This is a genomic window from Actinoplanes xinjiangensis (assembly GCF_003148685.1).
GTDB classification, from domain to species: domain Bacteria; phylum Actinomycetota; class Actinomycetes; order Mycobacteriales; family Micromonosporaceae; genus Actinoplanes; species Actinoplanes xinjiangensis.
Genome location: NZ_QGGR01000018.1, coordinates 1 through 115,343, shown reverse-complemented (window position 1 = coordinate 115,343; position 115,343 = coordinate 1). Strand labels below are relative to the sequence as shown.

At 70.2% G+C, this 115,343-nt stretch carries 96 protein-coding genes and 1 tRNA gene (1 of these 97 running past the window's edge); 40 read left to right on the top strand and 57 right to left on the bottom strand.

Translation table 11 applies throughout. The features are described from left to right. Positions 1–2,135, top strand: partial view of an SCO7613 C-terminal domain-containing membrane protein gene (locus BC793_RS32670; RefSeq protein WP_109599597.1) — the 3' end only. Its footprint begins 3,007 nt before the window's first position; 2,135 of the gene's 5,142 nt are visible here — the last part of the coding sequence; its start codon lies off the left edge, out of view; it ends in the stop codon at positions 2,133–2,135. Positions 2,136–2,176: 41 nt separating this feature from the next. Here the strand turns inward: BC793_RS32670 and purE are convergent, their stop codons facing one another. The 6 genes from purE to mca all read right to left on the bottom strand — a co-directional run bounded on the left by purE (position 2,177) and on the right by mca (position 10,096). Beyond that, positions 2,177–2,677 carry a 5-(carboxyamino)imidazole ribonucleotide mutase gene (purE, locus tag BC793_RS32665; RefSeq protein WP_109599595.1) on the bottom strand — a complete coding sequence of 167 codons (501 nt, stop codon included), beginning with the start codon at positions 2,675–2,677 and terminating at the stop codon, positions 2,177–2,179. Beyond that, a complete protein-coding gene (locus tag BC793_RS32660; protein WP_109599593.1) occupies positions 2,678–3,820 on the bottom strand; it encodes a 5-(carboxyamino)imidazole ribonucleotide synthase in 1,143 nt (380 codons plus the stop codon). It lies immediately after the preceding gene. Positions 3,821–4,096: 276 nt separating this feature from the next. Beyond that, the gene (locus BC793_RS32655; RefSeq protein ID WP_109599592.1) at positions 4,097–6,088 is read right to left on the bottom strand and encodes a thioredoxin domain-containing protein; all 1,992 of its coding nucleotides are present in this window, start codon (positions 6,086–6,088) and stop codon (positions 4,097–4,099) included. A 9-nt stretch (positions 6,089–6,097) separates the two neighbouring features. Beyond that, on the bottom strand, positions 6,098–8,614 hold the full coding sequence (locus BC793_RS32650) for a bifunctional diguanylate cyclase/phosphodiesterase (protein ID WP_109599590.1): 2,517 nt from the start codon (positions 8,612–8,614) through the stop codon (positions 6,098–6,100). Positions 8,615–8,846: 232 nt separating this feature from the next. Continuing rightward, positions 8,847–9,197, bottom strand: a complete 351-nt coding sequence (locus BC793_RS32645) for a hypothetical protein (RefSeq protein ID WP_109599588.1) — start codon at positions 9,195–9,197, stop codon at positions 8,847–8,849. A 17-nt stretch (positions 9,198–9,214) separates the two neighbouring features. Next, entirely contained in the window at positions 9,215–10,096 is an 882-nt protein-coding gene (mca, locus tag BC793_RS32640; RefSeq protein ID WP_109599586.1) for a mycothiol conjugate amidase Mca, read from the bottom strand. A gap of 116 nt (positions 10,097–10,212) precedes the next feature. On the opposite strand from mca, the gene BC793_RS32635 reads away from it, so the two are divergent. Further along, positions 10,213–10,632 (top strand): DUF4307 domain-containing protein, encoded by a 420-nt coding sequence (locus BC793_RS32635; RefSeq protein WP_109599585.1) that lies wholly within the window; start codon positions 10,213–10,215, stop codon positions 10,630–10,632. 213 nt (positions 10,633–10,845) lie between these two features. Beyond that, positions 10,846–11,340 carry a transcription elongation factor GreA gene (gene greA, locus BC793_RS32630; RefSeq protein ID WP_109599583.1) on the top strand — a complete coding sequence of 165 codons (495 nt, stop codon included), beginning with the start codon at positions 10,846–10,848 and terminating at the stop codon, positions 11,338–11,340. A 53-nt stretch (positions 11,341–11,393) separates the two neighbouring features. Here greA and ilvA read toward each other — a convergent pair whose 3' ends face one another. From ilvA to BC793_RS32615, 3 genes are read right to left on the bottom strand one after another with little or no spacing between them, the layout of a single operon-like run. After that, complete coding sequence (ilvA, locus tag BC793_RS32625; protein ID WP_109599581.1) at positions 11,394–12,641, bottom strand: threonine ammonia-lyase; 1,248 nt, start codon at positions 12,639–12,641, stop codon at positions 11,394–11,396. 24 nt (positions 12,642–12,665) lie between these two features. Further along, the gene (locus BC793_RS32620) at positions 12,666–14,024 is read right to left on the bottom strand and encodes an amidase (RefSeq protein ID WP_109599579.1); all 1,359 of its coding nucleotides are present in this window, start codon (positions 14,022–14,024) and stop codon (positions 12,666–12,668) included. Between the two features lie 26 nt (positions 14,025–14,050). Further along, positions 14,051–15,202, bottom strand: coding sequence for a cystathionine gamma-synthase (locus tag BC793_RS32615; protein ID WP_109599683.1), 1,152 nt, complete (start codon positions 15,200–15,202; stop codon positions 14,051–14,053). Between the two features lie 24 nt (positions 15,203–15,226). On the opposite strand from BC793_RS32615, the gene BC793_RS32610 reads away from it, so the two are divergent. Both BC793_RS32610 and msrA read left to right on the top strand, forming a co-directional pair. Further along, positions 15,227–15,673, top strand: a complete 447-nt coding sequence (locus BC793_RS32610) for an HIT family protein (RefSeq protein WP_109599577.1) — start codon at positions 15,227–15,229, stop codon at positions 15,671–15,673. A gap of 2 nt (positions 15,674–15,675) precedes the next feature. Beyond that, positions 15,676–16,344 carry a peptide-methionine (S)-S-oxide reductase MsrA gene (gene msrA / locus BC793_RS32605; RefSeq protein WP_109599681.1) on the top strand — a complete coding sequence of 223 codons (669 nt, stop codon included), beginning with the start codon at positions 15,676–15,678 and terminating at the stop codon, positions 16,342–16,344. 104 nt (positions 16,345–16,448) lie between these two features. On the opposite strand, the gene BC793_RS49080 is transcribed toward msrA, so the two are convergent. Continuing rightward, complete coding sequence (locus BC793_RS49080; protein WP_146246529.1) at positions 16,449–16,685, bottom strand: hypothetical protein; 237 nt, start codon at positions 16,683–16,685, stop codon at positions 16,449–16,451. Between the two features lie 823 nt (positions 16,686–17,508). Between BC793_RS49080 and BC793_RS32600 the strand changes: the two genes are divergently transcribed. After that, positions 17,509–17,856 (top strand): hypothetical protein, encoded by a 348-nt coding sequence (locus BC793_RS32600; RefSeq protein ID WP_109599575.1) that lies wholly within the window; start codon positions 17,509–17,511, stop codon positions 17,854–17,856. A 138-nt stretch (positions 17,857–17,994) separates the two neighbouring features. Further along, the gene (locus BC793_RS32595) at positions 17,995–18,324 is read left to right on the top strand and encodes a hypothetical protein (RefSeq protein WP_109599573.1); all 330 of its coding nucleotides are present in this window, start codon (positions 17,995–17,997) and stop codon (positions 18,322–18,324) included. Positions 18,325–18,388: 64 nt separating this feature from the next. Here the strand turns inward: BC793_RS32595 and BC793_RS32590 are convergent, their stop codons facing one another. After that, on the bottom strand, positions 18,389–18,568 hold the full coding sequence (locus BC793_RS32590; protein WP_109599571.1) for a hypothetical protein: 180 nt from the start codon (positions 18,566–18,568) through the stop codon (positions 18,389–18,391). Between the two features lie 90 nt (positions 18,569–18,658). Here BC793_RS32590 and BC793_RS32585 point away from each other — a divergent pair, with 90 nt between their 5' ends. The 4 genes from BC793_RS32585 (at position 18,659) to BC793_RS32570 (ending at position 22,902) form a co-directional block, all read left to right on the top strand. Then, on the top strand, positions 18,659–20,191 hold the full coding sequence (locus BC793_RS32585; protein WP_170167304.1) for a CYTH and CHAD domain-containing protein: 1,533 nt from the start codon (positions 18,659–18,661) through the stop codon (positions 20,189–20,191). 45 nt (positions 20,192–20,236) lie between these two features. After that, positions 20,237–21,190: a polyphosphate kinase 2 gene (gene ppk2, locus BC793_RS32580; protein WP_109599679.1), complete on the top strand. Its 954-nt coding sequence runs from the start codon at positions 20,237–20,239 to the stop codon at positions 21,188–21,190. 284 nt (positions 21,191–21,474) lie between these two features. After that, a complete protein-coding gene (locus BC793_RS32575; RefSeq protein ID WP_109599555.1) occupies positions 21,475–22,380 on the top strand; it encodes a ribonuclease Z in 906 nt (301 codons plus the stop codon). Positions 22,381–22,398: 18 nt separating this feature from the next. Then, positions 22,399–22,902 carry a GNAT family N-acetyltransferase gene (locus BC793_RS32570; protein ID WP_109599554.1) on the top strand — a complete coding sequence of 168 codons (504 nt, stop codon included), beginning with the start codon at positions 22,399–22,401 and terminating at the stop codon, positions 22,900–22,902. A gap of 287 nt (positions 22,903–23,189) precedes the next feature. Here BC793_RS32570 and BC793_RS32565 read toward each other — a convergent pair whose 3' ends face one another. Continuing rightward, a complete protein-coding gene (locus tag BC793_RS32565) occupies positions 23,190–23,519 on the bottom strand; it encodes a hypothetical protein (RefSeq protein ID WP_239170535.1) in 330 nt (109 codons plus the stop codon). A gap of 202 nt (positions 23,520–23,721) precedes the next feature. Between BC793_RS32565 and BC793_RS32560 the strand changes: the two genes are divergently transcribed. After that, positions 23,722–24,744, top strand: a complete 1,023-nt coding sequence (locus BC793_RS32560; protein WP_109599553.1) for a DUF695 domain-containing protein — start codon at positions 23,722–23,724, stop codon at positions 24,742–24,744. Positions 24,745–24,771: 27 nt separating this feature from the next. Here BC793_RS32560 and BC793_RS32555 read toward each other — a convergent pair whose 3' ends face one another. Both BC793_RS32555 and BC793_RS32550 read right to left on the bottom strand, forming a co-directional pair. Then, the gene (locus tag BC793_RS32555; protein ID WP_109599552.1) at positions 24,772–26,130 is read right to left on the bottom strand and encodes a cystathionine beta-synthase; all 1,359 of its coding nucleotides are present in this window, start codon (positions 26,128–26,130) and stop codon (positions 24,772–24,774) included. Between the two features lie 3 nt (positions 26,131–26,133). Then, positions 26,134–26,478 carry a YkvA family protein gene (locus tag BC793_RS32550; RefSeq protein WP_109599551.1) on the bottom strand — a complete coding sequence of 115 codons (345 nt, stop codon included), beginning with the start codon at positions 26,476–26,478 and terminating at the stop codon, positions 26,134–26,136. A 144-nt stretch (positions 26,479–26,622) separates the two neighbouring features. On the opposite strand from BC793_RS32550, the gene BC793_RS32545 reads away from it, so the two are divergent. From BC793_RS32545 to BC793_RS32535, 3 genes are all read left to right on the top strand, one after another. Beyond that, on the top strand, positions 26,623–27,645 hold the full coding sequence (locus BC793_RS32545) for an SGNH/GDSL hydrolase family protein (RefSeq protein ID WP_109599550.1): 1,023 nt from the start codon (positions 26,623–26,625) through the stop codon (positions 27,643–27,645). Between the two features lie 16 nt (positions 27,646–27,661). After that, the gene (locus tag BC793_RS32540; protein WP_109599549.1) at positions 27,662–28,450 is read left to right on the top strand and encodes an SGNH/GDSL hydrolase family protein; all 789 of its coding nucleotides are present in this window, start codon (positions 27,662–27,664) and stop codon (positions 28,448–28,450) included. Between the two features lie 131 nt (positions 28,451–28,581). Further along, the gene (locus BC793_RS32535; protein WP_109599548.1) at positions 28,582–29,826 is read left to right on the top strand and encodes an acetyl-CoA C-acetyltransferase; all 1,245 of its coding nucleotides are present in this window, start codon (positions 28,582–28,584) and stop codon (positions 29,824–29,826) included. Positions 29,827–30,514: 688 nt separating this feature from the next. Here BC793_RS32535 and BC793_RS32530 read toward each other — a convergent pair. The 18 genes from BC793_RS32530 to eno form a co-directional block, all read right to left on the bottom strand. Continuing rightward, positions 30,515–31,099 carry a hypothetical protein gene (locus tag BC793_RS32530; RefSeq protein ID WP_109599546.1) on the bottom strand — a complete coding sequence of 195 codons (585 nt, stop codon included), beginning with the start codon at positions 31,097–31,099 and terminating at the stop codon, positions 30,515–30,517. A gap of 202 nt (positions 31,100–31,301) precedes the next feature. Then, entirely contained in the window at positions 31,302–32,132 is an 831-nt protein-coding gene (locus BC793_RS32525; protein WP_109599544.1) for a Bax inhibitor-1/YccA family protein, read from the bottom strand. Positions 32,133–32,309: 177 nt separating this feature from the next. Continuing rightward, positions 32,310–32,394 (bottom strand) — tRNA-Leu (locus BC793_RS32520). A 56-nt stretch (positions 32,395–32,450) separates the two neighbouring features. Beyond that, positions 32,451–33,809, bottom strand: coding sequence for an NAD(P)/FAD-dependent oxidoreductase (locus BC793_RS32515; RefSeq protein ID WP_109599542.1), 1,359 nt, complete (start codon positions 33,807–33,809; stop codon positions 32,451–32,453). Positions 33,810–33,896: 87 nt separating this feature from the next. Next, positions 33,897–34,463: a hypothetical protein gene (locus BC793_RS32510; RefSeq protein WP_109599540.1), complete on the bottom strand. Its 567-nt coding sequence runs from the start codon at positions 34,461–34,463 to the stop codon at positions 33,897–33,899. A 1-nt stretch (position 34,464) separates the two neighbouring features. Then, positions 34,465–35,820 (bottom strand): DUF58 domain-containing protein, encoded by a 1,356-nt coding sequence (locus BC793_RS32505; RefSeq protein ID WP_109599539.1) that lies wholly within the window; start codon positions 35,818–35,820, stop codon positions 34,465–34,467. Continuing rightward, the gene (locus BC793_RS32500; RefSeq protein ID WP_109599537.1) at positions 35,813–36,802 is read right to left on the bottom strand and encodes an AAA family ATPase; all 990 of its coding nucleotides are present in this window, start codon (positions 36,800–36,802) and stop codon (positions 35,813–35,815) included. The genes BC793_RS32505 and BC793_RS32500 overlap by 8 nt, the downstream gene beginning before the upstream one ends. Before the next feature lie 13 nt (positions 36,803–36,815). Beyond that, the gene (locus BC793_RS32495; RefSeq protein ID WP_109599535.1) at positions 36,816–37,394 is read right to left on the bottom strand and encodes a hypothetical protein; all 579 of its coding nucleotides are present in this window, start codon (positions 37,392–37,394) and stop codon (positions 36,816–36,818) included. Then, positions 37,391–38,089, bottom strand: a complete 699-nt coding sequence (locus BC793_RS32490; RefSeq protein WP_109599533.1) for a DUF4129 domain-containing protein — start codon at positions 38,087–38,089, stop codon at positions 37,391–37,393. The genes BC793_RS32495 and BC793_RS32490 overlap by 4 nt, the downstream gene beginning before the upstream one ends. A 44-nt stretch (positions 38,090–38,133) precedes the next feature. Then, complete coding sequence (locus BC793_RS32485) at positions 38,134–38,850, bottom strand: uracil-DNA glycosylase (RefSeq protein WP_109599531.1); 717 nt, start codon at positions 38,848–38,850, stop codon at positions 38,134–38,136. A gap of 139 nt (positions 38,851–38,989) precedes the next feature. Continuing rightward, positions 38,990–39,616, bottom strand: coding sequence for an LppU/SCO3897 family protein (locus BC793_RS32480; RefSeq protein ID WP_109599529.1), 627 nt, complete (start codon positions 39,614–39,616; stop codon positions 38,990–38,992). Positions 39,617–39,747: 131 nt separating this feature from the next. Beyond that, positions 39,748–40,731, bottom strand: coding sequence for an HAAS signaling domain-containing protein (locus tag BC793_RS32475; protein WP_109599527.1), 984 nt, complete (start codon positions 40,729–40,731; stop codon positions 39,748–39,750). Further along, the gene (locus BC793_RS32470; protein WP_093618626.1) at positions 40,728–41,057 is read right to left on the bottom strand and encodes a PadR family transcriptional regulator; all 330 of its coding nucleotides are present in this window, start codon (positions 41,055–41,057) and stop codon (positions 40,728–40,730) included. The genes BC793_RS32475 and BC793_RS32470 overlap by 4 nt, the downstream gene beginning before the upstream one ends. Positions 41,058–41,127: 70 nt before the next feature. Further along, complete coding sequence (locus BC793_RS32465; protein ID WP_109599525.1) at positions 41,128–42,042, bottom strand: Ppx/GppA phosphatase family protein; 915 nt, start codon at positions 42,040–42,042, stop codon at positions 41,128–41,130. Further along, the gene (locus tag BC793_RS32460; RefSeq protein WP_373871294.1) at positions 42,039–42,533 is read right to left on the bottom strand and encodes an amino-acid N-acetyltransferase; all 495 of its coding nucleotides are present in this window, start codon (positions 42,531–42,533) and stop codon (positions 42,039–42,041) included. Before BC793_RS32460 ends, BC793_RS32465 begins: the two co-directional genes overlap by 4 nt. Continuing rightward, on the bottom strand, positions 42,530–43,033 hold the full coding sequence (locus BC793_RS32455) for a DUF501 domain-containing protein (RefSeq protein ID WP_109599522.1): 504 nt from the start codon (positions 43,031–43,033) through the stop codon (positions 42,530–42,532). Before BC793_RS32455 ends, BC793_RS32460 begins: the two co-directional genes overlap by 4 nt. A 9-nt stretch (positions 43,034–43,042) precedes the next feature. After that, positions 43,043–43,609 carry an FtsB family cell division protein gene (locus BC793_RS32450; protein ID WP_109599520.1) on the bottom strand — a complete coding sequence of 189 codons (567 nt, stop codon included), beginning with the start codon at positions 43,607–43,609 and terminating at the stop codon, positions 43,043–43,045. 97 nt (positions 43,610–43,706) lie between these two features. Beyond that, positions 43,707–44,990, bottom strand: coding sequence for a phosphopyruvate hydratase (gene eno / locus BC793_RS32445; protein WP_109599518.1), 1,284 nt, complete (start codon positions 44,988–44,990; stop codon positions 43,707–43,709). Positions 44,991–45,161: 171 nt separating this feature from the next. On the opposite strand from eno, the gene BC793_RS32440 reads away from it, so the two are divergent. Further along, the gene (locus BC793_RS32440) at positions 45,162–45,842 is read left to right on the top strand and encodes a hypothetical protein (protein WP_109599516.1); all 681 of its coding nucleotides are present in this window, start codon (positions 45,162–45,164) and stop codon (positions 45,840–45,842) included. A 154-nt stretch (positions 45,843–45,996) separates the two neighbouring features. Next, positions 45,997–46,824, top strand: a complete 828-nt coding sequence (locus BC793_RS32435) for a hypothetical protein (protein WP_146246528.1) — start codon at positions 45,997–45,999, stop codon at positions 46,822–46,824. Positions 46,825–46,913: 89 nt separating this feature from the next. On the opposite strand, the gene BC793_RS32430 is transcribed toward BC793_RS32435, so the two are convergent. Genes BC793_RS32430 through mfd form a run of 4 tightly spaced genes read right to left on the bottom strand, consistent with a single transcriptional unit; the run spans position 46,914 to position 53,988 of the window. Beyond that, the gene (locus tag BC793_RS32430) at positions 46,914–48,530 is read right to left on the bottom strand and encodes a DUF885 domain-containing protein (protein ID WP_109599512.1); all 1,617 of its coding nucleotides are present in this window, start codon (positions 48,528–48,530) and stop codon (positions 46,914–46,916) included. A 60-nt stretch (positions 48,531–48,590) separates the two neighbouring features. Continuing rightward, a complete protein-coding gene (locus BC793_RS32425) occupies positions 48,591–49,535 on the bottom strand; it encodes a nucleoside triphosphate pyrophosphohydrolase (protein ID WP_109599510.1) in 945 nt (314 codons plus the stop codon). After that, on the bottom strand, positions 49,532–50,344 hold the full coding sequence (locus BC793_RS32420; RefSeq protein ID WP_146246527.1) for a hypothetical protein: 813 nt from the start codon (positions 50,342–50,344) through the stop codon (positions 49,532–49,534). The genes BC793_RS32425 and BC793_RS32420 overlap by 4 nt, the downstream gene beginning before the upstream one ends. A gap of 29 nt (positions 50,345–50,373) precedes the next feature. After that, positions 50,374–53,988 (bottom strand): transcription-repair coupling factor, encoded by a 3,615-nt coding sequence (mfd, locus tag BC793_RS32415; protein WP_109599506.1) that lies wholly within the window; start codon positions 53,986–53,988, stop codon positions 50,374–50,376. Between the two features lie 264 nt (positions 53,989–54,252). Between mfd and BC793_RS32410 the strand changes: the two genes are divergently transcribed. The 4 genes from BC793_RS32410 to ppc all read left to right on the top strand — a co-directional run bounded on the left by BC793_RS32410 (position 54,253) and on the right by ppc (position 61,825). Further along, the gene (locus BC793_RS32410) at positions 54,253–55,959 is read left to right on the top strand and encodes a glycosyltransferase family 2 protein (protein ID WP_109599504.1); all 1,707 of its coding nucleotides are present in this window, start codon (positions 54,253–54,255) and stop codon (positions 55,957–55,959) included. Continuing rightward, positions 55,956–57,905, top strand: a complete 1,950-nt coding sequence (gene glxA / locus BC793_RS32405; RefSeq protein ID WP_109599502.1) for a radical copper oxidase GlxA — start codon at positions 55,956–55,958, stop codon at positions 57,903–57,905. The genes BC793_RS32410 and glxA overlap by 4 nt, the downstream gene beginning before the upstream one ends. 5 nt (positions 57,906–57,910) lie before the next feature. Next, positions 57,911–58,930, top strand: a complete 1,020-nt coding sequence (locus BC793_RS32400; protein WP_109599500.1) for a glycoside hydrolase family 6 protein — start codon at positions 57,911–57,913, stop codon at positions 58,928–58,930. A gap of 99 nt (positions 58,931–59,029) precedes the next feature. Continuing rightward, a complete protein-coding gene (gene ppc / locus BC793_RS32395) occupies positions 59,030–61,825 on the top strand; it encodes a phosphoenolpyruvate carboxylase (RefSeq protein WP_109599498.1) in 2,796 nt (931 codons plus the stop codon). Between the two features lie 114 nt (positions 61,826–61,939). Here the strand turns inward: ppc and BC793_RS32390 are convergent, their stop codons facing one another. The 3 genes from BC793_RS32390 to BC793_RS32380 all read right to left on the bottom strand — a co-directional run bounded on the left by BC793_RS32390 (position 61,940) and on the right by BC793_RS32380 (position 68,737). Continuing rightward, complete coding sequence (locus BC793_RS32390) at positions 61,940–62,194, bottom strand: hypothetical protein (protein WP_146246526.1); 255 nt, start codon at positions 62,192–62,194, stop codon at positions 61,940–61,942. Between the two features lie 115 nt (positions 62,195–62,309). Next, the gene (locus BC793_RS32385; protein WP_146246525.1) at positions 62,310–66,332 is read right to left on the bottom strand and encodes a polymorphic toxin-type HINT domain-containing protein; all 4,023 of its coding nucleotides are present in this window, start codon (positions 66,330–66,332) and stop codon (positions 62,310–62,312) included. Between the two features lie 596 nt (positions 66,333–66,928). Beyond that, positions 66,929–68,737, bottom strand: coding sequence for an FG-GAP-like repeat-containing protein (locus tag BC793_RS32380; protein WP_109599492.1), 1,809 nt, complete (start codon positions 68,735–68,737; stop codon positions 66,929–66,931). A gap of 307 nt (positions 68,738–69,044) precedes the next feature. On the opposite strand from BC793_RS32380, the gene BC793_RS32375 reads away from it, so the two are divergent. Then, positions 69,045–69,620: a hypothetical protein gene (locus BC793_RS32375; RefSeq protein ID WP_146246524.1), complete on the top strand. Its 576-nt coding sequence runs from the start codon at positions 69,045–69,047 to the stop codon at positions 69,618–69,620. Between the two features lie 144 nt (positions 69,621–69,764). On the opposite strand, the gene BC793_RS32370 is transcribed toward BC793_RS32375, so the two are convergent. The 7 genes from BC793_RS32370 to BC793_RS32340 all read right to left on the bottom strand — a co-directional run bounded on the left by BC793_RS32370 (position 69,765) and on the right by BC793_RS32340 (position 81,667). Next, positions 69,765–73,808: a polymorphic toxin-type HINT domain-containing protein gene (locus BC793_RS32370; protein WP_158319425.1), complete on the bottom strand. Its 4,044-nt coding sequence runs from the start codon at positions 73,806–73,808 to the stop codon at positions 69,765–69,767. A gap of 880 nt (positions 73,809–74,688) precedes the next feature. Continuing rightward, complete coding sequence (locus tag BC793_RS32365; RefSeq protein ID WP_109599486.1) at positions 74,689–75,141, bottom strand: hypothetical protein; 453 nt, start codon at positions 75,139–75,141, stop codon at positions 74,689–74,691. Positions 75,142–75,243: 102 nt separating this feature from the next. Then, on the bottom strand, positions 75,244–77,547 hold the full coding sequence (locus BC793_RS32360) for a S1 family peptidase (protein ID WP_109599485.1): 2,304 nt from the start codon (positions 77,545–77,547) through the stop codon (positions 75,244–75,246). A 422-nt stretch (positions 77,548–77,969) separates the two neighbouring features. Then, a complete protein-coding gene (locus BC793_RS32355) occupies positions 77,970–78,422 on the bottom strand; it encodes a hypothetical protein (protein WP_146246523.1) in 453 nt (150 codons plus the stop codon). Between the two features lie 103 nt (positions 78,423–78,525). Continuing rightward, positions 78,526–80,298, bottom strand: coding sequence for a trypsin-like serine protease (locus BC793_RS32350; RefSeq protein ID WP_158319424.1), 1,773 nt, complete (start codon positions 80,296–80,298; stop codon positions 78,526–78,528). A gap of 228 nt (positions 80,299–80,526) precedes the next feature. Further along, entirely contained in the window at positions 80,527–80,925 is a 399-nt protein-coding gene (locus BC793_RS32345) for a trypsin-like serine protease (RefSeq protein ID WP_109599479.1), read from the bottom strand. Positions 80,926–81,226: 301 nt separating this feature from the next. Next, positions 81,227–81,667: a hypothetical protein gene (locus BC793_RS32340; RefSeq protein WP_146246522.1), complete on the bottom strand. Its 441-nt coding sequence runs from the start codon at positions 81,665–81,667 to the stop codon at positions 81,227–81,229. Between the two features lie 971 nt (positions 81,668–82,638). On the opposite strand from BC793_RS32340, the gene BC793_RS32335 reads away from it, so the two are divergent. Both BC793_RS32335 and BC793_RS32330 read left to right on the top strand, forming a co-directional pair. Further along, a complete protein-coding gene (locus BC793_RS32335; RefSeq protein ID WP_158319423.1) occupies positions 82,639–84,186 on the top strand; it encodes an FG-GAP-like repeat-containing protein in 1,548 nt (515 codons plus the stop codon). A gap of 254 nt (positions 84,187–84,440) precedes the next feature. Continuing rightward, positions 84,441–85,508, top strand: a complete 1,068-nt coding sequence (locus BC793_RS32330) for an SGNH/GDSL hydrolase family protein (protein WP_158319422.1) — start codon at positions 84,441–84,443, stop codon at positions 85,506–85,508. 35 nt (positions 85,509–85,543) lie between these two features. Here BC793_RS32330 and BC793_RS32325 read toward each other — a convergent pair whose 3' ends face one another. The 6 genes from BC793_RS32325 to BC793_RS32300 all read right to left on the bottom strand — a co-directional run bounded on the left by BC793_RS32325 (position 85,544) and on the right by BC793_RS32300 (position 90,917). After that, a complete protein-coding gene (locus tag BC793_RS32325; RefSeq protein WP_146246521.1) occupies positions 85,544–85,984 on the bottom strand; it encodes a hypothetical protein in 441 nt (146 codons plus the stop codon). Between the two features lie 139 nt (positions 85,985–86,123). After that, positions 86,124–86,834 carry an ABC transporter permease gene (locus BC793_RS32320; RefSeq protein WP_109599469.1) on the bottom strand — a complete coding sequence of 237 codons (711 nt, stop codon included), beginning with the start codon at positions 86,832–86,834 and terminating at the stop codon, positions 86,124–86,126. After that, positions 86,834–87,784 (bottom strand): ABC transporter ATP-binding protein, encoded by a 951-nt coding sequence (locus BC793_RS32315; protein WP_109599467.1) that lies wholly within the window; start codon positions 87,782–87,784, stop codon positions 86,834–86,836. Before BC793_RS32315 ends, BC793_RS32320 begins: the two co-directional genes overlap by 1 nt. Beyond that, positions 87,781–88,638 carry an ABC transporter permease gene (locus BC793_RS32310; RefSeq protein ID WP_109599465.1) on the bottom strand — a complete coding sequence of 286 codons (858 nt, stop codon included), beginning with the start codon at positions 88,636–88,638 and terminating at the stop codon, positions 87,781–87,783. The genes BC793_RS32315 and BC793_RS32310 overlap by 4 nt, the downstream gene beginning before the upstream one ends. Next, positions 88,631–89,545, bottom strand: a complete 915-nt coding sequence (locus BC793_RS32305; protein WP_109599677.1) for an ABC transporter ATP-binding protein — start codon at positions 89,543–89,545, stop codon at positions 88,631–88,633. The genes BC793_RS32310 and BC793_RS32305 overlap by 8 nt, the downstream gene beginning before the upstream one ends. A 100-nt stretch (positions 89,546–89,645) precedes the next feature. Continuing rightward, positions 89,646–90,917 (bottom strand): glycosyl hydrolase, encoded by a 1,272-nt coding sequence (locus BC793_RS32300; RefSeq protein WP_239170316.1) that lies wholly within the window; start codon positions 90,915–90,917, stop codon positions 89,646–89,648. A 182-nt stretch (positions 90,918–91,099) separates the two neighbouring features. Between BC793_RS32300 and cysC the strand changes: the two genes are divergently transcribed. The 8 genes from cysC to BC793_RS32260 all read left to right on the top strand — a co-directional run bounded on the left by cysC (position 91,100) and on the right by BC793_RS32260 (position 101,152). Then, entirely contained in the window at positions 91,100–92,620 is a 1,521-nt protein-coding gene (gene cysC / locus BC793_RS32295; RefSeq protein WP_109599463.1) for an adenylyl-sulfate kinase, read from the top strand. 90 nt (positions 92,621–92,710) lie between these two features. Beyond that, a complete protein-coding gene (locus BC793_RS32290; protein ID WP_109599461.1) occupies positions 92,711–94,471 on the top strand; it encodes a Wzz/FepE/Etk N-terminal domain-containing protein in 1,761 nt (586 codons plus the stop codon). Further along, positions 94,468–95,832, top strand: coding sequence for a hypothetical protein (locus tag BC793_RS32285; RefSeq protein ID WP_109599459.1), 1,365 nt, complete (start codon positions 94,468–94,470; stop codon positions 95,830–95,832). The genes BC793_RS32290 and BC793_RS32285 overlap by 4 nt, the downstream gene beginning before the upstream one ends. Continuing rightward, on the top strand, positions 95,829–97,058 hold the full coding sequence (locus tag BC793_RS32280; protein ID WP_109599457.1) for a hypothetical protein: 1,230 nt from the start codon (positions 95,829–95,831) through the stop codon (positions 97,056–97,058). The genes BC793_RS32285 and BC793_RS32280 overlap by 4 nt, the downstream gene beginning before the upstream one ends. 3 nt (positions 97,059–97,061) lie before the next feature. Then, on the top strand, positions 97,062–97,940 hold the full coding sequence (locus BC793_RS32275; protein WP_109599455.1) for a sulfotransferase domain-containing protein: 879 nt from the start codon (positions 97,062–97,064) through the stop codon (positions 97,938–97,940). After that, on the top strand, positions 97,937–99,439 hold the full coding sequence (locus BC793_RS32270) for a lipopolysaccharide biosynthesis protein (protein WP_239170315.1): 1,503 nt from the start codon (positions 97,937–97,939) through the stop codon (positions 99,437–99,439). Before BC793_RS32275 ends, BC793_RS32270 begins: the two co-directional genes overlap by 4 nt. Continuing rightward, complete coding sequence (locus BC793_RS32265) at positions 99,436–100,170, top strand: methyltransferase domain-containing protein (RefSeq protein WP_109599453.1); 735 nt, start codon at positions 99,436–99,438, stop codon at positions 100,168–100,170. The genes BC793_RS32270 and BC793_RS32265 overlap by 4 nt, the downstream gene beginning before the upstream one ends. Next, entirely contained in the window at positions 100,163–101,152 is a 990-nt protein-coding gene (locus BC793_RS32260) for a glycosyl hydrolase (RefSeq protein ID WP_109599451.1), read from the top strand. Before BC793_RS32265 ends, BC793_RS32260 begins: the two co-directional genes overlap by 8 nt. Here BC793_RS32260 and BC793_RS32255 read toward each other — a convergent pair. Continuing rightward, a complete protein-coding gene (locus BC793_RS32255) occupies positions 101,142–101,516 on the bottom strand; it encodes a VOC family protein (RefSeq protein WP_109599449.1) in 375 nt (124 codons plus the stop codon). The genes BC793_RS32260 and BC793_RS32255 overlap by 11 nt on opposite strands. A gap of 112 nt (positions 101,517–101,628) precedes the next feature. On the opposite strand from BC793_RS32255, the gene BC793_RS51725 reads away from it, so the two are divergent. Then, positions 101,629–102,375 carry a DUF4262 domain-containing protein gene (locus BC793_RS51725; protein ID WP_239170314.1) on the top strand — a complete coding sequence of 249 codons (747 nt, stop codon included), beginning with the start codon at positions 101,629–101,631 and terminating at the stop codon, positions 102,373–102,375. Positions 102,376–102,383: 8 nt separating this feature from the next. Beyond that, a complete protein-coding gene (locus tag BC793_RS49075) occupies positions 102,384–102,605 on the top strand; it encodes a hypothetical protein (protein ID WP_146246520.1) in 222 nt (73 codons plus the stop codon). A 667-nt stretch (positions 102,606–103,272) separates the two neighbouring features. Here the strand turns inward: BC793_RS49075 and BC793_RS51720 are convergent. Beyond that, positions 103,273–104,721, bottom strand: coding sequence for a WecB/TagA/CpsF family glycosyltransferase (locus BC793_RS51720; protein ID WP_239170313.1), 1,449 nt, complete (start codon positions 104,719–104,721; stop codon positions 103,273–103,275). Between the two features lie 62 nt (positions 104,722–104,783). Between BC793_RS51720 and BC793_RS32225 the strand changes: the two genes are divergently transcribed. The 4 genes from BC793_RS32225 (at position 104,784) to galT (ending at position 108,607) form a co-directional block, all read left to right on the top strand. Next, entirely contained in the window at positions 104,784–105,716 is a 933-nt protein-coding gene (locus tag BC793_RS32225; protein ID WP_109599445.1) for a sulfotransferase, read from the top strand. Further along, positions 105,716–106,630 (top strand): glycosyltransferase family 2 protein, encoded by a 915-nt coding sequence (locus BC793_RS32220; RefSeq protein ID WP_109599443.1) that lies wholly within the window; start codon positions 105,716–105,718, stop codon positions 106,628–106,630. Before BC793_RS32225 ends, BC793_RS32220 begins: the two co-directional genes overlap by 1 nt. A 118-nt stretch (positions 106,631–106,748) precedes the next feature. Further along, positions 106,749–107,525, top strand: a complete 777-nt coding sequence (locus BC793_RS32215) for a DeoR/GlpR family DNA-binding transcription regulator (RefSeq protein ID WP_109599441.1) — start codon at positions 106,749–106,751, stop codon at positions 107,523–107,525. Continuing rightward, positions 107,522–108,607 (top strand): galactose-1-phosphate uridylyltransferase, encoded by a 1,086-nt coding sequence (gene galT / locus BC793_RS32210; RefSeq protein WP_109599439.1) that lies wholly within the window; start codon positions 107,522–107,524, stop codon positions 108,605–108,607. Before BC793_RS32215 ends, galT begins: the two co-directional genes overlap by 4 nt. Before the next feature lie 65 nt (positions 108,608–108,672). Here the strand turns inward: galT and adhE are convergent, their stop codons facing one another. Further along, positions 108,673–111,270, bottom strand: coding sequence for a bifunctional acetaldehyde-CoA/alcohol dehydrogenase (gene adhE / locus BC793_RS32205; RefSeq protein ID WP_275416250.1), 2,598 nt, complete (start codon positions 111,268–111,270; stop codon positions 108,673–108,675). A gap of 151 nt (positions 111,271–111,421) precedes the next feature. Next, positions 111,422–112,639: an NADP-dependent isocitrate dehydrogenase gene (locus tag BC793_RS32200; protein WP_109599435.1), complete on the bottom strand. Its 1,218-nt coding sequence runs from the start codon at positions 112,637–112,639 to the stop codon at positions 111,422–111,424. Between the two features lie 232 nt (positions 112,640–112,871). On the opposite strand from BC793_RS32200, the gene BC793_RS32195 reads away from it, so the two are divergent. Both BC793_RS32195 and BC793_RS32190 read left to right on the top strand, forming a co-directional pair. Beyond that, on the top strand, positions 112,872–113,309 hold the full coding sequence (locus tag BC793_RS32195) for a hypothetical protein (RefSeq protein ID WP_146246519.1): 438 nt from the start codon (positions 112,872–112,874) through the stop codon (positions 113,307–113,309). Positions 113,310–113,347: 38 nt separating this feature from the next. Continuing rightward, positions 113,348–113,947: a hypothetical protein gene (locus tag BC793_RS32190; protein ID WP_109599431.1), complete on the top strand. Its 600-nt coding sequence runs from the start codon at positions 113,348–113,350 to the stop codon at positions 113,945–113,947. 134 nt (positions 113,948–114,081) lie between these two features. On the opposite strand, the gene mdh is transcribed toward BC793_RS32190, so the two are convergent. Beyond that, a complete protein-coding gene (gene mdh / locus BC793_RS32185) occupies positions 114,082–115,032 on the bottom strand; it encodes a malate dehydrogenase (protein ID WP_109599430.1) in 951 nt (316 codons plus the stop codon). Positions 115,033–115,343 lie beyond the last annotated feature (311 nt).

Here is a 115,343-nt window from a genome sequence, read left to right as displayed (position 1 = left end):
GCATGCCCTGGTGGTCGCCGCTGCTCGTGGGTACGGCGGTCGCGGTCACCTACGCGCTGGCCGCCGTCGCCGCGGCCGACCCGCATTCCGCCCGGGCCCGTGCCGGTGTGGCCGCCGTGGTGATGCTGCACGCGGCCTCCGCCGGTCTGGCCCGGCCCTGGTCGACGGCCCTGGCACTGCTGGTGATCGTGCTGCTCGGCGTGCTGGTGGCGGCCGCCGCCCGGATTCCGGTGAAGGCGCCGCCGAGCTCGTTCGAGGACACCGCCGAGTTGGACGAGGTGCCGGACCAGGCGCCGGAGCGGGTGATGCCGCAGCACCGGGCGCAGATCGGCGGCGCGGCCACCGGCTCGGTGCTGCTGGCGCTGCCCGGCCTGCTGGCCGCGCTCGCCGCCGAGCAGGGGCACGGCATCGAGGTGGTGCTGACCGCCGCGCTGGCCGGTTCCACGCTGGGCCTGGCGATCCTCGCCGCGGTCGGCCGGTTCCTGCCGCACTACCTGCCGTGGGCCACCATCGGCGTGGTGCTGGGCGCCACGGTGACCGCGGTGGCCTGCATCCCGACCGACTACCCGACCGCCCTCTACGCGGCCGCGGCCGCCCTGGTCGGGGTGCTCGCCGAGATGCTGCGCGGAGCGGTCCCGCCGCCGCCGTCGCCGGTGCCGCGGATCGCGCCGTTCGACGACAGCCCGGCGGCCACCCGCTATCTGCGGCTCCGGCGGTCCGGCTGGGGTGAGCGCTGGCTCGCCGACCCGGCCGCGGGCGCCGTCATGCTGGCCCTGCTGCCCACCGTGCTGGCGCTGTTCTCGCTGGCCCCGGCCCTACGGGCGGCGCTGGTCGACCCGCTGGGCCAGCTGCGGGCGGTGTGGGACGGCCCGATCCCGGCTCTGACCGACCCGGCCGCCGGCACCGTGGACGGCACCAGCGCCCTGGCCGCGGTCCTGCTCACCGGCGCCGCCGCGCTCGCCGCGGTCGGTTTCGGCGGCAAGGTGTCCGAGGCGGTCCCGGTGATCCTGCCGGGTCTGGCGCTCACCCTGCTGATCACGCCGATCGCCATGAACGCCGGATTCCCGGCCGCCACCGGCGCGGCCCTGGTGGTCTTCACCATCTCGATGCTGGGGCTGGCGCTCACCCCGCCACCGGTCGCGCACCGGGCGCCGCTGCTGCGTACCACCCGGGGGATCGTCTTCGCGGTCGGCCTGCTGGCCGGCGGCGCGGGTCTGGCCGGCAGCCTGGCCATGGAATCGCTGACGGTGTTCACGCTGGGCAGCGCGGTGGGTGTCGGGCTGGTCGCGGCGCTAGCCGGCCGTAACCAGTCGGCCCGTCTGCTGGGCTGGCTGTTCGCCGCGCTGATGGGCCAGATGTTCGTGATGGCGGTGGCGATCTCGGCCGGGCTGGAGCGGCACTGGGCGGCGTTCGGCGTGCTCGCGGTCGGTGCCGGGCTGCTGTCGCTGGAGGCGGCACTACCCCGGCTGGGCCTGCCGCAGTACCGGGCCGAGGCGATCACCGTCGAGTGGAGTGGCTACGCCTCGGCGGCCGTCGCCGGCGTCCTGGCCCTGTACTCCCCGGTCCACCTGGCGGCGCTGCTCGCGGCGTGGGGCGCGGTGCTGGGCCTGACGGCGTCGCGGCCGGACCGTACGGCGAGTCAGCGGCGCACCCTGTTCTGGGTGGCCGTCGGGTTCGAGATCGCCGGCTGGTGGCTGTTCATCTCGCTGAACGAGGTGGGGCTGCCGGAGGCGTACACGTTGCCGTTCGCGGCCCTGGCACTGGCGGTCGGCGTGGTCGAGGCGCATCACCGGCCGGATCTGAGCAGCTGGGCGGCGTACGGTCCGGCGCTGCTAGCCGCGTTCGTGCCGACGATGGGCATCGTGATCGCCGGCAACGGCGGCGACCTCCGGGCGGTGTTCCTGCTGCTCGGTGCGGTGGTGACGCTGATCATCGGTTCGCGCAGCCGCCAGCAGGCGCCGGTCGTGGTCGGCACGGTCGCCACGGTGGTCGCCGCACTGGCGTTCGCGTTCACCGTCGGCGGCCCGTGGCTGATGCTCATCCCGGTCGGCGTGGTCCTGCTGTTCCTGGGCGCGTCGAGCGAGAACCGCCGCCGCACCCAGGAGTTCCGTGAGGTCCTCGCCAAGATGCGGTGACGTGGTGAACCGGATCTCGCAGCGCTGCGCGACCTGACCGCTCAGTTACCCATCAGGCGGTCGCGCAGCGCCGTGTCCTTCTCGGCGACCAGCTTCTCCAGCCCGGCCTGGAACTCGACCATCCGCTGCCGGATCTCCGGGTGCGACGCCCCGAGGATCCGGACCGCGAGCAGGCCGGCGTTACGCGCCCCACCGATGGACACGGTCGCGACCGGCACACCGGCCGGCATCTGCACGATCGACAGCAGCGAGTCCATCCCGTCCAGGTGCTTCAGCGGCACCGGGACGCCGATCACCGGCAGCGGGGTCAGCGCGGCCACCATGCCCGGCAGATGCGCGGCCCCGCCCGCCCCGGCGATGATCGCCCGGATGCCCCGGTCTGCCGCCGACTCGGCGTAATCCACCATCTTCCGCACGGTCCGGTGCGCGGAGACCACACCGACCTCGAACGGGATGTCGAACTCGGCCAGGGCGACCGCGGCCGCCTCCATGGTCGGCCAGTCCGAATCGCTGCCCATGATGATGCCGACGACGGGATTCATCTACACACCTTCCTGAAGCCACTTCGCGGCGCGAACAGCCCGCGCCCGCACCTGGAGCAGATCGTCGCCGAGCACGGTCACATGACCGATCTTGCGGCCCGGACGGACCTGCTTCCCGTAGAGGTGCACCCGGGCGCCGGGATCGGTGGCGAACAGGTGGTGCAACCGCTCGTCGATGGAGATGCCGCCGGGCTCGCCCCCCAGCACGTTCGCCATCACCACGAACGGGGCGGTCAGCGCGGTCGAACCCATCGGATAGTCCAGGACCGCCCGCAGGTGCTGCTCGAACTGCGACGTCCGGGCGCCCTCGATGGTCCAGTGGCCGGAGTTGTGCGGGCGCATGGCCAGCTCGTTCACCACGATGCCGGCGTCGGTCTCGAACAGCTCGACGGCGAGCAGGCCGACCACCCCGAGCGACGTCGCCAGGTCGATCGCGAGCTGCTGCGCCTCCAGGGCGCGCTCCTCGGACAGGTCCGGCGCGGGCGCGACCACCTCGACGCAGATGCCGTCACGCTGCACGGTCTCCACCACCGGATAGGCCGCGACCTGCCCGAACGGCGACCGGGCCACCAGCGCGGCCAGCTCCCGCCGCAGCGGCACCCGCTCCTCGACGATCAACGGGATGCCGGTCGACACCAGATCGTCGGCGGCCTCCCGGCTCCCGACCATCCAGACGCCGCGACCGTCATACCCCCCACGGGTCGCCTTGGCCACCACCGGCCAGGACCCGGCGGCGAACGCCTCGATCTCCTCGCTCGTCGTGACCCGCCGCCAGCGCGGCACCGGCGCGCCGAGCGCGGCGAGACGCTCCCGCATCATGCCCTTGTCCTGGGCGAAGACCAGCGCCTTGGACCCGGGGAAGATCTTCACCCCCTCGGCTTCGAGCGCCTCGATGTGCTCGGTCGGCACATGCTCGTGGTCGAAGGTGACGGCGTCGCACCCTTTCGCGAACTCACGCAGAGCAGCGAGATCGGTGTGCGTGCCGATCGGCACATCGGCCGCGACCAGCGCGGCGCTGTCATCGGGCTTCTCACTGAGCACGCGCAGTGACTGGCCGAGAGAAATGGCGGCCTGGTGGGTCATACGGGCCAGTTGCCCGCCTCCCACCATGCCGACTACAGGCAGACCGGTTCGGGTATCCATCGCGAGGCCAGCCTAGCGACGCCGCAGATCAACCCCCAAATCAACCCCGTTTCGTGGTACGGCCACACCTCCCACAACCGCACCACCCCCGCTCCCGCCCTCCGGGCGCTACCGCCACCCACCCGTCAGCCGGCCCCCACCACTGCCTCACCCCCTCCGACACAGCGCTGACAACCAGCCGCACCACCACGAGCTGGCCCCCACCACTGCCTCAACCCCTCCGAGACAGCGGTGACAACCAGCCAGACCACCACGAGCTGGTCGGGTCTTCGGGTCTCAGGTGGGCGAGCCGGGACGGAGTCGGGCGCGCAGGTCGGCAGGCGTCGTGACCGGGCGGTCGCAGACGAACCCGCGGCACACGTAGGCGGTGGCCGCGCCGTCGATCAGCGGGCGGTCGGCCAACAGCGGCACACCCGGCTGGTCGGGGGTGCCGACGACGATCACCGAGCCGCCCGGCGCATCCCGGAGAGCGGCCTCCACCAACGGATCCGCCGGATCGGTGGTGGCCACCGCGATCTCGAAGGGCCCGGCCAGGGCCGCCTCGGCGACGGTCGCGGCATAACCGGCGAACCGCGGATGCCCCTCGATCAGCGGCCCGAGGGTGGCCAGAGCCGCGTCGGCCGCCTCCCGGTAGGACGTCTCACCGGTCAGCGCCGCGTAGGCGACCAGGGCGGCGCAGATCGCCGACGCGCCGGACGGGGTGGCGTTGTCGGTCGGGTCGGCCGGGCGGGTGAGCAGCTTCTCCGCGTCGTCGGCGGTGTCGTAGAAGCCACCCTGCCCGGTGCCGAACCGGGCCAGCGCCACATCGAGCAGCTGCCGGGCCAGGTCCAGCCAGCGCGCCTCGCCGGTCAGCTGGTGGACGGCCAGGAACGCCTCGGCGACACAGCCGTAGTCCTCCAGCACGCCGGCCGGCTCGCCGACCACACCGTCCCGGGAGACCCGGCGCAGACGGCCGTCGACCAGGTGCCGGTCGGCGAGCACCTCGGCGAGGCGGATCGCCGCCGCCCGGGACTCCGGCGCCGGGTGCTCGGCCAGCGCGGTGATCGCCAGCCCGTTCCAGGAGGCGACCACCTTGTCGTCGCGGGCCGGCTGCGGCCGTCCGGCACGGGCGGCGAGCAGCCGCCTCCGGACGTCACGCCAGCGCTCCACCAGCGACGGGTCGGCCTCGTCGATGTCGCGGGCCAGCACCAGGACGCTCTTGCCGTGCTCGAACGTGCCCCGCGTCGTGACCCGGAACAGGTCGGCGGCCCACGTGCCGTCCTCCACGCCGAGGGCTCCGGTCAGCTCCGCGGGCGTCCACGCGTAGGTCAGGCCCTCCACGCCGTCGGTGTCGGCATCCAGCGCCGACGCCAGACCGCCCTGCGGGGTGCCGAGGTCGCACAGCAGGAACGCGGCCGTCTCGTCGGCGATCCGGCGGGCGAAGGCGTCCCCGGTGATCCGCCACAACTGCGTGTACGCCCGGAGCAGCAGCGCATTGTCGTACAGCATCTTCTCGAAGTGCGGCACCGTCCACGTGGCGTCCACCGAATACCGCGCGAACCCACCGGCCAGCTGGTCGTAGATGCCGCCCCGGCCCATCTGTTCACAGGCGTGCCGGACGATCTCGAGCGCCTCGGGGGACCCGGTCCGCTCGTGGTGGCGCAGCAGGAACAGCAGGTTCATGTGCGGGGGGAACTTGGGGGCGTCGCCGAACCCGCCGTACCTCTGGTCCTGCTCCTTGGCGAGGCCGGCGGCCGAGGCCGCGAGCAGCTCGGCGGAGATCGGCGCCGTCGGGCCGCCGACGAGCTGGGCCCCGCCGACCGCCTCGACGACCGCGGCACCCTGCTGGATGACCGCGTCGCGCTGATCGCGCCAGGCCTCCCCGACCGAGGAGATCAGCCGGGCGAACTGGTCCTTCGGGAAGTAGGTGCCGCAGAAGAACGGCCGGCCGTCGGGCGTGGCGAAGACCGTCATCGGCCAGCCCCCCTGCCCGGTCATCGCCTGTGTCGCGGTCATGTAGACGGCGTCGACGTCGGGCCGTTCCTCCCGGTCCACCTTGATCGCCACGAAGCCGGCGTTGAGCCGCGCCGCGATCGCCTCGTCCTCGAAGGACTCGTGCGCCATCACATGACACCAGTGGCAGGCCGCGTAGCCGACCGAGATCAGCACCGGCACGTCGCGCCGCCGCGCCTCGGCGAACGCCTCCTCCGACCACTGCCACCAGTCGACCGGGTTGTCCCGGTGCTGCTGAAGATAGGGCGAGGTGGCATCAGCGAGACGGTTGGCCATACCCCCAGACTATGCGGTGTCGTCGGCTCTGAGCTGCGTGACATTCGCCGGAGCGGAACGGGCCAGCTGGGTCAGCGCCGACACGATCCGGTCCGCCGGCATCGGCTTGCAGAAGTGGTAGCCCTGCGCGGACGGGCAGCCCAGCGCGATCAGGGCGGCACGCTGCTCGATCGTCTCGATGCCCTCGGCGACCACCCGGACGCCGAGCCGGGCGCCCAGTTCGACGGCGGCCCGGACGACCGCGCCGGCCGCGGCCGAGTCGATCATCTGGTCCACGAACGACCGGTCGATCTTGATCTCGTCGACCGGCATCCGGGTGACCGAGGCCAGCGACGAGAAGCCGGTGCCGAAATCGTCCAGGGACACCTGCACGCCGGAGGACCGCAACCGGGCCAGCACCTCGTCGACGATCTCCTGCTCGCTCACCGCCACCGATTCGGTGATCTCCAGGACCAGACGGGACGCCGGGGTACGGTGCCGGCGCAGCGCCTCGGTGACCTGGGCCGGGAAGGTCGGGTCGGTGAGGCTGCGGGCCGACACGTTCACCGAGACCGGCACCTCGATGCCGGCCGCGGTCCAGTCCGCCGCCGAGGCCAGGGCGAGGTCCAGGACCCGCCGGGTGAACGGGATGAGCAGCTCGCTGCGCTCCACCGCGGGCAGGAACTCGCCCGGCGACAGGTAGCCGCGCCGCGGGTGCCGCCAGCGGACCAGCGCCTCCACCCCGGTCGGCGCGGCGGTCACCAGGTCCACGGCCGGCTGCAGGTGCAGCATGATCTGGTCGTCGGCGGCGAACGCGTCCTGAAGGTCGGCGAGCAGGGCCAGCTGGTCGGTGCTGCTGACGTCCTGGCCGCTGTCGTACGTCCCGACGGTGACGCCCAGCTCCTTGGCCCGGTCCACGGCGATCGACGCCCGGCGCAGCAGCTCGGCCACCTCGGCCTCACCGGCGGCGGCCACCGCCACGCCGACGGTCACCTCGACGGAGAGCCGGACACCGGCGGCCTCGACCGGCAGCCGCAGCTGTTCGACCAGTTCCCGGGCGCGGCGCAGAGCGGCCGGCAGCGGGGTGTGCCGGGTCTGCTGCCACGCCGGGTCGGTCAGCGTGGTCACCGGCAGGAGCAGGGCGAACTCGTCGTCACCGATCCGCGCGACGAGTTCCCCGGGCCGGGCCAGCGCGGTGAGCCGGCCACCGGTCAGCCGCAGCACCTCATCGCCGCCGCCGTGCCCGAGCGTGCTGTTGACCTGGCGGAAGCCGACGATGTCGAGCAGGAGCAGGGTCACCTGCCGGTTCCGGTCCAGCGAACGGAGCAGCGGGTCGCCCTCACCGGCCAGCGCGACCCGGTTGAGCAGACCGGTCAGCGGGTCGTGCAGAAGCTCGTGGGCGGCTCGCGCGTCCAGTTCGGCGATGCGCTGGTGGGCCGCCGCGTCGTGCAGCGCACCGGCCAGGGCCTCGCCGAAGGCCGCGATCGCCGCCTCGTCGCGGGGCCCGGGCAGGCCGGCACCGCCGAGCCAGACGGTGAGTTCGCCGAGCGGTCGGCCGGCGACGACCATGGTGCGGGTGACCGCCGCACCGGACCGGGTGCCGGCGACGCCCTCCAGGCCGGGGCCGTCCTGCGCGTACCGGCGGCGGCCGTGCCCGGTGTGCACCTCCAGCTCGGCGCGGCTGGCGCCGAAGACGTCCAGGGCGCCGCGCAGCCCGGCGCGGGCCACCTCGGCCTCGCTGGCGCCGGGCATCCGGGCGGTGGCGGCCGCGAAGGCCTGCCACATCCGGCGTTCCTCGGCGGCGCGCAGGTGGAAGCGGTAGGTGCGGTGCAGCAGCCAGAGGACCGGGCCGAAGGCGAGGAGCCAGAGCGGTTCCCGGATCAGCGCGTAGACCGCGAGGACGCCGACGACGACGTTGCCGACCGACATCGGCAGCTTGGCGTAGAGGACCCGGGCCGCGATCTGGCCGGGCTGCGCGTCCCGGTGCAGCATCAGGGTTAGCACCACCAGGCCGAACGTGATGAGCAGGTACGTGCCGGCGCCGGCGGCGAGGGCCAGCGGGAGCCGGGCGCTGTGCACCGGGACGTCGCCGGCCAGCAGCGAGGTGACCAGCACGGCACCGGCGACGCCCAGGGTCATCGAGGCGACCAGGTGGACTATCTCGGCGACGTTGCGCAGGCCGGTCAACCAGGCGAGCAGCAGCCAGGCGGCGCCGGTGCCGGCCAGGGTGGCGGCGGGCAGCCAGCCGGCGGGGGCGATCACGAAGCCGACCACCACGGCCGCCTCGGCCCAGCTCACCGAGACCGCGTCCGGGCCGAGCCGGAACCGGAGGCCGGCGAGCTGTGCGATGGCGGAGAGGACGCCGGCCACACAGACTCCGGTGACCGCGGACAGCGGGCGGCCGTCGGCGGCCGGCACGGGCTGCAGGGCGCCGAGGAGGACCGCGGCGGCCGCGGCGATCACGACGACGGTGGTGAGGATCCGCACCGGGCGGGGGCGGCCGAGGGCGCCGGCGGCACTGTTCCAGGACTCGCGGACGGCTCTCACGGCGACATCCGCGGGCGCACGGCACGATGCACGTGCAGATCGATTACGGAGAGTCGGCGCCGGACAAGTGGCATGTCGGCGCCCCCTTCCGCGCAGGGTCCCAGGGGCCGTGCGGCCCCCGGCGGAAGGCTAAATCAATCCTGATGAACGCAACAGGGCTTGACGCGGTCGACACGGACACACTCGCCGCGCGGGGGTGGAAACCACGCGCGGCGACGGGCCGGCCGGATGATCAGGAACGCTCGGCGCCGTCGCGCGAGCCGGGTCCGCCCGGCTCGTCGCGCACGGCTGCCACCTCGGGTTCCTTCGCCTGGTCAGAGGCCACCGATCGATCGGTCTCGACGCCACCGGCGACGGCGGCACCGGAGCGCTCACTCATCTCGCCGGTGCGGGCGACCTCTGACACACGATCCCGCTCAGATGCAAGAGGAAAACTGTCGGGAAGCCGACGGATTCGCTTGTTCATGTTGCGGATCAACAGAACGGTCGCCACACACATGAGGACGATGAGGAACAACCCCATCGGACCGGCCAGGCCGCCCGATCGGGTGTCGCCGAAGTTGTTGACCGCGAAGAACTCCACGCCCCCAGCGTACTGCTTCAGTGACTGCCGACCTTCTCCCGGATGCCTGCGAACAGGTCGGACTCGGGAAGCGGGCTGTCGACGAGCGAGCGGGCCAGCTCGAAGTCCTCGGTCGGCCACACCTTCTGCTGCATCTCGAGCGGGATGTGGAACCAGAACCCGTCCGGATCCACCTGGGTGGCGTGGGCGCGCAGTGCGTCGTCGCGGACCTCGAAATACTCTCCGCACTCGACCCGGGTGGTGATCTTGTCGCCCCGGTCGTCCCGGTCCGACCACTTCTCCAGCCACTCCGCATACGGCGAGTCGAGCCCCGCCGCCAGCATGCCCTCGTGCAGGGCGAGCATCCGCGCCCGGGTCCATCCGGAGTTGTAATACAGCTTCAGCGGCTGCCACGGCTCGCCCAGCTCCGGGTAGGCCTCGGGATCTCCGGCCCGCTCGAAGGCCACCACCGACACCTTGTGGCACATGATGTGGTCGGGGTGCGGGTAGCCGCCGTTCTCGTCATACGTCGTCATGACGTGCGGCCGGAACTCGCGGATCAGCTTGATCAGCGGCTTGGCCGCCTCCTCCGGGTCCTGGAGGCCGAAACAGCCCTCCGGCAGCGGGGGCAGCGGGTCGCCCTCGGGCAGCCCGGAGTCGACGAATCCGAGCCACGCCTGGTCGACGCCGAGGATCTCGCGCGCCCGGTCCATCTCGGCGCGGCGGATGTTGGTGATGTCGGCGAGCACCTCGGGCTTATCCATCTTGGGGTTGAGGACACTGCCCCGCTCCCCGCCGGTACAGGTCGCCACCAGCACCTGGACGCCCTCGGCGACGTATTTCGCCATGGTGGCAGCGCCCTTGCTCGACTCGTCGTCGGGGTGCGCGTGCACGGTCATGAGACGCAATTGCTCGGCCACGGTTGTTGAGGTCCTCTCGACCAGGCCTGCGCTCGGCGGGCCGGGATCGGCTGCGAAGATGGAACCCTGCCATTCTGGCCGATCCCCCCGACAACAAACGCACGAGAGGTCGTCAGGTGAGCGAGACGCACGCCACAGCACCGGTCTTCCCGCCCGGCCGGTACGGCCGTCGCCGTGAGGGCGGACGGCGTCGCCTGCTCCCGATCGTGGCCACCGTGATCTTCGGTGTGGGGATCACCGGCCTCACCTATGCGTACTACGAGAAGTACGGTCAGACCGACTACACGGCCGACATCATCGGCTGGAACATCCCGTCGGACACCGAGATGGTGGTCGAGTTCCGCGTCCGGGTGCCGTCCGGCGGTGCCGCGATGTGCATGGTCCGGGCCCGCGACTACGACGGTTTCGAGGTCGGCCGTCAGGCCGTGACGGTGCGGGCGCCCGAGGGTGGCGGCGCGGTCGAGGTCAGGCAGCCGGTGACGACCGGGAGCAAGGCCTCGGTGGGCGATGTGATGGGCTGTCGCGCCGCGGGCTGACGTCGCCACGTCGAGATCCGACACCATTTCACCTTCCGGGCGCCCCGCCTACCGCTGGTAAGCTTGGTAATTCGCTGCGTTCAGCATGACGCCTTCCGGGCGGCATGTTTCGACCCCGTGTAGTGATTCCCAGCTCGTGTAGTGATTCCCAAGCCCGTGTAGTGGTTCCAGCCCGTGTAGTGACACTGCCCAGTTTCAGCAAGGAGATCGACCGTGCCCAGTTCCGAGGCGCCGAAGACCTGGCTCTCCCAGGACGCTTACGACCGGCTGCAGGCCGAGCTCGACGAGTTGATCGCCAACCGGCCGGCGATAGCGGCGGAGATCAATGCCCGGCGTGAGGAAGGCGACCTCCGCGAGAACGGTGGATACCACGCGGCGCGTGAGGAGCAGAGCCGCCAGGAGGGCCGCATCCTGTACTTGAAGGAGTTCCTGCGCAACTCGGAGGTCGGCGAGATCAAGGCCGCCGACTCGGTGGGCCCCGGCTCGGTCGTGACGATCTACTTCGACGACGACCAGAACGACACCGAGACCTTCCTGCTCGGCTCGCGGGAGATCGCCTCCACCACCAAGCTGAAGGTCTACAGCCCCGAGTCGGCGCTGGGCAAGGCCATCCTCGGTTCCCGCCCCGGCCAGACGGTCACCTACGCGGCCCCGAGCGGCGCGGACATCAAGGTCACCGTGGTCGAGTTCGGCCCCTTCGAGGGCTGATCCCCCGATCCTCGTCAGGAGCCCGCGGCGACCATGCCGCGGGCTCGTTCATGTCACGGGGTCGTGTCGGCCAGCAGTGCCACCCGGTAACCGGCGTCCCGCAGCGCCTTGATCAGCGCCGACGAGTGGGCCGGCCCGCGGGTCTCCACCGACAGCGCCACCTCCACCTCGCCGAAGCTGAGCCGCGGGCTCTGCCGCGAATGGTTCACGTCGACGACGTTCGCCCGCTGCCCGGCGATCTCCCGCAGCAGCCGGGCCAGCTCTCCCGGCCGGTCCGAGCAGCGCACCGCCAGCCGCAGGAACCGGCCCGCCGACGCCAGCCCGTGCTCGATCACCCGCAGCAGCAGCATCGGGTCGATGTTGCCGCCGGACAGGATCGCCACCACCGGGCCACCGGACGGCACGTGGGCACCGGTCAGCAGGGCCGCCGCCGCAGCCGCCCCGGCCGGCTCCACCACCGTCTTGTGCCGCTCCAGCAGCACCAGCAGCGCCGCCGACAGGTCCTCGTCGTTGACCGTGACGACCTCGTCGACCAGCTTCGCGACGTGCGCGAACGTCAGATCCCCGGGACGCAGGACGGCGATGCCGTCGGCGATCGTCGCGCACGACTCCAGCTTGCGCGGGGCACCGGCGGCGAGCGAGGGAGGGTACGCCGCCGCGCCGCTCGCCTGCACCCCGATGATCCGGATGTCCGGCCGCAACGCCTTCGCCGCGACCGCCAGCCCGGAGATCAGGCCACCACCGCCGACCGCGGTCACGATCGTCGCCGCCTCCGGGCACTGCGCCAGGATCTCCAGCGCGACGGTGCCCTGCCCGGCGATCACGTCCGGATGGTCGAACGGGTGGATCAACACCGCCCCGGTCGTACGGGCGAAGTCGTGTGCCGCCTCCAGCGCGTCGTCCACGCTGGTCCCGGCGTACTCGACGGCCGCGCCGTACCCCTTGGTGGCGGAGACCTTGGGCAGCGGCGCGCCCTCCGGCATGAAGACGGTGGCCCGGGCACCGAGCAGACCGGCCGCGAGCGCCACCCCCTGCGCGTGGTTACCGGCGCTCGCCGCGACCACGCCGCGAGCCCGCTCCGCAGCCGAGAGGCGGGAGATCCGGGTGTACGCCCCGCGCACCTTGTACGACCCGGCGCGCTGCTGGTTCTCGCACTTGAGCCAGACCGGCATCCCGGTGATCTCGCTGAGTGGCCGCGACGGGATCAGCGGCGTCTCCTTGACCACCCCCGCCAGCAGATCGCGGGCGGCCTCGACGTCGGCGAGGGTGAGCAGGTCGAGAGAGCTACCGGCAGCGGTCATGGACACCAATCGTGCCATCGACGATCACACCAGTGCGTGCCGCTGCCAGGGATTCGCCACCTCGAATTGGCCGGCCACCGAGAGCAGCAGCAACTCCGATCCGGGCGGGCCGACGAGCTGGATCGCGAGCGGCAGGCCGTCCGGGCGGAAACCGACCGGCACGACGAGCGCGGGGAGTCCGGCGTAGTTCCACGGCGCCGCGTACGGCGCGTAGGCCGCGTTGGCCCACATGTTCTTGCGCCAGGCCGACGCCGAATAGAGCACGGCGGGCGGCGGCGTGGTCGCCAGGGCCGGGGTGAGCAGCAGGTCGACCGACTTGTCGGCGAAGAACTGGGTGGACCGCTCCCGCCACGCGTCGCGCTGCTTCTGCCGCACCAGCCCGGCCTTCATCGCGGCCCGGCCCAGGGCGATGTGCCGGCGGGTCCGCGGCTGGAGGCGCTCGATCGGCAGGCCCTCCGAGTTCACATACGCCCCGGCGAACCAGGTCGCCAGCACGCCCAGAGCCACGCCGGTCGGGTAGACCGGGTCGGCGGTGACCGTGTCGTGCCCGACGTCGACGAGCAGCTTGGCGGCCTTCGCGACGGCCGAGACGTTCGCCTCGTCCGGTTTCACCCCGGCCGCCGGGGAACGCAGCGAGACGCCGATCCGCAGCCTCGCCGGCTCGACCAGCTTGGCCGGGGACTGACCGGCGAGCACCGAGAAGCCCAGCACGGCGTCCGCCACCGTGGTGGTGAGCACCCCGTTCTCGACCAGGCCGAACCAGTCCTTGTCGCCGAAGTCGACCGGGACGACGCCGCGGCCCGGCTTGAGCCCGACCAGGCCGCAGCAGGCGGCCGGGATCCGGATCGAGCCGAGCCCGTCGTTGCCCTGCGCGATCGGCACCAGGCCGGCGGCCACCGCGGCGGCCGAGCCACCGGACGAGCCACCCGGGGTCCGGTCCAGGTCCCACGGGTTGCGGGTCGGGCCGTCCTCGTCGTCGGTGACGGCCCACAGGCCCATCTCCGGCATCTTGGTCACCCCGACCACGACGGCGCCGGCGCCGCGCAACCTCCGGACCACTTCGTGGTCCACTTCAGCGACCTCGGGGGTACGCGCGGCGGCCGAGCCGTGCCACGTGGGCAGCCCCGCCACCGCGGTGTTCTCCTTGACCGCCACCGGCACCCCGGCGAGCGGCAGGTTGGCCAGGTCCTCCTGGTCGTCGACCTTCTCCGCCTCGGTGATCGCCTCGCCGCCCCGGACCACCCGGAAAGCACCGAGGGCCGGGTCGGAGATGGCGATCTGTTCCAGGTGGTCGGCCACGACCTGGGTGGCGCTCGCGTCACCGCGGCGCACCGCACGGGAGATCTGTTTGGCGGTGGCGCCCACCCAGGTCGTCGAGTCCATCGCGCAGCTTCTCCAGCGTCGGTCTGTTATCCGAGAGCCTGCTCGAGATCGGCGAGCAGATCGTCAACGGTTTCGATGCCGACAGACAGTCGCACGAGATCGGCGGGAACTTCAAGCGCTGAGCCCGCAGCCGACAGATGTGTCATCTGACCCGGGTGCTCGATGAGCGATTCGACACCACCGAGCGACTCCGCGAGCACGAAGAGCTTCGCCCGGTTGCAGACGGCGATCGCCGCCTCCGGGCCGCCCGCCGCGCGGAACGACACCATGCCACCGAACCGGCTCATCTGCTTGGCCGCGACCTCGTGACCGGGGTGGGTCTCCAGCCCCGGGTAGAGCACGCTCGCCACGGCGGGGTGCTCCCTCAGGTAACCGACGATCCGCTCGGCGTTGTCACAGTGCCGGTCCATCCGTACACCCAGGGTCTTGATGCCCCGCAGCGTCAGCCAGGCGTCGAAGGGACCGTTGACGCCGCCCATCGCGTTCTGGTGGAAGGCCAGCTCGTCGCCGAGCCCGGCGTCCGCGGTGACCAGCGCGCCGCCGACCACGTCGGAGTGCCCGCCCAGGTACTTGGTGGTCGAGTGGATCACCACGTCGGCGCCGAGGGTGATCGGCTGCTGGAGGTACGGCGAGGCGAACGTGTTGTCCACCGCCAGCATCGCGTCGTACTCGTGGGCGAGGCCGGCCAGTTGCGCGACATCGTTCACGTTGAGCAGCGGGTTGGTGGGCGTCTCGGACCAGATCAGCCGGGTGTGCCCGGGGCGGAACGCGGCCCGCACCGCGTCGATGTCGTCCAGCGGAACGGCCGTCCAGTCCAGGCCCCAGCGCTCGGCGACCTTGCTGAACAGGCGGAACGTGCCGCCGTACGCGTCGTTCGGGATCACCACGTGGTCGCCGGGGCGGCACACCGTACGCAGAAGGGTGTCCTCGGCCGCCAGGCCGCTGGCGAAGGCCAGCCCGCGCCGCCCGCCCTCGATCGCGGCCAGGCACTCCTGGAGGGCGTCCCGGGTCGGGTTACCGGACCGGCTGTACTCGTAACCCAGGCGGGGGGCGCCGACGGCATCCTGGGCGTAGGTACTCGTCTGATAGATGGGTGGCACCACCGCACCGGTCCGCGGGTCCGGCTCCTGGCCGGCGTGGATGGCGAGGGTGTCGAACCCGTAGCTGTTAGCCGTCATGTTGCGCAAGGCTAGTCTCACCTGATGGCGGACTGCGTGTTCTGCGGCATCGTGGCGGGATCGATCCCGGCTTTCACGGTCGCGTCCTCCCCGGCCGGTATCGCCTTTCTCGACGTCCGCCCCGTTTTCCAGGGCCACGTTCTGGTCATCCCCCGGCCGCACATCGTGACGCTCCCCCAGCTCGACGCCGACCTTCTGCCGGATTACTTCCGTTTCGTGCAGCTGATCTCCGCCGCCGTCCCGGCCGCCCTGGACGCGCAGGGCACCTTCGTCGCGATGAACAACGTCGTCTCCCAGTCGGTACCGCACCTGCACACCCACGTCGTGCCCCGCACCAAGGGCGACGGCTTGCGAGGGTTCTTCTGGCCCCGCCGCAGGTACGACAGCGACGACGAGGCCACCTCCGTCGCGGAGACCATCGGTAAGGAATACCTCCGTCTCAGCGTTACCGACAGCGGACGAAGGGAGTGACCGTGTTCCTGCGGCACAAGAAGTTCGACCTGCCCACCGCCGACACCGCCCTGCCCGGCCGCCTGATCTCGATGCCGGTCGCCGACCGTCACGAGGTCCTCGGCACCCCGCTGGAGGGCCCCTGGCCGGCCGGCCACGAGGTCGCCGTCTTCGGGATGGGCTGCTTCTGGGGCGTCGAGCGGATCTTCTGGCAGCTGCCGGGAGTCCACTCCACCTCGGCCGGGTACGCCGGCGGGTTCACCGCCAACCCGTCCTACGAGGAGGTGTGCTCGGGCAGCACCGGCCACAACGAGGTCGTGCAGGTGGTCTACGACCCGGCGAAGGTCAGCTACGAGCAGCTGCTGAAGGCCTTCTGGGAGAACCACGACCCGACCCAGGGCATGCGCCAGGGCAACGACGTGGGCACCCAGTACCGGTCGGCGATCTACACCACCACCGAGGCCCAGGCCGAGACCGCGCGGGCGTCCCTCGGCGCGTTCCAGCCGGTGGTGACGAAGGCCGGGCTCGGTGAGATCACCACCGAGATCAAGCCGCTGACCACGTACTACTACGCCGAGGACTACCACCAGCAGTACCTCGCCCCCACCAAGAACCCGAACGGTTACTGCAATCACGGCCCTACAGGGCTTAACTACTGTGCCCCTAATCTTGGGCTCAACAGCACGCCCTAAAGACCGCAGAACACCTGAACACCGGCTAGTCATCTGCCCCCTCCTCGGTTGACCTTTGCGGTCCGGCCGGGGTTGGGGTTCCCTGGCCGGACCGAACACAGGTGCTAGCGGCGGAGGATCGAAACGGCCGCGACGAGCTGAGCCAGCGCCGCGATGGCCGTGACCGCGACGATGGCGAGCCGAAGCGTCCCGTCGTCAATCTGCCACTGGCCGGCGGCCACCATCAGCGACGGGACGGCCGTGAAGAAGGTGCCCGTGGCATAGGCGGCGATGCGAACTACCGCAGGACGGTGGTCTTGATTGACGTGACGAGATGCGGGCTTACTGGGTAGTTTGGACAAGTCGTCCTCCGTCTAGGGGCTGTGGAAGGCATCCGATGGGGTGGGCGATGTGAGGGCGATTCGCTGGCCGGCGGATCGCCCTCTAGTCATTCGTGAGGTAGTCATGCGCTCTTCTCGGGCTCGCCCGAGAGGTGCAGTTGCGCAACGGAGCACCGCCCTGACTACTGCTCGCGTTCGGCTCGACTCGATCGACGTTCATGCCTTCTAAGCTGCCACTTTGTCGCGACGACGTCCAGGATTTAGCCCGATCCGTCCAGTTTGCGTCTCCACAAACGACTGTCCCGCACAGGCAGTTCGACCATGAGATCGCTGAACTGGTGAGTACGCGGACGGCCGCGTAGAACAACCTTGGCAGATTCGCAAATCATCATTAATCGGTCGTAAGGCCTCTGAAAGACCGACGATGCGCGCCGCCTTATTCTCGCCATGCGTACACGCGATCCGCCGACCGGCACCGTCGACCTAGCGCATGAGGTGCCGCCTCCGGCGCCCGGCCCGTCGTGTCCTCGCAATGAACCTGCAGCAGGTCTGCGCACTCCAGGCCTAGCGCTACTCATCAGACGCAGTTGTCCTTCGCAGGCAAACGAAAGCAAACGTAAGGATGGCGGCGATCTGCGAGCCGTTGCCTTCACTGCGGAATTCCTAACGCGCCAATCCAGGTACTTGCAGCCCGCTCCCAACGGGCTCTCCTGCCCCGTGGGCGTCGCCGGCACCGAGTGACCCGACTACGCGGGACGGGCTCTCCTGGAGGAGTCCGTCCCGTGTGACGATGACGAGAGGGACGGCCGTCGGCTGCCCGGACTGTCAGGCCTTAGGGTGCGGCATGAACTCGATCAGAGCGCGGCGGCTGCTCACCGTCCATGCGATTGCGGTAGCCGCGCTCACTGCGCTCTATGGCTTGCTGGCCGCCGTCGCCCTGGGCGCACCGGACGCCGGCCCGACCTCCGGCGTCGCGCTGCTACCGGCGTGGCTGCCGCTGACGCTGCTGGGGATGCCCTGGTCCCTCGTGTTCTGCGCGAACCCCTACGCCTTCGACGGTCTCAGCGAATTCGGGCATCACGCGGTGATCGTCGGACCCGCGTGGCTCAACCTCGCCATCCATGCCGTCGTCTCCAGGGTGCGGGCCGCCCGATCGGAGTCTCCGCCGCAGATGCCCGCCGACCTGCCTTGACGGCCCAGAAGCGCCGGCCTGAACACCCATAGGACCTGGTGGCAAGTCGGCGGGGAGGATTTCACGCTGGCGATCGAAAAAAGTCGACATGTCCGGAAATCCCGCTCAGACTCGACAGCGAGCCAGCGGGAGGTGGATGTGAACCCGATCTACCAGCACAACGAGAGTGAACAGGATGCCTGGGACCTCGCCGAGTCCCTGATGCAGCAGGCCCGCGCGATGATGCGGGAGGCCGAAGTGGCCCTCGACACGTGGCGGACCGGTAAGGAGATGAACCGGCTGCGCTGTGAGCGCCGCGGCATCAGCACCACCGATGCCGAGATCCGCTGGTCCGCTTCGTCCAATGCGAAGAACGCGCTGACCACGAACAACTTCAGCACCGGCCTGGCGACGATGTATTACAACGCCGCGACGGCGAACTACGCCCGCGCCCTCTATCTGCACGTCACCGACTTGACACGAGGATGACGGCGCAGCCGGGGCGCAGCGATGCCCGGCCATACGGCCAGGGCCCGACGGTGACCGGGTCCTCCTAGCCCTCCGGCGCGACGTCGGGCTGGTCCTGCGAGGTGGCCGGGGGCCGGGGCGGGTCGGCCTGGGACGGCGCCGCCGGGATGGCGAGGGCCAGCCCGAGGACGGCTCCGGCGCCGATCAGGCGCAGGCCGGCGAGCGATACGGCGAGAGGGATCGGGCGGCGTTCGGACTTCTCCATGCAGCACTCCTTACTGGCCGGGCCATCACGATGCCAGGCGAACCTGAGACACCGCTGTGCACCAGCCCTCGGGACAGGCACCATGGACGGGTGGAGATCGCCACCGAGACCGAGCGCAAATACGACGTCCCCGAGACGTTCGAACTTCCTGACCTGGTCGGTGTCGGCGGGATCGCCGGCGTCGACGGTGCCGAGACCCATGATCTCGACGCCACGTACTTCGACACCGAAGATCTCCGGTTGATGAGAAATCGCCGGACTCTTCGGCAGCGGAGCGGCGGCAACGACGCCGGCTGGCATCTGAAGACGCCCGGCGACGGCGACGGCCGCACCGAGCACCGCCTTCCGGCGAACGGCGACGAGGTGCCGGCCGAGCTGACCGCGCTGGTGCGGGCGATCGTGCGCCGCCATCCGCTGGGGCCGGTGGCCCGGTTGCGCACGCACCGGGTGGAGACGCCGCTGCGGGATGCCGACGGCCGCACCCTTGCGCTGGTGGCCCAGGACCGGGTGACCGCCGACTCGGACGGGACGCAGACGGTCTGGCAGGAGGTCGAGGTCGAGCTGGTCGACGGCGACGTGGCGGTCCTCGACGAGGTCGAGCGGCGGCTGTTCGACGCCGGCGCCAGCCCCGCGCAGGGCCCGTCGAAGGTCGCCCGCGCGCTGGCCGACCGGCTGGCCGCCGCAAAAGCCGGCGCCACCACCAAGCCCGGCGCCACCACCAAGCCCGGCACCACGGCGAAGAGCGCCACCGCGAAGAGCGCCACCGCGAAGAGCGGCACCACGAAGAGCGGCACCGCCAGATCGAAGAAGCCGGAACCGCAGGTCAACCCCGTCATCCTGTACGCCCGTGAGCAGCGCGACGCCATCCTGAGCCACGACCCGGCCGCCCGTCGTGGCGAGCCCCGGGCCGTCCATCAGATGCGCGTCGCCACCCGCCGTCTGCGCAGCACGCTGAAGACGTACAAGAAGGTGTTCGACGCGAACGATGTGCGCGACGAGCTGCGCTGGCTGGCCGGGGTGCTGGGTGCCGTGCGTGACCCGCAGGTGCTGGAGGAGAAGCTGCTGGGCCTGGTCGACGAGGCCGGCCCGGAGTTCGCGCACACGGCGCAGCGGGTGCGGGCGCACCTGGAGCACCGGATCGGGACCGGCCGGGCGGAACTGGCCGAGGCACTCGAGTCGGACCGCTACCTGGATCTGCTGGACCGCATCGACGAACTGGTGGATCGCGACTCGCCGCGGACCCCCGATCCGGTGAAGCGGGCGCGGAAGGTGCTGGCGAAGGCGGACGCGACGCTGGACGCCGCGCTGGCCTCCGGCGTGGAGGAGGAGATCCACGAGTCGCGCAAGGGCTTCAAGCAGGCCCGGTACGCGGTGGAGCTGATCGCACCGAGCGCGGGCGAGCCGGCGAAGCGGCTGGTGAAGGCGCTGACGAACCTCCAGGACGGGCTGGGCGACTACCAGGATTCGAACATCGCCCGGGGCGTGCTGCGCGAGCTGGGTGGGGACAGTTTCCACTTCGGGGTGCTGTACGGCCGGCAGGAGCAGGTGGGCCGGGAGGCGCTGGCGGGGGTTCCGGCCCTGGCGAGGGCGGCGCGGCGGCGAAAAGTTCGGCGAGTGTTCTGATCAAGCCGGTTGTGGTCTTGGCGTTCGCGGGTATGAATCGTGGTCATGCAATCGCAGTCCGAATCCGAGTTCGACCAGGCGACCACCAACCCCTACGAGGGGCCGATCGCTGAGCTGTCCGGGTACCGGGTCGTCGACGACGAGGACGACGACCCCCGTCTGATCGACGCCGACGGCCAGCCGGTGGACACGTGGCGCGAGGACTACCCGTATGACGAGCGGCTCCCCCGCTCGGAATACGACCATGACAAGCGCCTGCTGCAGATCGAGTTGCTGAAGCTTCAGAACTGGTGCAAGGACACCGGCGAGCGGCTGCTGATCCTCTTCGAGGGCCGGGACGCCGCCGGTAAGGGCGGCACGATCAAGCGGTTCATGGAGCACCTGAACCCGCGGGGCGCCCGGGTCGTCGCGCTGGAGAAGCCGAATCAGCGCGAGAGCACCCAGTGGTATTACCAGCGCTACATCAAGCATCTGCCGGCCGCCGGGGAGATCGTGCTCTTCGACCGGTCCTATTACAACAGGGCCGGCGTGGAGCGGGTGATGGGCTTCTGCGACCGCAAGGAGTATCTGGAGTTCCTCCGCCAGACTCCCGAGCTGGAGCGGATGCTGGTCCGCTCGGGGATCAAGCTGGTCAAGTTCTGGTTCTCGGTGACGCAGGGCGAGCAGCGGACCCGTTTCGCCATCCGCCAGGTGGACCCGGTCCGGCAGTGGAAGCTGTCGCCGATGGACCTGAAGTCGCTGGACAGGTGGGACGACTACACCGAGGCCAAAGAGGCGATGTTCTTCTGGACCGACACCGCGGACGCCCCGTGGACGGTGGTGAGGAGCAACGACAAGAAGCGGGCCCGGCTGAACGCGATGCGGCACGTGCTGAACCGTTTCGACTACGCCGGCAAGGACCGGGAGATCGTCGGCGTCCCTGATCCGCAGATCGTCGGCCCGGCCTCGCTGCTGGTGGAGAGCACCAGCGACTCCCCCCAGATATTCCCGCGCCTGTAGTGATTCAAATTCGTTGGCACTCCCCCGGCGGGCTGGATAACGTAGCCGTACACGTGAAGGGAGGTGGTCCGAAGTTGTATAGCAACGGGACTCGTGAGGTGGCTGTCCGCTAGCCGCTGTCCTCGACAGCTTCGTTTCTGAAACACGTCGAGACCGTGTGGCAGCGGTTGCGGCGAATACCAGACAGCTACCCGACCCCTGGGGATCCGGCCTTGTCCGACCGGACCACGCTCGTTCGCGAGCGTGGAAGTCCCCAGGGGTCGCTTCATATCCGGGGAGAGTCGGTGACACGCGAGCTGGTGGTGCTCGGCACGGCGAGCCAGGTGCCCACCCGGCACCGCAATCACAACGGCTACCTGCTGCGCTGGGACGACGAGGTGATCCTCTTCGACCCGGGTGAGGGCACCCAGCGCCAGTTGCTGATGGCCGGCCTCCCGGTCACCCCGATCAGGCGGATCTGCATCACCCACTTCCACGGCGACCACAGCCTGGGCCTGCCCGGCGTCCTTCAGCGGATCTCGCTCGACCGGGTGCCGCACCCGGTCGCCGTCCACTACCCGGCCGGCGGGCAGGAGTTCTTCGACCGCCTGCGGCACGCCACCAGCTACTGGGACAACGCGGAGATCGTGCCGGGCCCGGTGGGCGCCGGATTCGCGGTGGAGACGTCCGCGGGGCGCCTCACCGCCCTTCCCCTGCGACACCCCATCGAGACGTACGGGTACCGCCTGACCGAGCCGGACGCGAGGCGGATGGTGCCCGCCCTGCTGGCCGAGCACGGCATCAGCGGCCCGGCCGTCGGGGAGTTGCAGCGCACCGGGCGGCTCGGTGACGTCACCCTCGACCAGGTGAGCGTGGCCCGTCCCGGTCAGAGTTTCGCCTTCGTGATGGACACCGGCCTGTGCGACAGCGTGTTCGAGCTGGCGCGGGGTGTGGACATGCTGGTGATCGAGTCGACGTTCCTGTCCGAGGATGCGGAGCTGGCCGCCCAGGTCGGGCATCTCACCGCTGGTCAGGCCGCTGAGGTCGCCCGCGAGTGCGGCGTACGCATGCTGGTCCTGACGCACTTCTCGCAACGCTATCCGGAACCGGACCGCTTCCTGGACGAGGCTCGCAAGGAGTTCGACGGCCCGGTGGTGATCGCCGAGGACCTGTCGCGGGTGCCGGTGCCCGCGCGCCGCGCGGTGCCGTGAGGCTGGTTGGCTTGGGGCATGACCGTTCTTCTGCGCCCGGTTGAGGACGCCGACCTGATCGCGGTCGGCGCGCTGCATCATCGCTCGCGTGCCGCCGCCTATGCGGACCTGGTGCCGCCCGAGACGTTCGCGGCTCGCGGACCGGAGGCGCTGAGCGCCTGGTGGGTCGAGCGGTGGAAGTGGGAGCGGGAGACCCACCGGATGACCGTCGCCGAGGTCGGCGGTGAGCCGGCCGGGTTCACCTATGTCGGCCCGAGCGAGACGGACGGCGCCGCCGAGCTGTACGCGATCCATGTGGAGCCGCACCTGGTCGGCTCGGGCATCGGCCGGCACCTGATGATCAACGCGCTGGAGCAGCTGGCGGAGTTCGACGTGGAGCGGGCCGTGCTGTGGGTGCTGGCGGACAACCCGGTGGCACGGCGTTTCTACGAGCGGGGTGGCTGGACACCGGACGGCGCGACCAGGGTCGAAGCCATCAACGATCATCCGCTGCCGCAGCTGCGTTACACCCGTTCGCTGTAGGAGCCGGGGTGCTGGTTGGGCGGGAACACGCGACCGAGTGAATGCGGGGGAACCTGTGGTCGCGTGCTCCCGCCCACCGCCCCGCCCGAACCGGATGCGCCTGGCCGGAGGCGCTCGATCAGCGGAGGCGTGCCGATCTGGGATCCAGTTCAAGGGCGGGTCTGGGCGCGGGATACCGGTGCGCTGGCGGGGCGCTCCGGTGTCACCGCTGGTCGACGTCGGCCGGGCCGGGAAGCCGTACTTGCCGGGGGACGGTCAAGCGTTTCGGCGACGTCGTGGTCGTTGGGTCAGGCCTGATACCTCCGGTGGTCGTCGTTGCGGTGGTAGGAGCCGGCGCCGGTGTACCGGCTGCCGATCTCGTCCAGCCCGGCCCGTCTACCGGGTAGGGCCCGCATGCTGTTCAGGTCGTGCCGCAGCGTCCACGCCTCACGCCACGAGCCGCGGGCGACGGCGTCGGCGCGTTCGGCCAGGCGGCGGGCCGAACACGGCCAGCGCCATCCACACCGGACGCAGTCGCCGTCGCGGGCCACCACATGGCGTTCGAGCATGTGCTGCGCGTCCCGCCACAGCAGGCGGTCCACGATGTCGCCGGGCGCCGCCTCGTCGACGTCGACCATCCCCTACCCCTTCGTCCGGGAGTGGCTCATAGCTCCGTCACGACACATACAACCGCAGCAGCCCACCAGCCGGTCGGACTGTCTGTGCGATTGCGGCGACTATCCGTGACGATCCATGGAACGAGCCTCCCGGCACCGCCGTCCGGCACGTTTCGCGCGCGGGAAACCCCCTCGTCGCCGCCCCTGTTGGTAGCGTCGCTCCGTGATCTTCAAGAGGCGCCGGAAGATGGTACCGACGGACGCGATCGCGGCGTTCTGGGCCTGGTGGGCGGGTGCACGACCGCGCGCCGAGAAGATGATCGCCGGCGCGACCGACGAGACGCTCGTCGAGGAGATCTCCGGCCGGGTCGCGGCGATCCATCCGGACCTGCACTGGGAGTTCACCGCCGGCACGACGTCGCGGCATCTGCTGGTGGTCAGCCCCGGCGGCACACCGGAACTGCGCTCCCTCGCCGAACGCTGGCGGCGGGAGGGCCCGGCGCCGGACGAGACGTTCGGGTACGCGGCCGCCCGCCAGGGCCGGCCCGACGCACTGGCCGGGGCCCGGCTGGCGATCAACGGCCACCATCTGGACCTCGACGAACTACGGTTCCACGCCGCGCACGACGAGGACCGCGACTGCGTGGACGTCGAAGTCTGGCACCCGGCCTTCGCGGGACTCCCGGAGGAGGCCCGCGGTCAGATCGCCTTCCTCGCGCTCGACTGGCTGCTCGGCGAGGACACCGTGGAGATCTGGGTCGGCGCCATCGACGCGGTGACCACGACGCCCGGCGGTGGCCTCACCGGCCCGGAGCTGGCCGCCCTCGTCACCGCGATGCAGCCCGCCGACGGCGAGCCGCGCTGGCGCAACATGTCCGGCATCCGGGCCGGGAAACCGATCCTCGCGATGGCCCAGACCCGGCTCCGGCCGGCCCGGTGGCCCGGGCACGACCTGCACATCCGGATGGACGTGCCGTACTCGTCACGGGACGAGAACGGCTTCCCGGAACGGGAGACACTGGCCCGGCTGCACGCGTTCGAGGACCACGTGGCCCAGCACGCCGACGGCATGGTCGTGGTCGCACACGAGACGACCGACGGCGTACGGACCACGCACCTCTACGCCGACAGCCCGGTGGCCGCCGAGGTCCTGAAACCGCTGACCGAGGGCTGGCAGGACGGGCGTGTCCGGATCACCGTCACGCCCGACCCCCGATGGGAGCAGGTCGAACACCTGGCTCCCTGATTGGAATGCGCAGCGAAGCGGAGCCGGCTAGCTCAGATGCGCCAGCAGGTCCTGACGCGTGAGCACGCCGGCGGGCTTGCCGTCGACCAGGACCATCGCGGCGTCCGCCTTCTCCAACAGCGCGACCGCCTCGGCGACCGGCTCACCGCCACCGATCATCGGCAGTGAGTCCGTCATGTGCCGCTCGATCGTGTCGTGCAGGTGGGCCTGCCCGGTGAAGAGCGCGTCCAGCAGTGCCTTCTCCGAGATGGAACCGGCCACCTCACCGGTGACGACCGGCGGCTCCGCCTTCAGCACCGGGAGCTGGCTCACGCCGTACTCCCGCATGTAGTCGATGGCGTCGCGCACCGTCTCGGTCGGGTGCACGTGGATCAGCGGCGGGATCTCGGTGCCCTTGCCGGCCAGGGCGTCGGCCACCGTCGGCGTGCCCTCCTGGGAACGCAGGAACCCGTACCGCGCCATCCATTTGTCGTTGAAGATCTTCGAAAGGTAGCCACGGCCGCCGTCCGGCAGCAGGACCACGATGACGTCGTCCGGGCCGGCCTTGCGGGCCACCTCGAGCGCGGCCACCACGGCCATCCCGCACGAGCCGCCGACGAGCAGCCCCTCCTCACGGGCGAGGCGGCGGGTCATCTCGAACGAGTCCGAGTCGCTGACCTCGATCACCTCGTCGGTGACGTCCCGGTCGTACGCCGAGGGCCAGAAGTCCTCACCGACGCCCTCGACCAGGTAGGGACGCCCGGTGCCACCGGAGTAGACGGACCCCTCCGGGTCGGCGCCGATGATCCGCACCGGCCCCTGCTCCTTGAGGTATCGCCCGACGCCGCTGATCGTGCCGCCGGTGCCGACGCCCGTCACGAAGTGGGTGATCCTGCCGCCGGTCTGCTCCCACAGCTCGGGGCCGGTCTCCTCGTAGTGCGACCGCGGGTTCGCGGGATTGCTGTACTGGTCCGGCTTCCATGCGCCGGGAATGTCCCGGGTCAGCTGGTCGGACACGTTGTAGTAGGAACGGGGATCCTCCGGAGCCACGGCGGTCGGGCAGACCACCACCTCGGCGCCGTACGCCCGGAGCACGTTCTGTTTGTCCTCGCTGACCTTGTCGGGGCAGACGAAGACGCACTTGTAACCACGCCGCTGGGCCACCAGGGCCAGCCCGACGCCGGTGTTTCCGCTGGTCGGCTCGACGATCGTGCCGCCTGGCTTGAGGAGGCCCGCCTTCTCGGCGTCCTCCACCATCCGCAGCGCGATCCGGTCCTTGACCGAGCCGCCGGGGTTCAAGTACTCGACCTTGGCCAGCACTGTGGCACTGATGCCCTCGGTCACGCTGTTCAATCGGACCAAGGGGGTATTGCCGATGATCTCGACTACGTTGTCGTAATAGCGCACGTCTTACTTTACGACCGCGGGCCGGCCGGTCTTCTCCCACTCCAGGAACCGATCGGTCTCGGCGAGCACCGCACCGGCCAGCCACGTCACCGCGACCGCGTCGTCGATCAGCCCGAAGACCCAGACGAACGCCTCAGGGACGGCGTCGATGGGCGACACCACGTACGCTGTGGCGGCCGCCATGAGTGCCAGGCGCATGCCGCCGTCATACTCGCCCCTGGTGCTCGCCTTGATCATCCGTGGGAGCGCGCCGAGTCGCTGAGCCACCGACGGCCCACCGCGGCTACCCGCAGTGAGCGCCCGGGCCAGCGCTGTGAACGCCGCCGCACGTTTCAACGTTTTGGCCATCTCTGTTCCCCTTTCCGCAACTCCAGCATGACGGGAGCGCGCCATGATTGCCTCTCGCAGGCGCGAGTTAGCCTCGAATCCCGAACTCACACGCCGATCATGGGCGAGCCGGATGGTTCCCTTCGAGCGACAGCGAGGGAGACTATGAGCAGCATCGATGTAGTCGGCACCCACTGGCGGTGGATCAGGACCGCCGGGCGGGTCGCCGGAGCAGCCGCCGGGCTGACCGCCCTCTCCGCGGGACTGCTGATGCGCCAGGCCGCCGAGGCACGCCGGGTGATCCCGATGGCCGAGGCACCACCGCCCCGCGGCGACGGTGTCTACGGCGCCAAGTTCGGTGGTAAGGCCCTGGAGCTGGTGATCCTGGGTGATTCGTCGGCCGCCGGGTACGGCGTGCACCGTCCCCGGGAGACACCCGGCGCGCTCTTCGCCACCGGCATCTCCCGCCGCCTGCGCCGCCCGGTGCGCCTGCACCGGCTGGCCGTGGTCGGCTCCGTGTCGGCCGGCCTTCCGTACCAGGTGGACGCCGCTCTGGAATACCAGCCGGAGCTGGCGATCATCCTGATCGGCGGCAACGACGTGACGCACTTCTCGGCGCGGCCGGCCGCCGTCCGGCACCTGGGTGACGCGGTGCGCCGGCTGCGGGCCGCCGGCTGCCGGGTGGTGGTCGGCACCTGTCCCGACCTCGGCGCGATCCAGCCGATCAAGCCGCCGCTGCGCTGGCTGGCGCGGCGCTGGAGCCGTCAGCTGGCGGCCGCGCAGACCATCGCGGTGGTCGAGGCCGGCGGGCGCACGGTGTCGATCGGCAACCTGCTCGGCCCGATGTTCGAGGCCGACCCGGTGCGGATGTACAGCGAGGATCGTTTCCACCCCTCGGTCGAGGGGTACGCGAGAGCGGTATCCGTGATGATGCCGACCGTGATGGCCGTGCTCGGCACGGACGACCGCGCAGTGCTCCCGGTCGCCGAGGACGTGCGCGTCCTGTCCGAGGCGGCCGACGAGGCGGTCCGTGCCCCGGGAACCGAGGTCGCCCCGGCGGGCCGGTGGGCCCGGATGCGGCGCTACCGCTGGTTCACCGCGCGCCCGGCGACCGCGGGCCCCGTTCTCGGCGGTGACTCCACCGGTGGGGTCGTAGGGTATACCCCAGAGGATCATGAGGTCGGCTGATGCAGGGAGGCGGGACATGGCTGGGCTGCCGGAACGTCTGACCAGGGCCGCGGCCACGAGCCTGCTGGCCGGGGCGGTGGGCGGGGTCGCCCTGATCGCCGGCGAGATGCTCGCGGCGAAAGCGCGGAGGTATGCCAAGCCCACCATGGGACTGGCCCTGCGGACCTCGATGGGCCCGCAGAACGCGCCGCCGCTACGTCTTGTGCTCCTCGGTGACTCGGCGGCCGTCGGCGTCGGCGTGGAGTGGCTGTCCGACACGGTCGGCGGCCAGCTCGCCCGGCTGCTGGCCGACGGCTCCCCCGGTACCGGACAGCGGCACGTGCTGCTCTCCAGCGTCGGCGTGGCCGGCTCCCGGTCCAGCGACCTCGCCACCCAGGTGGCCCGGGCGCTGCTCGGCGACCGTCCGGACGTGGCCGTCATCCTGATCGGGTCGTACGATGCGGCCTCCGGGCGTGCCGCCGAGGACGCGGCCGGCCATCTCGGCCAGGCCGTCCGCAGGCTGCGTTCGGCCGGCGTCCAGGTGGTCGTCGGCACCTGCCCCGACCTGGGCGCCTCCCGGTCGATGGCGCCACCACTGCGGCAGATCGCCGCGGTCATCGGCCGACGGCTGGCGAAAGCGCAGGCCAAGGCGGTGGCCGAGGCCGGTGGTGTGGTGGTCGACCTGGCCGGCGAGACGGGCGCGGTCTTCCGGGCCGACGCCGGCACCCTCTGCTACGACGGCTTCCACCCCTCCGCCGACGGGTATCGGGTGTGGGCGCACGCGCTCTATCCGGCGGTGGCGAAGGCCGCGATGACCGGGGTCTGAGCCGCTTCGGGACCGCTCCGGAAGCGCTTCGGGAGCGCTCCGGGACAGCGCCGACGGCCGGCGAAGGGTATTTTCACGGCGTGTGACAAATTCGCGCTTCCGACCATGTTACTGATGAGTAAACTGGGGGGATGCCGGAAGCTGTCATCGTCGCCACTGCCCGCTCCCCCATCGGCCGTGCCCACAAGGGCTCACTGAAGGATCTGCGCCCCGACGATCTCGCCACCACGATCGTCGACGCCGCCCTCAACAAGGTGCCGCAGCTCGACCGCACGCTCATCGAGGACCTCTACCTCGGCTGCGGGCTGCCCGGCGGCGAACAGGGCTTCAACATGGCCCGCGTCGTCGCCACAAAGCTGGGCCTCGACGGCCTGCCCGGCGCCACCGTCACGCGGTACTGCTCGTCCTCGCTGCAGACCACCCGGATGGCCTTCCACGCCATCAAGGCCGGTGAGGGCGACATCTTCATCTCGGCCGGTGTCGAGACCGTGTCCCGTTTCGCCCGCGGCAGCTCCGACGGTCTGCCGTCGGCCGCCCAGGAGCTCGTCGGCGGGTCGTGGACCAACCCCGCCTTCGCCGACGCCCAGGCCCGCACCGCCACCTCCGCGAAGAACGGCACCACCTGGCACGACCCGCGCGCCGACGGCCTGCTCCCCGACATCTACATCGGGATGGGCTACACCGCCGAAAACCTGGCACAGGTCAAGAACATCTCCCGCGAGGAGATGGACGAATTCGGCGTACGCAGCCAGAACCTCGCCGAGAAGGCCATCGCCAACGGCTTCTGGGAGCGGGAGATCACCCCCGTGACCCTGCCCGACGGCACCGTGGTGTCGAAGGACGACGGCCCCCGCGCCGGCGTCACCATCGACGCGGTCTCCCAGCTGAAGCCGGTCTTCCGGGAAGACGGCCGGGTCACCGCCGGCAACTGCTGCCCGCTCAACGACGGCGCCGCCGCCCTGGTCATCATGAGCGACACCAAGGCCCGGGAACTCGGGATCACCCCGCTCGCCCGGATCATCTCCACCGGCGTGACCGCACTGTCCCCGGAGATCATGGGCCTCGGCCCGGTCGAGGCGTCGAAGCAGGCCCTCAAGCGCGCCGGCATGACCATCGGCGACGTGGACCTGGTCGAGATCAACGAGGCGTTCGCCGCCCAGGTGATCCCCTCCTACCAGGATCTCGGTATCCCGATCGAGAAGCTCAACGTCAACGGTGGCGCCATCGCCGTCGGCCACCCGTTCGGCATGACCGGTGCCCGCATCACCGGCACCCTGCTGAACTCCCTCGACTGGCACGACAAGAGCATCGGGCTGGAAACCATGTGCGTCGGCGGCGGGCAGGGCATGGCCCTGGTCATCGAACGCCTCAGCTGACCGCATCCACCCACTCGGGCCCGGCACGTCGCACCACGTGCCGGGCTCGCCCATTCCCGGCGACCGGCATGTCTCTCCCCGCCGGCCCGCTCTTCCTCGCCCGCCGCTTCTCAGGCCGCCGGCTCGGCGTTGCTCACCGTCCTGGAGCACTCACCGCCCCGCCGTTGCTCACTCGTCCGGCGCACTCACGACCCAGGTATTGCCCGCCGCCCTCGCTTGACTCACCGCCCTGGTCGACTCCCCGTCCTGGCGTTTGCTCCCTGCACCGGCGTTGCTCATCGCCCTGAATTGCTCTCCGTCCCCGGCGTGCACACCGGCCTGGCGTTGCGTGCCGCCCCCGCGCGCGTGGGCCGCTGCCCAACCGCTACAAGGCGCCCCGCCTCCACAAGCCGGCCGCCGTGCCCTGGGTGACATCCGCCCTGGGTGACATCCGCGGTGGGTGACATCCGCGTGCCCTTGATCGGTGGCGTAAGGCTTCGGCTGGTTCTCAGCGTCGTCTCCGGTGCCTCGAGACGACGGTGGGAGCCAGCCGGCGGTGACCGAAGGCCTCAGCCCGGCGGTCGCGCTGCGGTCCGGTCTGCCGCCCACGTCGCGCGGTAGCCCGGGAACGGGATGGTTTTTCAGGGGCGGGCAGGCCCGTACAAGAGAAGGAGCGGGAGAAGGCCCTCTGTGGTGACCGGAGGCGGGGTCAGAGGCGCCGGCGGACCTCGTTGACCGCCGCGGCGGCCCGGTCGAGCAGGTCGGGGGCGGGAGTGGCCGCGAGGATGTCGTCGGCCAGTACCCGCAACTGGTCGCGGAGCACCAGGTCGTGAAGGTGCGGCACCGGGCGGGGCGGGCGGTTCTCCGCTTCGGCGCCCAGGTCGGCGAGCTGCTGAACCACGCCCTGCACCAACTCAGAGCGGCTGACCGCCGTGGCGCCGACCAGCTGTGAATGGGTGACCGCCGTGGCCTCGAACAGCTCAGCACTGGTGACCGCCGTGGCCTCGAACAGCTCAGCACTGGTGACCGCCGTGGCCCCGACCAGCGGCGATCGAGTATCGGCCGCTGCCTGGCCCGCTTGGGAGACGTCAGCCGCGCCGGACGGCTGTGGGGAACCGGCGCCGGGCGGGACCTTCCCGGAATCGGCGATGCCGGACGGAGCAACAGACGCGGCGCCGGGCACCGGCGCGGAATCGGCAGCGGGCGGGATCGCTGGGGCCGACCGCCAGCGGGGCTCGTCCCAGTGGTGGATCCGGGTCAGCAGGCGCTCGATGGCGGTGGCGAAGTCGGGCACCCGGCGACGATACCCGGGTCGGCCGACTGCATGAACGTGAGACCACGGCGGCGGGAAGGGGGCGGCGGACGGTAGGGCGCCGCCGGGAAAGGCGATTGCCCGCCCTGCGCCGGGGCGCGGGACGGGCAATCGGTGAGATCAGGGACAACGCCCGGTCCGTGGGGAGACGGGCCGGGCGTTGCTCATGACGACGGACGAGCCGTCAGTCGTCGCCCTGGAAGTAGCTCAGCAGGCGCAGCATCTCGATGTAGAGCCAGACGAGGCCGACCAGGATGCCGAACGCCGCGGTCCACGAGTAGCGCTGCGGCAGACCCATCCGCACGCCCTCCTCGATCTCGTTGAAGTTCAGGATGAAGCTCAACGAGGCGACCACGATGCAGACGATGCTGAAACCGATGGCCAGCGGGCTGCCGTCACGCAGACCGGTGTTGATGTCGAACATCGCCAGCACGAAGTTGATCAGCATGACGGCGAAGAGGCCCGCCATCACGGCGATCATGGCCTTGACGAACTTCGGCGTCGCCCGGATGACGCGCGCCCTGTAGAGCGCCGCCATCACGAAGAAGACGCCGAAGGTGGCTGTCGCGGCCTGGAGGACGATGCCGTCGTACAGCGTCTCGAAGAACTTGCTCGCCATGCCGACGAACACGCCCTCGACCAGCGCGTAGACGATCACGAGGGCCGGGTTGGCGACCCGCATGAACGAGATCACCAGGCCCAGCACGAGCCCGACCAGAGCGGCACCGATCCAGGCCGGGCCGACCAGTGCGTTCGGGATGAGGGCCCATGCGGCCACCGCGGTGGCGCCGGTGATGCCGAGCAGCGTGACCGTCTTGACGACCACGTCGTCGATGGTCATGGGCTGGACGGCCGGAGGAGCGGAGGGGTAGCCCGTAGCCGTGGGGTAGGGATCGCCGTATGCCGGCTGACCGTAACCCGGCTGCGCGGCCGGCCCGTATGGCCCGTACCCGGCCGTTCGCTCCCGCTCGGCCGCCTGGCCGAGTCGTGAGAGCACCGGGTTAGATGTCTTCACTGTTTTCCAGCCTCCCTTGAGGTTTCGGCGCTATGCCTGCGTTCAAGGGTAAGCGGTGAGTGCCGTTCGCGCCGCACCCGAAAGCTGTGAGCAGCCTGAAAAACCCTGATTTTCTGCTGCTCAGGGCGTGTGCGACGACGATCACGGTCGCGGCGGGCCCGCCGCGACCGCTGGAGATGGTGCCCGGGGCGGGTCTCGAACCCGCACGCCTTTTGGGCAGCCGCTTTTAAGGCGGCCGTGTCTGCCATTCCACCACCCGGGCGGCCTGCGAACACCGTAGCTGGTGCCGCCCGGGCAGTGGAAACGGCATTGGCCGGATCAGCGGGCTCCGGCGCCGACCTTCTCCTCGCCGGGGAGCTCGACCGGCGGGGTCACCTCGGTGAAATCCTCACGCGGGCGGTGCAGCTGGCCGAGGGCCACGGTCTCCCGCTTGAGCATGAAGGCGAGCACCCAGTCGGCCACCACGCGCACCTTGCGGTTGAACGACGGGATCCGGCTGACGTGGTAGAAGCGGTGCATCAGCCACGCCGGGTAGCCCTTGACCTTGATGCCGTAGACGTGCGCGACACCCTTGTTGAGGCCGAGGCCCGCGACACCGCCGACGTGCTTGTGGCGGTAGTCCTTGGGCGCGCCGCCGAGGACCACCTGGGCGATGTTATCGGCGAGGACCTTGGCCTGACGGACGGCGTGCTGCGCACTCGGCGAGCAGTAGCCGCCCGGGTTGGTCAGGTCGGGCACCTGCGCGCAGTCGCCCGCGGACCAGGCACCCTCCCACACCTCGTTGGTCTCCAGGTCGGCCACCTGAAGCGTGGGCAGGCAGTTGACGTGACCCTTCGGGCCCAGCGGGAGGTCCGTGCTCGCCAGCATCGGCGACGGCTTCACACCGGCGGTCCAGACCAGCGTCTCGGCGCGGAAGGTGTCACCGTCGGAGAGCACGATCCGGCCGTCGACGCAGGACTGCAGGAAGGTGCTCAGGCGCAGGTCGACACCGCGGCCGGCGAGCTGGCGGGCGGTGTAGGCGCCCATCTCGGGGCCGACCTCCGGCAGAATCCGGTTGCTGGCCTCGACCAGGATGAAGTGGACCTCCTTCGGGTCCAGCTCCGGGTAGTACTTCAGGGCGTCGGCGACGACGTCCTGCATCTCGGCGAGCGCCTCGATGCCGGCGAAACCACCGCCGACGAACACGAAGTTCAGCGAGGCCTTGCGCACGTCCTCGTCGGGCGTCGCCGCGGCGACGTCCAGCCGGTCGAGGATGTGGTTACGCAGGTAGATGGCCTCACCGATGGTCTTGAGGCCGATGCCCCGGTCACTGAGGCCGGGAATGGGCAGGGTACGTGAGACCGAGCCGGGCGCCACGATGATGTGGTCGTACTCCATCTCGTAAGCCGGGCCGTCGATCGGCTGGATCGTGACGGTCTTTCGAGCGTGCTCAACCTTCGTGACCTCACCGGAGACGATGCGGCACTTCTTGAGCTCCCGGCGCAGCGGCACCACAGCGTGTCGCGGCGAAATGTTACCGGCCGCTGCCTCAGGCAGGAACGGCTGGTAAGTCATGTGCGGAACAGGGTCAATGACGACGATCTCGGCCCGGTTCCGGTTCAGCTTCTTGGACAGGCGGAGGGCGGCGTAAAGCCCGACGTGACCTGCTCCTACGACGACGATGCGCGGCGGATTCACGCCCCTATTGTCGCGCGCCGGGCCCCTTTCATGCGCCGTTCTGTGACGATCACAACGGCCCAAGTCAAGTGACGAAACACTCAGATTTCACTCGCGGCGGGCCATACGGGCTAGGACCATTGTCACAGCGGTTGCAGCGACAAGTCCGACCAGCGTGGCCAGCTGGAACGCCTCTCCACCGAGGTCGGCGGTCAGGCCGAGGGCCAGGATGATGACCACCGCGGCGAGCAGCACGACGAGCAGCGCGCGGCCCAGCCAGAGGGCCGGCACATCGAAGTTGACCATCGCGTCGTACGGCAGGACCGCCGCCAGAGCCGTCAGGGTGTGCCCCAGGTAGAGCACGGTGGCCAGGGCCAGCACCCGCCACAGCTCGACCGGCGAACCGTAACCGGCGGTGTCGATCAGCCAGCCGGCGATCGCGGTGAGCGCGATCGCCGTGCCACCCCGGCCCCGCGGTGCCGCCGCCGGCCAGAACACCACGGCCAGGACCGGCAGCATGATCCGCGGGCTGGACAGCAGCTCGGCCGGCCAGGCCACGCCGACGGTGAGCAGGCCGGCGAGCGCGATGCCACAGCGGATCAGGAACGGCACGGCGGTCGCCCGTCCCGCGGCGGTCTTCCAGCGGTCGATCCGGCGGTTCACCGCGTTGATCATGTCAGTGTCCCCTCGGTACCGAGGCCAGCCGGGCGACGTCACGCAGCACCAGGTCGAGGCTGCCCGCTCCGGCCCAGGCCACCACCGGCACGCCGTGCTCGCGCAGCCGGCCCAGCACGTTCTCCCGCTCCATCCGCCACAGCCGGGTGGCGGCCGACGTCCACTGGTTGCGCACCGCCGGAGTGGCCTGCGCGGGCAGGGTGTCGACGGCCACCACGTACCGGCCCGACTGGGTGAGCAGGGCGAGCATGTCGGCGGCCCGCGGGTCGACCAGCGGGGTGAGCACGACGACCAGGGCGGACGAGGAGACGTGGTGGGCGCTGACGATGTTCTCGAACTGCTCGGTCCCGGCCGGGTCGGGCCGGACGTCGAGCAGCCACTCCAGCACCGTCAGGTACTGCCGGCGGCCGGAGGCGGGTCGCAGCCGGCGGGCGGTCGAGCCGTACTCCAGCAGCGAGACCCGGTCACCCCGGTGCAGGTAGTGCTCGGCGATCGCGGCCGCGGCCCGGACCGTGGTGTCCAGCACCGACGAGTCGCCGCGGACGCCACCGGAGAGGCCGATCTCACCGAGCACGTCGAGCAGGAGCAGCACCTCGGCGTCCCGGTCCGACAGGGTCGAGGCGACGTGCAGGTCACGGGTCCGCAGCGAGACGCGCCAGTCGATGCGTCGTAGCCGGTCGCCGGGCGCGAACTGGCGTACCCCCGCGAGCTCTCCGCCCTCACCCGGCCGCCGGGACCGGTGCGCACCGACCAGGCCCGCCGCGGCCGGCATCGCCTCCGTCGCCTTGAACGGCTCGGTGACCGGATAGACCCGCACGCCCTGCGCCGGGGTGACCACCGGCCGGCAGGCCAGCAGGCCGCCGCAGGCCGCGGCGCGGGCGGCGGCCGGGCCGACGTCCTGCCGGCCCCAGCGCAGCGCCTCGCCGGGAAGGTCGATGGCGGCCCAGCCGTCGGCGCCCACGGTGATCGCGAACGGCCGGTCGGCGTGCTCCAGGGTCAGCCAGGGCGAGGTCCGGGTGCGGACGACGACCAGGTCGTAATCGATCGAGTCCGGGTTGGCGACGGTCAGTCCCGCCTCCACCTCACCGCCCTCGACCAGGTAGGACTCGTTGGTGCTGATGGTGATCTCGGGTACGGCGACCGGGGTGCGGCGCAGGTTGATCGCCGCGCCGATCGCGAACGGCGCCGCGAGCAGCACCAGGTCGACCCGGCCCAGCGCCACCCCGAGCAGCAGGAGCAGGCCGGTGAGCAGGACCGTCCGGCCGAGAGCCCGGGTGGGCACCCAGACCGGGCCGGACGGCGACTCGGCCGTGCCCGGTGCGGGCACGGCCGGCCGGAGGCGCAGCAGATCAGTCATGCCGGGCGTACGTCGGGAGCGCCCCACTGGCCGGGGCCGGCACCGCGGTGAGCACCTCCTGGACCACGAAGGACGGATTGACCTGGCGCAGCCACATCTCCGGGCGCAGCGTGATCCGGTGGGCGAGTGCGGGGATCGCGACGTCCTTCACGTCCTCCGGCACCACGTAGTCACGGCCGGCCATCACGGCGCGGGCGCGGGCCAGCAGCAGCAGGGCGAGCGAGCCGCGGGGCGAGGAGCCGACGAGGACCGCGCTGTGCTCGCGGGTCGCGGAGGCCAGCGCCACGATGTACCGGCCGATGGAGTCCTCGACCGCCACCGACTCCAGGGCGGCCTGCATCAGCTGGAGCGTCCGGGAGTCCACCACCGGGGAGAGCGTCGCCTCCTCCTGGCGGCGCGACATCCGGCGCTGCAGCACCGTCCACTCCTCCTCGGCCGTCGGATAGCCGAACGACACCCGGAGCAGGAACCGGTCGAGCTGGGCCTCGGGCAGCGGGTACGTGCCCTCGTACTCGATCGGGTTGGCGGTCGCGATCACGTGGAACGGCGGGTCCAGCCGGTACGTCACGCCCTCGACCGACACCTGCTTCTCCTGCATCGCCTCGAGCAGGGCCGACTGGGTCTTCGGTGGCGTCCGGTTGATCTCGTCGGCCAGCAGCATGTTGGTGAAGACCGGACCGGCCCGGAAGGCGAAGTCGCCCTTGCGCTGGTCGTAGAGGAACGAGCCGGTGACGTCGGCGGGCAGCAGGTCGGGGGTGAACTGGAGCCGGCGGAAGTCGAGGCCGAGCGCCTGGGCGAACGACCGGGCGGTCAGCGTCTTGCCCAGGCCTGGCATGTCCTCCAGCAGCACGTGGCCGCCGGCCAGGATCCCGGCCAGCACCAGCTCCAGCGAGTCCCGTTTACCCACCAGGACCGAGCCGACCGAGTCGAGGACCGCCCCGGCCAGCCGCCCGACCTCGTACGGGGGAAGAGCCTGCGTCACCGGCGCACCTTTCTCACAGTCGTTCCATGGCGTCTAGGTAAGTCTCGACGTCCCGGGCCTTGAGCGCGCGACGGCCCGGTTCGGACAGCGCCGACCAGAGGTCGTCACCGAGGAGTTCCCGGGCCCGGCGCGGGTCACTGGCGCGGGTGAAGCCGTGCCGCAGCCGCAACCGCTCATCGGTCAGTTCCGCCAGCACCGGCAGAACGTTACGCGCATACAGTTCCGGGTCCGAGTGGGCCCGGTCCAGGTTCTGTTCCCAGCGGCGCACCGCGGCCCGGAGCGAGTCGTCGGTCGGGGACGGACTGGCACCGATCCGGGACCGCAGCCGGGGCGCGGGCGGCGGGGCGACCAGACCGGCCGCGTAGATGATCACGCGGAGGCCGATCAGGAGGCTGACCAGGAGCACCGTCGAGATGCTCGTGCCGAGCGCGCGCAGGCCGGCCGTGATGACGATGGCGACCAGACCGATCACGACGGCGTTGCCGACCAGTGTGATCATCATCGAGCGCCGCCTGTCGACGGTCTCGGTCTCCTCGACGGTCCGCGGGGTGTCGGCGATACCGAAGAGATCGTCCAGTCCACCGTCGCTCATGCCGGTGCTCCGCTCCGGGCGGCGCCCAGGTCGGCACGCAGCCGCTCCAGGGCGGACCGCGCCTGCTGCCGCATCTGGTCGTCGACGGTGTGCGTCGCATACCGCGCCTCGCGGTAGACCTCCAGCAGCGCGGCGAGCACGCCGGCGTCGACCTGCTGCTCGGCGAGCAACCGTCCGACGTAGTCGGTGGGGCTGTCACCGGGGTGCCGCGGCGTACCGGCCGCGGCGGTGGCGTCCTCCAGGCGCACCCAGCAGGCGATCACCGCCCGGCGTGGGTCACGGTCGGTGTCGGACAGTTCCTCCAGGCCGGCGTCGAGGGCGGCGACCAGGTCGTCGGCGGTCTGCTGCGCCCGGCGCGGCTGGTGCCGGCCGGCGCGGGCGGGGCGGCGGCGCAGGTGATCGCGGACCAGTGCCCAGGTGAGGCCGACCACCATCAGCACCGCCCCGGCGAGGAGCACGGCCAGTGTGGCGGTGCCCACCCAGCCCGGCAGGGCCTGGGCCGGCTCCGGGATGGACTCCTGGACGCTCGGTTGCACGGACGGGCGGGGCGGCAGCAGGGGTGGCCGGGTCGGCTGCGCGTCCGGCTCGAGCTGGTCGAGCTGCGGAGCGGACCGGGTCGCGGCGAGCGAGGTCACGAAGAGCAGTCCGAGGACAGCGGCGAGGGGCCACCATCGGCGCAGTGCGGCGAAGTCCATAAACGGGGCTCAGATCCGTGGCTCGGGGATTGTCGGCGCTCGCATCATGCCAGGCCTGCCAGGGCCTTCGCACGGCCGAACACGTCGTCCAGCATGGGCGGGGTGAGCCGGCCGGTGAACGTGTTCTGCTGGCTGACGTGGAAACAGCCCAGCAGAACGGGCGCGCCGGGCACGCTGACCTGGGCACCGTGCCCGAATTTCGGCCGGGGCACCGGTGGCCGCACGCCGTAGGCCGCGATCATCGCCGGCCACCACGCGGCCCATGCGAAGGCACCGAGCGCGACCACCACCCGCAGGGTGGGCCGGACCAGCTCCAGCTCCCGCCGGAACCACGGCGCGCACGTGTCGCGTTCCTCGGGCAGCGGCTTGTTGTCCGGCGGGGCGCAGCGCACCGCGGAGAAGACCCGGGTGTGCCGCAGCGCCAGGCCGTCGTCGGCGGCGACGCTGGTCGGCTGGTTGGCGAGACCGGCCCGGTGCAGCGCGGCGAAGAGGACGTCACCGGACCGGTCGCCGGTGAAGATCCGCCCGGTGCGGTTACCGCCGTGCGCGGCCGGTGCCAGGCCGAGGATGGCGATCTCGGCGTCGGCCGGGCCGAACCCGGGGACCGGACGTCCCCAATACTCCTGGTCACGGAACGACGCCCGCCGCGTCACGGCGATGTCGGTGCGCCAGGCCACCAGGCGCGGGCAGGCGAAACAGTCCGCGACACGGGCGTCGAGCGCGGTCAGCGAGGCGGCCCCGGTCGCCTGGGCGACGACCATGGCGGGGGTACGCGCGGAGGCGCCGGACGGAAGCACCCGTCCAGCACAGCATCCGCGCGCGGACGGAACGCACCCGGGTCGGCCGCGGGCATCCGTTGCGGACGCCCGTGACCGACCCGGACCGGACTCGTGGTGAGGGTCAGTTGACCTTCAGGCAGAGCAGGTAGCCCTTGTCCTCCTGGGAGGCGATGACGGCACCCTCCTCGCCCTCCTTGAGGCCGGTGTTGATGATGTCGTCGCAGGCCGGGCTGTTCTCATCCTTGATGCCCTCGACCCGGCCCAGCACGGTGTACTTCGCGTCGGACGCGGTGCAGTCGACGATCTTGGCGTCGACCTCGGTGGTGGTCTCCTTGACCTCCTGCGAGATGCCGAGGCAGTCGCCGGCCTTGGCGTCCTTGGTCGGGTCCTCGCTGAGCGCGTCGCCGATACCGACCTTGATCACCACGAAGATCACGCCGACGACGACGGCGCCGACAACGCCGAGGATCTTACGGCCGGTCTTGCTCTTCGGCTTGCCCTCGGTGCCCGGGAAGGGCGCGGGCGGCGGGAAGCCCGGAGCTCCGGAGTTCGGCGGCGGGAAGCCCGGGGCTCCCGCGTTCGGCGGCGGGAAGCCCTGAGCTCCCGCGTGCGGCGGCGGAAAGCCCGGGGCCCCCGCGTACGGCGGCGGGAACTGGCCACCGGCGTTGGGGGGCGGGTAACCCTGGGGCCCCGCGTTCGGCGGCGGGAACTGGCCACCGGATGAGGGCGGCACGACCGGGTCTGTCATCGGGCTTTCCTTTCAAGGGGTACGACCGGCACAGCTGGCCGGCACGCGAGGATAGCGATCCTCATCGCTCGCGCGCGATCCCCTTTGCAGCCTGATTCGTCACCGTGGCCGAGCCGCAACCATCACCGGTGTCACCTGCTGGGACTTGGGATGGCGGGTGTGGTGGGTGTGGCGGGCGGCTGCTCCGCGTCACCCGCGGACGGGCCTGTGGACGGAGCTGTGGACAACGACGGCTCACCGGCCCGGAACGGCGCCTGGTCCGGACAGTACGGATACCCCGGGTTCACGATCGGCACCGGACTGTCGAGCTCGTCGTCGCACATCGGGTCCCCGAGCCGGATCGGCCGACCATGCTGGTCATAGAGCTGCACGCCCACCAGCAGCCGGCCCTCGGCGTCGTAGACGAAGACGTCGCGGATGTCACTCAGCGGCTCAGGGGGCGGGTCGGTGTATTCGACGGTGTAGTAGTAGTCGCGCTGCGCCGCCGAGTCGACCTCGAAGAAGCCGACCACCGCGAAGATCACCAGGAAGCCGGTGCCAAGTCGCTGCAGGCGCCGCGGCCACGAACCGGCCGGCCGCGCACGGCGGCCCAGCCAGATCGAACCGAGGATGCCGAGACTGAGCAGCAGGATCGCCGCCAGGTCGTCGTCACCGGCGCGGGGCAGCAGACCCAGTGGCGTGTCGTGGTCGTGCAGCATGAAGGCCACCGCCATGGCGGCCAGATAACCGCGCAGGACCCACCAGGCGGGCCGCAGCAGCGCCAGGAACTCACTCGCCCGCGCATAGCCGAGCACCGGCCCGGCCCGCTCGTCGGCCCGGCGCAGCACCCGGTCGATCCGGGCCCGATGGCGGGCGGCGGTCTCCGCGATCCGCGACCGCTCCCCCGCCGGCGGCGTGGCCGTGGTGAAACCGGCGCTCGCGCTGAGCTCGGCCGCGTAGGCGGCCGGTGGGCCGAGCCGCTCATACAGTGAGCCGCCGCCCTCGGCCAGCACCTCGGCGAGGTGCTCCGGCAGGTCTTCGAGCAACTCGTCCCGGGTCGCGGCCGGCAGGCCGGCGAGCGCCTCCCGGACGCCCTCGACGTAGACGGCGATCTCGTCCTGTGCCGTGAGGTTCACGCCTTCCCCCGCTCGCGAAGCAGATCTTCCATGATCGACGCGAAGCCCTGCCACACCTTGCCGGAGCTCTGGAGCTCGGCGCGGCCGGCCTCGTTGAGTGCGTAATACTTCCGGTGCGGGCCCTCGTCGCTGGGCACCACATAGCTGTTCAGCAGGCCGTTGTTGAAGAGTCGGCGCAGCGTGCCGTAGACCGAGGCGTCACCGACCTCCTCCAGACCGGCGGCGCGCAGGCGGCGCAGGATGTCGTAGCCATAACCGTCCTCGTCGCGGAGCACAGCGAGGACGGCCAGGTCGAGCACCCCTTTGAGCAGTTGCGTCGCATCCACGCGGAGCACACTACTGCGCAATCCGAAGTACCGTCAACAACGCACTACCGATCAGGGGTGATGCGGAGGATCAGACGGCCAGGCCGAAGGCGATGCCGTCGAGGATGTCGTGCTCCGAGGCGATCACGAAGTCGTGGCCGGAGCGTTCACTGATCAGTTTCATGATCAGGGCACCGGCACCGATCACGTCGGCACGGCCGGGATGCATCACCGGCAGGGCGAGCCGCTCGGCGACGGTCATCGCCAGCAGCTCATCGGTCACCCGGGCGACGGTCGGCGTGTCGATCCGGCTGTGGTGGATGCGCGTGGAGTCGTACACCTCGAGGTCGTGAGCCAGAGCGGCAACCGTGGTGACCGTCCCGGCGAGGCCGACCAACGTCTTCGCCGACCGGCCGGACACCGCCGCCAGGGCGGTGTCGACGGCCTCGACGACGTCCGCCTCCGCCGCCGCGAGCTCGGCCGCCGTCGGCGGATCGCTGTGCAGATGCCGCTCGGTCATCCGGACGCAACCGATGTCCATCGAGATCGACCGCTCGACGCCGGTCGTCCCGGTGACGAACTCGGTGGAACCACCGCCCAGGTCGTAGACCAGGTACGGGCCCTCGGCGTCCAGCCCGTTCACGGCACCGAGGAAGGACAGCTCGGCCTCCTGCTCGCCGGTGATCACCTCGGGATCGATGCCGAGCACCCCGCGGACCATCGTCCGGAAGTCCTCCGCGTTCGAGGCGTCCCGGCTGGCCGACGTGGCACACATCCGCACCCGGGTGACACCCAGCTCGGCGATCTCGGCGGCATAACCGAGCAGAGCCTGCCGGGTACGTTCGATCGCCGCCGGAGCGAGCATGCCGGTACGGTCCACGCCCTCCCCCAGCCGCACGATCTCCATCCGCCGGGAGACGTCGGCCAGCTTGTCCCCGGCCACGTCGGCGATCAGCAGACGGATCGCGTTCGTCCCACAGTCCACGGCGGCAACGCGCACGCTCATAGGTGCAGCAGCATTCTCGTGTTCCCCAGCGTGTTCGGCTTGACCCGTTCCAGGTCCAGGAATTCGGCCACGCCCTCGTCGTAGGAGCGCAGCAACTGCTCGTAGACGCCGTGCGGCACGGCGGCCCCGTCGATCTCGGTGAACCCGAACGACCCGAAGAACCGGGTCTCGAACGTCAGGCAGAAGACCCGCCGCACGCCCAGCTCACGGGCCTGGTCGAGGAGCGCCGAGACGATCCGGTGGCCGATCTTCCGACCACGCAGCGTCGGGTCGACAGCGACCGTCCGGATCTCGGCGAGGTCCTCCCACATCACGTGCAGCGCGCCGCAGCCGACCACCCGGCCGTCCGCGGACTCCGCCACCCAGAACTCCTGGACCTGCTCGTAGAGCGTGACGGTGGCCTTGCTGAGCAGCCGGCGATCGGTGGTGTAGGTGTCCACCAGCGACCGGATCGCCCGGATGTCCCCGGTCCGGGCCCGCCGGACGTTCACTCGCCGTCCGCCAGGCGCACGCACGGCCCGCCCGCCCAGTAGGGCTCGACCGCGTCACGCACCTCGTCGCCGAACGGGTTGACGCCGCGCCCGGCGGCCAGCGCGTGCCCGAGGTGGACGTGCAGGCACTTCACCCGGTCCGGCATGCCGCCGGCCGAGACGTTCCTGATCTCCGGCACGTCCTCGATCGCGGTGCGCCGGTCCAGATAGTCCTGGTGGGCGGCCCCATACTTCTTGGCCAGCTCGGGATCGGTGCTGAGCCGCTCCTGCATGTCGCGCATGACGCCGGCCGACTCCAGCCGGCTGCACGCCGCGGTGGCATGCGGGCAGGTCAGGTAATACATGGTCGGGAACGGTGTGCCGTCGTCCAGACGCGGGGAGGTCTCCACCACGTCGGGGTTGCCGCACGGGCAGCGGTGCGCGATCGCACGGGTGCCACGCGGACGGCGGCCGAGCTGGGCCGCCACGATGTCGAGGTCGGCGGGTGTGGGTTCGTCCATCAGTCCGGATCAGTCCTGGGGTTTCGCGTGGGAGGGCTCGGCGTTGGCGGCTTGGACACTGCTCCACAGCGTGTCGTACCACCGGTCGGGGGCGGCCGCCGGGGTCTGCTCGGCGGCGGCCACGTCGTCCTCGTTGGGCACGACGAGCAGCGGTGTCTCACCGGGACGGACGTAGGAGAATCGCTCCAGCGCCTGGATGCGCAGATACTCCGGGTCCTTCCACTTCGCCAGCTGCTTCTCCGACGCGGTGATCTCGGCCCGCTGCGCGGCCACGGCCGCCTCCATCTCGGCGATCTGCGACTCCTGCTCCAGGTACACCCGCAGGGGGTACGTGTAGGCGAGGGCGAGAACGACGACGAGCGCGATGAGGACGGTGGCCCGGCCGGTCAGCGCGCGCGGACGGGGAGCGTCGGTGCGCTGGGCGGCTGCGCCACCGGAGGATCCCCCAGGTGTACGGCGAGCCGACGGCACCCGGATCGGCCCGGTGTTCCTGGTGCGGGAAGGGGAGGGCCGGCCACCCGCTCCGGCGCGGCGACGGGTCGGGCCCTGGCCACTCGGTGTGCGGCGTTCCGTCATCTCCGCCCTCCCGTCAGCCGTGGCTCGTGGCGCCCGCCCTGGAAAACCTATGCCTCCAGAGCGGGCATCACAAAACCCGATGATCCCTGTTCGGCCGTCAGGCGACGCGGTAACGCGGGAACGCGCCCGCACCGGCGTACCGGGCGGCGCTCTCCAGCTGCTCCTCGATGCGCAGGAGCTGGTTGTACTTCGCGACCCGGTCGGACCGGGCCGGCGCGCCGGTCTTGATCTGGCCGGAGCCGACCGCGACGGCCAGGTCGGCGATGGTGACGTCCTCGGTCTCGCCGGAACGGTGGCTCATCATCGTCTTGAAACCGGCCCGGTGGGCCAGGTCCACGGCGTCCAGCGTCTCGGTGAGCGAACCGATCTGGTTCACCTTGACCAGCAGCGCGTTCGCCGACTTCTCGGCGATGCCGCGGGCCAGGCGCTGCGGGTTGGTGACGAACAGGTCGTCACCGACGATCTGGACCTTGTCGCCGATCTGAGCGGTCAGCGCGCCCCAACCGGCCCAGTCCTCCTCGTCCAGCGGGTCCTCGATGGAGACGATCGGGTACTCGGCGGCCAGCTTCGCGTAGTACGCGATCATCTCGTCGGTCGACTTCGGGGCGCCTTCGAAGACGTACTCCCCGTTCTTGTGGAACTCGGTCGCGGCGACGTCCATGGCCAGCACGATGTCGCTGCCCAAAGTGTAACCGGCGGCCTGGACGGCCTCGGCGATCAGGTCGAGGGCCGCGGCGTTGGTCGGCAGGTTGGGCGCGAAGCCGCCCTCGTCACCGAGACCGGTCGACAGGCCCTTCTTCTTCAGCACCGACTTGAGCGCGTGGTAGACCTCGGCACCGGCCCGGACCGCCTCGCGGAAGGTCGGCGCGCCGATCGGGGCGATCATGAACTCCTGGACATCGACGTTGGAGTCGGCGTGCGACCCACCGTTCAGGATGTTCATCATCGGCACCGGCAGCAGCGACGCGTTCGGCCCACCGAGGTAGCGGAACAGCGGCAGCTCGGCGGAAGCCGCGGCGGCCTTCGCCACGGCGAGCGAGACGCCGAGGATCGCGTTCGCACCGAGCGAGGACTTGGTGTCCGTACCGTCGAGGTCGAGCATCTTCTGGTCGATCAGGCGCTGGTCCGAAGCCTCGTAGCCGACCAACTCGTCGACCAGCTTCTCTTCGATGTTCTCGACCGCCTGGAGAACACCCTTGCCGAGGTAGCGGTCCTTGTCGCCGTCGCGGAGCTCGAGCGCCTCGAACGCGCCGGTGGAAGCGCCGGACGGCACCGCCGCGCGGCCGATCGAGCCGTCGTCCAGGCCGACCTCGACCTCAACGGTCGGGTTGCCCCGGGAATCGAGGATCTCGCGGGCGACGATTGCTTCAATGGTGGCCATTGGTCGTGTCGCTCCCTAACGTTTGTACGAATACAGTTTCGGTCCGCGACCCTGCGGGCCGACCACACCGCAGAGCGTATCGAGTCCGGCCATGACGCGTTCGCGCGGCCGGTGAACTCCCCCGCCGGATCACCTCAAACCTGCGGCGTACCTGCCGAAGCGATGAGCACTATGACCAGTAGCCTGTTTCCCGCCGACGGGTCGCGTGTCGAGTTGGACATCGGTGACCAGACCCTCACGGAAGTCCGCGTGGTCCGGGTCGCCGAGACCACCGTGACCCTGTCCCTTCCCCTCGCCGACGCCGGGCTCAAGGTCGGCTCCGTGGTGATCCTGCGCTGGCCGGCCGGGCCCCGTGGCCGGTACAACCAGCAGGGGACCGTACGGAGGACCGACGAGAACCGGATCGACATCACGCTGCTCGGCGACCCGGAGATCGAGCAGCTGCGCAACTTCGTGCGCGGCGGCGGGGGCGAGAGCATCCTGCTGGTCCGGGCCGACGAGCCGCAGCGCGTCGGCCGGGTGCACGACCTCAGCGAACGCTCGGTGCGGGCCTACTTCGGAGACGTCGACCTGCGGCCCGGCGAGCAGATGCTGCTCCAGTTGCAGCTCGGCGAGGAGATCGTCCAGTTCCCGGCCACCGCCTACCGGGTGGCCCAGATCCGCCAGCAGGTCCCGGTCCGCGGGCCCCTGGTCACCGAGATGGTGGCGATCTTCGAGCAGGACGAGCGACAGGCGACGGTCATCCGGCGGTACGTGATGCGCCTCCAGTCGCAGGCCCGACGCGAAGCGGCCGCGGCCGCCGCGCTCGCCGAGGAGACACTGGCCGAGGCCGCGGCGATGGCCGGCCGCTGAATCCCGGAATACGAATGGAAATACGGTCCGGAAGGTCCCGTTAATGGCGGACCTCCGGCCGGTTAATTGTCGTGCCATCAGCCCTCGAATCATCGATGCACATCGCCGGATACTCGATTGCGCGGGGTTGCGCGGGTACGTCAGGGTGGTCTCCGTGCCCGCCACCCCGCACCCCGTACGCGCCGGCCGTCCCCCGCTCCGCACCGCCCGCCCGGCACCCCGAACCGCCCGCCCGGCACCCCGCGCCGGCCGCTCCGGGTCCCACGCGGCCCGGCTCCGCGGCAGCCCACGGCGCGGGGCGGCCCCGCACGCGGACCGGCGGCAGCGGTGGCCGGGTGCTCTGCGAACGGCCGCGCTGGTCGTCGCGCTCCTGACCGGCACGACCGCGTGCACCGGCCTGGACCGGGCCAGCGCCGCCGGGCTCGCCGACGAGGCTTTGGTCTCCGAAGCTGCCGACCGGATCGCCGCGGCCGGCGGGCTGACCTGGACGACCACCTACCGCCTGGCCGGTGGGGCCACCGCACGGGTGGCGCGCTCCCAGACGCCGGCCCGGGTGGCTTACACGTGGCCGTCCGGCAGTCTGATCAGCACCTCCGAGGCCCTGATCCGCTGTGCCGGAGCCGGGGACGAGGCCGTCTGCACCGCCACGTCACCGGGCGGCGACGAGTCGATCCCGGCCTCGACCGGTCTGGTCACGCCGGCCGCGATCCTCGGCATGCTGGAGGTCGCCGCGGTCGACCCGGGCACGGAGGTCGTCCCCCGGGAGACCACGATCGCCGGCCGTTACGCCTCCTGTCTCCGGTTCGACGGCGGCACGGGCTTCGAGGTGTGCGTGACGGTCGAGGGCACCGTCGCCGCCTTCACCGGCACGGTCGACGGCGCCCAGGTCGAGATGCTGCTGACCGATTACCGCGTCGGCAGCGACGAGACCGACTTCACCGTCCCACCGGACGCCCGTCTCGACGACCGCCGCCCCACCTGATCACGACCCCGGCACGGCCCCGCCGAGCGGGCGCGCCGGTGAGCGGGCGCGCCGGTGAGCGGGCTCCTGTGGCGGGACGGACCGTCGGGTCAGACGCCCAGGAGGGTGCGCAGGTGCCGGGGTGGCGGTGAGCCGTGCGCCAGCATCGCGTCGTGCCAGGCTTTCGGGGTGGCGCCGAACGGGCGGGCCGCCGCGATCGCCGCCACCTCGGTGTAGCCGACGAAATAGGTCGAGAGCTGGGTGGACGTGAGCAGGGCACGCCGCCACTTGCCGGCCGCCTCGCCCTCCTCCTGGAAGCCGCGGCCGGTCATCAGCGCCATCGCCTCCGCCTCGGGCATGTCCTCGCAGTGGGTGAGCTGGTCGATGATCGCGTTCAGGCTCATCCGCAACTGCATCTTGAGCTGCTGCACCCGGACCGGCAGACCACCGAAGCCGAGACCGGCCATCAGCTCCTCGGCGTAGACCGCCCAGCCCTCGACGAACGGGCCGGACCAGCCGAGCGAACGCACCCGGGTGGCGGCCCGGAACCGCCGGGAGTGGGCGATCTGCAGGAAGTGGCCGGGCATCGCCTCGTGGACGGTGAGGTTGCGCAGCATCTCGTCGTTGTACTCACGGTAGAAGCTGGCGATCCGCTCGGCCGGCCAGTCGGCCGGGGCCGGGGCGATGCAGTAGAACGTGGGCACGTCGGCGGTCTCGAGCGGGCCGGGCGGGTCACAGTAGGCCACCGCGACACCCCGGGCGAACTCCGGCATCTCCTCGATGACGCACGGATCGTCCACCAGGGACAGCACGTCGTGCCGCCGGACGAACTCGGTCGCCTCGGCCATCGTCACCTGGGCCAGCCCGACGATGGTGGAGTCGTCGGGGTGTCTGCCGGCGATCGTGTCGAGGGCGCGGCGGACCGTCTCGTCGGTGGCCGGGCCGCCGGTCAGCTCGGCCGACGCCACCCGCAGCGCCTCGCTGACCCGGTCCAGGTTGTCCCACGCCCGGGAGAGGATCTCGGCGGCGGGCAGCTCGGTGTCGAGGGTGTGCCAGAGGCGGGCCTCCCAGAGCGGGCGGCCGAGCCGCGGCTCACGGCCGGGGTCGTCGCCCTCCAGCCGGGCCCGCAGCCAGCCGTCGAACTCGCCGAGGGCGGACAGCGCCGCGGCGGCGGCCGGCTCCACCTCGGCACGCCGGCCGGGCGCCTGGGCCAGCAGCCGGGGCACCTGGTCGCGGACGAGCCCGGCGGTGCCGGCGAACTGGCCGATCGCGGTCTCGGCGTGGATGCGGGGCACGTCACGCAGCACGGCACGGGCGGTGGCCAGCGCGTCGGGGATGGCCGCCAGACGGCCGGCCAGGCCGGCCAGCCGCTCGTCGAGGGGTGCGAACGGGCGGGCGATCAGGGCGTGCAGCAGCGGGCCGGGATTGTGCTCCAGAGGATTCCACTCGTGCTCGCGGATCTCGGTCAGCTCGAAGATCGCACGCTCCACCCGCGCGGTGAGGATCGCGTGGTCGACCTGGTCCTCCGGGTCGAAGCTGTCGGGGTCGACGGCGCTGAGCGCATCGGCGGCGTCCCGCAGCATGGCGACGCGGCCGGACACGGCGGCGGCGGAATGGTCGGGCAGACGGTCGTCGAAACGGTGGTCACCCGCGGAGGAGGCGGTGGCGGGGTCGCTCTCCAGCAGGGCGTCGACGATCCGCTCGGCAAGCGGTACGAACTCCGGCATGCCGTGAAACCTACTCGGAGGGACCGACATTTTCCGGCGGCGCACCCGGCGAGCAGGTGATCAACGCTCCGCGGCGCGCACCGCTTCGGCGTAGAGCAGGGTGGCGGCGCGCAGGGCGGCCTCGGCGTCCAGTCCGGCGGCGCGGGCCTCGGCGACCACCCGCAGCAGCAGGCTGCCGAGGTCGTCGTCGGAGGGCAGCGGTACGGACAGCCCGCCCCGCTCCACCCGGTGCAGGATCTTCGCGGCCAGGGCGAGGGCCGGCTGGCTGAGCGCGATCCCGTCGAGCACCGAGTCCCGGGCCTTCTCCTCGCGCTTGATCCGCTCCCAGTTGGCGGTGATCTCCTCGATGTCGGTGATCTGCTCGCCGCCGAACACGTGCGGGTTGCGGCGGATCATCTTCTCGACCAGGCCGCCGGCCACGTCGTCGACGCTCCACCGGTCGCTCTCCGGGCGGTCCTCGGCGAGGCGGGCGTGCAGCAGCACCTGGAGGAGCACGTCGCCGAGTTCCTCGCGCAGCGCGCCCAGGTCGCCGCCGGTGATCGCGTCGTACGCCTCGTAGCTCTCCTCCAGCAGGTAGGGGGCGAGCGTCAGGTGGGTCTGCTCCCGTTTCCACGGGTCGCCGCCGGGTGAGGCGAGCCGGTCCATCACGGTGACGGCGTCCAGGAGCCGGGCGCCGGGCGGGTCCCAGGAGCCGTACATCAGCTCCAGTTCGGCCAGGCCGGGCTCGCGGGCCAGGCGCAGCCCGAGCTGCCGGGCGAAGGTCTGGTCACCGTCGGGCCCGGCGAGCCAGACGACGGCGGGCCGGCCGGCGACGGCGTCCAGCAGTCCCTGGGCGTCGGTGTCCAGGACGGTGACCGGGACACCGGTGACCCGCAGGGCGTCGGCCTGGGCGCTGTCCGCGGCGGCGTAGACGGGGTACGCCCGGACGGTGTCCCACGCCTCGGCGGTCAGCAGCCCCGCCGGCAGCCGGGGCGAGGTGACCAGCAGAACGATCCTGGTGCTCAAGAGGCGTCGGCCACCGGAACCGACCAGCGGTCGTCGAAGTCGGCGGTGAGCAGGTCCAGCGCACCGGTCTCGCCCTCCACGCCGAGCACGGTCAGGTCGAACGCGTACCGCGGGTTGAGTTTGACGCGCAGCTCGTCGGCGGTGGCCCGGACCTCCTCGCGCAGCCGCGCCGCGGCGGCCACCGCCTGGAGGTTCTGCTCGCCCTGGGCGGAACGCCAGGTGGCGTAGTCCTGGCCGGGCTCGACACCGCCGTTGGCGGTCAGCTGGTCGTAGACGAAGCGCATGTCCTGGTCGGTCGGCGTGGCGGTGGAGACCAGCGACTGGGTCAGCAGGCCGCGCAGGTAGTAGTTCTCGATGTAGAGCTTCGCGTAGGTGGAGTCGGCGGGCAGCTTCTTCTCCGCGGCGAACTGCTCGTACGGCACGTCGGCGGGCAGCCGCACCGCGTGCTTGTCGGCGAGGCGGGCGTAGATCTCGTGGCCGACCAGCGCCTGGAGGACCTGCGTCCGGGTGAAGGGCACCTGCGCCCGCTCGGCCGTGATGGTGGGCGCGGGGGTGACCTCCTCGCCGGCCTCCTCGCGCTTCTTCTCGGTCTCCCGCTGCGCCTTCTCGGCCTCCGCCGCCTCGGCTCGCGCCTGGTCGGTCAGGGTGTCGTAGGCCTCGTTCCAGACCTTGTCGAGCTCCTGCTCGGTGATCTCCCCGGCGCTGCCCATATAGGCGGCCACGGATGACTCCGAGCGGCAGGCGGACAGGCCGCCCACGGCGAGGGACGCGGCGACAACAGCGGAGGCGAGTCGGCGGGCACGCAGCATGGTCAACACTCTCTCACGGGCATTGTGATTTACGTCGCCCGGGCGGCGCCGGTTTTCACCGGCTCCCCGAGAACGTCCTTGAGCAGCTGCGCGCACCACTGGAGAAGAGCCTGGTCGCGCAGCAGTTCGCCACCGATGCGGCGGGTACTGGGCCGCGGGACGCTGACCTGGTCGGCGCCGGTCTTGTAGACCGAGTCCGGGTGGTAGCGCTTGAGCCGCATCTGCTTGGAGTCCGGCAGGGGGAGCGGCGAGAGCCGGATGTGCTTGCCCTGCATGGACACGTCGGTGAGGCCGTAGGTACGGGCCACCTGCCGGAACCGGGCGACCGCGATGAGGTTGACGACCGGGGCGGGCGGTTCGCCGTAGCGGTCCTTCATCTCGCCGACCACCTCGTCGAGGCGGGTGTCGTCGCGGGCCTCGGCGAGTTTGCGGTACATCTCCAGGCGCAGGCGCTCGACCGAGATGTACTCGGTGGGCAGGTGCGCGTCGATCGGCAGGTCGATCTTGACCTCGGGCTCCTCCTCCTGCCGTTCGCCCTTGAACTGGGCCACGGCCTCGCCGACCATCCGCACGTAGAGGTCGAAGCCGACGCCCTCGATGTGGCCGGACTGCTCGCCGCCGAGCAGGTTGCCGGCGCCGCGGATCTCCAGGTCCTTCATCGCGACGTACATGCCGGCGCCGAGTTCGGTGTGCTGGGCGATGGTGGCGAGGCGCTCGTGGGCGTGCTCGGTGAGCGGCTTGTCCCGGGGGTAGAGGAAGTACGCGTACGCCCGCTCGCGCCCCCGGCCGACCCGGCCCCGGATCTGGTGCAGCTGGGCGAGACCGAGCAGGTCGGCGCGCTCCAGGATGAGGGTGTTGGCGTTCGGGATGTCGATGCCGGACTCGACGATCGTGGTGCAGACCAGGACGTCGAACTCCTTCTCCCAGAAGCCGACCATCACCTTCTCGAGCTGTTCCTCGCTCATCTGGCCGTGCGCCACCGCGACCCGCGCCTCGGGCACCAGCTCGCGCAGCTTGCGGGCGGCCCGGTCGATCGATTCGACCCGGTTGTGCAGGTAGAAGACCTGGCCGTCGCGCAGCAGCTCGCGGTGGATCGCGGCGGCGACCTGCTTCTCGTCGTACGCGCCGACGTAGGTGAGGACCGGGTGGCGCTCCTCCGGCGGGGTGGCGATGGTCGACATCTCGCGGATGCCGGTGATCGCCATCTCCAGGGTCCGCGGGATCGGGGTGGCCGACATGGTCAGCACGTCGACCGAGGCGCGCAGGGCCTTGAGCTGCTCCTTGTGCTCGACGCCGAAGCGCTGCTCCTCGTCGACGATGATCAGGCCGAGGTTCTTGAAGCGGGTCGACTTGGCGAGCAGCCGGTGGGTGCCGATGATGATGTCGACCGTGCCGTTGGCGGCGCCCTCCAGGGTGAGGGTGGTCTCCTTCGGCGTCTGGAACCGGGACAGCTGCCGGATCTGCACCGGGAACTGGCTCATCCGCTCGGTGAACGTGTTGAAGTGCTGCTGGGCGAGCAGGGTCGTCGGCACGAGCACGGCCACCTGCTTGCCGTCCTGTACGGCCTTGAACGCCGCCCGTACCGCGATCTCGGTCTTGCCGTAACCGACGTCGCCGCAGATCAGCCTGTCCATCGGGACCTGTAGTTCCATGTCGTGCTTGACCTCGATGATCGCGGCCATCTGGTCGGGCGTCTCGGTGTATGGGAAGGCGTCCTCCAGCTCCCGCTGCCACGGGGTGTCCGGGCCGAACGCGTGGCCCGAGGAGGCCTGGCGCGCCGCGTACAGCTGGATGAGCTGGGCGGCGATCTCCTTGACCGCCTTCTTGGCGCGGGCCTTGCTCTTCTGCCAGTCGGCGCCGCCCATCTTGTGCAGGGTGGGCGACTCGCCGCCGACGTAGCGGGAGAGCTGGTCCAGCTGGTCGGTGGGGACGAAGAGCCGGTCGCCGGGCTGGCCCCGCTTGGAGGCGGCGTACTCGATGACCAGGTACTCCCGCTCGGCGCCGTTGACGACCCGCTGCACCAGCTCGATGTAGCGGCCGATGCCGTGCTGCTCGTGCACCACGAAGTCGCCGGTCTTCAGCTCCAGCGGATCGATGGTGTTGCGCCGCCGGGCCGGCAGCTTGCGCATGTCCCTGGTGGACGCGCCACGGCCGCCGGAGATGTCGTTGCCGGTGATCACGGCCAGCCGGGAGGCCTCGTCGACGAAACCGTGGTTCAGCCCGCCGCAGGTGATCAGGACCTGCCCGTCCCGGATGGCGGACGGGATCGAGTCCACCGGGGTGACGCCCAGGCCGGCGTCGCGGAGCAACTCGGCGGCCCGCTGTGCGGTGCCCTTGCCTTCGAAGACCAGCGCGATCGCCCAGCCCTGACCGGCCCAGCCGGCGAGGTCACCGGCGAGCTTGGCGGTGTCGCCGTGGTAGAGCGGGACGGGCTGCGCGGCCAGCGCGATCGCGTCCCCCGTGTCCGGGGCGACCTCGGTGACCGGGGCGTCCTCCCAGGGCAGTGCCTCGGCGGGGGTGTCGGCCAGCCCGAAGGGTGAGATCGACCACCACGGCTGATGCAGGACCGCGGCGTGCGCCCGGACGTCGGCCAGACTGCGGAAGGCCACGGCGCCGACGTCGATCGGCGCCTGCCCGCCGACGGCGGCCGCGGCCCAGGAGGCTTCCAGGAACTCGTCCGACGTACGGGTGAGGTCGTGCGCCCGGGTCCGGATCCGCTCCGGGTCGCAGAGCAGGACGTGGGTCCCGGCCGGCATGCAGTCGACCAGCAACTCCATGCTGTCGGTCCCCTGCACCAGCGCGGGGGCCAGCGACTCCATCCCCTCGACCGGAATGCCCTCGGCCAGCTTGTCCAGGATCTCGGCGAGCTCGGGGTGCTCGGCCGCGAGGGCGGCGGCCCTGGCCCGGACGTCCGGGGTGAGCAGCAGTTCCCGGCAGGGCGGCGCCCACAGCCGCGGGACCTGGTCGATGGTCCGCTGGTCGGCGACCGCGAAGGTGCGGATCTCCTCGACCTCGTCGCCCCAGAACTCGACCCGGGACGGGTGCTCGTCGGTCGGCGGGAACACGTCCAGGATGCCGCCGCGGACCGCGAACTCGCCGCGCTTGGTGACCAGGTCGACCCGTGCGTACGCCATGTCGGAGAGCCGCCGCGCGACCGCCTCCAGCTCCATCTCCCGGCCGGTGACCAGCTCCACCGGTTCCAGGTCGCCGAGGCCCTTGAGCTGTGGCTGCAGCAGCGACCGGACCGGTGCGACGACCACCCGCAACGGCGTGTCACCGGGGTGGGCGAGGCGGCGCAGCACGGCCAGCCGGCGCCCGACCGTGTCGGAGCGCGGTGACAGCCGCTCGTGCGGCAGGGTCTCCCAGGACGGGTAGACGGCGACCAGTTCGGGATCGATCAGGCAACCCAGCGCGTCGGCCAGGTCGTCGGCCTCGCGCGAGGTGGCGGTGACGGCCAGGACGGACCGCTGGGCGCCGCCGAGATCGGCCGGGCCGGCGACGGCGGCGACCACGAACGGGCGCAACGAGACCGGTGCGGTCAGGTCGAGCGAGTCCGAATCGACGAAGCCCTTGGCCGCGAGGTCACGCGCACGTGCGAGGCCGCGATCGCGCAGGGCGGCAGGAATCAGACCGGACAGTTGCATGGCGAGTGACCCCCCGAGGGCACGACGAACAGCCCCGATCCGGGTGGCGGACGGGGGTGTGCCCCTCAGCTTAGTCCGACACGCCGACGGATCCCGCACCCCGCGCCTTATCGCACAGCATGTCCGACATGCGGGCCGCGTAGCCGTGGAAAAGTCCCCGGACGTTGCGCACGAAATGGGGGAGGTCGAAACGTGCGAATCCAGCCTGTCCCGATAACGACCGGGAAGATTCCGCCGCAACGGCCGCCGACCGGGCGTACGCCGATGCCGAGCGACGAGACGGACAGCACCCACCTGCTGCCGAGGCAGTCCGCGTACAGCGCGTACAGCGTGCTGGCCGGGCCGGCCGAACAGGCGCCGGAGGACGGCGGGCCGTACCGGGTGCGGATGCGGCGGCTGGCCCGCCGGCGTCCGATCCGGACACTGCTCATCACGCTGTTCGCCTTCGCCTTCGAGAGCACGTTCTTCGGCTGGCTGGTCACCTCGATCGAGATGCCCGACCACGACCTGCACACCATCCTCTACCTGGCCACCGGCTTCATGATCGTGGCAACCGCGGCGATCGAGCTGTTCCGGCTGGTCAACGTCGTGACGCTGTGCTTCGCGACGCTCTGGGCGCGGGACCCGCAACCGGTCGTCCCGGACACCTCCCTGCGGATCGCGTTCCTGACCACCATCGTGCCCGGCAAGGAGCCGGTCGAGATGGTGGAACGCACGCTGCGGGCCGCCCGGCAGATCCGCTACGACGGCCACTACGACGTGTGGCTGCTCGACGAGGGTGACGACCCGGTGGTCCGGCTGATGTGCCGGCGGCTCGGGGTGCGCCACTTCACCCGGCACGGCAACCCCGAGCTCAACACGGACCAGGGCTGTTACAAGGCGCGGACCAAGCACGGCAACTACAACTCCTGGCTGACCACACACGGATCCGGGTACGACGTGTTCGTCTCGGTCGATCCGGACCACGTGCCCGCCCCGAACTTCTGCGAGCGGTTGATCGGCTACTTCCGGGACCCGGACGTGGCGTTCGTGGTCGGGCCGCAGATCTACGGCAACTACGACAACCGGGTGACCCGCTGGGCCGAGTCGCAGCAGTACCTCTTCCACGCGCTGTTGCAGCGGGCCGGCAACCGCCGGGGCATCGCCATGCTGGTCGGCACGAACAACGCGGTCCGGATCTCGGCACTCCAGCAGATCGGCGGCCTCCAGGACTCGATCACCGAGGACATGGCCACCAGCGTGGAGATCCACGCGGCCCGCAACCCGGCGACCGGCCGGCGCTGGACCTCGGTCTACACGCCGGACGTACTGGCCGTCGGCGAGGGCCCGTCCTCGTGGACCGACTACTTCACCCAGCAGCACCGCTGGTCGCGGGGCACCGACGAGGTGGTGGTCCGCCGGTTCGCCGCACTGCTGCCACGGCTCGGCCCGGCCCGCGCGCTGCAGTACGGGCTCCTCATGTCGTACTACCCGCTGACCGCGCTGGCGTGGCTGCTCGGGGCGCTGAACGCGGCCTGCTTCCTGCTGCTCGGCGCGAAGGGCGTACAGGTGCCCGCCGAGGTCTGGCTGATGCTCTACGTGGACGCCGCGCTCTTCCAGGTCGGTCTCTACCTGTTCAACCGGCGGCACAACGTCAGCCCGCACGAGAAGTCCGGGTCGTCGGGCCTGGCCGGGATGCTGGCCTCCACCCTGTGCACCCCGGTCTACGTGTCGTCGTTCCTCTCCGCGGTGCTGCGCCGTCGGTCCGGTTTCGTGGTGACCCCGAAGGGCGACTCGACCAGTCCGGACCGGCTCGCCACGTTCGCGCCGGGCCTGCGCTGGGCCGCCCTCTACGCCGCGTTGCTGACCTTCTCGCCGTTCGTCGACCACGTCGACCCGGCCATGTACGCCTGGCCCGCCCTGAACCTGGCGATCTGCCTCACCCCGGTCACGTTGTGGCTGTTCCGCAGCAGAAAGGAGACGTCGGCATGAAGCCGCACTCGCGTCCCTCCCCGGCCCGGCGGCTGATGAGTGGTCTGGTCACGCTGGTGGTGCTGGCGGTGGTGGTGATCGCGAACCGGCCGATGGTCGCGGTCGCCGGCGAGGCCCTGCACGCGTACCAGATCAACCGTCAGTCCTACAAGGAACGTCACGGCCACTGGGCCCGCCTGCCGGTCCCCCGCGGTTTCAAGGTCAACGCCATTCACGCGGCGCTGCTGCACACCGGCAAGGTGCTGATCATCGCGGGCAGCGGCAACAACAAGGACGCGTTCGAGGCCGAGTCGTTCCGGACCGTGCTCTACGACCCCCGCGACGACGAGTTCACCGAGGTGCCGACGCCGACCGACGTGTTCTGCGCGGGCCACACCTTCCTGCCGGACGGCAAGTTGCTGGTGGCCGGCGGCACGAAGTCGTACGAGGTGCTCGAGGCGGACGTGGAGCACGCGGCCGGGGTGATGAAGTTCAAGAACGAGTCACCGGACGGCGGCCCGCGGGTCTTCCCGAAGGGCACCCGCCTGCTCTCGGCCACCGGCGAGGTCTACCGGACCCGGTCGAAGGTGACCGTCCCGGCCGCGCGCAAGATGGCCCACCACGGCCAGATCATGGTGCACGCCGGCGAGGCCGAGGTGTGGGCCGACGCGGTGGCCAAGGGCGACCGGCCGGTCGTCGACAGCCCCGCCCAGTACCGGATCGAGGGACTGACCGGCACCGACGCCCGCAACCTCTACGGCATCGCCGAGAAGATCACCCGCGAGAAGCAGGAGTACGGCGGCGACCGCACGTCCTACGAGTTCGACCCGCTGACCGAGCGCTACGTCCGCACCGGGAACATGCGCGACCACCGCTGGTACCCGACCCTGATCGGGCTGACCGGTGGTGACGTGATCGCGGTCTCCGGGCTGGACCAGTTCGGCCGGATCCTGCCCGGGCGCAACGAGCGGTACCTGCCGGCGCAGCGCCGCTGGGTGGCCGCGCCGGAGCTGAAGCGCTACTTCCCCACCTATCCGGGCCTGCACCTGATGGCCGACGGCCGGGTCTTCTACTCCGGCTCCAACTCCGGGTACGGCTCGGACACCGAGGGCCGCACGCCCGGCCTGTGGGACGTCGAGCGCAACACCTTCCAGCCGGTGCCCGGGCTGCGGGACGCCGGGATGAACGAGACCAGCTCATCGGTGCTGCTGCCGCCGGCCCAGGACCAGCGGGTGATGATCCTCGGTGGCGGCGGGATCGGTGAGTCCGAGGAGTCGACGGCGCGGACCGGGATCGCCGACCTGGACGAGCCGGACCCGCGGTACCAGCCGGGCCCGGATCTGCCGAGGCCGGCCCGCTATCTGTCGACCGTGGTGCTGCCCGACGACACGGTTCTCACCACCGGCGGCTCGTCGGGGTACCGCGGTGGGCCGTACCGGGGTCAGCCGCGCAGCGACCTGTTCAACTCGCAGATCTACCACCCGCGCCAAAACGTGTTCGAGACGGCGGCCGAGTCGACGGTCGGCCGCAACTACCACTCCGAGGCGATCCTGCTGCCGGACGGCCGGGTGATCACCATGGGAGGTGACCCGCTCTACGACCGGACCGGGAAGAACGCCGGCACCTTCGAGAAGCGGATCGAGATCTACAGCCCGCCGTACCTGTTCCAGGGCGACCGTCCGGTGATCACCGGCGGCCCGGTCGCGGTGGACCGGGGTGGCGCGGCGGTGTTCGGCACCCCGGACGCGAACCGGATCGTCTCGGCCCGGCTGCTGCGGCCCAGCGCGGTCACCCACGTCACCGACGTGGACCAGCGGTCGGTGGCCCTCGGGCTGCGCAGCCTCGGGAACGCCGTCGAGGTGACGGTGCCGGAGAAGTCCGGTGTCGTACCGTCCGGGTGGTACATGCTGTTTCTCATGAACGAGAAGGGCGTACCGTCGGTGGCCCGCTGGGTGCGGGTGCGCTGAGACCGATGGCACGGCACCGCTACCGGAGAGGGCGCCGGGCGCGCCTGCTCGCCCTGCTGCTCGGCGTCACCACCGCCGCCGCCGTCGCGCTGGCGCACGACCCGGCGGAACCGGCACCGCTGCGGACCCCGCCCGCCGCCCGGCCCGTCGCCGGCCTCTACCTCGACCCGGGCGGGCTCGCGCCGCGCTACCTGCGCAATCTCCGCAAGTCGGGACGGCACCGGGAGGCCGCGGTGATCCGGCGGATCGCCGACCAGCCGGCCGCGACCTGGTTCACCGACGCACGGCCCGGGTTCGCCGACCGGGCCCGCCGGCTGGTCACCGCGGCGAGCACGACCGGGAGGGTGCCGGTCGTGACGCTCTACTTCATTCCGCACCGGGACTGCCGGCAGTACTCGGCAGGCGGCGCGCGCAGCGCACAGTCGTACCGCAATTGGATCTCCTCGATGGCCGGCGCGATGCGCGGGCACCGCGCCATGGTGATCCTGGAACCGGACGCGGTCGCCCAGGCCGTCTCGGGATGTCTCGGGCCGCGGGCCGCGGCGGCGCGCTACACCCTCCTCGCCCACGCGGTCGACACCCTGCGGGCCCAACCGGGCGTCGCGGTCTACCTCGACGCCGGTCACCCCGGATGGGTCTCCGCGGCCCGGATGGCGCCGGCACTGCGGCGGTCCGGCGCCACCCGCGCCCGCGGCTTCGCCCTCAACGTCGCCAACTTCCACACCACCGACACCAATCTGCGGTACGGAACAGAGCTGTCCCGCCTGCTCGCCGGCCGGCACTTCGTCGTCGACACCAGCCGCAACGGCAACGGCCCGGCCCGCCGGGGCAGGGGTGACCGGCTCTGGTGCAATCCGCCCGGACGACGGCTCGGCCACGTCCCGACCCTGCGTACCGGACGGGAACTCGTCGATGCGTACCTCTGGGTGAAACGTCCCGGAGAGTCGGACGGCGCCTGCGGCGGCGGCGCTCCCCCCGCAGGTCAGTGGTACCCCGCCTATGCGCGGTCGCTGACCGGGTCATGAGACTCTTGACTCAATTCACCCCCTGACCGGGGTACGCCGATAACATCGGCGAAGTCGGGACAGCGCCGTCCTGGAGCCATCCGAGCGAAGGAGCGCCCGATGTCCGACGAGCCTGCCCACCTCGACCTGGAGGGTCCCGACGCAGCACTACGCGCCGACATCCGCCGGATCGGCACGCTGCTCGGTCAGACCCTGGCCCGTCAAGAGGGCCGTCCCCTTCTCGACCTGGTCGAGGAGATCCGTGCCCTGGTCCGGCAGGACGCCCCGGCCGCCGCCGACCGGCTCTCCGCCATGGACATCACCACCGGCACCAAGCTGGCCCGGGCCTTCTCCACCTACTTCCACCTGGCGAACATCACCGAGCAGGTGCACCGCGCCCGTGACCTGCAGCGCCGCCGGGCCAGGAACGGCGGCTGGCTGGACCAGGCCGCCAAGCAGATCGCCGAGAAGGGTGTGCCGGCCGACGAGATCGCCGCCGCCGCCCGTCGCCTCGCGATCCGCCCCGTCTTCACCGCGCACCCCACCGAGGCCGCCCGCCGCTCGATCCTGTCGAAGCTGCGCCAGGTCGCCGACTCGCTCGACGCCGAGTCCGCGGCCGCCGCCCTCTACGGCGCCACCGACACCACCGTCTCCACCAAGCGGTTCGCCGAACTCATCGACCTGCTCTGGCAGACCGACGAGCTGCGCCTCGACCGGCCGGACCCGACCGACGAGGCCCGCAACGCGGTCTACTACCTGAAGGATCTGTACGCCGAAGCGGCCCCGCAGGTGCTCGACGACCTCGCCGACACGCTGCGCCGCCTCGGTGTGGAGACCGCACCCACGTCGAAGCCGCTGACCTTCGGCTCGTGGATCGGCGGCGACCGCGACGGCAACCCGTTCGTCACGCCGACCGTCACCCGCGAGGTGCTGCTCATCCAGCATGAGCACGGTATCCAGGCCACCGAGAAGGCGATGGACAAGCTGATCGACGAGCTGTCCGTCTCCCGGCGGCTGCGCGGCGTCTCCCTCGACCTGTCCGCCAGCCTCGCCCAGGACCTCGACACCCTGCCCGAGATCGCGCAGCGGTTCCGCCGGGTCAACGCCGAGGAGCCGTACCGTCTGAAGGTGCGGGCGATCAAGGCGAAACTCGCCAACACCCGGGCCCGGCTGGTCAGCAACACCCCGCACGTGCCCGGCCGCGACTATCTGGGCAGCGCCGAGCTGATCTCCGATCTGGAGCTGATGCGCGCCTCGCTGGCCCGCAACTCCGGCCAGCTCTCCGCCGTCGGGGTGGTCGCCACCGCGATCCGGCAGGTGTCCGCGTTCGGCCTGCAGCTCGCCACGCTTGACGTCCGCGAGCACGCCGAGAAGCACCACGAGGTGCTCCAGCAGATGTACGCGCAGGTCGGTGAGGTCGACGACTACGCCACCCTGGACCGGGTCTCCCGGACCAAGTTGCTGGCCGCCGAACTGACCGGGCGCCGGCCGCTGTCGAACATCGACACCCCGCTCACCGACTCGGCCCGCAAGACGTTCGACGTGTTCCACACCATCCGCGAGTCCCAGGCCCGGTTCGGTGACGACGTCATCGAGTCGTACATCATCTCGATGACCCTCGGCGTCGACGACGTGCTCGCCGCGGCCGTGCTGGCCCGCGAGGCCGGCCTCGTCGACATCCACACCGGCCGCGCCCAGGTCGACATCATCCCGCTACTGGAGACCCCGGCCGAACTCGACGCCGGCGGCGACCTGCTCGACGAGATGCTCTCCATCCCGGCCTACCGGGAGATCGTCCGCGCCCGCGGCGACGTGCAGGAGATCATGCTCGGCTACTCGGACTCCAACAAGGAGGCCGGGATCACCACCAGCCAGTGGCGCATCCACAAGGCACAGCGGTCGCTGCGTGACGTCGCGGCCCGGCACGGCGTCCGGCTCCGGCTCTTCCACGGCCGCGGCGGTACGGTCGGGCGCGGCGGCGGCCCCACGCACGAGGCGATCCTGGCGCAGCCGTACGGCACGCTGGACGGCGCGATCAAGGTGACCGAGCAGGGCGAGGTCATCTCCGACAAGTACACGGTGCCCGCCCTGGCCCGGGAGAACCTGGAACTCACGGTCGCGGCCGTACTCCAGGCGACGCTGCTGCACACCAACATCTCCGTCGACCCGGTCCGCCTCGAGGTGTGGGACTCGGTCATGGACACGGCCTCGGACGCGGCGTTCACCCGCTACCGTTCGCTGGTCGAGGACCCCGACCTGGCCGCCTACTTCTGGGCCGCCACCCCCACCGAGTTGCTCGGCGCCCTCAACATCGGCTCCCGCCCGGCCAAGCGCCCCAACGCCGATGCCGGCCTGAGCGGCCTGCGCGCCATCCCGTGGGTGTTCGGCTGGACCCAGACCCGGCAGATCGTCCCCGGCTGGTTCGGTGTCGGCACCGGCCTGGCCGCCGTCCGCGCCGCCGGCCTCGGCAACGAACTCGACGCCATGCACGAGAACTGGCAGTTCTTCCGCACGTTCCTGTCGAACGTCGAGATGATGCTGGCCAAGACCGACCTGTCGATCGCCCGCCGCTACGTGGAGACGCTGGTCCCCGAAGACCTGCACCACATCTTCACCACGATCGAGCAGGAGTACGCGCTGACCGTCCAGGAGGTGCTGGCCATCACCGGCGGCACCGAGTTGCTGGCCTCGCAGCCGGAACTCAACCGCACGCTGGGCGTCCGGGACACGTACCTGGAGCCGCTGCACCACCTCCAGGTGGCGCTGCTGCGCCAGTACCGGGAACTCGGCGAGGCCGGTCGCCAGATGCCGACGGCGCCGGGCGCCCGCCGGGGCCCGTCGGACTCGACGGCCCTGGAGCGGGCGCTGCTGACCACGGTCAACGGCATCGCCGCCGGCATGCGCAACACCGGCTGATCCATTCCGCAGCGCAGACGGCGGGGCCCACACCGAAACCGGTGTGGGCCCCGCCGCTTGGTTCGGCAACGAACCGAAGAATCTTGGTGGTTGCCGACGGGTGCCGTCGGCGTACTAGCTCTTGTAGATGAGCTTCCCCTCCGGGGCATCCGCATCCACGAGTTCACGAACGACCAGCGAGAGGCACGCGACGAAGCTCTCCTCCGAAAGGACGAAAACGCGAACCTTCCGCGCCCACGACCGCCCGGCGACCCCGGCGAAGGAAAGCACCTCGGACCGCAGCGACTGGTCCGCCTCGGCCACGGTCAGCGAGTCGTACTCGGACTTCAGCTTCACCCCGAGCACCCCGAAGAACCTCAGGCTGGTCACCCGACCCGAACCGGCCGGTCCTCGAATCTCGAGCTCCGAGTGACCGATGACGTAACGCCGGGGCTGGAACCTCCCAGGCAGCACCAGGGCAGCCTGGGAGCCAGTCGACGAGTCATCAATCAAAGGGATTGTCCACTTCTTCGTTGTTCCGATAGAACTTCGTGCGAGCCAGGGCATTCGGATTACTGCTCACCAGATGCAATTCCCAAGCCGTGACGTGCTCACCGGCCTTGGGATTGATGCCGGCTCCCATCGCGGCGAACTCGCGTGGGTGATCGATCCCGTCGAGGTTGAAGTGGATCGTCGTCTTTCCGTCCTTCACGTACTCCTTGAGTTCCTCTACGAAGTCCTCGCCGCCCGAGGGCCAGTCCCAGTACGCGTCAGCACCGGTGTCGTCCGCGAACTCCTCCAGGGGCCGTCCGTCGCGCGGGGGAGTACGCATACCCAGTGCGATACCACAGTTGTGGACGAGCACCGGGACCTGGTCGGCCAACACATAGTACGTGTGAATGTCGGCGATGGTCAGGTTGTGGACACGCGCTTCGTCGTCGTAGTGCCGAACCGCGGTGATCTGGACCTGTGTCCCGGCACTGGTCCGCAGCCATTGCCGCGAGGAGAGTTTCTCCGCGTCGACCCATTCGGAGAGGGCCGGCACCCAGAAGGGATGGTTGTGGGTGGCGGTGATGGTGGCGGTCTCGTCGCCGCGGTCGCCGTCGGTGTCGATGGTGATGTCGACGAGCTTCTTGGCGCCCTCGCCGACGATGGTCGCGGCGATGGGCTTGGCGGCGGTGATGTTGCCGATGGGGTCGGTGGCCAGAACCTGGTCACCGACTGCGAGCTGCTCGATGGGTCGGCTGGTGCCATCGGAGAGCAGGACCCTGGTTCCTGGCAGGAAGCTGTTGTCGTCAGGGCAGCTCTCTTCCTGATCTTTGTCTTTCTTCTTTTTCTTCTTATCCTTCAGCTGCTTGTCGAGCTTCTTCCATTTGCGGTAGATGTCGTAGAGGCGTTTGCCGTTGGCGGGGATTCCCAGCCCCGGAACAAGCGCGACGATCTCGGTGACCACGCATTCCCAGTCTTTCTGGAACGCGCAGATGATCGCGCCGACCGCGTCGCAGGGCTCCCACACGACACCACACGCGGCGAGGCCTCCCTGAAGCGCCAGAGGCAGTGCCTGCTCGCAGGCCTCGACGTCGACGAAGTCGTCACAGGTCCGTCCGCCCTGCTGGAAACTGTCCAGGAACAACTGGTCGTAACAGGGCGCGTCCTCCAGGAACGGAATCTTCCTGGAATAGCACGGCGGGTCCAGTTTGCCCTTGGAATCGCGATACGACTCGGCCGCACGCTGCTCGGCGATCCGCTTCTCGACCGCGGCGCTGAACGCCCGGGCAGCAGCGTCCCAAGCCGCAGCGGAATCCTGCTCAGCCTCCAGAGCGGCCTTGCGTGCCACATCCGCGGATTCCTGTGCCTCCTTGGCCGAATCCGCGGCCCGAGCGGCGGAATACTGCGCATGCCGGGCCGACGCCTCAGCGCTCTGAGCCGCAGCCGCAGCGTCAGCCGCGGCCTTGCGGGCGGCCTGCGCCGACGCGGCCGCCTGGTCGGAGGAGTTCTTGGCCTGCAACCAGTAGCCGTTGGCCTGCGCCGCGGCGTCCGCAGCCTCCTTAGCCGACGCCTCGGCACGCTTCTTGGCCAGATCCGCCTGCGCCGCGTCGTTCTTCGCCTGCGCCGCAAGCCTGGCCGCCGTCGCCGCATCACTGCGGGCCAGCGCCGCGAAACGCGCCGCCTCGGTCACATACCGCTTCGCCGTCTGCGCGTGCGCGGCAGCTGACTGATCACGCTGAGCGGCCTTGAACTGACCGATCTTCAGGAACGCCTCACGGTAGGACGACGGACCGTCCAAGGCGATGTTCGCCGCGGCCCGCACCTCAGGACCACCGGTACGAGCAAGTTCCCCCACCGCGATCCGGGTGTCGTGCTCAGCCGCCACATACTGCCCGCTGCGCAGGAACTCGTGCGCGTCCGCGCCGGTGCCGTCCAGAGCCTTGTTACCGGCCGCGATCATCGCCGGCCCACCGGTCCTGATCAACTCACCGATCGCGGCCCGATCCACGTGGATCTTGCCCGGATACTGCTGCGTCTTGAGGAAACGCACCACATCAGCGTGCGTACCGGCCAACGCCTTCAACGCCGCATCCCGATGCGGCTGACTGATACCGGCCTCGGCCAGCACCGTGACCCGCTCACGATCATCCTGCTCCGCCGCGACCAACCGGCCACCGGTCAACCACTTACGCAGCAGCACATCACTGGTCAGCGCTTCATGCGCGGCGGTCTTGCTCCACGTTCCCACACCGTCCATCACCCGCATCGCCGCCCGCCGGCCACGATCCAGGACCACCTCCGCCGCGGCATTCGCCGCGGTCGCCTCGGCCAGCAACCGGACCGTCTCCGCATCCAGACGCTCCACCTGCGGAATGTCGTCGGGGGTCGGTTTCGGCTGCTGCTTCTCAAGCGCCGCCGCATCACGGGCGGCCTGCATGGCCTGATCGGTGTCCAACCGCAACCGCTCGGCATCCAGATCACGAGCGGTCTGCTCAACAGTCGCCGCCGTCGCCGCCGCCGTCGTGGCGACCTTCGCCGCAGCATCAGCCTCCGCAGCATGAGCCGCGGTCTCCCTCGCCAGATCCGCAGCCTGACCAGCATGATCAGCAGCAAGCCTCGCCGCCGCAGCCGCCCGCCGCGCATGCCCCGCCGCATCGATGGCCGCCGCATGAGCCTGCCGCGCCGCAACAGCAGCCCGGCCCGCCCACTTCTCAGCCTCCGCCAACGCCCGACGCGCCTGCGCCGCATACGCCTTCGCCCGATTCGCCGCCGCACGCGCCTTATCGGCCTCCGCCTGCGCCAGATGCGCCTCACCACCAGCGGCATCAGCCGCACCACCAGCGGCATCCGCATTCTCCGCAGCACTCACCGCCGACATCGCCGCGGTGATCGCCTCCTGAATCGCCGTCACCGACTGCACCGCAGCCGTGCCCGCATCCTCAGCAGTCTGCGCAGCAGCGTCCGCCTCCTCCGCAGCCTTACGCGCATCCCCCGCGGACTGACGATCCTTCAACGCCGCGTTCGCCTTACCCCGCGCCTCAGCAGCCTTGTTCGCCGCCCGAACCGCCGCCGCCGACGCAGCCGAAGCAGCATTCGACGCCACCCGCGCAGCCTTGATCGCCTCCCGCGCCGCCCCGATCGCCTCCCGCGCCGCCGCAGCAGCACGATCAGCAGCATCCGCAGCACGCTTAGCCGCATGAGCAGCCCGCTGCGTCGACTCCTTCGCCTCAGCAGTCTCCTTGGCCGCCAACTGCGCCGCCTTGTTCGCCGCCGCCGCCGCCTCGTTCGCCTTCTTCGCCGAGACCTGCGCCCGCTGCGTCGCCTGCCGCGTCTGCTGCTGCGCAGCCCGCGCCTGCTCCGTCAACTGCGCCAGCGTCGCGATCTCCTCATCACGCGCCTGCGCCACATACTGCCCATACCGAAGAAACTCACGAACATCCTCGGCAGTACCGTCCAAAGCAGCACTACCCGCCGCCTGCACGATCGGCCCACCCGCCTGCATGATCATGCCGACCTCAATACGGTCATCATGAGCACGCGTCGACGCCAACCCGGTGGCCAGGAACTCCCCGATCGCCTCATCACCGGCGTCCAGAGCCTGATTGCCCTTCTCCACCGTGACCGGCCCACCAGCACGAATCGCATCACCCACCCGGATCCGCTCATCATGCAACCACGCCCGGTCGAAGCCGTAGTCGAGGAATTTCTGCACGTCATCCGGGGAGCCCGCCAGCGCGGCAGTGGCCGCGGCCGCCACCGCCGGCCCATCAGCAGCCATCAACTGACCGACGAGGATCCGATTGTCCTGAACGAACGCCGCATCCCAGTCACGGTCCACGAACCGTTCCAAGTCGGCATCCGAACCCAACAGCGCCGCCCGCGCCGCCGCCTGCACCGACGGCCCACCCAACCGCGCCGCATCAGCGATTCGGGCTCGGGTGTCCCGCAGGTTGACGGCAGGGTCGGCCGCTTCGGCACGGCCCGGCGCCACCGGGGTCAGCAGCGCGCAGGCCAACCCCGCCACCGCGAGCAACCGCACTCTCGATCTCCAGGCCCTCCGGCCATGAGGTCTCACTACTAGCTTCTCCTGTCTCGATGACAATCGACAGCACCTTGCGGTCGGGGCTGATCGGAGCAATGCGACGTTCGAGCCGGACGGCTCTGACGGGTGCGCATACGAAAGTGGCCCGTGCGTGCCTCGCAGCGATTGCCGGGCGCCTTCACGGCAGTCGGGCCGGAGCCGGGACCAGGTTCACAGTCGGGGGAGCGACGATCTGTGCCCCGCCGCGTCAGTGGCCCGCGGAGGTGCCGTGAGATTCCGAGCGTCGTTCATCGCCATCCCCCGATGCCGTTGCATGACTCGTCACAAGGCACGAGGGAGAGGCGAAGTCGGAACGTGCGCATGCATGCGCCGTCCTACACCGTCGGTCCCCCGTAGACCGAGCAGAGCCAAACCATAGATGGATGCCACGGTGAAGTAAATCGATACGCTGTGACGTCGGTTACCGCAGCGCCACGGTGCGACCTTCCTAACAACGGTCAATGGCATCGCCGCCGCTCTACGCAACATCGGCTCATCAGACGGACCGAGGCCCCGCACCGGATTCCGGTGCGGGGCCTCGTTTGCACGTGCGGTCAGAGGATCCGAGGGAACGCGGTGAGGGTCCAGCCGGAGCCGAACTTGTGCCGGGTGCCGCTCGCGAGGAGCGTGTTGTCGGCCGAGACGTCGCCGGTCGAGGCCCATCCGTACAGCTCACCGGCGGTGTTCTGGTTGAGGATGTCCTGCTTGCCGTCACCGTTGAAGTCGCCGAGGATGATTCGCGGGTACGCGGCCTGGGTCCAGCCGCCACCGGCGATCCGCGACGGGCCGGCGAACATCAGGTTGTCGCCGGACAGGTTGCCGGTGGACGCCCAGACGCGCAGCAGACCGGTCGAGTCCTGCCGGATGATGTCGGTCCGTCCGTCGCCGTTGAAGTCGCCGGTCAGGATCCGCGGGATGTTCGTGGTGGTCCAGCCGCCGCCGACGATCCGGACCGGTCCCGGGAACAGCTTGTTGTCGGCCGACAGGTCGCCGGACGACGCCCAGGCCCGCAGCAGGCCGGTCGAGTCCTGGCCGATGACGTCGGTGCGGCCGTCGCCGGTGAAGTCACCGGTGAGGATCCGCGGGATGTTCGTGGTCGTGAAGGCGGTACCGACGACCACACCCGAGCCCGGGAACAGGACGCCGCCCGACAGGTTGCCGGTCGAGCCCCACACCTTCAGCTGGCCGCTGGCGTTCTGGGCGAGAAGGTCCGTACGTCCGTCGCCGTTGAAGTCACCGGTCAGCAACCGCGGGAAGCTCGTGGTCGAGAAGCCGGTGCCGACGATCCGGGCGGCCCCGGTGAACAGTTTGCTGTCGGCCGACATGTCGCCGGTCGACGGCCAGGCCCGCAGCTGTCCGGTCGAGTCCTGGCCGATGATGTCGGCCTTGCCGTCGCCGTTGAAGTCGCCGGTGAGGATCCGCTGGATGTTGCTCGTGGTCCAGCCGCCGCCGACCAGACGCGAGGCGCCGTTGAACAGCCCGGAGTCCGCGGCCATGTTGCCCTTGGAGTACCAGCCCTGCAGGTCGCCGTCGTTGTTCTGGTGGATGATGTCGGACTTGCAGTCGCCGGTGAAGTCAGCCGTGTAGACGACGGCACCGGTCTGGGCGGTCGGGACCGCCGTGCCCTCGGCGTTGCAGGTGTTCACCGCGATGCCCCGGATCCAGCCGGACAGGTCGTCGACCCGAGTCTCCTCCGCTCCAGACTCGGCGACCTCCCCCGCGTCCAGGCAGCCGCGCTGGGTGGACGTGTGGTGCACCGCGACGAGCTCGACGGTGCTGCCACTGCCGCGCAGCGCCGGCCCGCCGGAGTCACCCTTGCAGGTCGTCACGCTCGCCGTGTCGGTTCCTGCGACGCTCAGGGTGGCGGCACCGACCGTCTCCACGCTGACGGTTCCGGCGTGTTTCCGGGCAGAGATCCAATCGGTGGCGGTACGGCCGTAGCCGACCAGTTGCAGCACCTCACCGGCGGCCGGCGCCGTGGTGGCGAGAGGCACCGGCGCGATGTCGGCGACCGGCGTGAGCAGGCGCACCAGCGCGAGGTTGCGGTCCGGATGCGGTACGACCCAGGTGGCAACGATCGACCGGCCGAGCGTCACGGTCGTCGGCTGGGCCGGGGCGCCCGCGGCGGTCTGACCGAAGCACGTGCTCGCCGTCAGCACCCACGACGGCGCCACGAGCGCACCGGTGCAGGCCCTGCCGAAGCCGGGTGCACCCACGTTGACCCTGGCAGTAAAGGTATGGACGTCGTCGGCCACCGTGTCACCGGTGACGGCTCGGGCGGCCGCGCCGCCGAGCAGACCGGCCACTATCACCGTGGCGGAGACACCCGCCACGGTGATGCGGCGAGAACCTTGGGAGGACATCGGACTCATCCTTTCGCGCCCGTGCGGAAGCACCGCACCTCCACGTGACACGGGAGGTGCGGCGCTCCTGCACAGACAGAAGACTGGGACTGTCGGCGGACCGGCGCAGCGCAACCGGACATCGACGAAACCGCCATTGATCGAGCCCGATCATATACAGAGGCGGATTCAGCAGTGTGCCCTTGCGACATGACCGGGCGACGGGTGACGTTCCCTGCCGGTGGCCCTGCCGCGCCCGTGTCATGACCTGAGCGGGTCGGCATGCCCGGATGGCGGCCTGCGCACCGGTTCGAGCATCATGGCCTCCATGGATGCCACTCCGGAGACGCCTGAGGCTGAAGAGCCTGCCGTGCCCATCGCGATCGAGGCGGGGTCTCGGGATACGGAACTCGGGGAACCGTTCTCGACACTGAGAATGGCCGACCGGGCGGTGGAGCAGGGCGACTATACGGCTGCGATCGAGTTTTACGCATCGATCTCGGCAGAGTACTCGTCGGCGGCTCGGCAGGCCACGCTCGATGAGAGTCGGCAACATGCCGTCTACGAGGCGCACCTCGGGTATCTCAACGCGCTGGCCCACGCCGGGCGACTCGACGAGCTTGCCGCCCTCGCGGAAACCGACAATCAGGCGCGTCGACGTCTCGATCATCAGCTTTATCACGAGGGGCGCGCGGACGACCTACAGGCGCGGGCGGTGAAGGGTGACAGGAGCGCGCTCTATCTTCTCATCCATCTCTTACGCGCCCGAGGCGAGGACGATAGGGCCCGCCAAGCAGTCCAGGACCTCGCCCCCGACAACAAGCACGCGCGCAAACTCGCGTTCGGCGTGCCCCCCGGGCCTTGGCCGCCGAGCGATCCGCCCGCATGGGGCGACGAAGCCTGAGTTGTACGGCTCCGGCGTTTGGTGGCCGACTCCAGGCAGACCCGGCTCGGCCTCTAGCGCCCTCCGGGGTGGGGCTGAACGCCGACGTGCCCTGTTCCTTGACAGGAACAAGGCACGTGGCGCTCAAATGGTGACCGGGTTACATCACGGCCACGCGGGAGGAGTCGTTCCGGCCGGTGGCTCGAGGTATTTCTTGCCCACGTTGCCGTTCCAACTGGTCTCCGAATAATTATATGCGTGGATATCCTGGGCGGTCCTGATTATGATGATCTTGTTGGTGTCATCGTAGGTCACCCAGTTACCGGTGTTGTTGTCGACGTGGGTCCACTTTCTCGGCTGTCGGAGGTAGCGAGCCGTCGCCTTGGCATCTTTGCCGATGTTGTTCAACGCGTGCGTCGTCTTACCTTTGTTGTATTCATCGATCATGTACTCAACGCCTTGCACCACACGCGGACCGTAGACGGTGTCGATATCGTCCAGCTCGTCTTCGTCTTTGCACCATTTATCCGCGTTATGGACCAGGACCGGCACGTCGCCAGCGAGCACGTAATAGGTGTGGATGTCGGCGATGGTCAGGTTGTGGACACGGGCTTCAGCGCCATAGCGCTTGATCGCCGCGATCTCGAAGTGGGTTCCGGCACTGGTCCGCAGCCATTGCCGCGAGGAGAGTTTCTCCGCGTCGACCCATTCGGAGAGGGCCGGCACCCAGAAGGGATGGTTGTGGGTGGCGGTGATGGTGGCGGTCTCGTCGCCGCGGTCGCCGTCGGTGTCGATGGTGATGTCGACGAGCTTCTTGGCGCCCTCGCCGACGATGGTCGCGGCGATGGGCTTGGCGGCGGTGATGTTGCCGATGGGGTCGGTGGCCAGAACCTGGTCACCGACTGCGAGCTGCTCGATGGGTCGGCTGGTGCCATCGGAGAGCAGGACCTTGGTACCGGGCAGGAAGCTGTTGTCGTCAGGGCAGCTCTCTTCCTGATCTTTGTCTTTCTTCTTTTTCTTCTTATCCTTCAGCTGCTTGTCGAGCTTCTTCCATTTGCGGTAGATGTCGTAGAGGCGTTTGCCGTTGGCGGGGATTCCCAGCCCCGGAACAAGCGCGACGATCTCGGTGACCACGCATTCCCAGTCTTTCTGGAACGCGCAGATGATCGCGCCGACCGCGTCGCAGGGCTCCCACACGACACCACACGCGGCGAGGCCTCCCTGAAGCGCCAGAGGCAGTGCCTGCTCGCAGGCCTCGACGTCGACGAAGTCGTCACAGGTCCGTCCGCCCTGCTGGAAACTGTCCAGGAACAACTGGTCGTAACAGGGCGCGTCCTCCAGGAACGGAATCTTCCTGGAATAGCACGGCGGGTCCAGTTTGCCCTTGGAATCGCGATACGACTCGGCCGCACGCTGCTCGGCGATCCGCTTCTCGACCGCGGCGCTGAACGCCCGGGCAGCAGCGTCCCAAGCCGCAGCGGAATCCTGCTCAGCCTCCAGAGCGGCCTTGCGTGCCACATCCGCGGATTCCTGTGCCTCCTTGGCCGAATCCGCGGCCCGAGCGGCGGAATACTGCGCATGCCGGGCCGACGCCTCAGCGCTCTGAGCCGCAGCCGCAGCGTCAGCCGCGGCCTTGCGGGCGGCCTGCGCCGACGCGGCCGCCTGGTCGGAGGAGTTCTTGGCCTGCAACCAGTAGCCGTTGGCCTGCGCCGCGGCGTCCGCAGCCTCCTTAGCCGACGCCTCGGCACGCTTCTTGGCCAGATCCGCCTGCGCCGCGTCGTTCTTCGCCTGCGCCGCAAGCCTGGCCGCCGTCGCCGCATCACTGCGGGCCAGCGCCGCGAAACGCGCCGCCTCGGTCACATACCGCTTCGCCGTCTGCGCGTGCGCGGCAGCTGACTGATCACGCTGAGCGGCCTTGAACTGACCGATCTTCAGGAACGCCTCACGGTAGGACGACGGACCGTCCAAGGCGATGTTCGCCGCGGCCCGCACCTCAGGACCACCGGTACGAGCAAGTTCCCCCACCGCGATCCGGGTGTCGTGCTCAGCCGCCACATACTGCCCGCTGCGCAGGAACTCGTGCGCGTCCGCGCCGGTGCCGTCCAGAGCCTTGTTACCGGCCGCGATCATCGCCGGCCCACCGGTCCTGATCAACTCACCGATCGCGGCCCGATCCACGTGGATCTTGCCCGGATACTGCTGCGTCTTGAGGAAACGCACCACATCAGCGTGCGTACCGGCCAACGCCTTCAACGCCGCATCCCGATGCGGCTGACTGATACCGGCCTCGGCCAGCACCGTGACCCGCTCACGATCATCCTGCTCCGCCGCGACCAACCGGCCACCGGTCAACCACTTACGCAGCAGCACATCACTGGTCAGCGCTTCATGCGCGGCGGTCTTGCTCCACGTTCCCACACCGTCCATCACCCGCATCGCCGCCCGCCGGCCACGATCCAGGACCACCTCCGCCGCGGCATTCGCCGCGGTCGCCTCGGCCAGCAACCGGACCGTCTCCGCATCCAGACGCTCCACCTGCGGAATGTCGTCGGGGGTCGGTTTCGGCTGCTGCTTCTCAAGCGCCGCCGCATCACGGGCGGCCTGCATGGCCTGATCGGTGTCCAACCGCAACCGCTCGGCATCCAGATCACGAGCGGTCTGCTCAACAGTCGCCGCCGTCGCCGCCGCCGTCGTGGCGACCTTCGCCGCAGCATCAGCCTCCGCAGCATGAGCCGCGGTCTCCCTCGCCAGATCCGCAGCCTGACCAGCATGATCAGCAGCAAGCCTCGCCGCCGCAGCCGCCCGCCGCGCATGCCCCGCCGCATCGATGGCCGCCGCATGAGCCTGCCGCGCCGCAACAGCAGCCCGGCCCGCCCACTTCTCAGCCTCCGCCAACGCCCGACGCGCCTGCGCCGCATACGCCTTCGCCCGATTCGCCGCCGCACGCGCCTTATCGGCCTCCGCCTGCGCCAGATGCGCCTCACCACCAGCGGCATCAGCCGCACCACCAGCGGCATCCGCATTCTCCGCAGCACTCACCGCCGACATCGCCGCGGTGATCGCCTCCTGAATCGCCGTCACCGACTGCACCGCAGCCGTGCCCGCATCCTCAGCAGTCTGCGCAGCAGCGTCCGCCTCCTCCGCAGCCTTACGCGCATCCCCCGCGGACTGACGATCCTTCAACGCCGCGTTCGCCTTACCCCGCGCCTCAGCAGCCTTGTTCGCCGCCCGAACCGCCGCCGCCGACGCAGCCGAAGCAGCATTCGACGCCACCCGCGCAGCCTTGATCGCCTCCCGCGCCGCCCCGATCGCCTCCCGCGCCGCCGCAGCAGCACGATCAGCAGCATCCGCAGCACGCTTAGCCGCATGAGCAGCCCGCTGCGTCGACTCCTTCGCCTCAGCAGTCTCCTTGGCCGCCAACTGCGCCGCCTTGTTCGCCGCCGCCGCCGCCTCGTTCGCCTTCTTCGCCGAGACCTGCGCCCGCTGCGTCGCCTGCCGCGTCTGCTGCTGCGCAGCCCGCGCCTGCTCCGTCAACTGCGCCAGCGTCGCGATCTCCTCATCACGCGCCTGCGCCACATACTGCCCATACCGAAGAAACTCACGAACATCCTCGGCAGTACCGTCCAAAGCAGCACTACCCGCCGCCTGCACGATCGGCCCACCCGCCTGCATGATCATGCCGACCTCAATACGGTCATCATGAGCACGCGTCGACGCCAACCCGGTGGCCAGGAACTCCCCGATCGCCTCATCACCGGCGTCCAGAGCCTGATTGCCCTTCTCCACCGTGACCGGCCCACCAGCACGAATCGCATCACCCACCCGGATCCGCTCATCATGCAACCACGCCCGGTCGAAGCCGTAGTCGAGGAATTTCTGCACGTCATCCGGGGAGCCCGCCAGCGCGGCAGTGGCCGCGGCCGCCACCGCCGGCCCATCAGCAGCCATCAACTGACCGACGAGGATCCGATTGTCCTGAACGAACGCCGCATCCCAGTCACGGTCCACGAACCGTTCCAAGTCGGCATCCGAACCCAACAGCGCCGCCCGCGCCGCCGCCTGCACCGACGGCCCACCCAACCGCGCCGCATCAGCGACACGCGCCCGAACGTCCATCACATTGACGGCGGGCTCGGCCGCTTCGGCACGGCCCGGCGCCACCGGGGTCAGCAGCGCGCACGCCAACCCCGCCACCGCGAGCAACCGCACTCTCGATCTCCAGGCCCTCCGGCCATGGCCTCCCATTAAATTTCCTCCTGGTCTCATGGCATTCGACAGCCCGCGATCGGGGCCGATCAGTCAATGTGGTGTTCGCGCGGCACGGCGCCGGCAGTCCCGAACATGAGGAGAACGCTGATGCAGCCGAACCTCCCGGCCACACCACCGCGGCTGGCGGCCCGATTGTCGAGGCAGTCCCGCCCTACCTGCGGCCGGGATGATCATCGTCAGATTTCGTTACGCGGCAGACGGCGGGGAACCCGCTGAGTGGCGGTTAGGCCGTAGCCGAGAAGCGTGAATCTCCGGCCCGACGCCATAACGGTGGTCCGCACCTGGGGACCGTCGGTTCCGGCCACAGCCTGCGCCGGCACCACAGCGGCGGCGGACACCACGACCGTTGGTCCGGCGATGCCGGTCGACCGCCGCGAGATTCCCCGCGCCATTTCTTGTCCGCCCCCCGACGTGTTGGATGTGTCACCACAAGGCACGCGGGTAGCTGAAGCCGAACGCACGCATGGCTGCGCCGTCCGACACCATCGATCCCCCGTAGACCGAGCAGAGCCAAACCATAGATCGATGCCACGGCGAAGTAAATCGACACCCTGTGATGTCCGTTACCGCGGCGGCGCGGCCGGCCGCGCCGCGCAACAGCGCGGAACGTGTCCCCTGGGGCTCGACGCAATGGCGCCCAGGTCGGCGGAGGACGGCTCGTCGGGGGTGTTTCCCGCTGATCCCACCAGCGGCCCCGTTGGCACGCTTGACCTTGACCTATCCCTGAGGCAGGAACCGACGCGCGCCGCGCCGACCATGTCTCGCCTTCGGCGACGATCACCTGATCCACTTCTCGAGCCATGCGTGCAACGGGTGCCGGCTACGCCTGGGAGCGCAGCTCCAGGAGAGTCGCGGGCTCGAAGACCGCCCACCTGTCCTCCGGCACAGTGACCGGGGTCTGGGTCACTCCGTCGTCAGTCACCTTCGCCTCAACCGAGTGGTCGGCGTCGAGGTCGCGCAGCTGATATGCGTCCTCCAACACCAGTGCCAGGTATCCCTGCGCGCCGCGGAACGCAAAGCAGAACTCGTCGTCGCGGACGTAACTACGGACGCGGAGCAGACCCGAGCCACCGTTGGCGCACTCGACCAGCGTGATGTTTCCATCGCCCTTGATCAGTCTGATCCCTTCCACAGCATCGCCGGCGGGGTATGAGTAGTCCTCGACCAGCGACGAAGGCACGTCTTCGGCCTCCGCGGCCGAGCCGGCTTGGGCAAAGGTCAGGACGCCAGCGGCAAGGACCGCTGCGGCACCGATCCACGGCAGAAACTTCAAAGGATCTCTCCGTTCAGAAAGGAGTGACGTTCTCTGGAAAGCTGCGGTGCGCCAGACCGGGTTGACGCAGATCCGGCGCACCGCACGGCGATTCCCGAAGGATCAGTCGCGAGGACCGAAGCGGATGGGGTCGGACCAGTCGATCGCCTTGTTGTCGCGGACGGTGAAGAACAGCAGCGCGCCCGTACTGTCCTTGGCGAGGATCCCGGCACGGGTCTCCTGGCCCAGGACGATCGGGGTCACATTGCTGCGGTTCGCCCATCCGGTTCCGGCGCCGGCGTCCACGCCCGGGCCGAACTGGGTGCCGGCCGCGGTGCCCGGGTAGATGTTCACGGCGCCGGTCGACGTGACGACGGTGAGCAGGTCGTCGTAGTCGTCGTTGTTGACGCTGCCGAGGGTGACCTCCTTGCAGCAACCCCAGCCGGTGCCGTAGACGACAGCCGCGCTGAAGTTGCCACCCGTCGCGTTGCCCTTGTACAGCAACAGCTGCTGGGTCGAGCTCTTCACCACGAGCAGGTCGTCGTACTGGTCACGGTCGACCTTGCCGATCGCCACGTCACGCAGATCCGTGGACCAACCCGAACCGATCTGCACCCGGGCTCCGAAGACCCCACCGGCAGCGGTACCCGGGTACAGCCACTGGGTGTTGGTCGACGTCTCGATGACCACCAGATCGTCGTACGCGTCCCGGTTGACGTTGCCGACCGCGAACTCGCGCATGCCCGCCCAGCCGGTGCCGATCTGCACGCGCGGGCCGAAGGTGTTCGCGGCGGTTCCGGGGTGCAGCCACAGCACGCCGGCGCCGTCGGTGCCGATGACGTCGGTGTACGCGTCCCGGTTGAACTTGCCGGTGACCAAATTGTTCAGGTCGGACGGCTGCGGGGTGTAGATCCGGCCGCTGGGCTGGATGCGGGCCGCCCATCCGGCGGTCGCCGTGCGCGCGTGCAGCCAGGTACGCCCGGTCGCCGAGTCGATGCCGATGAGGCCCTGCATGCCGGTGCCGTCGACGGTGCCCTTGGCCAGGTAGGAGGCGTAGTTCCAGCCGGTTCCGGCGCCGGCGTCGACGCCCGGGCCGAACTGGGTGCCGGCGGCGGTGCCCGGGTAGATGGTCATCGCGCCGGTGGAGGTGACGACGGTGAGCAGGTCGTCGTAGTCGTCGTTGTTGAACTTGCCCACGTTCAGCTGCTTGCAGCAGCCCCAGCCGGAGCCGTAGACGACAGCCGCGCTGAAGTTGCCACCGGTCGCGTTGCCCTTGTACAGCAACAGCTGCTGGGTCGAGCTCTTCACCACGAGCAGGTCGTCGTACTGGTCACGGTCGACCTTGCCGATCGCCACGTCACGCAGATCCGTGGACCAACCCGAACCGATCTGCACCCGGGCCCCGAACACACCACCGGCAGCGGTACCCGGGTACAGCCACTGGATGTTGGTCGACGTCTCGATGACCACCAGATCGTCGTACGCATCCCGGTTGACGTTGCCGACCGCGAACTCGCGCATGCCCGCCCAGCCGGTGCCGATGCGAACCCGGTCGCCGTAGGCGTTGCGGGTCTTCGTCCCCGGGTGGAGCCACAGGTTGCCGGAGGCGTCGGCGGCGATCAGGTCCTCGATGCCGTCCCGGTTGAACTCGCCGGTGACCGGCTCGCGCAGGCCGTCGGGCACGGTGGCGACACCGGCCCGGATCCAGTCCGACAGATCATCGGTACGGGCTTCGAAAGCACCCTCCCGGGTCTCCGACTCGCCGAGGCACCCGTTCTGCCAGGACGTGTCGCTGATGCCCAGGAGCTGCGGGGCACCGGTGGTCTCACGGAACGCCGGTCCACCCGCGTCGCCCTTGCAGAGGGTCGCGCCGCTGGCGGCACCGCTCACCGCGAACGCGTCCGCGGTCACCGCGCCGACGGTGAACTCGCCGGCGTGCATCCGGGTCGGCACCCAGACGTTGTTGGTCCGGCCGTACCCGGCGATACGCAGGGTCTCGCCCTCGACCGGCGCGCCACCGTCCAGCGCCACCGGCGTGACGTTCTTGACCGGCGCGGACAGCTCCGCGAGGACGATGTTGCGGGTGGGATGCGGCGTCACCGACACCACGGACAGCCGGTGCCCGGTCACCGCCTCCAGGTTGGCGCGACCGAGAACGACGGTCGTCGGCTTGGTCGGCGCACCGGCCGCCACCTGGCCCACGCCCTCGGCGAAGCAGGACTTCGCGGTCACGATCCACCGTGCGTGCACCAGTGCACCGGTGCAGCTGTTGACGTCACCGAAACTGACTTTGGCAACGAAGGGCAGGGCGCCGTCCGGCACCTCCTGCGCGCCGGCCACCGCCTGCGCCGTCCCACCGCCGAGGAGACCGACCGTGACGCCTGCTACGAGCAGGCCGGCTCCCCATGAACGCTTACGTCTGCGCATCTCTCTCCCCGTGTCTCAACTGACATGCCGCAGCTGGAGACGACGGAGATTCGTCGGCCCCGGCCGAATAGTAGTGAAGATCCTCGATTGAATGGGGGTGAACACCACCGGTCGGCGAGATTAACCGATCGACAGCGATCGTGAAGACCATGTGGGTGAACAGGTAATCCACCGATCACCGCACCAGCACACACCATCGAAGGCGAAACACATCTGGCAGTATGTGACAGCGATCACGCTCCAGCGATATTCATGCCGATGAGGGAAGGCTTCCACGGGGGCGGCTCGGCGTGGTGCACGCGGGCCAACGCCAGGCGCCCCGCACCTGAACTCGGTGCGGGGCGCCACCAAATGACCCTCGTCGATCAACGCGGACCACTACGGCCTTGGTGCGCTAACCCTCTCGAGTTGCCCGACCACCCTCAGGCGCGAGAACGGATTTCCACGAGGGTGGCGGGCTCAAGGACCGCCCACCGGTCAGTTGGAACATCGATCGGCTCCTGTGCGACGCCATCGTCGATCACCTTCGCCTCGACCGATCGGCTCGCATCCAGGTCGCGCAACTGGTACGCGTTCTCGAGCTCGAGCGCCAGGAAGCCCTGAGCACCACTGAGCTGGAAGCAGAACTCGTCATCCCGTACATAGCTGCGGACCCGAAGCAGGCCGGCACCGCCGTTGACGCATTCGACCAGCATGATGTTCCCATCACCCTTGATCAGTTTGATGCCGGGAACAGCGTCCCCGGCCGGGTAGGAGTAGTCCTCTACGAGCGACGTCGGCACGGCGTCCACCTCCGCCGCCGAACCGGCTTGGGCGAAAGTAAGGACACCCGCCGCGATTACTGAAGCAGCACCGACCCAAGGCAGGATTTTCAAGGAATTCTCCAGATAGTCAATCGAACAGATTCATGGAATTCGGTGTTGCGGCCATCGGAGCAGGTTGACCCTGATCCGATGACCATGTAGCGGTTCGGGACGTTCAGGAACGGTCTTCGGGAAGCTCGATGCTGCTGTACGAGCCGAAGTTGGCGGATCGGTAGACCTGAACGGGGGCGGCAAAGCCACCGTTCGCGGCAGCGGTCAGGGTGTGCAGGGAGACACTGCCGTCAGTGCCGCCGAACAGGGCGGCCACATCGTCGCGGCCGTCGCCGTTGTAGTCGCCGGCGGTGAGGCGGGTCTTGTCCCAGGCGCCCCAGGCCGTGTTGGTGCTCTTCCAGGAGCTGAACGGCGCGTTGAGGGTGCCGTCGGCCTTGGCGGTCCAGGTCAGGATCGACAGGTTGCCGTTGGCGTAGTTGTAGAGGCCCGCGACGTCGCCGCGGCCGTCACCGTTGAAGTCGCCGGCGACGATGCGCAGCCGGTTCGGGTCGCCCCAGTACGGCTCGGCGGGAACCTCCCAGATCCGCCGGTCCTCCTCGAAGCCGCCGTTGGCGGTGGAGGTCCAGCCGTAGATGCCGACCGCGGCACTGGCGAAGCCGTAGAAGGAGCCGACGTCGTCGCGGCCGTCACCGTTGAAGTCGCCGCTGAAGACCTTCATGCGGCCGATCTCGCCCCAGTACGGGGTGGCGTCGTTGAACCACTGACGGGTCGGGCTGCCGAAGGTGCCGTCGGCACGCGCCGTCCACAGGAACAGGGCGATGCTGGCGTTGGCGTAGTTGTAGAAACCGGCCAGGTCGGTACGGCCGTCGCCGTTGTAGTCACCGCTGGTCATCAGCATGCGGTCGTACGAGCCGAAGCTGGGGCTGGTCCACGAACGGACCCCGGGCGAGCAGCTGCCGTCCGCCTTGGTGAGGAACGTGTCGAGGGTCAGCGTCTGACCGTTGCTGCCGCCGTTGAGCACGACCTGGTCGATGATGTCGTCGCCGTTGAAGTCGCCGCGGAAGAGCTTGTTCCGGGCGGCGGTGTAGACACCGTCGGCGGTCTTGCAGCCACCGACCGCGGACATGGTGCCGGCCGCGCTGGTGACGAAGGTGAACGGGCCGAGTGCCCCGGTGGCGTAGTTGTAGGCGAGAGTCACGTCGTCGCGGTGGTCCTGGGCGACGCCGCCGGGCGCGTGGGTGCGGATCCAGCTCGCGATGTCGTCGACGCGGGTCTCGACCGCGTCCCGCTCGGTGGCGGTGGAGCCGAGGCAGCCGCCCTGCGAGGACACGTGGTGGAGCGCCACCAGTTCGACGCCGCCCGCGTTCTCCCGCAGTGCCGGGCCACCGGCGTCACCCTTGCAGATGCCGGGCTGGGTCCCGGTGACACCGGTGACGTCGATCAGGCCCGCATTGACGGCGCCGACCTGGAACCGGGCCGAGTGCAGGGTGTTCGGCACCCACTGGGTCGCGGTGCGGCCGTAACCTGCCAGCCGCAGCACGTCGCCGGTGGCCGGCGCGGTGGTGCCCAGCGTGACCGGGGTGACCGTGGTCGGCTGGTTCAGCTTGACGAGCACGACGTTGCGGTCCGGGTGCGGCACGATGCGGGTCGCGGTGCGGACCTGACCGGCCGTGCCGGCGAGGTCGGCCCGGTCGATGGTCACCGTCGTGGCCTGCGCCGGCTTACCGGCGACCGGCGCCTGCCCGAAGCAGGCCTTCGCGGTGATCACCCACTGCGGGTCGACGAGCGCGCCGGTGCAGCCCTGCCCGACACCCCGCTCACCGACCGCCACGTGCGCTACGAAGCTGTATGTGCCCTGCTCCACCAGGGCGCCGCCGGTGACACCGAGTGCGGGTGTGCTCCCGCTGACACCGAGGACGATGGCTGTCGCGGTCACACCGGCCCATCCGGCACGCCGCGGCCACCGTGCCGCGGCGTTCCCTGATGCCCCGTGACCGAATATGTCGTAGCGCAACTGTGACTACCTCCTGAGCTGGTTACCAACGGATCCCGGATCTATCCCGGTGGATGTATGCGTGCCGCCGGCGGCCCGAACGGCATGGTGCCGGCGAAGATCGTGGTGAGCGGAATCCCGAGACACCGGGCGCCGCGTGTTTCACATGAGTCAGGCGATCCCGTGGAAGCCGGCCCACAGGCCGCCGGTGATGTCGGTGACCGGCGCCGTAAGCCGCGCCGGGGCGAGGTTCAGGGTCGGGTGCGCGACGACACGAGACACGCCGCGCTCGTGTCCGGCGGAGGAGTCGAGGTCGGCCTTGCCGATGACCGCGGTCGACGGTCCGGCCGGCGAAGCGACGCATTCACGCGCCGTCAGGAGCCATGGGGTGGCCACGAGAGTGGCGGTGCAACCGTGCGCGGAACCGTCGGTGAGATGCGCCGTGAACCGGTCCCCACCGTCGGGAACATCGTTTCCGACCACCGCCTGCGCCGGTGCCACGCCGACGGCGGGCGCCGCGATCGTCGCTCCGGCGACGGCCGCCGAACGCCACGACAGATTGAGTGCCATTCCTTGCCTTCCCCCGGTGCATTGGATGTCTCAACCACAGGGCACACGGGAAGAACAGCAGAACGAGCGCATGGCAGAGCCATGCGCGCCGTCGATCCCCCGTAGACCGAGCCGACTCCCGACCATAGATGGATGTCAGGCCTGTGTAAATCAATGGTGTGTGATCTCAGTTACCACCGATGGCCTCCCGGCAGCCGGAACAGAAGGGCGCGAGCAGCCTTCTTCACCATCCCGGCCGCCAGTGCGGCATCACATCCAAGATCAAGGTCACATCGGGGGGTACGAGCGGACGACCGGCCTTTCAGATCTTGACGCAGTGCGCGCCCAGATCGGCGAAGAGCGATTCGTCGGCGGTGCCGGGTGCGACGCGGCAGAGACCGAACCGGAAGCCGAAGGTCCCGAACAGCGACAGGAACGGGTGCGCCTCCACCGGGAGATCACCCTCGCCACAGAGCCGAGCGGAGTTGAACCCACGGCCGAGCAGGTCAGCCGGAACGTAGTAACGCAGGTAGTAGCACTGACCGTCACTCTTACCGACCGAGATGGCGCCCACGATGTCCGCGTAGCGGCCGCCGGGCACCCCGCGATACTCGATCGTCCCGGTCGCGGTGGCCGCACCGTTGGCGGTGGACCAGGTGGCGGGCGCCGCCTGCGCGGGACTCGACACGGCAACCGCCGCGGCGGACACCAGAACGGTGAGCCCGGCGGCAGCGGCACGACCGGAGCTCCACTTTCGACTCATGACACGATCCCCTCTTCCACTTCTACGGTCGACATTCGAAATACGACCGTATCGAGGCACTCGCATGGATCGATGCGTTTATAAAGGAATTGAGAGACGGCGGTGCTACGTCACGATGATGGGCGCCGCACCATCCGCGGGCGGGGCGGCTGGATCCCGGCCGGGGCCGACCGGGCGGCCCGAGACCGTACCGACACGCCAGGCCGCACGCAAGGCCGGTCACTTCCGGTCACGGACTACTTTCTGATCGCGGCGCCACGTCGTGAAACCGGCGCTCGCGCACGAAATCAGCAACCGGATACACCACGACCAGCCTCGATGGGATTTCGCGTAGGCGCCGCGGCCCGGCAGGAGGCGCCGGCGGCCACCTGAACATCAAGGCACGGTCATCGATATGCGGATCGTCACATTGCCTCGGCCTAGAAAATCAGGCGCCGGTAATCGAGGATCGTGTCCCGGATCGGGCGTTTGCGAGGGGGCTCCCACACGGTCGGAGCCGCGCGCCTGAACCACGAAACGGGGAATCATGGATCAGTCACGCACTCGGCGCCGGCGTCGACCACCTCAACGCTGGTCAAGGCGAGCCCTCTAGCAGCCGCCCACGGCAGCCGAAATCCGCCCGGAACACCCTTCCGCAGGCAGCTTCCCGCGACGCCGGGTATGAAGCTGGGCAGGGTCCGTCCCCGGCGTCTGCCAGTCGTGGCCGCGCGACGAACGAGTCTCCATCTCCCATGATCCTCACGAGCAGTCCGTGACGCTGTCTGTGATGCGGAAAAGCCGAACGCCGTAGACAGCCCGGATGCATTCGCTCGAGGTCGATCGCACTCGTTTTCAACGGGATTCCGTTTCTCGCGCCTTTTTCCAAGATGGGATCGCCCTCTGCTGGGCACCATCTCGTATTCGCGATCCAGACGGACCAAAAGCGGCGGCCGAAAACGGCCATGTCGCCATTAGATCAGCTGGAGGATAATTTGCTCAGGTATCGTTTCCTGTCGGCCGCGGCGGCGGGCGCCGCCATTGCGGCCGGCCCGTGGATCGGAGTACCGGCGCAGGCGGCCGGTGCGACGGCAGACAGCGACTACAGCTTCGTCGCCAAGATCGAAGTAGGCCAGCCGGGCAGTGCGGACGGTCGCGGTTGCAGCGGCGCGCTCATTCGCCCGGACTGGGTCATCACCTCTGCCGCATGCTTCGCCCAGAACGGTGTGCCGATCACCGACGGTGCGCCCGCTCTGCGAACCACGGTCACCGTGGGACGGCCCGACCTTTCCACGAGCACCGGGCACGTACTGACCGCCGTACGGGTCGTGTCGCGTTCCGACCGTGACGTTGCCCTGGTCCAGTTGGACAGGGCCGCGACCGGCGTGACGCCCGTCGAACTCGGCACCGGGCCGGCCGCCGGCGAGGTGCTGCACATCGCCGGTTACGGGCGTACCGGTACCGAATGGGTTCCCCGGCGTCAGCATGCCGGTGACTTCACGGTCGAGTCGGCACCGGGCACCACGTCGGTGCAACTGGCCAACACGCCGAACGCCACCGTCTGCCAGGGCGACGCGGGTGGTCCGGCTCTGCGTGACAGTGCCGGCGGGCAGGTGCTCGTCGCCGTCGCCAGCAGCGGCGGCCAGGCCGGTTGTTACCAGGCGGCTGCCGGTGCGTCCGCGGGGGCGGTCGGCACACGTGTCGACGACCTCGCTGCCTGGATCAGAGCCCGCATCGAGGTGCTTCCGCCGATCCGGGGCGACGTGGAGACCGGGAGTGGCCGCTGGGCCGACTTCGACGGTGACGGCAAAGCCGACTACCTGGTCATCGAGGACAGCGGCGTGGTCAACGTCTACCTCAACCGCGGCGGCTCCCGGGGAAGTTGGGAGCTGCGGAGCAAGGTCGCCCTCGGTCTCACCAGCGACCGCAGCAAGGTCCGCTTCGCCGACTTCGACGGCGACGGCAAGACCGACTACCTGCACATCGAGGACAGCGGCGCGATCAACGCCTACCTCAACCGCGGCGGCGACGGCGCCGGTGCCTGGGAGGTACGGGGCAAGGTCGCCCTCGGCGTCACCAGTGACCGCAACAAGGTCCGCTTCGCGGACTTCGACGGTGACGGCAAGGACGACTATCTGATCGTCGAGGACAACGGCACCATCAACGCCTACCTCAATCGCGGCGGCGACGGCGGCGGCGGCTGGCAGCTGCGGAGCAAGGTCGCCCTCGGCGTCACCACCGACCGCAACAAGGTCCGCTTCGCCGACTTCGACGGCGACCGCCAGGACGACTATCTGATCGTCGAGGACAACGGCACCATCAACGCCTACCTCAACCGCGGCGGCGACGGCGGCGGCGGCTGGCAGCTGCGGAGCAAATTCGCCCTCGGCCTGACCAGTGACCGCACCAAGGTCCGCTTCGCCGACTTCGACGGCGACCGCAAGGACGACTACGCGCTCATCAACTCCACGGACGGCTACCCCGTCGTCTACCTCAACCGTGGCGGTGACGGCGGCGGCGGCTGGGAGGTGCTCCCCACCTGATCGCGTTGGACGGTTCGTGACCGTCGCCGTTTTCTGCGGATGATGCCGTCCCCTCATTCACGACCGGACGGCATCATCCGCAGGAACGGATCTCACCCGGCACGGGGCACGCGCGTGGGAAACCACTCGTGGCGAGCGACCGTGCCGGCGGCAAAAGAGTTCCCGACTGATTTATCAATTCTCCGCAAGGCAGGCGAATGCTGAAGAGAACGGTCACCGGAGTATCGGCTTTCGGAGCCGTACTGCTCCTGTTCATGTCAGCGGTGACGGCCGCCCATGCGTTCATGCCGCGCGCCGTCACCGCCGATGCATCGGCCGCCGCGCCGATCTGGTTGCGGGTGATGCCGCTGGGTGACTCCATCACCGACGGTGGCAGCGTCAGCAGCCGCGCGGGGTACCGGCTACCGCTGTGGAATCTCGCCGCCGCCGAATCCGGGTACGGGCTGGATTTCGTCGGCACGTCCAGCTCGGGCTCAGTCGCCGATGCCGACCATGAGGGCCACAGCGGGTGGATGATCGATGACATACGGAAACGGATCGCCGGCTGGGCTGCAGCGGCCGGCCCCGATGTCGTCCTCCTGCACATCGGCATCAACGACCTGGATCGCGGCGATCCGACGGGTGCCCCGGATCGCCTGGCGATGCTGGTGAACGAGATCTACGCGGTCCGTCCCTCCGCGGTGATCATCCTTGCCGGGCTCATACCGTCGACCGGTGAGCTGGGCGACAGGGTCAAGGCCTTCAATGCCCGCGCGCGCCTGCTGCCCGGCGTCGCACAGAGCACGGGTCACCGACTGCGATACGTGGACATGCCGTTGCTCCCGACGGAAATGGTGGACAAGCTGCACCCGAACGATGCCGGCTACCGGCACATGGCGACGGTGTACGCCGCGGCGATCGCCGACACGGTGGCCGACGGGGACGTACGTCCACGACCTGACTCACTCGTGGAGGAGTACGCCTATCCGGACCGGGCGGAGATCCTCACATCCCGGAAGGTCAAACTGAACTCCGGTGACGGCGGCATTCTTCTGGTCGAGTGCGGCGCTCCCGCCGACGGTTCCGGTCTGCTCGAGGTCACCACGGTGCGGAATGCAGAGCCACTCTGCTTCGGGATCCGCGCCGCTGGAGTACTCGACCTGGTCGTCCCGGATCTGCACACCCTCCGTATCAGCGGCAGACCCGGGGACCAGGGCCCTCCGGTGATCGCCCGGTCGTGGACCGGGGACGGTGTTCGCAGCGACGTGACGATCCCCCCGGACGGTGTCACGGTGACGATTCCCCGCAACGCCACGCTGGCCCGGCTGACCGTCGACGGCTGATCGGTCCGCCTCCATCGACGGAGCGAGTTCTCCGGTCAGACGCGCACGCAGTGGGCGCCCAGATCCGCGAACGACGATTCTTCGGGAGTGCCGGGAGCGACTCGGCACAGACCGAAGCGGAATCCGCGGGTGAAGAATGTCGACACGAAGATGTGCGACTCGACCGGCACGGTGCCCTCGCCGCAGTGCCGGGGCGAGTTGACGCCCTGACCGAGCACGTCGGCGGGGATGTAGTAGCGCAGGTAATAGCACTGGCCGTCGGTCCTGGGCACGGAGATGGACCCGATGACGTCGGCGTAGCGGCCACCGGACACCGCCCGGTACTCGAGTGTCCCGGCCGCGGTGGACGCGCCGTTGACGGTCTGCCAGGACGTCGGCGCCGCCTGTGCGGGACCGGCGATGACAAGCCCGGCGGCGGCCATGAGGACCGTCGATGCGGTGGTTGCTGCGCGGCGTGAATGCCACATTCGGCTCATGGGTGTTCCCCTCACCTGTGAACAACGGAAACACGACCGTATCGAGCCATTCGCGCACGGCGATGCCTTTATAGAGGACTCGAATGACGGCGGCCCGCGCCACCGCAGGGGTGACGCGGGCCGCCGAGGCGCCGAACGGTCAGCTGGTCTCGCCGGCCACGCTGAAGGACGACAGGCGGTTCACCGCGGCCAGGGTGCCGAGAACGATGAACAGCGCGCTCATCACGATGGCGGTGGTCAGACCGATCGTGGACTCGAGGATCGCGGTCGGGGCGATCTTGTCGGCGATGGTGATCACGTACTGGCCGACGGCCAGGTTCTTCGTACCGCTGACGAAGTTTCCGAGCAGGCCTTCCCAGACCAGGATGTAGACCAGGCCGACCAGCACCGGGCGGCGGCTGAGCAGGCTGAACAGCAGGAACAGTGCGGAGTAGGCGAACGCGCCGATCACCGAGGCGACGACCAGGGCGGCGCCGAGCTTGACCGATCCGGCCAGTACCCCGGTGATGAAGAGCGGCACGGCCGCCACCACGGCGGTGACCAGGGCGGCCACCCCGTACTTCGCCAGGATGATCTCGTAGCGGGGCAGCGGCTTGGTGAGGATGTGCACGATCGTGCCGTCGTCGACCTCGGAGCCGAGGACGCCGGTGCCGACGATCAGGGCGACGACCGGGAGCACCACGACCAGGCCCAGACCGACGATGACGGCCTGGCCCCACATGTCGGGCGACACCCCGTACGCCCGGCAGATCGCGGCCAGGCCGATCAGCAGCACCGGCAGCGGCAGGAGCAGCAGGGCCCGGCGCCGGCCGAAGAGGCCGCGCGCGGTGATGAAAGCGACCGTGGACATCAGCCCTCCAGCAGGTAGGAGAAGACGCTCTCCAGGGACTCGTCGGACGGCACCACCTGGCGCAGCCGGATGCCCTGGTCCAGAGCGATACGGGGCAGCACGCGGGTGAAGCTGCCGTAGTCGGAGGCCCGCACGGTGAGGCCGTTGGCCTCGATCTCGATGCCGGCGACCGATTTCTCGGCGATCAGCGCGACGGCCAGCCGACGGTCGTCGGAGCTGCGCACGGCGAAGACGTGCGGCCGGTTGGTCATCAGGCGGCGGATCTTGCGGTAGTCGCCGGAGGCGGCCAGGCGGCCGGCCACGATCACCTGGACCAGCCCGGCGACCTGCTCGACCTCCTCGAGGATGTGCGAGCTGAACAGGATGGTGTGCCCGTTGTCGCCGAGGCGGTGCAACAGCTCCATCATGTGCATCCGCTGGCGCGGGTCCATGCCGTTGAACGGCTCGTCGAGCAGCAGCACCCGCGGCTCGTGCACCAGTGCGGCGGCGACGCGGGTGCGCTGGCGCATGCCCTTGGAGAAGGTCTCGATGCGGCGCTCGGCGGCCCCGGTCATCTCGACGAGTTCCAGGGCGCGCTGGGCGGCGGCGGCCGGGTCCGGCAGTTTCTGCATCTTGGCGCAGGCGGTCACGAACTGACGGGCGGTCAGGAAGCCGTGCACCGCCTCCCGCTCGGTGACCAGGCCGAGGTCACGGTAGATCTCCGGGTTACGCCAGGTGGGCTTGCCGTCGATGGTGACGGTGCCCTTGGACGGCGAAAGGAAGCCGGCCATCATGTGCAGCACCGTGGTCTTGCCGGCACCGTTCGGCCCGAGCAGGCCGGTGACGCCGGGGTGCAGGGACATGGAGATGTCGTTGACCGCGACCACGTTGCCGTACCACCGGGAGACGGTGGACAGCTCGACCACGCCGGTGGTGGTGGGCGTCTCGGCCGGGAGCGTCTGGGTGGTCACAGCGAGGCCACCTTCCGGTAGCGGGCCAGCAGGATGAGGAGGCAGGCGGCGATCAGGCAGACCGCCTCGATGCCGTAGATGGGGCCGAACCGGCCGAGCTCCATGTCGAAGTTGCCACCCATCCACTGCCCGACCCCGGCGATCAGGAACATCGGGCTGGACAGGAAGGCCAGCTGGTTGGCGGTGGTGGACGGCAGCGAGCTGAGCACCCCGACGATCGGCGTGGTCACCAGGAAGACCGCCACGATGCCGCCGGCCGCGAACGCCTGCTTGCCGGTGAAGGAGGCGACCAGCAGGCCGATGCCGGCGAACGTGAGCGCCCACAGCAGGCTGTAGCCCCAGCCGGGGATCAGGTCGCCGAGCTCGTTGAACACGCCCTTGACGCCGTCCGTCGTGGTGAACGCCGCGCCGAGGAACATGATGAACTGCGGCACACCGAGCAGCAGCCAGACCGCGCTGACCATGGCGGCGAACTTGGCCGAGACGTAGTCGGCGGCCCGCAGCGGCCGGCTGAAGTACAGCGGCAGCGTGCCGGCCCGCAGGTCGCGGGAGACCAGCTGGGGCGCCACGATCGCGGTGAAGAAGATGATCAGGAAGCTCATCTGGCCGGCGAAGTCGAGGTAGCTGAGCACCGACTCGCCGGTGAGTGAACGGATCGCGGCGACGATCACCGCGACCAGCAGCATGATGCCGAAGACCAGCCAGGGGAAGATCTTCGCCTTGGCGGAACGGCCCAGACCGAACGCCGCGCGCAGCCCGTGCACATAGAGCGCCTGCTGCATCGCGAACCGGCCCAGACGGGGCCCGTCGTAGCGCTGGTATCCGATGTCATGGATGACGCCGGCCTCAGACATCGGCCGTCTCCTTCGTGGTGAAGAGCTCGGCGACACGGTGCCGACGCTGGTCCAGGCGGTGCAGGTTGAGATCGAGGTCGGAGACGGCGTGCAGGATCCGGTCGTACGCCTCGTCGGACTCCAGGGGCACGAGCAGCAGCCGGCCCTCACGGGTGACCGCCAGACCGCGCTCGATGAGGGCGGCGGCCAGCTCGTCCGTACCGTCGGCGACCTCGACCGCCAGGATGTCGGACGCCTCGGTCATCGAGGAGATCCGGTCGGCGCGCAGCAGCCGGCCGCCCTCGATCGCGATGAGCGAGTCGCAGATCCGCTCGACCTCGCCGAGCAGGTGCGAGCAGACGACCACGGAGATGCCGAACTCGTTGCCGATCCGGTGGACCAGGCCGAGCATCGCGTCCCGGCCGGCCGGGTCCAGGCCGTTGGTGGGCTCGTCGAGCAGCAGCAGGTCAGGGTCGTGCACGAGCGCCTGGGCCAGCTTGACCCGCTGTTTCATGCCGGTCGAGTAGCCACCGATCTGCCGGTAGCGCTCCTCGTAGAGGCCGACGTGCCGCAGCGCCTCGGAGGCGCGCTCGCGGGCTGCGGTCTTCGGCAGCCCGCTCATCCGGGCCAGGTGGGTGACGAACTCGGCGGCCGAGACGTCCGGCGGCAGACAGTCGTTCTCCGGCATGTAGCCGACCCGCGCGCGGACCCGGTCGGTCTGGGTGACCGGGTCGAGATCGAAGACCCGGACGCTGCCGCTGGACGGCGGCAGCAACCCGAGCATGATTTTGATGAAGGTGCTCTTGCCGGCGCCGTTGGCACCGACCAGTCCGATGACGCCGGCATCGACGGCGACGGTCAGGTCCGCTAGGGCGGTCACCCCGCCGCCGTACGTTTTGGTCAGCCCGTCCGTAACGATGATGGTCACGGGCACAGCCTAGAAACCCGCCGCACGGATGCGGATCCGGAACTCCCCTGAGGTCGACTCAGGGTCTCTCAGCTTGCTCTCAGCTGAGACCTAGGTGCATTCAGCCGAGCGAGACCTGAAAAACCGGGAGCCGGCCGAGACGCCGGTACTCGCGTAGGGCGTCCGGCGTGCTGTCCACCGACGAGTCCTGGCCCTTGTGGTTGGCCGGGGTCTCGAAGTGCACCATCGCCTTGATCTTCGGGAACCGGCTGATCTGTTCGCCGACCTCACGGTAGAACTCGGCCATGTGCTGCGGGTTGCGCTTGGAGAACCAGACGCCCCATTCGGCGACCATGAGCGGTTTGCCGGGGTGCCGCCGGGTCACCCAGTTGTAGAAGCCGGGCCAGTGCGGCTTGCTCGCCGACCGGCGGTTGAGCAGCTCGTCGAAGTCGCCGTGGCCGTATCCGGGGTCGCTGTAGGAGTAGGTGTCGAAGCCGATCCAGTCGACCACGTCGTTGCCCGGGTACATGTGCTGGAACCAGCTCTTGGTGGTGTGCGGCACGTACGCCATGTGGACCAGAACGGTCACCACGTTGTGGGCGCCCTTGGCCCGCAGCCGCTTCACGACGTGCCGGAACATCGCCGCGTAGTCCCGGGCGGTGTAGCCGGAGCCGGCCCGCTCGCGTACCTGGTCCTCGGCCTCGTGGTGGATCGCGAAGAAGAACCGCTCCCGGTAGTTCTGCCGGATGTGCGCGGCGAGCCGGTCCAGGAACTGGTCGGTGCGCCGGTCGCCGCGGGCGATCTGGGCCCAGGTGGCGCTCTCCGGCTTCCAGTTGAGCAGCAGGACGCGCTTGCGGCCGGGCTCGCGGGAGATGGCGATCTCCTGCTCGGTGGGGAACACCTGCCGGATGCCGCGGTGGTAGGCGTGGAAGATCGCCTGGTGCCGGCCGGTCTTGCGCTCGAACTCGGCGAGCGCCTGCACCCCCCGGGCCTCGGTACGGGCGCCGGGCGCCACCCCCCACAGGATGCCGCAGGTCGGGACCAGCCTGGAGCCGGTCCGGCACGCGCGCTCCCCGGACTCCACCGGATAGTTCGCCAGGTGGTCGGCGCCCTGGTCGGTGGCCGCCGGGATGGGCGTGGTCAGGCCGCTCGAGGCGGACGGTGTGGCGCTGCTCCCGGCCGGGCGGGCGGCGACCGGACGGGCGGGCGGGGCGGACGGCGAGGGGGCCGTGGGGACCGTGGTGACCGGCGTGGCCGGTGGATCGACGAAGGCGGGGGGACCGTAGGGAACGCCGAGCTGGTCCAGGCCTCCGGTGTACGCCCAGGAGAGCGTTGCGGTCATCGAGACGGTGAAGGCCGTGGTCAGCGCGACGAGTTGCAGGGACTTTCTCACAAGCGCCGAGTATCAAAGGATCACGGCGGAATGTCCAGTAACATCATCACTTAAACCCAAAAATAGTGTTTGGCAGCTTTCATCCTTACCGGGGAAAGATCAGGATTGGACTGAGATCCCGACTCGACCGGCTCGACAGCGCCTGGGAAACTGTCCCCCAAACAGCTTCAGGGGGATACGAAGTGAATGGTTCGCTACTACCCGAGGACGTTCTCCGGGACGCGCCCTCCTTCACCCCGCGCCCCTACGAGCTGGCCGACCTCGAACTTCTGCTCTCCGGCGCCTACGCTCCGCTGACCGGATTCCTGGGCCGCGCCGACCTGGTGTCGCTCGCCCGTCGCGGTCAGCTCGCCGACGGCACGCCGTGGCCGGTGGCGGTGACGTGCGAGGTCCCCGGCGAGGTGGCGTCGACCCTGGACCCGGCCGACCCGGGCCGCCGCACGCTGGTCCTGACCGACCTGGAGGGCGCACCGGTCGCCGCTATCGAGATCGCCGACGTGTGGCGGACCGGGGAGAACAGGTTCGGCATCGGTGGCCGGGTGCAGCGGATGGGCGACGGTGGCCACGGCCCGTTCCAGCGGCTGCGGCGCACCCCGGAGGAGGTCCGGGCGCTGATCCCGCCGGGCCGGGTGCTGGGTGTCATCGCCGACCGGCCACTGCACCGGCCGCAGCTGGCGCAGATCGCGCACGCCGCCCGTACCCTTGCGGCCCATCTCCTGATTCTGATCCCGGTCAGCGGTCCGGGGCCGGACGGCCTGCCGCCGGAGGCGCTGGTCCGCTCGATCTTCGCGGCACGCGACCGGATGCCGCCGGCGACCGTGGTCGCGGTCCCGCTGCTGACCCGCGGCGACGAGATGCGGGACGCACTGCTGCGCGCCCGGGTGGCGGCGGCCTACGGGGTGAGCCACATGCTGTCCACCGGTGACACCCTCTCCGGAGCCGGGCTGCGGGTGCTGGTGCCGCGGGAGCTGGCCTACGACAACCGGGACGGGCAGTGGCGCTGGCGTGACGACATCCCGCCGCGCAACCGCCGCCTGGCGATGAGCCCGGCCGAGATCGACGACCTGCTGGACCGGGGTTTCCCGCTGCCGGAGTGGCACACACCGCCGGCGGTGGCCAAGGAGCTGTCCCGGGTGCGGCCGCCGCGCCGGCACCGCGGCCTGGTGGTCTTCTTCACCGGCCTGTCCGGCTCCGGCAAGTCGACGATCGCCCGCAACCTGGCCGACGCCATGCGGGAGAACGGGGATCGCACGATCACCCTGCTCGACGGCGACGTGGTGCGCCGTGAGCTGACCGCCGGGCTGGGCTTCAGCAAGGCCGACCGGGACCGCAACGTGCGCCGGATCGGCTGGGTGGCGGCCGAGGTGGGCCGGCACCGGGGCATGGCGGTGGCCTGCCCGATCGCGCCCTACGAGGCGGCCCGCGCGGCGGCCCGGAAGATGGCGGTCGAGGCCGGCGCCGGGTTCGTGCTGGTGCACGTGGCCACGCCGCTGGAGGTGTGCGAGAGCCGGGACCGCAAGGGCCTCTACGCGCGGGCCCGGGCCGGGCAGCTGCGCGGGATGACCGGCATCGACGACCCGTACGAGGAGCCGACCGACGCCGAACTGACCGTGGACACCACCACGATGAGTGTCCCCGAAGCGGTGGAGATGGTGCTCAGCCACCTCGTGGAGAACGGCTGGGTGGAGCCCAAACTGGGCTGACCCATCACTTGAGGCGGGAGTGCGACGTTAGCCCTTCGGGGCGAAACGCCCAAATCGACACTCTTTTCCCGGAAGGGCCGCCGAAGACTGATGGAACCGTCTCGCCCCTCGTCCGATCTCTCGCACTACCTCGGTGCATTCCGCCGCCACTGGTGGATCGCCCTGGTGGCCACGGGTGCCGGCCTGGGCGGCGGCGCGGTCCTGACGCAGGCCATGCCGAAGGTCTACGAGTCGTCCGCGTCGGTGCTGGTGGAGTCGGTCAGCCAGGACACCAACGCCGAGGGCGGCCGCACCAAGGGCACCGTCAACCTGGACACCGAGGCCCAGCTGGTCGGCTCCGGGGCGGTCGCTCTGAAGGCGGCCACCCTCCTGCGCAGCGCCGTGTCGCCGGTCGAACTGGCCAAATCCGTGTCGGTGCAGGTGCCGGCGAACACCACCGTGCTGGTGATCACCTTCAAGGCGGACGATCCCCGGGCGGCGCAGGCCGGGTCGCACGCGTTCGCGGAGGCGTATCTGCGCAACCGGGAGGAGACCGCCCGCTCCCAGCTGGACAAGCGGATCCGCTCGCTCAACCTCAAGGTGCGGCAGCTGACCACGATGCTGGCCGGGATCAACGCGAAGCTGGCGGCGGCCCCCAAGGGCAGTTCCTCGGAGAGCAACCTCCAGAGCCTGCGGAACAACTCGCAGAACCAGCTCAACTCGCTGACCGGGCGGCTCAACGAACTGACCACCACGATGGTCGGCGGCGGCAGCATCATCAGCGACTCGCGGCTGCCGGAGGAGCCGACCAGCCCCAACGCGTGGCTTAACATCGGCACCGGCGGCATGCTCGGGCTGCTGCTCGGGCTCGGGCTGGCCTACCTCCGGGAGCGGTTCGACCGGCGGCTGGTCACACCGACCGACGTCCGCGACCGGGGCCGGGTGCCGGTGCTGGCCGCCCTGGACGAGCGCAGCACCCCGCACTTCGACGACGTGCTCCAGCCGTACGGGCCGGGTGGCCGGGTCTTCAACCGGCTGCGCAACGAGGTGCTCGCCTCCCTCGACGCGGAGGACCAGGTCATCGTCGTGACCGGGACCAGCCGGGGTTCGGCGAGCACGCTGGTCGCGGCGAACCTGGCGGCGGCGCTGGCCCGTACCGGAAGTGACGTGGTGCTGATCGGCGCGCACCTGCCGGACAGCGTGATCGACACCGCGCCGCTGGCCCGGATGCTCGGGGTCTCCGCCCTGCCCGGCCTCTCCGACCTGCTGGCCGGACGGGTGAGTCTGGCCCAGGCCCTGCAGCGCACCCCGCGCATCCCGTCACTACAGGTGATCACCACCGGGGGCGCGGCCACCGCGGCCGGGCTGATGCAGTCGCAGCGGCTCAAGGACACCCTGCAGACCCTGCGCAAACAGGGTGGGTACGTGGTCATCGAGGCGCCGTCGACCAGCAGCAGCGCGGACGCGCAGAGCCTGGCCAGCCTCGCCGACGCGGCGATCCTCGCGGTCGAACTGCGCCGTTCGAAGCGGCCCGCCCTGGTGGACGCCACCGAGCAGTTGCGCCGGGTCGGCACGAAACTGCTCGGCACGGTGGTCATGCCACGGCTGGCCCCGCTACAGCCGGGTGATCTGACGGCGCCCGCGGTGACCCTGCCGGCGCCCGCGGCGACTCTGCCGGCATCCGCGGCGACTCTGCCGGCATCCGCGGCTTCTCTGCCGGCATCCGCCGAGGACGAGGTCGAGGTGCCCGACGGCCCGACTCAGCCTCTCTCCTACGCCGGCCGGCAGCGGCCCGGTGGCGAGGAGGACGGTGAGACCGTCGGGGCCGGCGACCTCGCCGGCACGGGCGCCGCGGAGGGCGACGACAAGTGACCGCGGTCGCGGCCGCAGCGCACGCCGGGCCCGCTCCGCGAACCACCAAGAACCGCTCGCTGCCGTCCTGGCCGGTGGCCGGCACCCTGCTGCTCTACCCGCTGTGGTGGGCACTCGGCCTGGGTGTGCTGATCTTCCCGATCACCGCGGCGGCGATGCTGTTCCTGCTGATCCGCCGGCGGGCGGCGGGCCGCGCGCTCCGGCTGCCACCCGGCTTCGCCTGGTGGGCGATCTTCCTGATCGCGGTGGTCGTGAGCATCGCCGCGCTGGGCGCGGACCCGGCCGGCACGGTGCCGGAACGCGCGTCGGAGCGGCTGGTCGCGGTCGTCTACAAGCTTTCCATGTACGTGTCCCTGACCGTCCTGCTGATCTACGCCGGCAACCTGACCGAGGCCGAACTGTCCCGCCGCCGGCTGGTGCGCCTGCTCGCCGGCATGTTCGTCCTGACCGTGGCGGGCGGACTGCTCGGCATGGTGGCCGGGACCTTCGAGTTCACGTCGCCGGTGGAGTGGCTGCTGCCGTCCGGGGTGCGCAACAAGGGGTTCGTCCGGTCGCTGGTGCACCCGTACGCCGCGCAGATCATGGACCTGGTCGGCGGGGAGAAACCGCGCCCCGCCGCACCGTGGGGTTACACCAACACCTGGGGCAACAACTTCTGCCTGCTCGCGCCGTGGCTGGTGGTGGCCGCCTGGTGGAGCCGCGGTTCGGGGAAGAAGCTGCTGGCCGTGCTCTGCCTGGCCGTCTCGGTGATCCCGGCGGTGGCGTCGCTGAACCGGGGCCTGTGGATCGGAATCGGGCTGCTGATCGCGTACGTGGCGTTCCGCTACGTCCTGGCCGGGCGGCTGTGGATCCTGGCGGCACTGCCGGTGGCGACGGCCGCGCTGGCGGTGGCCATGATCGCCACCCCGCTCGGCGGGACCGTGCAGGCCCGGCTGGACAACGGCAAGTCCAACGGGGTCCGCTCGTTCCTGATCAACAAGGCACTCGACGGGTTCACCGGCTCACCGGTGATCGGATACGGCGGCACCCGCAACACCCTCGGCGGGCGCAACTCGATCACCGTCGGCGAGAGCGCCGGCTGCGAACGCTGCGGCAACTTCACCGTCGGCGGCAACGGGCAGCTCTGGCAACTGATCTACGCACACGGCGCGGCCGGCGCCGTCGGCTATCTCGGCTTCTTCGCGTACGGCCTGTGGCGGTTCCGCCACGACCGCAGCCCGATCGGGGTGGCCGGCAGCGCGGCGCTCGTGACGTCGTTCTCCGCGATGCTCTGGTACAACTCGCTGGTCACCCCGCTGGCCTTCATGGTTCTGGCATACGCGCTGCTCTGGCGCAACTGGACAGATGGGGAGATGAATTGAGCCCGGTTAAGACCGCCCCCGCGGCACTGACCGCCGGGGACGCCGCCCTCCGGACGCAGTACCTCACCGAGGTGCTCGCGCTGCTCTACCCGGAACCGTGCCGGACCGACGGGACACCCGGACCGCTGGTGGCCGAGTATCTGGTGGTCCCCAGCCGGCACCGGCCCCGGCTGCTGGTCCCGATGCTCTCCCCCACGGTCGCCGCGGCCGCCGTGCGCCGGTACGCCGAGCCGCAGTCCCGGATGGCCCGGCTCAAGCGCGACGCCGTGGTGGCGGCCGTACACACCCGCGCCGCCGGCCTGCTCTTCCGCGACCGGATCCGGGTGACCGGGCCGGTGTCGGCCGGCATCGACGGATACCTGAGCGACGCGCTGCGCCGCGACCTCGCGGTGAGCATCCACATCGGCCCGGCACGGGCCAACCGCAAGCCGGTGCTCCAGCTGCTCAGCCCGGACGGCGACACCTTCGCCTTCGGCAAACTCGGCACCGGGCCGCTCACCCGCAGCCTGGTCAAGGCGGAGACGGCGGCGCTCACCACGCTCGCCGGCAGCGGGCTGACCAAACTGACCGTGCCGCGGGTGCTGCACGCCGGGACATGGCGCACCATGCAGGTGCTGGTCCAGTCGGCGCTGCCGGTCTGGCTGCCGCGGGCGCCGCTGACCCCCCGCCGGCTGACCGCCGCGATGGTCGACATCGCCGGCTGCCGCGGGATCACCACCGGGCCGCTGACCGGCAGCGGCTACTGGCACGAGTTGCGCGGGCGGCTGGCCGCGGTCGCCGACCGGCCGGAGGGCTCCGGACTGGCCGCCGCGGTGGACGTGCTGGCCGCGCACAGCGGCGAGACCGCGCTGCGGTACGGCGCGTGGCACGGCGACTGGGCCCCCTGGAACATGGCGAACCTCGCCGACACGCTGCTCGTCTGGGACTGGGAGCGGTTCGCCACCGGCGTGCCGCTCGGCTTCGACGCCATCCACCACGAGCTGCAGAAACGCATCCAGTCCACCGGTGACGCCCGGGCCGCGGTCGAGGCGACCGTGCACCGGGCCGACGAACTGCTCGCCCCGTTCGGGGTGGCGCCGGTGGCCCGCGAGATCACCGCCCTGCTCTACCTGGTCGACCTGGCCGTCCGTTACCTGACCGACAAGCAGGCCGAGGCGGGCGCCCGGCTGGGCGTGCTCGGGACCTGGCTGTTGCCGGTGCTGATCCGGCGCGTGGAGGAGCTGTAAACCATGCATGTTCGCAACCTGCCGGCACCGGTGAAGCGGGTGGTGCACCTCGGCTCCCGGTCCTACGGGCGGCTCACCGCGGAGCGACGGATGCTGCCGTCGTTCCTGATCTGCGGCGGGCAGCGGTGCGGGACCACGTCGCTGTACCGGGCGATGGCCGCGCACCCGGTGGTCCTCAAGGCGGTGCTGCACAAGGGCGTGCACTACTTCGACACGTCCTACCGGCGGGGCCCCGAGTGGTACCGCGGGCACTTCCCGACCCTGCGCAGTGCGGAACGGATCGCCGCGCGGCACGGGATGCGCGCACAGACCTTCGAGTCCAGCCCGTACTACATGTACCACCCGCAGGCGGCCGCCCGGATCGCGCACGACCTGCCGTACGCCAAGCTGCTGGTCCTGGTCCGGGATCCGGTGGAACGCGCCTACTCGCAGCACCACCACGAGGTCGCCCGTGGCTACGAGTCCGAGCCGGACTTCGGCTCGGCGCTGACCCTGGAACCGGCCCGGCTGCACCGTGAGGAGGACCGGCTCGCCCTCGACCCCACCTACTACAGCTTCGCCCACCAGCATCACGCCTACCGGGCCCGCGGGGAGTACGCCCGCTACCTGAGCGTGATGGCCCAGCACGTCGGGCGGGAGCGGATCCACGTGGTGGAGAGCGAACGGTTCTTCACCGAGCCGGAGGACGTCTACGACGAGGTGTGCCGGTTCCTCGGGCTGCCGGCCGACCTGCAGCGCCCCAAGTTCGAGCAGCACAACGCCCGCCCCCGGCAGTCCGACATGGATCCGGGACTGCGCCGGGACCTGGGCGACTACTACCGGTCGCACGACGAGGCGCTGGCCGGGTGGTTGGGGCACACCCCGGTGTGGCGCCGCGCGTGACGGCGGCCACCACCACGCCGGCTCCGGAACGGGCGGCGCGCGGCGCGGCCCGCGGCGGACTGGCCAACATGGCGGGCTCGGTCCTGGCCGGCGGCGCCGGAGTCGTGGTCACCTGGATCGTGGCGCGCGCGCTCGGGCCCGAGCAGGCCGGCGCCTTCTTCGCCGCGACGGCCGCCTTCGTCCTGGTGGGCGGCCTGTCCAAGCTGGGTACCAACACCGGCCTGGTCTACTGGCCGGCCCGGCTGCGGGCCACCGGCCAGGACCGCCTGCTCGGCACGTGCCTGCGTACCGGACTACCCCCGGTCGTCGTGTTCTCCCTGCTGCTGGCGGTGGCGATGTGGCTGACCGCGCCGTGGATCGCCCACCTCACCGCCGGCGATTCCCCCCGGCTGATCACCGATCACACCACCGGGCTACGGGTCCTGGCCGTCTTCGTCCCGCTACAGGCGCTGACCGACGTGCTGCTCACCGTGACCCGCGGATACCGGAGCATGCGGCCGACCGTGCTGCTGGACCGGATCCTGCGCAGTGCGCTGCAACTGCTCGCCGTGGGCGCGGCCGGGGTGGCGGCACTGTGGGCGACCGCCTCGCTGCCCGTCTTCGCGTTCGCCTGGGCCGCCCCGTACCTGCCGGTGGCGATCCTGGCCGGATTCGCGGCGCGTCGGGCGTACCGCCGGGGTCTGGTCTCCGCCGAGGTGAGCCGGGGTGAACGACGGCGGCTGCGCCGGGACTTCTGGATCTTCACCGCTCCGCGGGCGGTGGCCGCCGTCGCGCAACTCGCCCTGCAACGCGTCGACGTGCTGCTGGTCGCGGCCCTGGGCGGGCTGGCGCCGGCCGCGGTCTACGCGGTGGCCGGGCGCTTCGTGGTGCTGATCCAGTTCGCCAACCAGGGCCTGTCGCAGTCGGTGCAGCCGCGGCTCGCCGAGGCGCTGAGCACCGGTGACCACGCGGCCGCCAAACGTCTCTACCAGATCGCGACCGGCTGGCTGGTCCTGGTCACCTGGCCGATCTGCCTGCTGGTGATCGCGTTCGCGCCGCGCTACCTGCGGCTGTTCGGCGAAGGATACGCCGCCGGGGTGCCGGTGGTGCTGGTGCTGGCCACCGCGATGCTGGTGGCGACCGGCTGCGGCATGGTCGACATGGTGCTCGCGATGGCCGGCCGCACCTCGGCCAACCTCGGCAACGTGCTGATCGCCCTGGCCGTCACCGTCGGTCTCGACGTGCTGCTGATCCCGCGCTGGGGAGCGCTCGGCGCCGCGGTCGGCCTGGCCGGGGCGATGGTGGTCAACAACCTGCTGCCGCTGGCGCAGGTCTACCGGGGCACCCGGCTGCATCCCTTCGGAACCGGCACCCTCGGCGCGGCCGCGCTGGCGACCGGGTGCTTCGGTCTCGTCGTTCTCGTCCCGGCGGCGGTCGTCGCCGCCGTCCCGGCCTATGCCGCGGGAGCGTGGCTGCTCCGCGGTCCGTTGAAGCTCGGTGCATTCAGGAGGAAGAGTTGACCAGCGACTACACCGAGGTGTTCCAGGACACCGAGGCGGTCGAGAAGTACGAGACCGTGACGTACGCCCCGGACAGCTACGCGTCGCGGATCAACGACCGGCAACGTGACTACCTGCGATCCCTGGTGCGCCGGGAGTTCGTCGAACATCCACCGGTACATCACGACTTCGCCTGCGGCACCGGGCGGGCGATCCGCGCGCTGCACGGCCTGGTCCGGGAGGCACACGGGTACGACACGTCGGCCGAGATGATGGCCAAGGCGGCCGAGGTCGGGTCGCGCGCCTACTGGCACCGGGTGGACCCCGAAGGTCCCGTGCCGCAGCCGGTGGCAGCCGGCTTCCCGGCCGTCGTCACGATCTTCCGGCTGCTGCTCAACGTCGACGACGGCATCCGGGACCGGGCGCTCGCCTTCGCCGCCAAGGTGCTGCCGCACCGCGGATCCGGGCTGCTCGTGGTGGAGAACCACGGCAACGCCGGATCGGTACGGCACCTGCGGGCCCGCCGGCACGACGGGGAACGCTGGTTCGCCGAACTCTCCCACACCCAGGTGGAGAAGCTGCTGGAGCGGCACGGATTCGAGATCGTGGAGCGGCGCGGGTTCTCCATGCTCACTCCGTCGCTGCACGACAACCGGATGGCACGTCTCGCGGACGCGGCGGCACGGAGGCTGCCGGGCAGCGACGGATACGCGGTGAACGTCCTCTACACCGCCCGTCGGGTCCATGCGTAGGTGGATGCCGGCCGTCGCCGCGGTGGTGATCATGGTCGGCTGCTCCGACGAGCCCGCTCCCCAGCCCGCGCCACCCTCACCGGACATGTCGACTGCGCCGCGTGCGGTCGCCGTCAACCCGGGGCCGTACGAGTCCGGGCCGTACGAGCCGCCCCGCAAGGGCGCCTACTTCGGGGCGTGGATCAAGCCCGACGAGCTGACCCACGTGGGGCGGCTCACCGCGGTCGGCAGCCTGGAACAGTCGATGGGACGGCGGCTCGACTTCATCAACACGTACCGGCGGTTCGACCAGATGATGGGCACCCCGTCGGACGAGGCGTTCCTCGCCGACGGGGCATCGTTCATGATCAGCTGGGCGACCGGCGACAACCGGTCCATCCTGGCCGGTGAACACGACGACCTGATCCGGCGACAGGCCGCCGCGATCCGGAAGATCAAGAAGCCGGTGCTGCTGCGGATGCGCTGGGAGATGGACCGGCCCAACCTCCAGGCCACCATGTGGTCCGGCGAGGACTACATCGCGGCCTGGCGGTACGTCCGGAAGATGTTCCGCGAGGAGAAGACCGACAACGTGTCCTGGGTGTGGTGCCCGACCGCCGAGGGCTTCATCCGCGGCGACGCGCCCGCCTTCTACCCCGGCGACGACCAGGTCGACTGGACCTGCGTCGACGTCTACGCCGGCTTCGAGTACAAGCCGATCGGCACCCTGATGGGACCGTTCCTCGACTGGGCCGCCCAGCACCCGAAACCGATCGTGATCGGCGAGTTCGGGGTGGCGAAGGCGTGGGGCTCGGAGGCCCGGGCCGCCTGGCTCAAGGACGCCGAACGGACCTTCAAGGTGAACAAGCAGATCAAGGCCGTCGCCTACTTCGAGTCCGATCCGGAGGGCAACGGGCCCAACCAGCAGTTCCAGCTCACCGGGGACAAGCGGGCCTTCCGGGCCTTTCAGCGGCTGGTGCAGGACCCCTACTTCAATCCCTGATCCGCTCCAGGAACTCCAGCCGGTTGCCGTGGCCGTCGGCGGAGTAGAGCCGCCGGTGGCCCGGGAAATGCGGATCCCACTCGACCGGGTGACCGGCGGCCTCCAGGGTCTGCGCCAGCGCGTCCAGGCCGCTGATCAGCACACCGGGATGCGACTTGCGGGCCGGCGCGAAGTCGGGGACCGGCGACAGATGCACCTCCCAGCCGCCGCCGCGGAACCAGCAGCCACCCCGGGCGGCGAGCACCGGCGGCTTGATGATCTCGGCCATGCCGAGGACGCCGCTGTAGAACGCCCGGGCGCCACCCTCACCACCCGGTGGGATCAGCAGTTGCACATGATGCAGATCGTCGATTCGAAACCCCATGGCCAGACCCTAACAGTACGCGCGTACGGTTAACCAGCCGCGAAAAAATGTCGTACGTGTGTTCCATAGTTGTGCTCTGTCAGCCAGGCCGAGCCCAACGGGGGTGTCCGCGGTGTCCTACCTCGACGACTTCTTCGACGAGCAGAGCGAGATCATCGAGAAATTCGGGTGGGCCGTCGTGCACGTCGTGCCCACCGAGGACGACCCTCCCGACACGGTGGCGTTCGCCTACACCGTCGGCCTCACCGGTTACGGCTTCCCCGAGCTCACCATCGCCGGCCTGCCACCCGAGACGGGGCATGTGCTGCTCAACGAGGTCGCCGGTAGGGTTTGCGACGAGGGCCTGCTGCTGCGCCACGGGCATCGGCTCCGCGGCCTCCTCGACGGGCAGGAGGTCCGCGTCGTCGCCGGCGAGATCACGGAGACCCTGTTCCCCGGCGCGGCACTTATGCGCTACGGCGACGACCGGGTCCGGCTCCTACAGTTGACCTGGCCCGACCCGGCCGACCGGTTCCCGTGGCAGAGCGGCTACGACGCGCTCGACTACCCACAGCCGACGATCGGCGTACCACTCACCCGTGCGGGCCGGCGCTGCGGCGTGTTCCGCGGCGTTCCGGGCGCCCACGAGCGGCGGGCCCAGCGCCACCGGGCGGCCCGCGCCGGCCGCTCCCACCCTTCCCGACCGCCTTCCACCCCACCGCCCGCGCCGCCACCGCCTTCGACCCCACCGGCTCCGACCTCGCCGCCTTCAACCGCACTGCCTTCGACGCCACCGCCTTCGACACCGCCGGCTCCGACCCCACCGCCTTTCACCCCACCGCCCGCGCCGCCGTCAGCCGGCGGCGAAGGAAGTAATTGAGGATTGACGTGACCACACCCGCACTGCCCCGATTCACCGCCATCGCCGCCGAGGCGCGCCCTGCGGCAATGGGGGACGGCCGCCGACCGCCGCTTCCGGCCCTCCGCTTCCGCCCGATCCCCACCGAGGCGAACGAGACACCCACCGGGACCGACCCGAAGCCGCCCCTCCCCGCCCTCCACTTCCTCGCCGGCCCACACGACACCGAGGAAGCCGACCCCGACAGCTGACCGAACGGCTTCATCCCGCCCGCCTTCCCACCGTCCTCGGCACCCTGACCGGACGCCGCCCTCCCGCGCCTCTGCCCGGAGGTCCTCCGCCCGCGCCCCCATGCCGCCGCCATGGGGAGGTCCTCCGCCGCGCCCACTCGCCGCCGCCGCCTTCGGAAGGTCCGCCACACGCGCCCGCCCGCCGTCATCCGAAGGTCTTCCCCGCGCGTTCCCCCGCGCCGCCATCCGAAGGTGTTCTGCTGTGTCCCCTCGCCGCCATCCGGAAGTCTTCCGCCCGGCACCCCCACGCTGCCGCCATCCGGAGGTGATCGGCCGCGCCCTCTCCCGCCGTCGTCGCGCGGGGAGACCGGCGGTCTGGCGACCGCCCCTTGCCGCCATTCCGGGAACGTCCAGCTGCGGCAGGTCGATCTCGCACGGCTGGACGTCAGCGCTGTCTCGAGCACCGCAAGACAACGCTGAGAACCAGCCGGAAGGCCCCGGCTGGCTGCCACCGCTGCTTCAGCTGCCCTGAGACAACGCTGACGTCCAGCCCGAACGACCCGGCTGGCTCCCACCGCTGCCTCAACCGCCGTGAGACGACGCTGAGGACCAGCCGGACTTGATCCACAGGTGCGGCCTACGGGTTCGCCGTTCTCGGCGTGGGGCCTGGACGGCCGCGAGTGGATGGTCAGGGGCGGAGGCTTCGGCGGCGGGGGGCCCGGGCCAGGAGGCGGAGGGCGTAGGGGGCGTCGTGGCGGAGGTATCGGCCGGCCAGGCGACGGGGTTCGATGCCGAGGCGGTGGGCCCATTCGAGGCCGGTGCGTTGCATCCAGAGGGGGGCACGTTCGATGTCGCCGGCGACGAAGTTGACGGCGGCGCCGCAACCGACGAACCAGGAGTTCGGCAGGTGTGGGCGGAGGCGTTCGATGACGAGTTCCTGTTTGGGGAAACCGAGGCCGACGAAGACCAGGTCCGGCCGGGCCGCGACGACCGTGGCGCAGAAGTCGGCGTAGGTGGCCTCGTCCTCCTCGAACCCGTAGTCGGGGCTGAGAGTTCCAGCGATGCGCAGGCCCGGGAACGCATCAGTGAGCCGGTCGGCAGCGCGGGCGGCACCGTCCTTCCCGGCGATGCGGGCGGCCTTCACGGCTGCTACGGCACCGAGTGCGGCCTTGACGGCTGCCGAGGTGACGCCAGAACTGTCGGATCTTCGGGTCCGGTCGCGGTCCACCGTTCTCCCGACGGTGCGGACCTTCGTCGCTGTCCGTGCGCCGCCGCCCCTCTCCCTGGCCGAGACATCACCGCGACCTTCTGAAGCCGCGACATCGCCGCGCCCCTCCATACCCGCAATGTCGTCGCGCCCGTCCAGACCTGAGACGTCGCTGCGCCCCTCCTGACCCGGGCCGTCGCTGTGGCCTTCCGGACCCGGGACACCGCCGCGGCCCGGAACCGGGACACCGCTGTGGCCTTCCGGAGCCGGGACGTCGCCGCGGCCGCTCGAAGGCCAGACGCCGGTGTGGCTCTCCGCTGCCGGGACTGGATCTTCCCGGCTGGTCTCCACCGTCGTCTCAGCGTCGCTGAGACGACGGTGAGAACCAGCCGGGGCCTGTCCCGGCGGAGCCGGGGGTCCGGCGGCGCGGGACGTTCGCCGGTGGGCGGGGCCCCGGCCGGGGGCGGTGCCGGTGACGGCCGCGGTGCCGGTGGCGGTGGCCCGAGTGCCGGCGGTGGCGGGAGTACCGCCGGCGGCGGTCGTGTCCCGCGTGGCGGTGGTGGCGGGGGTGCTGCCGGTGGCGGGGGTGCCGCCGATGATGAAGATGGAGCGGGCGTCCCGGCCGAGGCCTTCGGAGAGGGACCAGATGAGGCTGCTGCCGGCGACGCGTTCGGGGAGGGGTGACCCGCCGAGGCGGCTGGCCCAGACGAGCGGCATGCCGTCGGCGACGATCAGGTCGGCGTCGTCGAGGTGGCGGCGGACGCCGGGGTCGGCGGAGGCCCGGCGCAGGATGTCGACGTTGGGGGTGATGATCCGGCCGCCGCGTCCGTGTGCCAGGGACTCGCGGACCACGGCGACGACTTCGTCCTCGGTGATGCGGTCGATTCCGGTTCCGTCGAGGTGCACGCGGTCGAAAGCCTCGATAGTCACTTGACGCCTCCTTTTGCCTGCTTGACTCGTTACGAGAACGAAACGAGCAAAGGCGGGCCAAAGTGGCACAAGTGCTGTTTCTGGGTGGATTCGGACGAAGTGGGACAACGCTCGTGGAGCGCCTGCTCGGTGAGTTGCCGGGGATGTGTGCTCTCGGCGAGGTCGTCCACCTGTGGCAGCGCGACGTCCGGGACGACGAACGATGCGGCTGCGGGCAGCGGTTCTCCGGGTGCGACTTCTGGAAACGCGTCGGCGAACTGGCCTTCGACGGGTGGTCGAACGTCGACGTGGACCGGGTGCACGCCCTCCGCGACGCCGTCGAGCGGACCCGGCACATCCCCCGCCTGGCCTCGGCGACCACCGCCTCCGACGAGGTACGTGAGTACGCCTCCTACTACGCCCGGGTCTACGCCGCCGCGGCCGAGGTCTCCGGTGCCCGCGTGGTGATCGACTCCTCCAAGCACTCGGCGCTGGCGCATGTGCTGCGCTGGGCGGACGACGTCGACCTGAGGGTGGTGCACGTGGTCCGGGACGCCCGCGGGGTGGCGTACTCGTGGACCAAGACGGTGGCCCGGCCGGAGACCGACGGCGTGGAGCAGATGACCCGCTACTCCCCCGGGCGTTCGGCGCTGCTGTGGAACGCGCACAACGCCGCGTTCGGCCTGCTGGCCCGGCGTGGCGTCCCGGTTCGGCGGATCCGCTACGAGGAGTTCCTCGCCGATCCGCGGGCCGGTCTGATCCGCCTGGCCGATTTCGCGGGCGCCCCGCTGCACCCGGACGACCTCGACTTCCTCCGGAGCGGGCACGCCGATCTGCGGGCGGGGCACAGCGCGGCGGGCAATCCGATGCGGTTCACGGTGGGCCGGCTGCCGTTGCGCCGGGACGACGCGTGGGTGGCGGCGCTGCCGCGGGCGCAGCGGCGGCTGGTCGGCGCGGTGTGCGGACCACTGCTGCGGGCGTACGGCTACCCGCTCAACATCGCATCGGAGGCGTGATGAACTGGCCGTCGGTAGGGGTCGTGATCCCCACCCGGAACCGTCCCGAGCTGGTGCGCCGCTCGATCGCCGCGGTACGCGCCCAGCGCTATCCGGGCGAGCTGAAGGTGGTGGTGGTGTACGACCAGACCGAGCCGGACTACCTGCTGGCGTCGACGGACGGCGTACCGGTGCTGGTGTTGACGAATTGGCGGGCCCCGGGGCTGGCCGGCGCGCGGAACACCGGCCTGCTGGCGCTGGACACCGAGCTGATGGCGTTCTGTGACGACGACGACCAGTGGCTGCCGGACAAGCTGCGCCGTCAGGTGGCCGCGCTGCTGGCCGAGCCGGAGGCCGAGTTCGCCACGTGTGCGATCGAGGTGGAGTACGAGGGCCGGTGCACGGCACGGCTGGCCGGGCGGCCGCGGGTGACCGTGGACGATCTGGCCCGGTCGCGGATGGCGATGCTGCATTCGTCGTCGTTCCTGATCCGCCGGGAGGCGCTGGATCCGGAGCGGGTCGGGCTGGTCGCCGAGGACGCGCCGGGCAGCCAGAACGAGGACTGGGATCTTCTGCTCAGGGCGGCGCGCCGTGTGCCGATCGTTCACCTGGACGAGCCGCTGGTTCGGGTGCTGTGGGGCCGGACCTCGCACTACGCGTACGAGTACGCCACCAAGATCTCGTCGCTGCGCTGGATGATGCAGCGGCACCCGGAGATCAGCGGCTGCCGTCCGGGCGCGGCCCGGGTCTACGGTCAGCTGGCGTGCTGGTCGGCGGCGTCCGGCAACCGGGGCGCCGCCTGGCGGTACACCCGGGAGGCGGTGCGGGCGAATTGGCGGGAACCTCGTGCGGCGATCGCCTTGGCGGCGATGACCGGAGCGGTCAAGGTGGAGAACGTCCTTTCAGCGCTGCACAAGCGAGGCCGCGGTATCTGAACTCACCCTTTCGCACGCACCCGACCACGGGGTACTGTTCGAGTGTGTTCGAAATAGTGCGGTATAACAGCTCCGGCTGGCGCGGCTCCGGCCGGCGCGGCTCGGGCCGGCACGGCTGATGCTGGCACAGCAGAGGCAGTCGGCGATCCTCGACCGGGTGCGCGCCTCCGGCGGCGTCCGGGTCACCGAACTGGCCACCGAGTTCAGCGTCTCCGACATGACGATCCGCCGCGACCTGGAGGCGCTCGCCGAGCGCGGGTTGCTGGCGAAGGTACATGGTGGCGCGACCACCGTCAGTCCCGGCTCGGCGCACGAGCCGGGCTTCACCGCGAAATCGGTGCGGGAGCGCGGGGAGAAGGCGGCGATCGCCCAGCGGGCCGCCGCCCTGGTCTCACCGGGCGACGCCATCGCGCTGTCGGCCGGCACCACGACCGCCGAGCTGGCCCAGCGCCTGGTCGACGTCCCGGCGCTGACCGTGGTGACGAACTCGATCCCGGTCGCCGACGTGTTCTACCGGGCCGGCCGGCCCGACCAGACCGTGGTGCTGACCGGCGGTACCCGTACCCCCTCGGATGCTCTCGTCGGTCCGGTGGCCGTCGCCGCCGTCGGCACGCTGCACCTGGACGTGCTCTTCCTCGGGGTGCACGGGATGAGCGAGCGCGCCGGCTACACGACGCCCAACCTGATGGAGGCGGATGTCAACCGGGCGCTGGTGGAAGCCGCCGAGCGCCTGGTCGTGCTCGCCGATCACACCAAGTGGGGCACCGTCGGCATCTCGTCGATCGTGCCGCTGTCCCGAGCCCACGTCCTGATCACCGACGACGGGCTGGACGACGACGCCCGCGCCCTGCTGTCGGAAACCGTCCCTGAACTCGTGGTGGTGAACCCCCAGTGACCCCGACCCGCTCGAGCGTCCGTCTCTCCGACGGCCGTGAGCTGATCTACTTCGACGAATCCCCCGGCAGCAGCCGTTCGTCGTACCCGGACACCCGCCAGTTGCCGCCGCCTCCGCCGGCGTCGCAGTTGCGCTACGACCCGCTGACCGACGAATGGATCGCGGTCGCCGCGCACCGCAACACGCGGACCTTCCTGCCGCCGTCCGACGCCTGCCCGCTGTGCCCGACGAGCGAGCGGTTCGCCAGCGAGATCCCGGCGCCCGACTACGACGTGGTGGTCTTCGAGAACCAGTTCCCATCGTTCTCCGACCGGATCGTGCCGGACGAGATCACTCAGGTCACCGGCATGGTGCCGGTGCGGCCGGGGTACGGCCGGTGCGAGGTGGTCTGCTTCACCAGCGATCACGACAGCGCCTTCGGCTCGCTGCCGGTGTCGCGCGTGCGTACCGTGATCGACGCCCTTGCCGACCGCACCACCGAGCTGTCCGCCGTGCCGGAGGTGGCGCAGGTGTTCCCGTTCGAGAACCGGGGTGTCGAGATCGGCGTGACGCTGCACCATCCCCACGGCCAGATCTACGCCTACCCGACGGTGACGCCGAAGACCGCGGCCTACCTCCGGGCCGCGAGGCGGCACTTCGACAAGACCGGCCGCAATCTGTACGCCGACGTCCTCGCCGCCGAGCAGGAGGCGAAGGTACGGGTGATCGCGTCCAACGACCACTGGACCGCCTTCGTGCCGGCCGCCGCCCGCTGGCCGTTCGAGGTGCACGTGGCCCCGCACCGGCAGGTCCCGGACCTGCCCGCGCTGACCGACGCCGAACGGGACGCGTTCGCCCCGCTCTACCTCGACGTGCTGCGCCGGTTCGACGGCCTCTTCGGCAAACCGATGCCGTACATCTCGGCGTGGCATCAGGCGGTCACCGGTGAGGGCCGTGAGCTGGGCTATCTGCACCTGCAGCTGTTCAGCATCCGGCGTGCGGCGGACAAGCTGAAGTTCCTGGCCGGGTCGGAGTCGGCGATGGGCGCCTTCGTCAACGACATCGTCCCGGAGGCCGCGGCCCAGCGGCTGCGCGACATCTGACACGGCAGTGGGGAGGCCCGGGACAAGGCCTCCCCACTTTTTCAACGAATCAGGTCACGTCAGGGTCACTCCCCGTAGTAGGCATTCTTCATGATCCGCTTCATGTCCTCCAGCATCGGCATCCGCGGGTTCGCCGGCGCGCACTGGTCCAGGTAGGCGTTCATCGCCTGCTGCGGCAACGCGGCCAGGAACTCCTCCTCGTCCACCCCGGCGCCCTTGAACGACGGCGGGATCCCGACGGCGTCCCGCAACTTCTCGACGGCGCGGGCGTACGACTCCACGCCCTGCTCGGGAGTCTCGGCGGGAAGGCCGAGGTGCCGGGCGATGTCCTGGAAGCGCTCCGGGGCGATGTAGCGCTCGTACTTCGGCCAGCTGTTGAGCTTCGCCGGGACGGTCCCGTTGTGCCGGATCACGTGCGGCAGCAGGATCGCGTTGGTCCGGCCGTGCGCCACGTGGAAACTGGCGCCCAGGGTGTGTGCCATGGCGTGCACGATGCCGAGGAACGCGTTGCCGAACGACATGCCGGCGATGGTTCCGGCGTTGTGCATCTTCTCCCGGGCCAGCGGGTCGTCCCCGCCCTGCTTCACCGCCCGCTCCAAATTCTGGAAGATCAGCTTGATCGCGTGCAGGGCCAGGCCGTCGGTGAAGTCGCTGGCGTAGACCGACACGTACGCCTCGGTGGCGTGGGTCAGCGCGTCGAAACCGCTGTCCGCGGTGACCACCGGCGGCAGGTCCTTGGTCAGGTGCGGGTCGATGATCGCCACGCTCGGGGTGAGTGCGTAGTCGGCCAGCGGATACTTCTGCCCGGTGGCGGTGTCGGTGATCACCGCGAACGGCGTGACCTCGGCGCCGGTGCCGGAGGTGGTCGGCACGCAGACCAGCTGGGCGAGGTTGCCCAGGGTCGGGAACTTGAAGGCCCGCTTGCGGACGTCGAAGAACTTCTCCTTCATGTCCGCGAAGTCGATGTCCGGGTGCTCGTAGAGCAGCCACATCACCTTCGCGGCGTCCATCGGTGAGCCGCCGCCGAGCGCGATGATCGTGTCCGGGCGGAACGAACGCATCAGCGCGGCACCGGCCCGGACGGTCTCGATGCTGGGCTCCGGCTCGACCCCGTCGATGACCTGGATCGTCACCGGCTCCGGGCGCTCCCGCAGCACGTTGCTGATCCGGTCCACGTACCCGAGCCTGGTCATGGTGTGGTCGGTGACGATGGTGACCCGGCTGACGTCCGGCATGTCCCGGAAGTAGCGGATGGCGTGCGGCTCGAAGTACATCTTCGCCGGCACCTTGAACCACTGCATGTTGTTCGTCCTACGGCCGATGCGCTTGATGTTGAGCAGGTTGAGAGCGGAGACGTTGTCGGAGACCGAGGTGTGGCCGTAACTGCCGCACCCGAGGGTCATCGACGGGCGGAACCCGTTGTAGATGTCGCCGATGCCGCCCTGTGAGGCGGGCGCGTTCCAGATGATCCGGACCGCCTTCATCCGCTGCCCGAACCGCTCGGCCAGGCCCGCCTCCTTGGCGTGCACGACCGCACTGTGCCCGAGGCCGTGGAATTCGACCATCTGCTCGGCGTACCGGATGCCCTGCTCCTCGTCCTCGGCCTTGAGCAGTGCGAGCACGGGGCACAGCTTCTCGCGGCTCAGCGGCTCGGCCGGGCCGACCTCGCTGATCTCGGCGAGCAGGATCGAGGTGTCCTCGGGAACGCTGAACCCGGCCTGTTCGGCGATCCACACCGGCGACCGGCCGACGACGGCGGCATTGAGCTTCTCGCCCACGCAGTCCCTGCCCTCGCCGTCCGGCGGGAAGATGAAGTCCTGGAGGAGCTTCTTCTCCTCGGCGGTCACCACGTAGGCGTGCAGCCGCTCGAACTCCCTGATCGCCTGGCTCGCGATCTTCCTGTCCAGGATGACGGCCTGCTCGGACGCGCAGATCATGCCGTTGTCGAAGGTCTTCGACAGCACGATGTCGTGGGCGGCACGGACCACGTCGGCGGACGGGTGGACGTAGGCGGGAACGTTACCCGCGCCGACGCCGAGAGCCGGCTTGCCTGTCGAGTACGCGGCCCGGACCATCGCGTTGCCGCCGGTGGCCAGGATCGTCGCGACACCCGGGTGGTTCATCAGGGCCGACGTGGCCTGGATCGACGGCTGCTCCACCCACTGGATGCAGTTCTCCGGGGCACCGGCCGCGATCGCCGCGTCCCGGACCACCCGGGCGGCCTCGGCACTGCACCGCTGGGCGTTCGGGTGGAAGGCGAAGATGATCGGGTTGCGGGTCTTCAGCGCCAGCAGCGCCTTGAAGATCGTGGTCGAGGTCGGGTTGGTGACCGGGGTGACCGCGCAGACCACACCGACCGGATCGGCGATCTCGGTGATGCCGTTGACGTCGTCACGGTGGATGATGCCGACCGTCTTCATCCCGGCCATGCTGTTCGTGACGTGCTCGCAGGCGAAGATGTTCTTGACGGCCTTGTCCTCGAACACGCCCCGGCCGGTCTCGTCGACCGCCAGCCCGGCCAGTTCGCCGTGTTTGTCCAGCGCCGCCACCGAGGACTTGCCGACGATGTAGTCCACCTGCTCCTGGGTGAAGTCCGCGTAGGCGGTAAGCGCCTTCTGTGCGTTCCCGACCAGGTCGTCGATCACGACCGCAAGCTCGTTCATCTCGCTCCCCTTCGTCACCTCCATCTTCGGCAGCCCGCGGGCACCGGCACGCTGCGTAAAGGCATGACCCGGAGGGACCAAGGTCCCGAAACGGGCGGACAGCACGAAGCCCGCCGGCGGAGGCCGGCGGGCTTCGGTGATGCTCGTGGAATCAGGCGCCGAGCTTGCGCGCCAGGTTCTCGTCGAGAGCGTTCATGAACTCGTCGGTCGACAGCCACGGGGCGTCCCGGCTGATCAGCAGCGCGAGGTCCTTGGTCATCTGACCGCCCTCGACGGTCTCGATGCAGACGCGCTCGAGCTTCTCGGCGAACTCGGTCACCTCGGGGGTGCCGTCCAGCTTGCCGCGGTGCTTGAGGCCACCGGTCCAGGCGAAGATCGAGGCGATCGGGTTGGTCGAGGTCTTCTCGCCCTTCTGCCACTGCCGGTAGTGCCGGGTGACCGTGCCGTGGGCGGCCTCGGCCTCGACGGTCTGGCCGTCCGGAGTCATCAGCACCGAGGTCATCAGGCCGAGCGAGCCGAAGCCCTGGGCCACGGTGTCGGACTGCACGTCACCGTCGTAGTTCTTGCAGGCCCAGACGTAGCCGCCCTCCCACTTCATCGCGGCGGCGACCATGTCGTCGATCAGCCGGTGCTCGTAGGTGATGCCGGCCTGCTTGAACTGGTCCGCGAACTCGGTCTCGAAGATCTCCGCGAACAGGTCCTTGAAACGCCCGTCGTAGGCCTTCAGGATGGTGTTCTTCGTCGACAGGTAGACCGGGTAGTTACGAGCCAGGCCGTAGCGGAACGAGGCGCGCGCGAAGTCACGGATCGACTCGTCGAAGTTGTACATCGCCATGCCGACGCCACCGGCCGGGAAGTCCGCGACGTGGAACTCCAGCGGCTCGGAGCCGTCCTCCGGCGTGAAGGTGACGGTGAACTTACCGGCCTTCGGCGCGACGAAGTCGGTCGCCTTGTACTGGTCGCCGTGGGCGTGCCGGCCGATGATGATCGGCTTGGTCCAGCCCGGTACCAGACGGGGCACGTTCTTCATGATGATCGGCTCGCGGAAGACCACGCCGCCGAGGATGTTACGGATCGTGCCGTTCGGCGAACGCCACATCTTCTTCAGGCCGAACTCTTCGACCCGCGCCTCGTCGGGCGTGATGGTGGCGCACTTGACGCCCACACCGTGCCGCTTGATGGCGTTGGCCGAGTCGATCGTCACCTGGTCGTCGGTCTCGTCCCGGTACTGGATCGAGAGGTCGTAGTACTCGAGGTTCACATCGAGATACGGCAGGATCAGCTGCTCACGGATCTGCTTCCAGATGATCCGGGTCATCTCGTCGCCGTCGATCTCGACGACCGGGTTCTTGACCTTGATTTTCGCCATCGGCCGGCGCTCCTCTCCCGAAACACATGCTTAGCAGTACGAGCGTACTGCCCGCCCGTCGAAGATCGCCGGGCGGCCTCGCCCTGTCCGACCCCCTCTACCATCCCAGGGAATGAAGAATCGTCGTGCCGATAAGCATTACGAACCTCGTCACGGCGGTACGCGTATGGACGATCTACGCGAAACGGCAGCTCGGGCCCTCCCCGTCGTCCCGATCGCAACCGGCATCGTCGTGTCGCTCGTCACGGGGGCCCTTTTCCGCGACGACGTCATCCGAGCGGCCCACGGCGTCATCGGCGACCGTCCGGCGCTGCTCGTCCTGGCCGGCTGGAGCTTCGTGGCAGTCGTCGCGGGTGCCGGAGCCGGCTGCCTGTGGGCCGCCCGCGTACGAGGCCGGGCCGCCCGGCTCACCCTGCTCACCGTCGCCGCCCTGGCCGCACCGGTGGCGCTCTGGTTCTTCCCCACCCGAGCGGACAAGGACCCGTTCCCGGGCGGCGGCACCGACTTCGTCACTGGTGGGCAGACCGCGTGGCTCGCCCTGCTGACGGCCGGGATGGTGATCGTCTTCGGGGACCTCTTCGAGCTGCGGCGGACACGCCTGTGGGGTCCCGTCGTGGTCGCCGTCGTATCGATCGTGTCCGTCACCACGGCAGCCCTGCTCGCCCCTTAGCATCGTGCGATGAACTCCGATGCCCGGCCGGGCCGTACGTGAGCCGCCCCGCCCGCCGGCAGCAGCGCAGGACCAAGACGAGACCGAGCCGGGGCCGGGGCATCACCCCCACCGCCCCGCCCGAGCCGCCGCCCGGACCGTCACCGGGCCGGATCGCACTCGGCGCCCTCGTCTGGCTGGTCGGCAGTGTGGCGTACTTCCTGCTCTTCGCCGTCCGCGAGACCACCGCACGGGCCTGGGTCGACGGTGCGCGCCTGCTCACCGGCGGGCAGCCCGCGGGCATGGCGGTCGCCGGATGGCTGACCATCTTCGCCGTGTTCGGACTGATCTGGGCCGTGGTCCTGCTGCGCAAGCGGGTGCACCGGGCCTGGCTCTACACCCTCGGTGTGGCGGCCGTCGCCCTGTCGCCGACGGCGGTGGCGCTCTTCCCGCTCGAGGGTTACCGCATCGTGCATCTGATCAGCGGACCCGGCGGCAGCGCCTTCGTCCACGGCATGCGCTGGGCGGCCCCGGCCGGATTCGTCCCGGCCATCGTGGTGCCGTTCGCGCTGCTGAAGAAGACCCCACCGGTTCCGACGGCGGTGATCGCCGGGCTGTTCGTGCTCCTCACCCTGCTCGCCGCCCCGCTGACGGCCTGAAGGCACTCTCCCGCCTCGTCCCCGTGTCGCCGCCCGGCTCACACCATGACGGCGCTCTTCCGCCTCGTCACCGCCTTACAACATGAAGGCCGGGGCCAACGGCCCCGGCCTTCATGCGTGCTTCAGCGTGCGACTCAGAGGTCGGCGACGTCCGCCTGCTTGGCGCGGACCGCCTCGGCGGCCTCCTTCAGGCCGGCCAGCTCACTGTCGGTGAGCTTGTCCTCGACGACCTTGCGGATGCCGGTGGCACCCAGCTCGGCCTCGACACCCAGGTAGACGCCGGAGATCCCGTACTCCCCGTCGACCCACGCGCAGACCGGGACGACCTCGCCGGAGTCCTCGGCGACGGCCTTGGCCATGCGGGCCGCGGCAGCCGACGGCGCGTAGTACGCCGAACCGGTCTTCAGCAGCGCGACCACCTCGGCGCCACCGTTACGGGTCCGGACGACCAGCTCCTCGATCTTCTCGGCCGGGAGCAGCTCGGAGAGCGGCTTGCCGTCGACCGTGCACCGCGAAGGAACCGGAACCATGGTGTCGCCGTGCGAGCCCAGGGTCAGCGCCTTGACGCTCTTCACCGGGACGTTGAGCTCCTCGGCGATGAAGTTGGTGAACCGGGCGGTGTCGAGCACACCGGCCTGACCGAACACCCGGTTCTTCGGGAACTGGGTGGCCAGCTGAGCCAGCGCGGTCATCTCGTCGACCGGGTTGGAGACCACGATGACAACGGCGTTCGGCGCGTACTTCGCGATGTTCTCCGCGACCTGACGGACGATCTTCGCGTTCACCTCGAGCAGGTCCATCCGGCTCATGCCCGGCTTACGCGGCAGACCGGCGGTGACCACGACGACGTCCGAGCCCTCGATGGCCTCGTAACCCTCACCGTTCGGGCCGGTCGAGACACCGACGACCTTGGTCTCGAAGCCCTCGATCGACCGGGACTGGTTGATGTCGAGCGCGAGACCGGCCGGCTTGCCGTCGATGATGTCGGTGAGAACCACCGTCTCGAAGATGTCGTACTCGGCGAGACGCTGTGCGGTCGTGGACCCGTAGAAACCGGCGCCTACGACGGTTACCTTCTTGCCCATATCTCTGCACTCCCAGTGTCCGGGCGACTTTTCGCGACCGTATCAGCCGGTTAACGGCCGATTACCAGCCGGTCGGCTGAAGGGGACCCAAGCCACTGACACCGACCTCACTGATCATGGCCTATCGAAGGCGCCGCCCACCCCCGGATGCCGTTCCCGACCCACCCGCACCGCGGCCGCATCCCACCCGCCACCTCCCGCCGGACACCACCACCCCACCGCGCCTTCCCAGCCCACCCCACCCATCGGCCCCAGCCCACCGCACCCGTCCGCCCCGGCCCACCGCACCCGTCCGCCCCGGCCCACCGCAC

Bases quoted from the DNA above. Each gene is read 5' to 3' on its own strand.
- BC793_RS32375 (WP_146246524.1), top strand. From the start codon at position 69,045: ATGGATGCCACTCCGGAGACGCCTGAGGCTGAAGAGCCTGCCGTGCCC.
- BC793_RS32215 (WP_109599441.1), top strand. From the start codon at position 106,749: ATGCTGGCACAGCAGAGGCAGTCGGCGATCCTCGACCGGGTGCGCGCC.
- BC793_RS32565 (WP_239170535.1), bottom strand. From the start codon at position 23,519: ATGGTCGACGTCGACGAGGCGGCGCCCGGCGACATCGTGGACCGCCTG.
- BC793_RS32440 (WP_109599516.1), top strand. From the start codon at position 45,162: ATGACCAGTAGCCTGTTTCCCGCCGACGGGTCGCGTGTCGAGTTGGAC.
- BC793_RS32345 (WP_109599479.1), bottom strand. From the start codon at position 80,925: ATGGCACTCAATCTGTCGTGGCGTTCGGCGGCCGTCGCCGGAGCGACG.
- BC793_RS32450 (WP_109599520.1), bottom strand. From the start codon at position 43,609: ATGACGGAACGCCGCACACCGAGTGGCCAGGGCCCGACCCGTCGCCGC.
- BC793_RS32465 (WP_109599525.1), bottom strand. From the start codon at position 42,042: ATGAGCGTGCGCGTTGCCGCCGTGGACTGTGGGACGAACGCGATCCGT.
- BC793_RS32430 (WP_109599512.1), bottom strand. From the start codon at position 48,530: ATGCCGGAGTTCGTACCGCTTGCCGAGCGGATCGTCGACGCCCTGCTG.
- BC793_RS32340 (WP_146246522.1), bottom strand. From the start codon at position 81,667: ATGAGTCGAAAGTGGAGCTCCGGTCGTGCCGCTGCCGCCGGGCTCACC.
- eno (WP_109599518.1), bottom strand. From the start codon at position 44,990: ATGGCCACCATTGAAGCAATCGTCGCCCGCGAGATCCTCGATTCCCGG.
- ppk2 (WP_109599679.1), top strand. From the start codon at position 20,237: ATGCAATCGCAGTCCGAATCCGAGTTCGACCAGGCGACCACCAACCCC.
- mdh (WP_109599430.1), bottom strand. From the start codon at position 115,032: ATGGGCAAGAAGGTAACCGTCGTAGGCGCCGGTTTCTACGGGTCCACG.
- BC793_RS32490 (WP_109599533.1), bottom strand. From the start codon at position 38,089: ATGGACTTCGCCGCACTGCGCCGATGGTGGCCCCTCGCCGCTGTCCTC.
- BC793_RS32325 (WP_146246521.1), bottom strand. From the start codon at position 85,984: ATGAGCCGAATGTGGCATTCACGCCGCGCAGCAACCACCGCATCGACG.
- BC793_RS32410 (WP_109599504.1), top strand. From the start codon at position 54,253: ATGCCGAGCGACGAGACGGACAGCACCCACCTGCTGCCGAGGCAGTCC.
- BC793_RS32550 (WP_109599551.1), bottom strand. From the start codon at position 26,478: ATGGCCAAAACGTTGAAACGTGCGGCGGCGTTCACAGCGCTGGCCCGG.
- ppc (WP_109599498.1), top strand. From the start codon at position 59,030: ATGTCCGACGAGCCTGCCCACCTCGACCTGGAGGGTCCCGACGCAGCA.
- BC793_RS32220 (WP_109599443.1), top strand. From the start codon at position 105,716: ATGAACTGGCCGTCGGTAGGGGTCGTGATCCCCACCCGGAACCGTCCC.
- BC793_RS32610 (WP_109599577.1), top strand. From the start codon at position 15,227: ATGGCGGACTGCGTGTTCTGCGGCATCGTGGCGGGATCGATCCCGGCT.
- BC793_RS32545 (WP_109599550.1), top strand. From the start codon at position 26,623: ATGAGCAGCATCGATGTAGTCGGCACCCACTGGCGGTGGATCAGGACC.
- BC793_RS32615 (WP_109599683.1), bottom strand. From the start codon at position 15,202: ATGACGGCTAACAGCTACGGGTTCGACACCCTCGCCATCCACGCCGGC.
- BC793_RS32485 (WP_109599531.1), bottom strand. From the start codon at position 38,850: ATGGTCGTCGCCCAGGCGACCGGGGCCGCCTCGCTGACCGCGCTCGAC.
- BC793_RS32510 (WP_109599540.1), bottom strand. From the start codon at position 34,463: ATGATCAACGCGGTGAACCGCCGGATCGACCGCTGGAAGACCGCCGCG.
- BC793_RS32200 (WP_109599435.1), bottom strand. From the start codon at position 112,639: ATGGCGAAAATCAAGGTCAAGAACCCGGTCGTCGAGATCGACGGCGAC.
- BC793_RS32260 (WP_109599451.1), top strand. From the start codon at position 100,163: ATGCGTAGGTGGATGCCGGCCGTCGCCGCGGTGGTGATCATGGTCGGC.
- mfd (WP_109599506.1), bottom strand. From the start codon at position 53,988: ATGCAACTGTCCGGTCTGATTCCTGCCGCCCTGCGCGATCGCGGCCTC.
- BC793_RS32480 (WP_109599529.1), bottom strand. From the start codon at position 39,616: ATGACAGACCCGGTCGTGCCGCCCTCATCCGGTGGCCAGTTCCCGCCG.
- BC793_RS32320 (WP_109599469.1), bottom strand. From the start codon at position 86,834: ATGTCCACGGTCGCTTTCATCACCGCGCGCGGCCTCTTCGGCCGGCGC.
- ilvA (WP_109599581.1), bottom strand. From the start codon at position 12,641: ATGACCGCTGCCGGTAGCTCTCTCGACCTGCTCACCCTCGCCGACGTC.
- BC793_RS32255 (WP_109599449.1), bottom strand. From the start codon at position 101,516: ATGGGGTTTCGAATCGACGATCTGCATCATGTGCAACTGCTGATCCCA.
- BC793_RS32420 (WP_146246527.1), bottom strand. From the start codon at position 50,344: ATGCTGCGTGCCCGCCGACTCGCCTCCGCTGTTGTCGCCGCGTCCCTC.
- BC793_RS32290 (WP_109599461.1), top strand. From the start codon at position 92,711: ATGGAACCGTCTCGCCCCTCGTCCGATCTCTCGCACTACCTCGGTGCA.
- BC793_RS32655 (WP_109599592.1), bottom strand. From the start codon at position 6,088: ATGGCCAACCGTCTCGCTGATGCCACCTCGCCCTATCTTCAGCAGCAC.
- BC793_RS32360 (WP_109599485.1), bottom strand. From the start codon at position 77,547: ATGCGCAGACGTAAGCGTTCATGGGGAGCCGGCCTGCTCGTAGCAGGC.
- BC793_RS32535 (WP_109599548.1), top strand. From the start codon at position 28,582: ATGCCGGAAGCTGTCATCGTCGCCACTGCCCGCTCCCCCATCGGCCGT.
- BC793_RS32600 (WP_109599575.1), top strand. From the start codon at position 17,509: ATGAACTCGATCAGAGCGCGGCGGCTGCTCACCGTCCATGCGATTGCG.
- BC793_RS32620 (WP_109599579.1), bottom strand. From the start codon at position 14,024: ATGGACTCGACGACCTGGGTGGGCGCCACCGCCAAACAGATCTCCCGT.
- BC793_RS32590 (WP_109599571.1), bottom strand. From the start codon at position 18,568: ATGGAGAAGTCCGAACGCCGCCCGATCCCTCTCGCCGTATCGCTCGCC.
- BC793_RS32660 (WP_109599593.1), bottom strand. From the start codon at position 3,820: ATGGATACCCGAACCGGTCTGCCTGTAGTCGGCATGGTGGGAGGCGGG.
- BC793_RS32380 (WP_109599492.1), bottom strand. From the start codon at position 68,737: ATGTCCTCCCAAGGTTCTCGCCGCATCACCGTGGCGGGTGTCTCCGCC.
- adhE (WP_275416250.1), bottom strand. From the start codon at position 111,270: ATGAACGAGCTTGCGGTCGTGATCGACGACCTGGTCGGGAACGCACAG.
- BC793_RS32310 (WP_109599465.1), bottom strand. From the start codon at position 88,638: ATGTCTGAGGCCGGCGTCATCCATGACATCGGATACCAGCGCTACGAC.
- BC793_RS32495 (WP_109599535.1), bottom strand. From the start codon at position 37,394: ATGAGCGACGGTGGACTGGACGATCTCTTCGGTATCGCCGACACCCCG.
- BC793_RS32455 (WP_109599522.1), bottom strand. From the start codon at position 43,033: ATGGACGAACCCACACCCGCCGACCTCGACATCGTGGCGGCCCAGCTC.
- BC793_RS32570 (WP_109599554.1), top strand. From the start codon at position 22,399: ATGACCGTTCTTCTGCGCCCGGTTGAGGACGCCGACCTGATCGCGGTC.
- BC793_RS32505 (WP_109599539.1), bottom strand. From the start codon at position 35,820: ATGACTGATCTGCTGCGCCTCCGGCCGGCCGTGCCCGCACCGGGCACG.
- glxA (WP_109599502.1), top strand. From the start codon at position 55,956: ATGAAGCCGCACTCGCGTCCCTCCCCGGCCCGGCGGCTGATGAGTGGT.
- BC793_RS32540 (WP_109599549.1), top strand. From the start codon at position 27,662: ATGGCTGGGCTGCCGGAACGTCTGACCAGGGCCGCGGCCACGAGCCTG.
- BC793_RS32330 (WP_158319422.1), top strand. From the start codon at position 84,441: ATGTCAGCGGTGACGGCCGCCCATGCGTTCATGCCGCGCGCCGTCACC.
- BC793_RS32400 (WP_109599500.1), top strand. From the start codon at position 57,911: ATGGCACGGCACCGCTACCGGAGAGGGCGCCGGGCGCGCCTGCTCGCC.
- purE (WP_109599595.1), bottom strand. From the start codon at position 2,677: ATGAATCCCGTCGTCGGCATCATCATGGGCAGCGATTCGGACTGGCCG.
- BC793_RS32275 (WP_109599455.1), top strand. From the start codon at position 97,062: ATGCATGTTCGCAACCTGCCGGCACCGGTGAAGCGGGTGGTGCACCTC.